Source organism: Halomonas sp. SpR1, from assembly GCF_031010175.1.
Lineage (GTDB): Bacteria > Pseudomonadota > Gammaproteobacteria > Pseudomonadales > Halomonadaceae > Vreelandella.
Map to the genome: position 1 here is coordinate 229765 of NZ_JAUAMB010000001.1, position 115343 is coordinate 345107.

Annotated in this window: 111 protein-coding genes, 1 tRNA gene and 1 pseudogene (2 of these 113 only partly in view); 51 read left to right on the forward strand and 62 right to left on the reverse strand. The window is 54.0% G+C overall.

Annotated elements, in window-relative coordinates; all coding sequences use genetic code 11:
• On the forward strand, positions 1–499 hold the 3' portion of the coding sequence (pdxH, locus tag QT231_RS01115; RefSeq protein WP_308335107.1) for a pyridoxamine 5'-phosphate oxidase. It extends 146 nt beyond the left edge of the window; only the last 499 of its 645 coding nucleotides appear in the window; its start codon lies beyond the left edge, outside the window; its stop codon occupies positions 497–499.
• A 46-nt stretch (positions 500–545) separates the two neighbouring features.
• On the opposite strand, the gene QT231_RS01120 is transcribed toward pdxH, so the two are convergent.
• On the reverse strand, positions 546–3293 hold the full coding sequence (locus QT231_RS01120) for a bifunctional acetate--CoA ligase family protein/GNAT family N-acetyltransferase (protein WP_308335108.1): 2748 nt from the start codon (positions 3291–3293) through the stop codon (positions 546–548).
• 103 nt (positions 3294–3396) lie between these two features.
• Between QT231_RS01120 and QT231_RS01125 the strand changes: the two genes are divergently transcribed.
• Positions 3397–4338 carry a histone deacetylase family protein gene (locus QT231_RS01125; protein ID WP_308335109.1) on the forward strand — a complete coding sequence of 314 codons (942 nt, stop codon included), beginning with the start codon at positions 3397–3399 and terminating at the stop codon, positions 4336–4338.
• 124 nt (positions 4339–4462) lie between these two features.
• Entirely contained in the window at positions 4463–5095 is a 633-nt protein-coding gene (locus tag QT231_RS01130) for an XRE family transcriptional regulator (protein WP_308335110.1), read from the forward strand.
• A gap of 16 nt (positions 5096–5111) precedes the next feature.
• Here QT231_RS01130 and QT231_RS01135 read toward each other — a convergent pair whose 3' ends face one another.
• The 5 genes from QT231_RS01135 to QT231_RS01155 form a co-directional block, all read right to left on the reverse strand.
• Positions 5112–5462, reverse strand: coding sequence for a TusE/DsrC/DsvC family sulfur relay protein (locus QT231_RS01135; protein WP_308335111.1), 351 nt, complete (start codon positions 5460–5462; stop codon positions 5112–5114).
• A gap of 2 nt (positions 5463–5464) precedes the next feature.
• A complete protein-coding gene (gene tusB / locus QT231_RS01140; RefSeq protein WP_308335112.1) occupies positions 5465–5755 on the reverse strand; it encodes a sulfurtransferase complex subunit TusB in 291 nt (96 codons plus the stop codon).
• Positions 5756–5772: 17 nt separating this feature from the next.
• Positions 5773–6138, reverse strand: a complete 366-nt coding sequence (gene tusC / locus QT231_RS01145; protein ID WP_308335113.1) for a sulfurtransferase complex subunit TusC — start codon at positions 6136–6138, stop codon at positions 5773–5775.
• A 10-nt stretch (positions 6139–6148) separates the two neighbouring features.
• Positions 6149–6538 (reverse strand): sulfurtransferase complex subunit TusD, encoded by a 390-nt coding sequence (gene tusD / locus QT231_RS01150; RefSeq protein WP_308335114.1) that lies wholly within the window; start codon positions 6536–6538, stop codon positions 6149–6151.
• Between the two features lie 82 nt (positions 6539–6620).
• Positions 6621–7301, reverse strand: coding sequence for a Bax inhibitor-1/YccA family protein (locus tag QT231_RS01155; protein ID WP_308335115.1), 681 nt, complete (start codon positions 7299–7301; stop codon positions 6621–6623).
• Between the two features lie 174 nt (positions 7302–7475).
• Here QT231_RS01155 and QT231_RS01160 point away from each other — a divergent pair, with 174 nt between their 5' ends.
• Positions 7476–8234, forward strand: coding sequence for a dienelactone hydrolase family protein (locus tag QT231_RS01160; RefSeq protein WP_308335116.1), 759 nt, complete (start codon positions 7476–7478; stop codon positions 8232–8234).
• Between the two features lie 95 nt (positions 8235–8329).
• On the opposite strand, the gene QT231_RS01165 is transcribed toward QT231_RS01160, so the two are convergent.
• The gene (locus QT231_RS01165; RefSeq protein ID WP_308335117.1) at positions 8330–8500 is read right to left on the reverse strand and encodes a hypothetical protein; all 171 of its coding nucleotides are present in this window, start codon (positions 8498–8500) and stop codon (positions 8330–8332) included.
• 149 nt (positions 8501–8649) lie between these two features.
• The gene (locus QT231_RS01170; protein ID WP_308335118.1) at positions 8650–8832 is read right to left on the reverse strand and encodes a hypothetical protein; all 183 of its coding nucleotides are present in this window, start codon (positions 8830–8832) and stop codon (positions 8650–8652) included.
• 156 nt (positions 8833–8988) lie between these two features.
• Here QT231_RS01170 and QT231_RS01175 point away from each other — a divergent pair, with 156 nt between their 5' ends.
• The 3 genes from QT231_RS01175 to QT231_RS01185 all read left to right on the forward strand — a co-directional run bounded on the left by QT231_RS01175 (position 8989) and on the right by QT231_RS01185 (position 10971).
• The gene (locus tag QT231_RS01175; protein WP_308335119.1) at positions 8989–9159 is read left to right on the forward strand and encodes a hypothetical protein; all 171 of its coding nucleotides are present in this window, start codon (positions 8989–8991) and stop codon (positions 9157–9159) included.
• Positions 9160–9533: 374 nt separating this feature from the next.
• Entirely contained in the window at positions 9534–9677 is a 144-nt protein-coding gene (locus tag QT231_RS01180; RefSeq protein WP_308335120.1) for a hypothetical protein, read from the forward strand.
• Positions 9678–9909: 232 nt separating this feature from the next.
• Positions 9910–10971, forward strand: coding sequence for an ion channel (locus QT231_RS01185; RefSeq protein ID WP_308335121.1), 1062 nt, complete (start codon positions 9910–9912; stop codon positions 10969–10971).
• Between the two features lie 10 nt (positions 10972–10981).
• On the opposite strand, the gene QT231_RS01190 is transcribed toward QT231_RS01185, so the two are convergent.
• Entirely contained in the window at positions 10982–13729 is a 2748-nt protein-coding gene (locus tag QT231_RS01190; RefSeq protein ID WP_308335122.1) for an HAD-IC family P-type ATPase, read from the reverse strand.
• A 502-nt stretch (positions 13730–14231) separates the two neighbouring features.
• On the opposite strand from QT231_RS01190, the gene QT231_RS01195 reads away from it, so the two are divergent.
• Positions 14232–14606, forward strand: a complete 375-nt coding sequence (locus tag QT231_RS01195; protein WP_308335123.1) for a hypothetical protein — start codon at positions 14232–14234, stop codon at positions 14604–14606.
• Between the two features lie 135 nt (positions 14607–14741).
• On the opposite strand, the gene QT231_RS01200 is transcribed toward QT231_RS01195, so the two are convergent.
• Positions 14742–16364, reverse strand: a complete 1623-nt coding sequence (locus QT231_RS01200; protein ID WP_308335124.1) for a BCCT family transporter — start codon at positions 16362–16364, stop codon at positions 14742–14744.
• A gap of 81 nt (positions 16365–16445) precedes the next feature.
• Positions 16446–17351 carry a LysR family transcriptional regulator gene (locus QT231_RS01205; RefSeq protein ID WP_308335125.1) on the reverse strand — a complete coding sequence of 302 codons (906 nt, stop codon included), beginning with the start codon at positions 17349–17351 and terminating at the stop codon, positions 16446–16448.
• A gap of 118 nt (positions 17352–17469) precedes the next feature.
• Here QT231_RS01205 and QT231_RS01210 point away from each other — a divergent pair, with 118 nt between their 5' ends.
• The 4 genes from QT231_RS01210 (at position 17470) to QT231_RS01225 (ending at position 20941) form a co-directional block, all read left to right on the forward strand.
• Positions 17470–18204: an SDR family oxidoreductase gene (locus tag QT231_RS01210; RefSeq protein WP_308335126.1), complete on the forward strand. Its 735-nt coding sequence runs from the start codon at positions 17470–17472 to the stop codon at positions 18202–18204.
• A 500-nt stretch (positions 18205–18704) separates the two neighbouring features.
• Positions 18705–20192 carry a DUF1538 domain-containing protein gene (locus QT231_RS01215; protein WP_308335127.1) on the forward strand — a complete coding sequence of 496 codons (1488 nt, stop codon included), beginning with the start codon at positions 18705–18707 and terminating at the stop codon, positions 20190–20192.
• Positions 20189–20539: a transcriptional regulator gene (locus QT231_RS01220; protein ID WP_308335128.1), complete on the forward strand. Its 351-nt coding sequence runs from the start codon at positions 20189–20191 to the stop codon at positions 20537–20539. Before QT231_RS01215 ends, QT231_RS01220 begins: the two co-directional genes overlap by 4 nt.
• Positions 20540–20548: 9 nt before the next feature.
• Positions 20549–20941: a CBS domain-containing protein gene (locus tag QT231_RS01225; protein WP_308335129.1), complete on the forward strand. Its 393-nt coding sequence runs from the start codon at positions 20549–20551 to the stop codon at positions 20939–20941.
• A gap of 115 nt (positions 20942–21056) precedes the next feature.
• On the opposite strand, the gene QT231_RS01230 is transcribed toward QT231_RS01225, so the two are convergent.
• Positions 21057–22364, reverse strand: a complete 1308-nt coding sequence (locus tag QT231_RS01230; RefSeq protein ID WP_308335130.1) for a carboxylate--amine ligase — start codon at positions 22362–22364, stop codon at positions 21057–21059.
• Positions 22365–22608: 244 nt separating this feature from the next.
• Between QT231_RS01230 and QT231_RS24300 the strand changes: the two genes are divergently transcribed.
• From QT231_RS24300 to QT231_RS01240, 3 genes are all read left to right on the forward strand, one after another.
• Positions 22609–22692 (forward strand): DUF2892 domain-containing protein, encoded by an 84-nt coding sequence (locus tag QT231_RS24300; protein WP_374694371.1) that lies wholly within the window; start codon positions 22609–22611, stop codon positions 22690–22692.
• A gap of 110 nt (positions 22693–22802) precedes the next feature.
• Complete coding sequence (locus QT231_RS01235; protein ID WP_308335131.1) at positions 22803–23744, forward strand: cobyrinic acid a,c-diamide synthase; 942 nt, start codon at positions 22803–22805, stop codon at positions 23742–23744.
• 102 nt (positions 23745–23846) lie between these two features.
• Positions 23847–25058: a toxic anion resistance protein gene (locus QT231_RS01240; protein ID WP_308335132.1), complete on the forward strand. Its 1212-nt coding sequence runs from the start codon at positions 23847–23849 to the stop codon at positions 25056–25058.
• A gap of 55 nt (positions 25059–25113) precedes the next feature.
• Here QT231_RS01240 and QT231_RS01245 read toward each other — a convergent pair whose 3' ends face one another.
• On the reverse strand, positions 25114–25401 hold the full coding sequence (locus tag QT231_RS01245) for a hypothetical protein (protein ID WP_308335133.1): 288 nt from the start codon (positions 25399–25401) through the stop codon (positions 25114–25116).
• Positions 25402–25622: 221 nt separating this feature from the next.
• Positions 25623–25841, reverse strand: a complete 219-nt coding sequence (locus QT231_RS01250; protein ID WP_308335134.1) for a hypothetical protein — start codon at positions 25839–25841, stop codon at positions 25623–25625.
• Between the two features lie 223 nt (positions 25842–26064).
• Between QT231_RS01250 and QT231_RS01255 the strand changes: the two genes are divergently transcribed.
• The 6 genes and pseudogenes from QT231_RS01255 to QT231_RS01280 form a co-directional block, all read left to right on the forward strand.
• On the forward strand, positions 26065–26382 hold the full coding sequence (locus QT231_RS01255; RefSeq protein WP_308335135.1) for a transcriptional regulator: 318 nt from the start codon (positions 26065–26067) through the stop codon (positions 26380–26382).
• A complete protein-coding gene (locus tag QT231_RS01260) occupies positions 26372–26662 on the forward strand; it encodes a helix-turn-helix domain-containing protein (RefSeq protein ID WP_374694367.1) in 291 nt (96 codons plus the stop codon). The genes QT231_RS01255 and QT231_RS01260 overlap by 11 nt, the downstream gene beginning before the upstream one ends.
• A 72-nt stretch (positions 26663–26734) precedes the next feature.
• Positions 26735–27451: a hypothetical protein gene (locus QT231_RS01265; protein ID WP_308335136.1), complete on the forward strand. Its 717-nt coding sequence runs from the start codon at positions 26735–26737 to the stop codon at positions 27449–27451.
• Between the two features lies 1 nt (position 27452).
• The gene (locus tag QT231_RS01270) at positions 27453–27977 is read left to right on the forward strand and encodes a PIN domain-containing protein (RefSeq protein WP_308335137.1); all 525 of its coding nucleotides are present in this window, start codon (positions 27453–27455) and stop codon (positions 27975–27977) included.
• Positions 27978–28227: 250 nt separating this feature from the next.
• Positions 28228–28710 carry a hypothetical protein gene (locus QT231_RS01275; protein WP_308335138.1) on the forward strand — a complete coding sequence of 161 codons (483 nt, stop codon included), beginning with the start codon at positions 28228–28230 and terminating at the stop codon, positions 28708–28710.
• A 767-nt stretch (positions 28711–29477) separates the two neighbouring features.
• Positions 29478–29927: pseudogene (locus QT231_RS01280) on the forward strand (integrase core domain-containing protein); the annotation flags it as partial.
• Positions 29928–29951: 24 nt separating this feature from the next.
• Here the strand turns inward: QT231_RS01280 and QT231_RS01285 are convergent.
• Complete coding sequence (locus tag QT231_RS01285) at positions 29952–30794, reverse strand: hypothetical protein (RefSeq protein WP_308335139.1); 843 nt, start codon at positions 30792–30794, stop codon at positions 29952–29954.
• An 80-nt stretch (positions 30795–30874) separates the two neighbouring features.
• On the opposite strand from QT231_RS01285, the gene QT231_RS01290 reads away from it, so the two are divergent.
• On the forward strand, positions 30875–31135 hold the full coding sequence (locus QT231_RS01290) for a hypothetical protein (protein ID WP_308335140.1): 261 nt from the start codon (positions 30875–30877) through the stop codon (positions 31133–31135).
• Positions 31136–31306: 171 nt separating this feature from the next.
• Here QT231_RS01290 and QT231_RS01295 read toward each other — a convergent pair whose 3' ends face one another.
• Entirely contained in the window at positions 31307–31648 is a 342-nt protein-coding gene (locus tag QT231_RS01295; RefSeq protein WP_308335141.1) for a hypothetical protein, read from the reverse strand.
• 190 nt (positions 31649–31838) lie between these two features.
• On the opposite strand from QT231_RS01295, the gene QT231_RS01300 reads away from it, so the two are divergent.
• Both QT231_RS01300 and QT231_RS01305 read left to right on the forward strand, forming a co-directional pair.
• Positions 31839–32060 (forward strand): DUF4224 domain-containing protein, encoded by a 222-nt coding sequence (locus QT231_RS01300; protein WP_308335142.1) that lies wholly within the window; start codon positions 31839–31841, stop codon positions 32058–32060.
• On the forward strand, positions 32057–33076 hold the full coding sequence (locus QT231_RS01305) for a tyrosine-type recombinase/integrase (protein ID WP_308335143.1): 1020 nt from the start codon (positions 32057–32059) through the stop codon (positions 33074–33076). The genes QT231_RS01300 and QT231_RS01305 overlap by 4 nt, the downstream gene beginning before the upstream one ends.
• A gap of 133 nt (positions 33077–33209) precedes the next feature.
• On the opposite strand, the gene QT231_RS01310 is transcribed toward QT231_RS01305, so the two are convergent.
• Together QT231_RS01310 and QT231_RS01315 are read right to left on the reverse strand one after the other, a co-directional pair.
• Positions 33210–33300, reverse strand: a tRNA-Ser gene (locus tag QT231_RS01310).
• 49 nt (positions 33301–33349) lie between these two features.
• Positions 33350–35056 carry a potassium/proton antiporter gene (locus tag QT231_RS01315; protein ID WP_308335144.1) on the reverse strand — a complete coding sequence of 569 codons (1707 nt, stop codon included), beginning with the start codon at positions 35054–35056 and terminating at the stop codon, positions 33350–33352.
• 293 nt (positions 35057–35349) lie between these two features.
• Between QT231_RS01315 and QT231_RS01320 the strand changes: the two genes are divergently transcribed.
• Both QT231_RS01320 and QT231_RS01325 read left to right on the forward strand, forming a co-directional pair.
• Positions 35350–36396 (forward strand): ABC transporter substrate-binding protein, encoded by a 1047-nt coding sequence (locus tag QT231_RS01320; RefSeq protein WP_308335145.1) that lies wholly within the window; start codon positions 35350–35352, stop codon positions 36394–36396.
• A 58-nt stretch (positions 36397–36454) separates the two neighbouring features.
• Positions 36455–37852, forward strand: a complete 1398-nt coding sequence (locus QT231_RS01325; protein ID WP_308335146.1) for an exonuclease domain-containing protein — start codon at positions 36455–36457, stop codon at positions 37850–37852.
• Between the two features lie 37 nt (positions 37853–37889).
• Here QT231_RS01325 and QT231_RS01330 read toward each other — a convergent pair whose 3' ends face one another.
• The 3 genes from QT231_RS01330 to QT231_RS01340 form a co-directional block, all read right to left on the reverse strand.
• Positions 37890–38693, reverse strand: coding sequence for an alpha/beta fold hydrolase (locus QT231_RS01330; RefSeq protein ID WP_308335147.1), 804 nt, complete (start codon positions 38691–38693; stop codon positions 37890–37892).
• A 41-nt stretch (positions 38694–38734) separates the two neighbouring features.
• Positions 38735–39403 carry a 7-cyano-7-deazaguanine/7-aminomethyl-7-deazaguanine transporter gene (locus QT231_RS01335; RefSeq protein ID WP_308335148.1) on the reverse strand — a complete coding sequence of 223 codons (669 nt, stop codon included), beginning with the start codon at positions 39401–39403 and terminating at the stop codon, positions 38735–38737.
• A gap of 153 nt (positions 39404–39556) precedes the next feature.
• Positions 39557–41530, reverse strand: a complete 1974-nt coding sequence (locus QT231_RS01340; protein WP_308335149.1) for a propionyl-CoA synthetase — start codon at positions 41528–41530, stop codon at positions 39557–39559.
• A gap of 264 nt (positions 41531–41794) precedes the next feature.
• Here QT231_RS01340 and QT231_RS01345 point away from each other — a divergent pair, with 264 nt between their 5' ends.
• Positions 41795–42115 carry a metalloregulator ArsR/SmtB family transcription factor gene (locus QT231_RS01345; RefSeq protein WP_308335150.1) on the forward strand — a complete coding sequence of 107 codons (321 nt, stop codon included), beginning with the start codon at positions 41795–41797 and terminating at the stop codon, positions 42113–42115.
• 17 nt (positions 42116–42132) lie between these two features.
• Here the strand turns inward: QT231_RS01345 and sohB are convergent, their stop codons facing one another.
• Positions 42133–43176: a protease SohB gene (sohB, locus tag QT231_RS01350; RefSeq protein ID WP_308335151.1), complete on the reverse strand. Its 1044-nt coding sequence runs from the start codon at positions 43174–43176 to the stop codon at positions 42133–42135.
• Positions 43177–43371: 195 nt separating this feature from the next.
• Here sohB and QT231_RS01355 point away from each other — a divergent pair, with 195 nt between their 5' ends.
• Positions 43372–43683: an SCP2 sterol-binding domain-containing protein gene (locus tag QT231_RS01355; RefSeq protein WP_308335152.1), complete on the forward strand. Its 312-nt coding sequence runs from the start codon at positions 43372–43374 to the stop codon at positions 43681–43683.
• 22 nt (positions 43684–43705) lie between these two features.
• Here QT231_RS01355 and nudC read toward each other — a convergent pair whose 3' ends face one another.
• From nudC to QT231_RS01375, 4 genes are all read right to left on the reverse strand, one after another.
• Positions 43706–44488, reverse strand: a complete 783-nt coding sequence (nudC, locus tag QT231_RS01360; protein ID WP_308335153.1) for an NAD(+) diphosphatase — start codon at positions 44486–44488, stop codon at positions 43706–43708.
• Entirely contained in the window at positions 44481–45218 is a 738-nt protein-coding gene (dnaQ, locus tag QT231_RS01365) for a DNA polymerase III subunit epsilon (protein ID WP_308335154.1), read from the reverse strand. Before dnaQ ends, nudC begins: the two co-directional genes overlap by 8 nt.
• Positions 45218–45688: a ribonuclease HI gene (rnhA, locus tag QT231_RS01370; RefSeq protein WP_308335155.1), complete on the reverse strand. Its 471-nt coding sequence runs from the start codon at positions 45686–45688 to the stop codon at positions 45218–45220. Before rnhA ends, dnaQ begins: the two co-directional genes overlap by 1 nt.
• Positions 45689–45766: 78 nt before the next feature.
• A complete protein-coding gene (locus QT231_RS01375; RefSeq protein WP_308335156.1) occupies positions 45767–46612 on the reverse strand; it encodes a methyltransferase domain-containing protein in 846 nt (281 codons plus the stop codon).
• Positions 46613–46723: 111 nt separating this feature from the next.
• Between QT231_RS01375 and gloB the strand changes: the two genes are divergently transcribed.
• The 6 genes from gloB to QT231_RS01405 all read left to right on the forward strand — a co-directional run bounded on the left by gloB (position 46724) and on the right by QT231_RS01405 (position 54549).
• On the forward strand, positions 46724–47491 hold the full coding sequence (gloB, locus tag QT231_RS01380; protein ID WP_308335157.1) for a hydroxyacylglutathione hydrolase: 768 nt from the start codon (positions 46724–46726) through the stop codon (positions 47489–47491).
• A 30-nt stretch (positions 47492–47521) separates the two neighbouring features.
• Positions 47522–48748 carry a transglycosylase SLT domain-containing protein gene (locus QT231_RS01385; protein WP_308335158.1) on the forward strand — a complete coding sequence of 409 codons (1227 nt, stop codon included), beginning with the start codon at positions 47522–47524 and terminating at the stop codon, positions 48746–48748.
• 42 nt (positions 48749–48790) lie between these two features.
• Complete coding sequence (locus QT231_RS01390; protein WP_308335159.1) at positions 48791–50743, forward strand: extracellular solute-binding protein; 1953 nt, start codon at positions 48791–48793, stop codon at positions 50741–50743.
• 77 nt (positions 50744–50820) lie between these two features.
• Complete coding sequence (locus tag QT231_RS01395) at positions 50821–51894, forward strand: microcin C ABC transporter permease YejB (protein ID WP_308335160.1); 1074 nt, start codon at positions 50821–50823, stop codon at positions 51892–51894.
• Between the two features lie 2 nt (positions 51895–51896).
• Complete coding sequence (locus QT231_RS01400) at positions 51897–52973, forward strand: ABC transporter permease (protein ID WP_308335161.1); 1077 nt, start codon at positions 51897–51899, stop codon at positions 52971–52973.
• On the forward strand, positions 52966–54549 hold the full coding sequence (locus QT231_RS01405; protein WP_308335162.1) for a dipeptide ABC transporter ATP-binding protein: 1584 nt from the start codon (positions 52966–52968) through the stop codon (positions 54547–54549). Before QT231_RS01400 ends, QT231_RS01405 begins: the two co-directional genes overlap by 8 nt.
• A gap of 193 nt (positions 54550–54742) precedes the next feature.
• On the opposite strand, the gene QT231_RS01410 is transcribed toward QT231_RS01405, so the two are convergent.
• A complete protein-coding gene (locus tag QT231_RS01410) occupies positions 54743–55447 on the reverse strand; it encodes a pseudouridine synthase (protein ID WP_308335230.1) in 705 nt (234 codons plus the stop codon).
• 2 nt (positions 55448–55449) lie between these two features.
• Positions 55450–56262, reverse strand: a complete 813-nt coding sequence (locus QT231_RS01415; protein ID WP_308335163.1) for an amidohydrolase — start codon at positions 56260–56262, stop codon at positions 55450–55452.
• A gap of 72 nt (positions 56263–56334) precedes the next feature.
• Here QT231_RS01415 and rarD point away from each other — a divergent pair, with 72 nt between their 5' ends.
• A complete protein-coding gene (rarD, locus tag QT231_RS01420; protein WP_308335164.1) occupies positions 56335–57243 on the forward strand; it encodes an EamA family transporter RarD in 909 nt (302 codons plus the stop codon).
• On the opposite strand, the gene QT231_RS01425 is transcribed toward rarD, so the two are convergent.
• Positions 57214–58875, reverse strand: a complete 1662-nt coding sequence (locus tag QT231_RS01425) for a methyl-accepting chemotaxis protein (RefSeq protein WP_308335165.1) — start codon at positions 58873–58875, stop codon at positions 57214–57216. The two genes, rarD and QT231_RS01425, sit on opposite strands and share 30 nt — an antisense overlap.
• Positions 58876–59120: 245 nt before the next feature.
• On the opposite strand from QT231_RS01425, the gene QT231_RS01430 reads away from it, so the two are divergent.
• The 6 genes from QT231_RS01430 to QT231_RS01455 all read left to right on the forward strand — a co-directional run bounded on the left by QT231_RS01430 (position 59121) and on the right by QT231_RS01455 (position 68033).
• Positions 59121–60821 (forward strand): sulfate permease, encoded by a 1701-nt coding sequence (locus QT231_RS01430; RefSeq protein ID WP_308335166.1) that lies wholly within the window; start codon positions 59121–59123, stop codon positions 60819–60821.
• A gap of 224 nt (positions 60822–61045) precedes the next feature.
• Positions 61046–62206, forward strand: a complete 1161-nt coding sequence (locus tag QT231_RS01435) for a TAXI family TRAP transporter solute-binding subunit (RefSeq protein WP_308335167.1) — start codon at positions 61046–61048, stop codon at positions 62204–62206.
• A gap of 50 nt (positions 62207–62256) precedes the next feature.
• The gene (locus QT231_RS01440) at positions 62257–64266 is read left to right on the forward strand and encodes a TRAP transporter fused permease subunit (protein WP_308335168.1); all 2010 of its coding nucleotides are present in this window, start codon (positions 62257–62259) and stop codon (positions 64264–64266) included.
• Between the two features lie 38 nt (positions 64267–64304).
• Complete coding sequence (locus tag QT231_RS01445) at positions 64305–65717, forward strand: enoyl-CoA hydratase/isomerase family protein (RefSeq protein ID WP_308335169.1); 1413 nt, start codon at positions 64305–64307, stop codon at positions 65715–65717.
• Complete coding sequence (locus QT231_RS01450) at positions 65714–66907, forward strand: acyl-CoA dehydrogenase family protein (protein WP_308335170.1); 1194 nt, start codon at positions 65714–65716, stop codon at positions 66905–66907. Before QT231_RS01445 ends, QT231_RS01450 begins: the two co-directional genes overlap by 4 nt.
• Before the next feature lie 7 nt (positions 66908–66914).
• A complete protein-coding gene (locus QT231_RS01455; protein WP_308335171.1) occupies positions 66915–68033 on the forward strand; it encodes an acyl-CoA dehydrogenase in 1119 nt (372 codons plus the stop codon).
• Positions 68034–68088: 55 nt separating this feature from the next.
• Here the strand turns inward: QT231_RS01455 and QT231_RS01460 are convergent, their stop codons facing one another.
• The 6 genes from QT231_RS01460 to QT231_RS01485 all read right to left on the reverse strand — a co-directional run bounded on the left by QT231_RS01460 (position 68089) and on the right by QT231_RS01485 (position 74593).
• A complete protein-coding gene (locus QT231_RS01460; protein WP_308335172.1) occupies positions 68089–69027 on the reverse strand; it encodes an FAD-binding protein in 939 nt (312 codons plus the stop codon).
• A gap of 69 nt (positions 69028–69096) precedes the next feature.
• Complete coding sequence (locus QT231_RS01465) at positions 69097–69846, reverse strand: electron transfer flavoprotein subunit beta/FixA family protein (RefSeq protein ID WP_308335173.1); 750 nt, start codon at positions 69844–69846, stop codon at positions 69097–69099.
• Positions 69847–69988: 142 nt separating this feature from the next.
• Complete coding sequence (locus QT231_RS01470) at positions 69989–71377, reverse strand: hypothetical protein (RefSeq protein WP_308335174.1); 1389 nt, start codon at positions 71375–71377, stop codon at positions 69989–69991.
• Positions 71374–71844 carry a PaaI family thioesterase gene (locus QT231_RS01475; protein ID WP_064233713.1) on the reverse strand — a complete coding sequence of 157 codons (471 nt, stop codon included), beginning with the start codon at positions 71842–71844 and terminating at the stop codon, positions 71374–71376. Before QT231_RS01475 ends, QT231_RS01470 begins: the two co-directional genes overlap by 4 nt.
• Positions 71841–73442 carry a class I adenylate-forming enzyme family protein gene (locus QT231_RS01480; RefSeq protein ID WP_308335175.1) on the reverse strand — a complete coding sequence of 534 codons (1602 nt, stop codon included), beginning with the start codon at positions 73440–73442 and terminating at the stop codon, positions 71841–71843. Before QT231_RS01480 ends, QT231_RS01475 begins: the two co-directional genes overlap by 4 nt.
• A complete protein-coding gene (locus QT231_RS01485) occupies positions 73442–74593 on the reverse strand; it encodes an acyl-CoA dehydrogenase family protein (protein WP_308335176.1) in 1152 nt (383 codons plus the stop codon). The genes QT231_RS01480 and QT231_RS01485 overlap by 1 nt, the downstream gene beginning before the upstream one ends.
• A 219-nt stretch (positions 74594–74812) precedes the next feature.
• On the opposite strand from QT231_RS01485, the gene QT231_RS01490 reads away from it, so the two are divergent.
• The 7 genes from QT231_RS01490 (at position 74813) to QT231_RS01520 (ending at position 82118) form a co-directional block, all read left to right on the forward strand.
• Positions 74813–76336: a 3-hydroxyacyl-CoA dehydrogenase gene (locus tag QT231_RS01490; RefSeq protein WP_308335177.1), complete on the forward strand. Its 1524-nt coding sequence runs from the start codon at positions 74813–74815 to the stop codon at positions 76334–76336.
• Between the two features lie 19 nt (positions 76337–76355).
• Positions 76356–77564: a 3-oxoadipyl-CoA thiolase gene (locus QT231_RS01495; RefSeq protein ID WP_308335178.1), complete on the forward strand. Its 1209-nt coding sequence runs from the start codon at positions 76356–76358 to the stop codon at positions 77562–77564.
• A 103-nt stretch (positions 77565–77667) separates the two neighbouring features.
• A complete protein-coding gene (locus QT231_RS01500; protein ID WP_308335179.1) occupies positions 77668–78489 on the forward strand; it encodes an IclR family transcriptional regulator in 822 nt (273 codons plus the stop codon).
• A 106-nt stretch (positions 78490–78595) separates the two neighbouring features.
• Entirely contained in the window at positions 78596–79732 is a 1137-nt protein-coding gene (locus QT231_RS01505) for an ABC transporter permease (RefSeq protein WP_308335180.1), read from the forward strand.
• Positions 79729–80556 (forward strand): ABC transporter ATP-binding protein, encoded by an 828-nt coding sequence (locus QT231_RS01510; protein ID WP_374694368.1) that lies wholly within the window; start codon positions 79729–79731, stop codon positions 80554–80556. Before QT231_RS01505 ends, QT231_RS01510 begins: the two co-directional genes overlap by 4 nt.
• Before the next feature lie 6 nt (positions 80557–80562).
• Positions 80563–81504 carry an MlaD family protein gene (locus QT231_RS01515; RefSeq protein WP_308335181.1) on the forward strand — a complete coding sequence of 314 codons (942 nt, stop codon included), beginning with the start codon at positions 80563–80565 and terminating at the stop codon, positions 81502–81504.
• Positions 81501–82118, forward strand: coding sequence for an ABC-type transport auxiliary lipoprotein family protein (locus QT231_RS01520; protein ID WP_308335182.1), 618 nt, complete (start codon positions 81501–81503; stop codon positions 82116–82118). The genes QT231_RS01515 and QT231_RS01520 overlap by 4 nt, the downstream gene beginning before the upstream one ends.
• A 7-nt stretch (positions 82119–82125) precedes the next feature.
• Here the strand turns inward: QT231_RS01520 and QT231_RS01525 are convergent, their stop codons facing one another.
• The 10 genes from QT231_RS01525 to QT231_RS01570 all read right to left on the reverse strand — a co-directional run bounded on the left by QT231_RS01525 (position 82126) and on the right by QT231_RS01570 (position 94834).
• The gene (locus tag QT231_RS01525; protein WP_308335183.1) at positions 82126–83973 is read right to left on the reverse strand and encodes a phosphotransferase; all 1848 of its coding nucleotides are present in this window, start codon (positions 83971–83973) and stop codon (positions 82126–82128) included.
• Positions 83974–84025: 52 nt separating this feature from the next.
• The gene (locus QT231_RS01530; protein WP_308335184.1) at positions 84026–85324 is read right to left on the reverse strand and encodes a 2-oxo acid dehydrogenase subunit E2; all 1299 of its coding nucleotides are present in this window, start codon (positions 85322–85324) and stop codon (positions 84026–84028) included.
• A 38-nt stretch (positions 85325–85362) separates the two neighbouring features.
• Positions 85363–86340, reverse strand: coding sequence for an alpha-ketoacid dehydrogenase subunit beta (locus tag QT231_RS01535; protein WP_211596472.1), 978 nt, complete (start codon positions 86338–86340; stop codon positions 85363–85365).
• 1 nt (position 86341) lies between these two features.
• The gene (locus tag QT231_RS01540) at positions 86342–87544 is read right to left on the reverse strand and encodes a thiamine pyrophosphate-dependent dehydrogenase E1 component subunit alpha (protein ID WP_308335185.1); all 1203 of its coding nucleotides are present in this window, start codon (positions 87542–87544) and stop codon (positions 86342–86344) included.
• Positions 87545–87724: 180 nt separating this feature from the next.
• The gene (locus QT231_RS01545; RefSeq protein ID WP_308335186.1) at positions 87725–88510 is read right to left on the reverse strand and encodes an ABC transporter permease; all 786 of its coding nucleotides are present in this window, start codon (positions 88508–88510) and stop codon (positions 87725–87727) included.
• Positions 88491–89453 carry an ABC transporter ATP-binding protein gene (locus QT231_RS01550; protein WP_308335187.1) on the reverse strand — a complete coding sequence of 321 codons (963 nt, stop codon included), beginning with the start codon at positions 89451–89453 and terminating at the stop codon, positions 88491–88493. The genes QT231_RS01545 and QT231_RS01550 overlap by 20 nt, the downstream gene beginning before the upstream one ends.
• Positions 89450–90649, reverse strand: a complete 1200-nt coding sequence (locus tag QT231_RS01555) for an ABC transporter permease (RefSeq protein WP_308335188.1) — start codon at positions 90647–90649, stop codon at positions 89450–89452. The genes QT231_RS01550 and QT231_RS01555 overlap by 4 nt, the downstream gene beginning before the upstream one ends.
• A 25-nt stretch (positions 90650–90674) precedes the next feature.
• On the reverse strand, positions 90675–91601 hold the full coding sequence (locus QT231_RS01560; protein WP_308335189.1) for an ABC transporter substrate-binding protein: 927 nt from the start codon (positions 91599–91601) through the stop codon (positions 90675–90677).
• Positions 91602–91738: 137 nt separating this feature from the next.
• The gene (gene cysS / locus QT231_RS01565) at positions 91739–93142 is read right to left on the reverse strand and encodes a cysteine--tRNA ligase (RefSeq protein ID WP_308335190.1); all 1404 of its coding nucleotides are present in this window, start codon (positions 93140–93142) and stop codon (positions 91739–91741) included.
• A 12-nt stretch (positions 93143–93154) separates the two neighbouring features.
• Positions 93155–94834 (reverse strand): glutamine--tRNA ligase/YqeY domain fusion protein, encoded by a 1680-nt coding sequence (locus QT231_RS01570; protein ID WP_308335191.1) that lies wholly within the window; start codon positions 94832–94834, stop codon positions 93155–93157.
• Between the two features lie 168 nt (positions 94835–95002).
• On the opposite strand from QT231_RS01570, the gene QT231_RS01575 reads away from it, so the two are divergent.
• Positions 95003–95503, forward strand: coding sequence for a peptidylprolyl isomerase (locus QT231_RS01575; RefSeq protein WP_308335192.1), 501 nt, complete (start codon positions 95003–95005; stop codon positions 95501–95503).
• A gap of 13 nt (positions 95504–95516) precedes the next feature.
• Positions 95517–96290 carry a UDP-2,3-diacylglucosamine diphosphatase gene (locus QT231_RS01580; RefSeq protein ID WP_308335193.1) on the forward strand — a complete coding sequence of 258 codons (774 nt, stop codon included), beginning with the start codon at positions 95517–95519 and terminating at the stop codon, positions 96288–96290.
• Between the two features lie 95 nt (positions 96291–96385).
• On the opposite strand, the gene QT231_RS01585 is transcribed toward QT231_RS01580, so the two are convergent.
• From QT231_RS01585 to QT231_RS01620, 8 genes are all read right to left on the reverse strand, one after another.
• Positions 96386–98206 carry a SurA N-terminal domain-containing protein gene (locus tag QT231_RS01585; protein ID WP_308335194.1) on the reverse strand — a complete coding sequence of 607 codons (1821 nt, stop codon included), beginning with the start codon at positions 98204–98206 and terminating at the stop codon, positions 96386–96388.
• Positions 98207–98332: 126 nt separating this feature from the next.
• Positions 98333–98605, reverse strand: coding sequence for an HU family DNA-binding protein (locus tag QT231_RS01590; RefSeq protein WP_035579518.1), 273 nt, complete (start codon positions 98603–98605; stop codon positions 98333–98335).
• Positions 98606–98798: 193 nt separating this feature from the next.
• The gene (lon, locus tag QT231_RS01595; protein WP_308335195.1) at positions 98799–101210 is read right to left on the reverse strand and encodes an endopeptidase La; all 2412 of its coding nucleotides are present in this window, start codon (positions 101208–101210) and stop codon (positions 98799–98801) included.
• A gap of 236 nt (positions 101211–101446) precedes the next feature.
• On the reverse strand, positions 101447–102727 hold the full coding sequence (clpX, locus tag QT231_RS01600) for an ATP-dependent Clp protease ATP-binding subunit ClpX (protein ID WP_088700268.1): 1281 nt from the start codon (positions 102725–102727) through the stop codon (positions 101447–101449).
• Positions 102728–102801: 74 nt separating this feature from the next.
• Positions 102802–103419: an ATP-dependent Clp endopeptidase proteolytic subunit ClpP gene (gene clpP, locus QT231_RS01605; protein WP_308335196.1), complete on the reverse strand. Its 618-nt coding sequence runs from the start codon at positions 103417–103419 to the stop codon at positions 102802–102804.
• 68 nt (positions 103420–103487) lie between these two features.
• Positions 103488–104840: a trigger factor gene (gene tig, locus QT231_RS01610; RefSeq protein WP_308335197.1), complete on the reverse strand. Its 1353-nt coding sequence runs from the start codon at positions 104838–104840 to the stop codon at positions 103488–103490.
• A 279-nt stretch (positions 104841–105119) separates the two neighbouring features.
• Complete coding sequence (locus QT231_RS01615) at positions 105120–105497, reverse strand: hypothetical protein (RefSeq protein WP_308335198.1); 378 nt, start codon at positions 105495–105497, stop codon at positions 105120–105122.
• 3 nt (positions 105498–105500) lie between these two features.
• Positions 105501–105965: a flavodoxin gene (locus tag QT231_RS01620; RefSeq protein ID WP_308335199.1), complete on the reverse strand. Its 465-nt coding sequence runs from the start codon at positions 105963–105965 to the stop codon at positions 105501–105503.
• Between the two features lie 143 nt (positions 105966–106108).
• Here QT231_RS01620 and QT231_RS01625 point away from each other — a divergent pair, with 143 nt between their 5' ends.
• On the forward strand, positions 106109–106315 hold the full coding sequence (locus QT231_RS01625; protein ID WP_308335200.1) for a DUF2788 domain-containing protein: 207 nt from the start codon (positions 106109–106111) through the stop codon (positions 106313–106315).
• A gap of 167 nt (positions 106316–106482) precedes the next feature.
• Here the strand turns inward: QT231_RS01625 and QT231_RS01630 are convergent, their stop codons facing one another.
• The 9 genes from QT231_RS01630 to QT231_RS01670 all read right to left on the reverse strand — a co-directional run.
• Positions 106483–106782, reverse strand: a complete 300-nt coding sequence (locus QT231_RS01630; protein WP_035579533.1) for an integration host factor subunit alpha — start codon at positions 106780–106782, stop codon at positions 106483–106485.
• Positions 106783–106911: 129 nt separating this feature from the next.
• A complete protein-coding gene (pheT, locus tag QT231_RS01635; RefSeq protein ID WP_308335201.1) occupies positions 106912–109293 on the reverse strand; it encodes a phenylalanine--tRNA ligase subunit beta in 2382 nt (793 codons plus the stop codon).
• Between the two features lie 26 nt (positions 109294–109319).
• On the reverse strand, positions 109320–110339 hold the full coding sequence (gene pheS, locus QT231_RS01640) for a phenylalanine--tRNA ligase subunit alpha (protein WP_007114343.1): 1020 nt from the start codon (positions 110337–110339) through the stop codon (positions 109320–109322).
• Between the two features lie 159 nt (positions 110340–110498).
• Positions 110499–110852 (reverse strand): 50S ribosomal protein L20, encoded by a 354-nt coding sequence (gene rplT, locus QT231_RS01645; protein ID WP_007114344.1) that lies wholly within the window; start codon positions 110850–110852, stop codon positions 110499–110501.
• 64 nt (positions 110853–110916) lie between these two features.
• A complete protein-coding gene (gene rpmI / locus QT231_RS01650) occupies positions 110917–111111 on the reverse strand; it encodes a 50S ribosomal protein L35 (protein ID WP_009724291.1) in 195 nt (64 codons plus the stop codon).
• A gap of 82 nt (positions 111112–111193) precedes the next feature.
• Positions 111194–111685 carry a translation initiation factor IF-3 gene (infC, locus tag QT231_RS01655; protein WP_009287797.1) on the reverse strand — a complete coding sequence of 164 codons (492 nt, stop codon included), beginning with the start codon at positions 111683–111685 and terminating at the stop codon, positions 111194–111196.
• A gap of 60 nt (positions 111686–111745) precedes the next feature.
• Entirely contained in the window at positions 111746–113668 is a 1923-nt protein-coding gene (thrS, locus tag QT231_RS01660) for a threonine--tRNA ligase (protein ID WP_308335202.1), read from the reverse strand.
• Positions 113669–113881: 213 nt separating this feature from the next.
• Positions 113882–114754 (reverse strand): OmpA family protein, encoded by an 873-nt coding sequence (locus QT231_RS01665; RefSeq protein WP_308335203.1) that lies wholly within the window; start codon positions 114752–114754, stop codon positions 113882–113884.
• A gap of 346 nt (positions 114755–115100) precedes the next feature.
• Positions 115101–115343, reverse strand: the 3' portion of a protein-coding gene (locus QT231_RS01670) for a DUF2489 domain-containing protein (protein WP_308335204.1). 225 nt of this gene lie beyond the right edge of the window; the window shows 243 of its 468 coding nt (coding positions 226–468); the start codon falls outside the window, past its right edge — the gene reads right to left on this strand; the stop codon is at positions 115101–115103.

A 115343-nucleotide genomic window follows, 5' to 3' on the forward strand; every position in this document is an offset into this window, starting at 1 on the left:
CCTAGCCACCGTTGATAGCCAAGGTCGCCCACACGCCCGAGTGGTACTGTTAAAAGGATTTGATCAGCGCGGCATGGTTTTTTACACCAATTACCATAGCCATAAGGGCAGCGAGCTGAGCAATGTACCCTTCGCGGCCATTACCTTCTGGTGGCCTTCGCTCTCCCGTCAGGTGCGTATCGAAGGCCCCGTTGAGCAGGTATCCGCTGATGAGTCTGATGAGTACTTCACCAGCCGCCCACGCGGCAGCCAGTTAGGTGCCTGGATTGCGACTCAAAGCGTGGTGATTCCTGACCGCAACTGGATCGAAGAGCGCCAAAAGCGCTTTGAACAAGCTTATGATGGTCAAGATATCCCACGCCCGATTCACTGGGGTGGCTATCGTATCAACCCGGAAATGATCGAGTTTTGGCAGGGCCAGCCTAGTCGTCTACACGACCGGCTGCGGTTTGAACGCCGCGACGGCGGCGAATGGAGCCGTTTCCGTCTAGCGCCCTAGCGTCTGTAACCAGTTTACGATTTGGGCCTGCGTTTTATACGCAGGCTTAATCCGGCATGCTCTCAAGGCGGTGCCGCTGCCACTCACTTTCGGGTTCGTTGAGGCGTAACACAGCATCAATCACCTGCTCCTCCATGTTGTAGCGACATTTAAAGCCTAAGTGCTTCATTAGTGCCCGCATTGGATGGTTATCGACCATAATTTTGCCGATCATCTCCAGAGTGCCGATGTTAGTGCAGTAATCGATCATCTTCTTCATCAGTAGGCTGCCAATTCCCAGCCCCTGCAAGTCATCACGAATAATAACCGAGAACTCGGTACGAATATTATCTGGATCGTTCCATACCCGTACCACGCCAAGCATCTCTTTGCTGCCATCGTCGCCCAAATATTCAGCAATAAACGCCATCTGACGGTCGTAATTAATATGCGATAGGATCGACAGGTCACGCTGGGTCAGGTTGGATTTATTGTGGAAATAGCGGAAACGAATACTCTCTTCCGAGAGCTGGCGATGGAAGGTAGTAATCAAATGGGCGTCTTCGGCACGAATGGGCCTGACTTCGACCTGCCAACCGTTTTTCAGCGTCACCCATTCTCGCAGCTCTTCAGGGTACGGCATGATCGCAAAGCGCGATGGCGTGCCAAGATCCATGGCAAAATCGACGGCAACCATGCCGTCACGATTCAGCAGCAGCGGATTGACTTCCAGCCCGCGCAGATCGCTTAAATCAGATGCCATTTGCGACAGTTTGACCAGCATTTGGCACAGGTGCTGAATATCACGCTCGGGATCGGCAGAGTGTTCACGAATTAATGAAGCGGCGTGGGTTCTCCCCACTACATCGGCGGCCAGGCTCATGTTGAGCGGAGGAAGCGCCACCTGGCGGTCAGCCAACACATTGACCTTATAGCCACCGATGCCAAAGACAATCAGCGGGCCAAAAACCGGGTCACGGGTAATACCCGCGCAAATCTGCATCGAGTGCTTGCCACGCTGCATGGGCTGTAAACAGTACTCGCGGATCGCATATTCGGGAAATTTCTCAGCGACCTTTTCACCAAGCTGGCGAACGCCTTCTGCTACCTGCTCGGGCGTGTCCAAATCCTGTAGCAAGCCCGCTGAAATTTTATGTGGGTGCTTGCGGTAGCGATAAGGGCGGCAATTGCCCTCATGCACCACTTTCAGTGCTTTGGTGCCAGAAATCTCCCCAGCGCGAACAAGCGCCTCATCGGGGTTGGCCAAATAGACGCTGGGCGCCGTAGGAATGCCATAGGCCTCAAGCACTTGCGCTGTTTCAGAGTGGGTTAAGGTCTGCCTGCCCTGCTCTTTCGCCTGCTTGATCAGCGTGCGGCACTGGGCACGTATTTCTGGACTGGTGGAAAATGGTAAGCTTGGCGGAATCTCCTGCAGCAGTGCCTGAACACGCTGATAAATCACCATATGCATAAACGCCTTAACGGCTTTTTCGGGTGAAATATAGGTTGGAATTCCGGCTAAGTTGCAGATATGGCGGGCATTAAGCGCCTCTTTTAAGCCCATCCAGCTGGTAAGCAGGTTGCGGCGAAACTTCTTGCGGTTATCGATCAGTGCCTGGGCAGTCACCAGGGACGGCGCCATCCGGGTAGGCGCGTGAACCACCAGAACAGCGTCCACATTGGCGTCAGCAGCGACAATTTCCAGCGCTTGGACAAACCGCTCTGGAGAGGCGTTGCCGCCGAGATCCACCGGGTTCTCCCCCGGCTTGCTCATATCAACCTCGCTATGGTGCAGCGCTGCCTGGGTTTCGGCGCTAAATTCGGCCAGCTTGCCGCCGGCGCTGATCAGCTTATCAATGGCCAGCATGGCAGGCCCCAGGCCGTTAGAAACGATCGCCAAGCGGTCACCTTTCAGAGGCTTCATGCGCGACAGGGTTTCCAACGCGTCGAGCAGTTCATCGGAGTCATCTACCCGCACCACCCCTGCCCGGGCAAAAGCGGCATCAAACACCACATCACGATTGGCAATTCCCGGTGTGGGCGCCATGCCTGAAATATCAGACTCAGGGGTGCGGCCGCTTTTTATCGCCAGCACCAAGCGATTACGCGACGCATCACGTACAGCGGTCATAAAGTGCTGGGCGTCATTGATCCGCTCAAGGTGCAGCATAATGGCCTGGGCGGGGGAAAATTGATTAACGTAATCGATCAAATCCGGCAGCAGTACGTCGACGCTGTCACCAACAGTAATTAGGTGTGAAAAACCCACATCACGCCCGGCGGCCCAATCGATCATGGCGTTTGCCAGCATACCGGACTGGCCCAGATAGGCGACGCGGCCCGCTTTCACTGGTTGACTGGCGTAAGAGGCATTCAGCTTTTTGCCCGGTACAATCAACCCCATGCACTCTGGGCCCAAGACACGAATACCCGAGACGCGTGCTGCACTCAACATGCGTTCGCGAATCGAGCCCTTATTGCCTTTATCCCGATCCAGGTAAGCTCCCCCCGAGAGAACCAAGGCCGCTTTGACACCGTACTGCCCAAGTTTTTTAATCAGGCTAGGGACACCTTCAATAGGCGTGCAGACCACGGCCAGGTCGGGCACTTCTGGTAGCTCGCTTACGCGGCTAACACAGGGTACGCCGAAGACCTGGGAATACCCTTTAAGGTTGACCGCCCACAGCGGCCCTTTAAAGCCGCCCTCCTGAATGTTGCTCAGCACTAAACCGCCCAACGATGCGGGCTTTTCAGAGGCGCCAAACACCGCTAGTGTGCGAGGTTCGAAAAAATGGTGTAAAAAGCGCGTGCTCACAATGCGTCTCCCCTGACATGAATCGCGGCTGTACGACTTATTGACACTGTCGCCCAGGCCCTGAAGGCGATTAAGGTGGCATCAATAATAATGGAGCGTTGGAATGATTACCGCCTACCTTACCCACCCAGACTGCTCATTGCATCATATGGGGCCGGAGCATCCTGAAAGCCCCCAGCGTCTGGAGGCCATTCGCGCTCGCCTATCGCTTGCTGGGTTATTACAGCAAACCATGCAGGCCGATGCCAAGGAAGCCTGTGAAGAGGCACTTGCCAGAGTACACCCCTTGCGCCACTTGCGCTCCCTGGATAAATGTTTGCCCACCGAAGGCATCGTTACATTAGATAGCGATACCATGATGAACCCCGACAGCCTGCAAGCCGCTCGGGTTGCAGCAGGCGCTGTTATCCGCGGGGTAGATCAGGTTTTCAAACGCCAGGCGGATAACGTCTTTTGTGCGGTTAGGCCGCCAGGCCACCACGCGGAAGCCAGCGATGCGATGGGTTTCTGTTTTTACAATAATATCGCCGTGGGGGCGGCTCATGCGCGAGCCAAATACGGCGCCAAGCGCATCGCCATACTGGATTTTGATGTGCACCAGTGCAATGGCACCATCGATATTTTTAAAAATGATCCCGAGGTGCTCATCTGCACCAGCTTCCAGTATCCGTTTTACCCGTGGCGTTATCTGCGCAGCGAGTGGCAAAACGTTGTCAATACACCGCTGGAAGTGGGCACCGATGGCCCTGAGTTTCGGCGCATTATTGAAAACCACTGGCTGCCTGCCTTGCACGCTTTCAAACCTGATTTAGTATTAATTTCAGCCGGGTTTGATGCGCACCGTGATGACCCCATGGGCGATATCTGTTTAGAGGATGAAGACTTCTACTGGATTACCCACCTCACCATGGAGATCGCCACCCTCTATGCCGATAATCGCATTGTATCGGTGCTCGAAGGCGGCTATAACCCGAAATCATTGGCCAGTGGCGTGGAAGCGCATCTAAAGGCGCTACTGGGCCTGCCATTTTCTGAGGTGCCTTAAATCCGACAGCGCTCTTGCCTGTCTGTGTAGGTCGTTCTTAGCCACTTCTGTGCTGTGATATCATGATTGATTACGCGCGCCTATAAACACGCACCGTTAGACCACGCAGCCAATGTGACAACCTATGACCGCTACGACTGAAGAGCATGCCGCGCTGCGTATTGCATCGGGAAGCAAACCTTTTGTTGAACCGCTGCGTTTAGGGGAGCGGCTCAAACAAATTCGTCTCGCTAATCAGTGGACGTTGGAAGAGGTTAGCCAGCGCACCGGGCTTGCTCGCTCAACGCTCTCTAAAATTGAGAACGATCAAGTCTCACCCACTTTTAGCGTGGTGCAAAAACTCACCACCGGGCTCAACATTGACCTACCCCAATTGCTCACGCCCCCCAAGCGGGAACGGTATACCATGGGGCGGCGGGATCTTACCCGTAAAGGTAAAGGGCAGCTCCACCCCACGCCCACCTATGAGCACGAATTATTAGGCCATCAACTCGCCCAAAAACGGATGATTCCCTTCAAAACTATCGTGCGGGCACGCAGTTTCGACGAATATCACCAGTGGGTACGCCACGATGGCGAAGAGTTTTTAATGGTGCTGCACGGCGATATTATGCTTTACACCGAGTTTTACGCCCCGCTAGTGCTAGCCGAGGGGGACAGTATCTATTTTGACAGTGATATGGGTCATGCCCTGGTATCCACTAGTCCAGACGATGCCGTGGTGTTGTCGGTGTGTACACGCGGTGATATAGCGTAGCGTGTTGCCCAGTGGGTTATAAGCAGTTGGTAGGCTTCGGCAAACCGGCCAGGCGTGCAAGTCGCTTTGGCGGGCTGCCGGGGAAAAGCTGCATCAGGTAAACCGAGCGGCCTTTCTCTTCGCCCAGAGCATTCTTGGTCGCTTTTACGAGTGGCCGCATTGCCGGCGCCATTTCGTAACGCTGGTAAAATGCCCGTACGACATTAATCACTTCCCAGTGCTCCGCTGTGAGGGTCAAGCCCTCTTCTTCAGCCATTAAACGCGCTACCGATTCGTCCCATTCTGATTGATTAACTAGATATCCTTCTGGATCTAGCGGATATTTTTTTTGGGAATCAAGATAACGGTATATTTTTAGTTCAGACATGCTTAGTACCAGGTGACGGTCTTTTCATACTGTTCGGTGAGCGCCACAAAGCCCTCCATCTCTAGCGTGGGCAGCTTATTCTCAGCGGCTATGCTGGCAAGTCCACGGGATATAAGGTCTTCTGATAGCAGGAATATGCGCGGCTGACACTGTTGCCATACCACCCAGGAGGGATCCAGAGCTGCAGTTACCGCTTCTTCGGTCAGCAGCACGGCATCATGCTCCCCTAACGCCTGCTGCATTTGAGTGGCAGCACTGCTGTCAGGCGCTTTGGTGAGGATGTGTAGAATCATGGTGCGCTCACAAGGCCCTAAAAGTTAAGTATCTTGGCATGTTGGGACAAAAGTTCAGGGACTTCCTGATCCGCGATCAGAGTGACGCCCTCTATCAGGGAATCGGCGGAAAGGTTCATACTTTGCAGCGCCCCTTCGGCTACCCAAAGCGTGTCAATATCGTACATTTCCAACATATCGATGGTTGGCAGCGTGGCTTTTTGGCCCGGCGCGCCACTGCCCTGCTCTTTCATCAGTGCCATTATGCCCTGCCCCATAAACAGCAGATGCACGGGCTGGCCAAAGGCAGCTGCGACCAAGGCGGCATCCAGCCCTTCACGTAACCAGTTTGAGCCGTGGGGGGCGTGGCGAATTACCACTAAAAGTGCATCAGGGGACGCCATTGGCACTCCTTTAAGCAAAGGTAATCAGACGATCAACGCGCTGTTGTAGCTCAAGCAATTGACCAAGCCCGGTCAATTCAAAAGGCGCCGCTATATTGCAGGCCTGCTTGCCGTGGCGCTGCGCTTCTGACTCGCTCATCACTCCGCGCCGCAGCGCTGCGGCAATACAGACATCCAGCTGAACCCCATGCTGCTGATTCAGTTCAGCCCAGGCTTCTCGCAGGTTAAGCTCATCCTGAGGAGGTGCCATCAGCGATGAAGCATTATGGACGCCATCATGATAGAAAAACACACCTGTAATCTGATGCCCGCACGATAGTAAGGCATGGGCAAAACGCAATGCAGAGTGAGGTGCCGGGTTGCTATATGGCGCGCCCATCACCAATAAGCCGTACTGCATGATCATGATACCTGGTAACGGTTACTCTAAAAAAAACAGGCCCTGTATTAGGGCCTGTCATATCGTCTAACGCTTGCCTAGATCAATCGTTGCTCATGATACCCAAAATCGACAACAGGCTAACAAACAGGTTGTAGATGGATACGTAGAGCGTCACTGTGGCGAGGATATAGTTAGTTTCGCCAGCGCGGTGAATAATTTCACTGGTCTGGTACAGAATAGCTGCAGAAGCAAACAGCACGAAACCAGCTGACACCATCAGTGAAAGCGCAGGAATGTTAAAGAAGATCCCCGCCACCATGGCCAGTATCAATACGATAGCACCCGCCATCAGGAAGTTGCTCAAGAAGCTAAAGTCTTTCTTAGTAGTTAGCGCTATGGCGGAAAGACCAACAAAGGTCAGGCCTGTCATCGCCAGCGCGTTCATAATCAACGCACCGCCATTAGGCAGGGTCAGATAGGCAGATAGAATCGGCCCTAGCGTAAAGCCCATAAAGCCGGTAAAGGCAAATGTTGCTAACAAACCAGCCGCAGAGTTCGCGGTTTTGTGAACCAGGAACATTAAGCCGTAGGCACCAATCAAGAACACAAAAATGTTCATTTGCTGGATGCCCATGGCAACAGCAGCACCTGCGGTCACCGCTGAGAACAACAGCGTCATTGCCAAAAGTGCGTAGGTATTACGCAGCACCTTGTTAGTGCTGACACTGTTGGCAACGCCACTCGACTGAGGACGTGCCGTACGTAAATCGTTGTAAGCCATGTGTTCATGCTCCCTAATGGTATTTCCTACAATGGACAAGCATGCCGTTACCGAGTTCCAGACGCAAGCCTTTGTCTATATAGCAAAGTCTGGCTAGTAAATGGTTATTCAACGTTGAATTGCCCCAACGCGCTTTGTCTATGCTTGTTGAACACTTCTTTGGACATCAAAGCGATGAAAAAAATTCTACTTTCCGCTACCACACTGCCGCTTTTAGCGCTGTCATTGCCCGCCATGGCCTTCTCGCCTACCGGAGAGGATGTCTCTTATCGTGTGAATAATGAGGATTTTCAAGGCTATTTTGTCTCCGCGGTCGACAACGTCAAGGGTAGCGTACTAATCGTTCATGACTGGGATGGGCTGGATGATTATGAGCGCCAGCGTGCCGATATGCTGGCCGAGGAAGGCTATGACGTATTTGCCGTGGATCTTTTTGGTGAAGGTAATCGCCCTCAAGCAGTCGACGATAAGCGCGCCGCTACCAACCAACTCTACCAGGATAGAGAAAGGATGCGCGCGCTAACCCTTGGTGGTTTAGCCCAAGCTAGACAACAAGGCGCTGCTGAGCAAACGGTCATTATCGGATACTGCTTTGGCGGTGCGGTCGCCCTAGAAATCGCCCGCTCCGGGGAAGCGGATAACATAGCAGCGTACTCCAGCTTTCACGGCGGCCTGACCACCCCCGATGGCCAAGCTTACTCAAGTGAAACCGCACCTATCTTTATTGCCCACGGCGGCGCCGACAGTGCAGTGAGCTTAGAGGACGTCGCTAATCTGGCGGAGGAGCTAGAGACCGCAGGCGTGACTTATGAAGTAGGTATCTATTCCGGTGCGCCCCACGTCTTCAGCGTGTTCGGTAGTGATGCTTATCACGAGCGCGCCGACCAACGCTCTTGGGAGGCTTTCAACGTCTGGTTGGATGAAATGCTTTAAATACAAATAACCCTAGCAGCGTTGAACACTACTAGGGTTCCCAACTACTCAGTTTAGCAGAACCTATTTAAAGCCTGTATTAAGATAACCGCTGCTTAACTTTGGACTTCTTCTTCGCCTTCTTTTTCATCTTTATGTGGCATAACGGTGGTTGCCGCCGTTTGTCGCACATTTTGGGGAGAATTATAGAGGCGAGCATCAATTACATGCAGTACCGCCAATTGCGCAAACAACACCGCAAAACAGACGATTAAACCTTTTAACATGGCGGCATATCCAGAGATGGTGGGGCTAGCATCTGCATATTAGCCTATTGCTAGCCAAACACCATTTATTTTATGTGCCTCAACATGCCCAGTTTGAAGGCGCTGAATCGTACGTAGAGCAGCCGCTCAATAGCTTATATCTTTAACGGCTAATCCTTAACGGATACTTTGCGCAAATCTTCAACCGTCACCCCTTCGGGTAAGTCTGACTCATCGGCGGGCAGCCATACGGGAGAGAGATCGCTATCTTCTCGACCATCTTCATGCCGATGACCTGGAATACGGTAAACAATCTGACTGTGGTGGTGATCCCATGCAAATACACGATCCATATGCTTATCCTACCTATAAAAAAGAGAACCCTATTGATGACAAAACCAAAGCTATGACATGCACGCTTGGCATGATGTTCCGGCACATATCATCGACACATGCGATCCCTATGAGGTTAAATGCCAGAAGGATCATCTGCTGACAAGGAGTTATCAATGAAAGCACTCATCGCCCTTTGCCTGGTTACCTTTACACTTGCAGGCTGTAGTTCAGGCCCCACCTCCTCAAGAACAGCAGACTGCCGCCAGCTAGCAGAGGAGGCAGGCGATACCATGGTCTACGGCGACTGCATACGCGGCACCCAAGTAAATAAAGCTGGGTTTTAAAAATTTCATTGTTTTCACATTTATTTTGCAGGATTAATGGCAGGTGATGGATTGAAAGAACCTCATGGTGGTAAAGACCCACAGGAGGCCCTGCGTGCCAGGCTAAAGAAAAGCTTACAAGAACGCAGGGCCTTAGCCCATCGCCGAAGAATAGGCGCTCGTGCAACTCGTCAACAGTTCTTAGAAGCTACACGGAACGTGGGAGTTATCGTGGTGGCTACCTGCTTCACGGCTGGCTGGGTGGTCACCAACCCCAGCCTGAATACCGATAACGTTTGGCTCGGCGTAGGGCTAGGTATAATATTGATTTTTGTTGGGTCGTTCGGCTATGGTTATATAGAACGCGATAAAACCTCAGATGAGGATGACAGGCTATGAACGAACTTATTCTTGCTGGCATGCTGATGAGCCTAGCCGTTGTGTCAGGTGGCATGGTGTGGAGCCAACACCGCGAGCATCACGGGAAGAAATCGCTCACCGACAGCGCATTTTCCTGGCTCGCTAAACGCTTTGCTTGATAAATTCAGTCAATAATATTGAAAGGGTCGCGGATAGCGGCCCTTTTGTTTGCTCAGAGTTTTGTATTTTTGTATCAAGCACGCATTGTTCCGCTAAAACAGCTTATTCTTCATTTTGGTAAGGGATGTTAGGTAACGAAGCAAACCAACTCACTATTGAGCATGAACCCCACATTATCAACGCCCATGCCTAGAAAACTGGGCAGGTACCTCACCACCGCAAGAGACCGCTATGCCTGTTATTCAGCAACTCATCCGCGTACTTAAAGCATCTACGCTACAAATTTCGTGGACATTCCTGCTAATTATTGTGCTGGCCCATATGGGCACTACGTGGGTACTTTTTTCTCTGGTCGGCGAAGCGATAGCCGACTCCCCTACCAATTGGATTTACTTTTATGTGGTTGTCTCCAGCACGGTAGGGTTCGGTGATTTCAGCCCGACAACCGTGGCTGGAAAGTGGATCGCCACGCTTTACCTTATCCCAGGCGGCATTTCACTATTTGCTGCCTTGATCGGCAAAGCCACTGTCACCCTTTCAAATTTTTGGAGATTACAGATGCAAGGAAAAGGCGATTTTAGCCATCTATCCGGCCACACCCTCGTCATTGGCTGGCACGGCGAAACCACCGAGCGCATTTTGGACATTCTCAAAGCCGACAAAGGCCTACCGGATGAAGTCGTGCTCTGTGTTACCAAAGAGATGAGCAACCCACGCCCGGCGGATTTAAAATTTATCAAAGGAGAGAGCTTCTCAAATGCTGAGCTTCTCAAGCGGGCCGGGGTTGAGAGCGCCAGCCGCATCATTATTTACGACACAAGTGATGACCGAGTTGCCACCGTCGCGCTGAGTGCCTACAGCCTTAAAGCAAAAAACGCGCATATTGTCGCCCACTGCGCCAATCCAGATACTGCAGCAATGTTGAGGCGTACCTTGCCAGGCATTGAATGCACCCAGGCCCTAGCGCTGGAAATGCTGGTTCGTTCAGCTTCCGATGCGGGAATATCGCGGGTCGTCAATGAACTACTCGCCGTTGATCGTGGCGCTACTCAATACCAAACCCAATTAATTCAGCCGCCTACCGGCGCCACCTTTGGCGACTTATTTATGCAAGCGAAAAAGGTTTGCAACGCCACCGTGCTTGGCCTTGCCAACAGCAGCGATGACAGCGAAGGGAGCATGCTTAACCCTGCTACTGACCGTCCGCTGAAGGATGGCGACATTATTTACTACATGGCCAATACGCGGCTTTCACAGCAACAACTGAGTGAGTTACTCACCAAGGAGCGCTGAAGCGTAGGGCTTAGAGTTCGTTGCTGGCGTGGGCGTTGCCTGCCCGCCGCAACACTACTTTCTCAATTTCCAGCACTATCATCATGGCGAAGCCGAAAGTGATGATTAACATCCCATCGGCGACCCCCAGCGGTCGAGTATCGAACAGGCTATGCATGACCGGCAGATACGTGAAGGCAAGCTGAGCAATGCAGACCAACGCCACCGCTATCAACACAGCAGGGGTTCCCAGCACGCCACGCCAGTTAAACGAAGTCATGTGCAGATAGCGCACATTGAAAAGATAGAACACTTGAAGCACGACGATGGTGTTAACCACTAAGGTGCGGCTCAAGGCCAGCTCATCTCCTCGGCTAAGCGAGTAGAAGAACATACCCAGTGCTGCAATCAGGAACAAGAACGACACCAGCACGATGCGCCAGACCAGGAAGGGGGTTAACAGCCCCTGCCCAGCAGGCCTTGGTCGACGCTGCATGACGTTGGGTTCAGCCTTCTCAAACGCCAGCGACAAGCCGAGCGTGACCGCTGTGATGAGGTTGATCCAGAGGATCTGGACGGCTGACATCGGCATAGCGAAATTAAACAGAATCGCGGCAATGACAGCGAGTACTTGGCCCCCATTGGTCGGTAACGTCCAAGCCGTCACCTTGCGAATATTGTCGTAGACCACTCGGCCTTCATTCACAGCGGCCACAATAGAGGCGAAGTTATCATCGAGCAGAACCATTTGTGACGCCTCTTTTGCCGCATCGGTGCCTTTGTGGCCCATACCGACACCGACATTCGCCTGCTTCAACGAGGGCGCATCATTAACGCCATCACCGGTCATTGCCACTACAGCGCCGGTCGATTGCAGCGCTCGCACAATGCGCAGTTTGTGTTCGGGGTTGGTTCGGGCAAAAACACTGGTCTCGGTAACGATGCCGGGTAGATTGCTATCGGCAATGTCGTCTAGCTCACGCCCGGTCAGTACATGCGGGTCGTCATCGAGCCCTAACTGGCGAGCAATAGCCACTGCTGTCGCGGCGTGATCGCCGGTGATCATTTTCACCATAATGCCGGCGGAGTGGCACTCTTTAATAGCGACCATTGCCTCCTCCCGCTGCGGATCGATAAAGCCTATTAAGCCAACAAAAACCAGTCCATCATCGAGGTCAGCAAACACCAGCTTATTGGTGCCGGGCGAAACCTGCTTGGTCGCTAAGCCGAGCACTCGCTCCCCCTGGGCAGCCGCCTCTGCTATGCGTGCCGTCCAGGCATCCCTTTCCAGCAGTACACTTCCCTCGTCAGCCGCCTGAAGGGAGCATAACTGCAGCAGTTCGTCCGGCGCCCCCTTGACGAATACCTGAGCCCCCTCTGTCGTATGGCAATTGAGCGTGGCCATAAAACGGTGCTTGGCGTCAAAAGGGATCTCGGCAAGGCGGGGCCACTCGTGCCGGGTAGACTCAGGCTCCAGACCAGCCTTGATGGCCAATGCCACCAGCGCCCCTTCCATGGGGTCGCCGATCACATGCCACTCTCCATCGGTGTGGTTCAACTGTGCATCGTTACATAGCAGTCCGGCCAGGATCAGTCTATCGATATCCGTCGGCTGCTTATCTTTGGCGGCCTTCTCCGACGTCTCCGCTGTTAATTCCCCTTCCGGCACATAGCCCGCCCCCGTAACCGTCATGCGGCCGCTAGGGGCTTCTAGCCGGCGCACGGTCATTTCGTTGCGCGTCAGCGTACCGGTCTTGTCGGAGCAGATGACTGACGTAGCCCCCAGTGTTTCCACCGCCGGAAGCTGTCGGATAGCGGCGCTGCGTCGTGCCATACGCTGCACACCGATAGCCAGCGTGATGGTGATAACGGCTGGCAGGCCTTCAGGTATCGCCGCGACGGCCAAGGCGACCACGGCAATGAGTGCCTCCGACCAGATATGGCCGCGCACCAACACCGCGAAGGCAAACAGTACGACCGTTACAGCCAACGTAGCCCAGGTGAACTGCGTGCCGAACCGATTGATCTGCTGCAACAGCGGCGTGGTGAGTGGTTGAACGTCGCGCAGCAGCGTACTGATTCGCCCAATCTCAGTATCACTCCCGGTGGCCACCACAACCCCTGTCGCCTGCCCAGTGGCTACCAGCGTGCCCGAATAAGCCATGGAGTGGCAGTCGCCTAACGCGGCCTCCTTTGGCGCTGGTGTCACTCGCTTCTCTGCCGCCACGGACTCACCGGTCAGGATAGCTTCCTCGATTTGCAATGCGCTGGCACGAATAAGGCGCAGGTCAGCAGGCACTCGATCACCTGCCTCCAACGAAACAATGTCACCTAAAACAATCTCATCGACGGGCACTTCGACATGTTTCCCTTCCCTAACCAAGTGGGCGTGCGGTGCGATAAGATTACGGATTGCATTCAGTGCTTTTTCTGCCTTGCCTTCCTGTACAAAGCCGACCACGGCATTGACCAAAACCACCGCAACAATGACCGACGCATCCACAAAATGCCCCAGCAACGAAGCCGCGACGGCAGCCGCCAACAGGAAATAGATCAGAGCATTATGAAAATGCGCGAAGAAGCGAAGCAGCGGATGCCTGCCAGCCACAGCCGGCAACTGGTTACGCCCATACTTCTCTAAGCGCCTTGCTGCTTCATCTACGCTCAGCCCCGATGACGAAGTCTCCAAAACGGCAAGGACATCCTCGGCAAGCCTGGCATGAACTTCTTCTGGCGGGCCTTCTGGTGGCATACCGGTATCGGCAGTGGGGGTTTCCATGCTGTCTCCCAAACAAACTAGAGGCTATAAGGTCTTGCCGTCACAGGTTGAAGCACTACCGTTAAAGTGTTGACCATCTCCTTGGCCAGCTCGCGGAGTTTGGCGACTGTAACAACTGATTCACGTTATGCAGCGCAATAGCGTGAGCTCCCTTTTTGAGTACCTCAATGGCATAAATAACATGGTTTTATTCGTTAAATCATTGATCCTGAGCAAAGAGTTCGAGCATCCCTACTGCCATAACCAAATAACAAGAACTTTAATTTCCTCCTTCTTTTATTTATCTTAAATTAACTATAAATATTTATTAATAACAATTATTCAACATCTGACAAGACAAAAATAAAACTCATCAAAGTGAGCATTCAATTATTTTAACTAGCTAATTATCAATGATTAATTAGAATTAAAACATTGATGTCGATCAATATAGCGGAAATTAAATTTTTCAGTAAAAGCGGTGAGTACTATACTTTTTCTACTCACGTGAGGAGCCCAGACAATGACAACATCAGCATTTCAAAAAGCGTTCCCTAATATAGTCGATAGCAATGTATTGAATAACAACGGCTTGCTTGTTTTTTGGTATCAGCCTTGGGTGGAAACATCCAATTCGGCAGCCAAGCTACACTGCATTTGGCTGGAAACACTTAACGACGCGTTTCGCCACGAAATCGACTTCCTTGCGACCATGACGCCCGTTTATAGCAAGCTGACATACTGCATGCTGGGCTTCAATGGGCCGCTGACACCGGAGTCGGTGGCATCCTGTTACCACCAAATCGCTGGCGAGATGACAGAAGCCACTTTCAACCGCATGCGCAACGTATCGGAACTCAGCGAAGACTTTAAAGAGCGTCTTTGGTGTGAACTGTAGGAACGGACATTAATGCGGTCATCACTGGATGGTCATAGCGCTCCGATTCAGAGGCGCTTTTAAATAGCAGTGGCTGCGTGACAAGCCCGGCCACCGCTCCCCTATTTAAAACCTACTGATCAACTACCTACTTGCCTAGTCATCCGGCGTTAACTCCTCCCGCTTCGGTGGGTTGCCCACCCTTACCTCGCTAAGATCCTCATGGGAAAGGCCACGGTACAACGCGAACATCATGGCAAACACCAAAATGAACATCGGCAGGCCAACTACCGTAATCACCTCCTGCAACGCAGTAAGCCCGGCATCACCCGCAAGCACAATGAGCATCGCGGCCAGCATGCCCTCAGAGACACCCCAAAATACGCGCTGATGCCATGGGCCGGGATCCGCACTGCCGGTGCATAGCATATCGACAACCAGGGACGCAGAGTCGGATGAGGTGGCAAAGAAGATAGCGACGATCACCACGGCCAAACCCTGGATTAAGGTAGCGGCTGGGAAATTCTCAAAGAACGCGAACATGGCGAGTGGAATACTTTCATCTACGGCGGCGGATAAAAGGCCGGCCTGCTCTCCCAGCGCTTCTCGGGCATCGGGCCCGATCCCATCAATCTCCATTGCCGACCAACCAAAGATCGCAAACCAGACCAGCGTGAAGATGGAGGGGGCGAAAAGCACGCCAAGGACAAACTCGCGAATGGTACGTCCGCGTGAAATGCGCGCTACAAAGATGCCGATAAAAGGCGACCACGTTACCGTCCAGGCCCAATAGAATACTGTCCAGCTACCCTGCCACCCCCAGGCGCCGCCGTCTCTGGAATAGCTTGCCAGCGTGTCATTCCAGAATGCCATCGGCAGCAAGTTCGTTATGTAGAGGCCGAAGGTTTCGACCACAGCACGCAAAAGGAAAACGGTCGACCCGGTAAAGAGCACAAAAAACAACAGGCCAACGGCCATGGCGATATTGATATTAGAGAGGCGTTTCACGCCTGAATCGAGCCCCGCGACGATCGACCCTACGGCGACAGAAGTGAGTATGGCGATGATGAATACCTTGGTGATAACGGCATCTGGGATATCAAACAGCTCCGTTAGCCCCGCGTTGATCTGCTGGGTTCCCAAGCCAATAGAGACGGCCACCCCAAACAGAGTGCCCAGTATCGCGAAGACATCAAGCGATTTGCCGAGAGGCCCGTAAATACGGTCACCTAACAACGGGTAAAATACTGAACTAAAGCGCATCGGCAGATTGTAGCGATAGATGAAGTATGCAAAAGCCAATCCTGGCATAGTGAAAATCGCCCAGGTATGCAGCCCCAGGTGATAGATCGAAAAGCTCATGGCGTCGTCGGCGGCTTCCACAGAGAAAGGCACTACATCCGGTCTGGGTGGGTTAGAAAAGTGGGATATAGGCTCCGCCACCCCCCAGAACATCAGCACCGTTCCGATTCCCCCCGCGAACAGCATGGTGAACCAGGAAATATTGTCGTAGGCTGGCTTTGCATTATTGCCACCCAAGCGGATCGCCCCGTAACGGCTAAGCGCCACCCAAAGCAGAAAGGCCACCCAGCTCGTCACCCCTAAAATAAAGAACCAGCCAAGGTTGGTAACGATCCACTCCCGCCCTGCACCAAAGGCCGCCCCAATGGGGCCTGGCGCAATCAGTAGCACCACAAGAAAAAGGATCATGATCCCTGCGGACGTGAAAAAAATAATGGGATCCGTCTTGAGACCCAGTTTCTTCGCTAGTGCATCCATTATTTATTCCTCCCATGTCGTTCCAACAACATAGGAGTCATTGACCGATAACGCCAAGGCGTCAGCGAACCTTGTTTTTCACTACGAAGGCTCCATCGTTTCTCGATAGGCACGTACGTGCGAGATTAATGCCCGCAATTTAGGGGGTTGGTTGCGTCGATTTGGGAAGTAGAGGTAAAAGCCGGGAAACGGCTGCAAGTAGGTCTGTAACAACCGCACCAGCTCACCGCTTTCTAACCATGGTAGAAATGTCTCCTCCATACCTATGGTAACCCCTCCTCCTGCAAGGGATGTCCTTATCATTAGCAACATATCGTTGGTCGTGATTTGAGGGTTAACATTCACATCGAACTCTCGTCCTTGCTCCGCGAACTCCCAGCGGTAAGGTGCGACGCTTGGAGCAGGCCGCCAGCCAATGCAAAGATGATTCAGGAGTTCGAAAGGTTCCACTGGCGTGCCGTACCGTTGCAAATATTGGGGAGAGGCCACGACGACTTGGCTTTGAGGCCCAGAGAGCGGCACTGCCACCATGTCTTGCTCGATCACTTCTCCCAAGCGCACTCCGGCATCGAACCCGGCGCCCACAATATCGAACTCTTCATCGGTTACGGTGACATCTAACGTAATACGGGGGTAAGCCTCGGCAAAGGTTGCGACCAGTGGGCCAGAGAGAAATCGCTCGGCTATTGAAGTAACCGCCACCTTCAATACTCCTCGAGGAGGCCCATCATCCACGACTTCTTCCAATGCAGACGCAATAGCCGTGAACGGTTCGTTTATCTGCGCTCTTAGTCGATTACCTGCTTCGGTTAGGCTCACACTGCGGGTAGACCGCTGCACCAGCGCGATACCCAGCTCATCCTCCAGCCGTCGCATACTCTGGCTGACAGCAGAACGAGTGACGCCTAGCTGGTCAGCAGCAGCACTAAAGTTTCCGGCCTGCGCGACCGCCAGAAAAACCCTTAAAAGATTGAAATCAGCACTCATTGGAAAGCAGTCCTAACCAATGTGGTTAGCTTTGGGTAGCTTCTCACGATGTCGATGGGCCTCTAAAGTTCCACCAGGCGTTCAGCCCCGAGCGCCCAACGGAACAATGGAGATTAACATGAGCAATATCCAAGACAAGGTAATCCTTATTACCGGCGCCAGCAGTGGCATCGGCGAAGCAACCGCCCGAACGCTTGCCAACCAAGGCGCCAGCGTCGTCCTCGGTGCACGACGCACCGATAGGCTCGAAAAGCTGGTGGCAGAAATTACCGCCGCTGGCGGCAAGGCAATCGCATGTGCGGTCGACGTGACTCGTCGCGAGGATGTGCAATCCTTCGCCGATTATGCGCTAGAAAAGTTCGGCCGAATCGACGTGATCATCAACAATGCTGGGGTAATGCCCCTATCACCGCTTGCCGCTCTGAAGGTCGAAGAGTGGAATCACATGATTGACGTCAATATCCGCGGCGTGTTGCACGGCATCGCCGCCGTACTGCCCACCATGCAGCAACAAGGTAGCGGACATGTGATCAGTATCTCGTCAATCGGCGGCCTTTACGTTGTGCCCACTGGCGCAGTTTACTGCGCGACCAAATATGCTGTTCGTGCGATTTCCGATGGCCTGCGCCAGGAACACAGCAACATCCGAGTCACCTGCGTTTACCCTGGCGTGGTGGAATCGGAGTTAGCAGACACCATTACGGATGCGTCGGCAGCAGAAGCCATGCGTAATTTCCGTCAAATTGCACTCAAGCCCGAGGCGATCGCCAACGCAATCGCCCATGTAGTCAGCCAACCGGCAGATGTCGACACCACTGACATCGTGGTACGCCCCGTCGCAAGCCCTGCATGACGCCCAGAGGGTCTCCTGTGCCTAACTATCAAGCAGTGGCACTCACCACGCCTTCCTTTTAACAGCTGTTTTATAACCTTATGAGCCAAATTATGAAAATGCTAAGTGTGCTTTCAATCAGTACGTTACTGCTTTTCTCGGGAGTTGCAATCGCTGAGAGAGGAGCGAGTGAAGAGAACAGAATGAATAATTCTGAATCGACCTTTGGCTACCAAAGCAGTGATTCCCCAGACTTCTCCCCCTCTGAATTGCCTATCAGAAATCCTTAAGTGGAATGGGTGGCCGCTAAACAGTGGCCACCCCAGCCCATGCTATTAGCCAGCCACTTGGGTCGACAAAATGAGGGTATTCGCCTTGCGACTCAGTTTCATAGGAGCCAATCGCTGTACAAGTCTAATCGCCTTTGATTCCGGTCAATTCCAGCGGGCTGTAACATGCTATGGTTTAGCCACCTGATAGATCACAGGCACACACGCTCATCGTTACCAGAGAGGTATTCAGTGTTCTACGTCCGCGCTTTCGGCCAATCGTTGCTACACGCCTTGAAGAACTTGTTGCCGATTGTGGTGGTCGTTGTGTTTTTCCAATTGGTGGTACTTCAACAAGCGCCTGAAAACACACTGAGCATGGCGGTCGGTTTGTTAATCGTGGCGGTAGGCGTTGCGCTGTTTCTTCAAGGCCTTGAACTTAGCATTTTTCCGGTCGGCAAAAGCCTATCCAATCAATTTGCCAAAAGAGGCTCGGTGCCCATTCTGCTGGCGTTTGGTTTTGCGATGGGATTTTCTGCGGTGGTCGCCGAGCCGGCGCTCATTGCGGTCGCTCAACAGGCCCAGGATATTAGTGCGGGCAAAATCGATGCGCTTACTCTCCGCTTGCTGGTCGCCACCTCCGTCGGCGTGGTCATTGCGCTGGGGGTTTTCCGCATCATCATTGGCTACCCTCTGCACTGGTTTATGATCATTGGCTATATCACGGTGGTCATTGTCACCTGGTTTGCCCCGGAAGAAATCATCGGCCTGGCCTATGACTCAGGGGGCGTTACCACCAACATTGTCACGGTTCCCCTGATTGCTGCCCTGGGGATTGGCTTGGCCGCGTCCATTCGTGGTCGAAACCCGCTGACCGACGGTTTTGGATTGGTGGCATTGGCCGTCATGGTGCCAATGATCACCGTGCAACTCTACGGCATTATCGTCTACAGCGGCGAAAGTTCAGACGATGTGCAGGTGCTGGCTCTACAGGATAAAGGTAACGCTATTTCCGGCGCGCTTAAAATGCTGTTGGAGCTGGCTGAGATGGTGCGAGACGTGCTGCCCATTATTCTGACTATTCTTTTTTTCCAATACATTGTGCTGCGGCGCGGACTCTCCAACCCTCGCAAAATAGTGTTTGGCTTTGTACTGGTCATTTTTGGCCTCTATGCCTTTGTGGTAGGCCTTAAAATGGGGCTTTTCCCGATCGGCACCAGTATGGCCGAACAACTAATCGAGCTGGAACGCTTCGGTTTTATTTATCTGTTCGCATTCATGATTGGATTTGCCACCACGATGGCCGAACCGGCGTTGCTGGCGGTGGGCAAGCAAGCAGAAGAAGCTGCTGCAGGGCGGATTAATGGCAACGCCATCCGTCTGCTGGTTGCCCTTGGCGTGGCCATTGGCATCAGCATTGGCGTGCACCGGATCATTGTGGGGGGCTCTATGCATTACTACATAATGGGCGGCTACATGATAGTGATCATCCTGACCGCACTAGCGCCTAAATACATCGTTGCCCTGGCTTATGACTTGGGGGGCGTCACTACGTCAGAAGTCACCGTGCCGCTGGTAACAGCACTGGGCATTGGTTTAGCTGCCAATATTGAGGGCCGTAGCGTCCTGATTGACGGTTTCGGGCTGATTGCTTTCGCCTCTATTTTCCCTATTGTTACCGTTATGACCTATGCCATTGTGATGCATTGGTGGACAAATCGCAGAGAGGTGCACTCATGAAGTTTTCCGTTCTCGTTGCCATTGTTCCGGAAGATCAGGAACAGGAATGCATCGATTCCGCCCGTGATCTTGGTGCCGGAGGCATTACGGTGATGACGGGTCGTGGCATCAGCAATACCGCCAAGAAAACCTTTTTCGGGCTTACCTACGACGGTAGCCAGAGCGTTCTGGTGATGGTGCTTGAAAAAAGCCTGTCACTACAAATTCTGAAAGCCATCCAACAGTTGCTGATGCCCGAGGAAAACGACTCTCAGGGGCTGGTGTTTACCTTTCCGCTAGAGCATCTCGGCGGCATTGATGTATCCCAGTTCCATAAATTTGAACAACACTTGAAAGAGAATATTTGAGGAGCTTCAATGATGAAACTGGCCAAAGATGTGATGGTTAGCGAGGTGGCTTGTGTCTCTCCTTTTGCTAAACTTCGGGAAGCGCTAAGCTTGATGAAGAAGCACAGCGTAAAATCGTTGGTCGTTGAGAAACAGCATCCCAACGATGCCTATGGGCTTATTACTTACACTAATATTCTGAAAACAGTGGTCGCAGAGGAAGGTGATATCGACCTTCTTAACGTTTACGACGCCTGCGCCAAACCAGCGCTGTCGGTAGGCAAGAGCCTGTCAGTAAGGCAGGTAGCGGCTATGATGACCGAACACCGGGTAAAGCGCATTTTGGTACTGGAAGACAACGATCTGCTAGGTTTTGTCACCATGGACGATATCATGGCGGTCTTACTGGAGCAGATAGAGTAGTCGCGAACTTAAATTAATCAGCCACAAAAAAAGGCGCCGCTACCCGCATCGGGATCTTGAGATCTCCTGATACGGATAAAAGCGCCCATCGTTGAGCATGCCACGTTAATCAGCGTTAGACGTAAAAGTCCAGATCCTCTTGGGCTTTAAGCAGATCACGCATCTTGATGGGGTCGTCACCAAAGAAGAAGATCAGGCCCCAATGTGTCCCGAAGGCTGACCGATCAGGCACCGTCTCTTCTGCGGGTGCGACCAGTTCGTGTGACTCGAAGTACGGATGGTTGATCGTTTCTTCGGGCATTTCCAGTTTGCTGACCACACGACGGCGTGGATACACGCCAAAGCAGCCTGCATACCCCTTCGCATCGACAACTTCTTTGGGGAAGAAGGCAGCTACTTCCTCTTTCGTGCTTTTCGGATCGAATACCAGCATTGACGCCTGATAGGCGTTAAATCCGTAGGCCTTCTCAATCAGCTCAAACGCTTTAAAGCCGGGTGGACGGTAGGCAACTTCACCAAAGTACATCTCGCCGTCAGCCGTCACGAAGTACTCGGGGTGAATCAAGCCGAATTGGATGTCGAAGGTTTTGATCAATAACTCGATCTGCTTGGTAATCGCATTGCGCCAGCTTTCGAGTTCAGCAGTCGCGGGCACGAATACCGAGTAGCCTAACGTCACATATTCCGAGATGTTCAGAAACTGAATTTTTCCATCGTGTATCCAGGCCTCGACGGCAAACTCCCAGCCGCTCAAGTGGCTTTCCATCAGCAACGGATACTCTTCATCCGGAATGTTATCGATCTCTTCTATCGTGCGGATCATGCGGTGGCCGAGACAACCGGCCTTGTCGAACGCTTTGACGTGAATCGGGTCGTCCGGATCACCATCCAACTTGAGCAGCGTTTGATTGACGCGCTTCATAAAGCGGACGATGTCCTCTTTCTCGTGCGCCTCTTCGAATATCCCTACGCGGATACCGCCCAGCTGCGCACGGCGCTTCATCAACGCCTTGTCACGGAAAAGAATGGATTGACCGTACATGCGTGGGCTGTCGAGGAGAACGGAGTTGATGGCACCAGACCACTCAACGGTTTCTTCAAACAGTGGGATGGCGACGTCTACCCCTTCTTCCTTCAGCTTAACGGCGATCTCCATGGAGCGATCATTCAAGCGAATAAAGTCCCATGCAATAAAAGGTATATTGTTCGCTGTACAGAAATCTGCGGCCCACTCTGGAGCAACGACGATATAGCGGCGGTCAAATTTCTGTGCCGCCTTGATCGCGTTGACGCTCCAGCCCAGTAGAGCGATATAACCTTTATTGGGATCTTTCGGAGTCTCGGTGCCTTTGACCGAGTCCAATTCCGGATCACGCCAAGCCGCTACTGCTTCGGGTAATTGCTTTTCTGATGTTATCGACATTCGATGTCCTCCTTGCTGGTCGACCCAAATTAACTGGGCTTAGATTGGAGCGCACCAAGTGAGCTGAGCCGCAGTCAGTTGTGTTCAGGAGCGATTGAGCAAGCCAGCATTAGAAAAGTTTTTAGCGCACCCGTGTAACTAAGCTAGTCGATCCGGTTACATATGGCAATTAAACTGTAGAATTTCTGTGAAATTGTTGTAGAAGTTATCTCATTGATAGATTGGGGTAATTTCTAAAGCGCTATTGAGACAGCTACTGGCGACGGGCCTATTAAGCTTCTGCCCAGCCTACAAATTCTGCAGTATCAATACCTGCAAGATTAAATAGTGATTCACAGTCAGGCAGTAGCCTGCTGTTGCCAAACGGGTGCTTAGCGTCCCAACCTCGGTTACTCTACACTTCTGTTTGCGTTTCATGACTGAAGGATAGCCGTATCTATGTTGGGATTCCTGCAGGGATTTTCCTATGGCCTGTTTATGACCTGCCTGCCCTGGCTGCTGGTCGGCCTGTTCAATCCTGGCCTGGCGGTTCCGTTGATGACACCCAGTCGCCTCCAGGTGATCGCACGCTACTGTTTGGTAGTCCCTTCCATCAGTATGCTGCTGTGGCTGACATCCCTGTGGGGTGGATTCAGCCCTAGTCTGTTTGGTTGGCTCACAGGCCTTGTCGCCATTCCTGTAGCACTTCCCGCCGAGCGAACACTACGCGGCTGGCTGGATCGCCGTCGCGAGCGTCGCCATGAGGCTCAACGAGCGGCTGAAGCACAGCGGCGCCGTGCCCAAGAGGAACGCAGTGCCTTTGAAGCGGGAGTGCGGGTGCTCGATCCCACAAGGCCACCCGAGGGAGCCAGCGATCTAGTATTTGCCATGTGCCGGGCCAAGCAGCGCCTACTCGACGTGCAGCGCCCCGATCTAGCCATCCTCACAGACCGCCTTTACAGCCGTTACCACCATGTGATGGATGTGCTGGGTGACCGCTTCCACACCGGTGAGCTGGCCTTCGAGCGTTCTCAAGGCCTCGTCACTCAAGTTTGCTTTGGCGCGGTAGATACGTTGACAACCATGGCCTCACAAGCACGCGGGGTGGTTAGTGTGGATGGCAACTACGTGAGAAATCGGCTGGAGCGGGAGGGCAAACGGTTAAGCGATGAGGAGCGAGCCGCACTGGTACGACGCCTTGATCTGCTCGTGGAGACCGAACATAGCTTGAATAAACTCTCTGCCCGAATCGAGTCTGCACTGACCGTCCTTGACGATACCGCTGTTTCCATGGCGCGTATCGAGACGGCCCGACCCCAGGCGTCGGTTACCACAGAAAAAGCACTGGAGGATCTGCGCCTCTTTGTAGAAGGTGCTGATCGTTATGCCCGCAAGGATTAAGCCGACATTCATTGTTACCATGTTGTCTTTTCTATATTTTTCTTTAATCATTTTTTGATAGCGCTTTTTTAATAGCTCATTTCAATAGCTCGGGAGATCTCTATGGCTCAGCAATCTGATGACAAACGTCGCCTGTCCCTGCCGCCGGTAGACGAGATCGCTGGTCAGTTGGAATCCAGTCACTTCGATGCTAGCCAAGCCGATCCAGCCGCCCCTGATGAACGTGATATAGATCCTGAGCTTGAGGCCATGGCCGACCGCTTTGTCGAGGATATTCTTGCCGAGGATGACGAGGAGTCTGTGGTTCGCCAGCGTCGTGCCGTGGACGAGATGGGGCTTGAATTGCAACAGCAGGCAGCCCATCGCAGTGCCATGCTACAGACACCGTTGCGCAAACTGGCCCACCAGGGTGACGAAGGCGGGCCGGTCGCCAAAGCGCTGACCGACCTGCGCGGGCGTATGGAAGGACTCGATCCCGCGCGTCACCGCTTGGCCCCGACCACGTTGGATCGTGTTCTGGCGGTCATTCCCGGCCTCGACAATCGCCTGCAACGTTACTTTCGCAAGTTCGAGAATGCCCAGCAAGCGCTGGACGCGATCATAGAGGATCTGGAAAGCGGCCGCGACATGCTGCATCGTGACAACCTCACCTTGAACGATGACCAGCAGGCGTTAACTAAAATCCTAGCTGAGCTGAACCGCCAAATTGCCCTGGGTCGCATAATCGATCGCCGCCTGCATGACGAGATCGTCGCTCGCGATAGTGATGATCCGCGGCGTCACTTCCTAGAGGAGGAGTTGCTCTTTCCACTACGTCAGCGCATCGTCGATCTACAGCAGCAACTGGCAGTAAGTCAGCAAGGTGTGCTGGCGCTAGAAGTGATCATTCGCAACAACCGGGAGTTGATGCGCGGTGTGGACAGGGCGATTAACGTTACCGTCTCGGCGCTCACCGTCGCAGTAACCGTGGCGATGGCGATGGCGAATCAGCGCCTGGTGCTGGATCGCATCGAAGCTCTCAACAACACCACAGCGCAGATGATTGGCGGAACCGCCAAGGCGCTGCGTCAGCAAGGCGTGGATATCCAGAAGCGAGCCTCCTCAGCAATGCTCGACATGCAAGTGCTTGAGGAGGCCTTCAGCGAGGTAATGGGCGCCATTGACGATCTATCCAGCTATCGGCAAGCAGCCCTGCCCCGCCTGGATGAGCAGATCAACCGTCTGGCGACCCTGGCTAAGCAGGGGAATGCCTCCATTGAGCGTCTTCAAGAAGGTAATAAGTCGCAACCTCAGGAGGGTCGCGACCCCAGCTAATTATTTTAGCTTTTCCTAGTGAAGCACATGGTTAGCGGAATAAGGCAGCTGATAGCTATCTGAAACGATTAGAGGCGTCTCGGAAGGCTTTGCGCATTAGCTCCCAAGACTCTTCCATGCCTTGACGGACCGTCTCCCAGGCCGCCTCGCTGGCATGCTGAAGCTCGTCAAGCCTTTGCTGAGTTTCCGCCTGCCGTTTTTTGAGCCGCTCGATGTCCTCTTGGTACTTCACCCTCGCCTCGTCACTCGCCTGACGCGCCTTGGCAGTCAGCTTATCGATATCAGCATTCCACTCGTCAAGCCTAGCTTTCATTTCCTCAACAAACTCATCGCGTTGCCGCATGGCGTTCTCTCCTCATGGTAACGGATATGGCTGACTGGATATGAATTTCCGTCTACCAAGATTAGCTGGAAATCTCATCGAGTTCATGGTGTTAAATTTAGAGGAAAGGTCAAAATTTCAGCATAAAACAATTCAGAGAAGGCATGTGGCAGTTGCCGCATGCCTCAGATATTAATTAAACTTGTTTATTTGACGGGAATCATCGGGCTGCTAACTACGTCCTACGTTTTTTTACCGGTAATTCCATCAGTCACCTTTCGCAGGCCCTTTTCAACGAGATGCTCATCCTCGTTCTCTGCGTCAACGTCAAACGTAGAGTGAGAGTCACGCTCGATTAGCTCAGCACCGCAAGCATCGCATTTGGGGTTTTCATCTGGGGCTTCATTAACGGTGGGTTTGTATTCCTTACCGCATTGTGCGCACTTATCGACATACTTCATGGCAGATCTCCTTTTGCCGTACCCAACCCTATTGAGCTGCGAACAGAGGAATAGGTTCCATAAGCACACGGTGAAATGATGACGAGGACAACTACTACCCTGAAACGAAACTGGTCAGAAACGCCCAATCGCCCCGCCAAAATCTATCTCCTCTCTATCTGTCTAGTACAACCTCAGAAAATTTGCATTTGCCACGGGTGCGTCATTGACGCACAATAGACACATGTACACGATCGCCGAAACAGATATCTTTAAAGCCAGCGCCGATTCACTTTGGAGTGAAGCTGAAAGAACAGCCTTCTTCGAGTGGTTAGCCATAAACCTCGAAGCTGGTGATGTTATCCCAGGATCAGGTGGGTGTCGAAAGATGCGTTGGAAGCTGCAGGGTAAAGGCAAAAGCGGCGGCGTACGTGTCATTTATTACAACTGCTTACCGGATGGAAAGATTTGGCTGTTAGTGATATATGCTAAATCAGTACGTGGGAATATCCCCTCTCACATCCTCAAGCAGATTAAAGAGGAGATTGAAGATGCAAACTGATGACTTTATGACCGGTGAAGAGCTTGGCAATACGCTGCTAGCATCCGTTCGCCAAATGAAGCAAGGCAAAGCAGCTCGCGAGACGCGAGTAGAAGTACCCAAGGCCGCAGAAATTCGCCATCGCATGGGCCTCTCTCAAGGTGAGTTTGCTAAGCTGCTTGACGTAAGCCCTGGCACGCTTCGCGGTTGGGAACAAGGCCGCCGTGTACCAACCGGCACTGCACGTACACTGCTACGAGTCGCTGAAAAACACCCTGAAGCACTGACTGACCTTTCGTAATGAGGCAGAAAAGCCTTAAGCCTACGCCTTATCCATCTATCTAAACAGTTGAAATTTAGCTACTGTTGAAATATGCAAAAAATCACCCTCAAGCTCAATGAGGCTCGCCCCGACAGCCTAGATATTAAACGGCTGGGTGAATACCTCAAAAAACTAGCTGACCTCTATGGCTCAGCGGATACGCTGTACCTGGACGGCGTAGATGAGGGTAGTGCCTGCTTGAATTTCATGGTGGATGATGACCATGCCGATACTGTCAAGAGCCGTGTAGTCAATGCGAGCCGTGATGTAGGCGCTAAAACTTACCGTAAGGCCTACCAGAAAGTAGTCAGTCTAATGGATGCCGACGGTTACTCGGGCTCATTCAGTGTGAATGACCAGGAAATTATTCGGCTAGCCTCGCGCAACGCTCGCCCCAAAAAGGACGAGCTTAGGCAATCAATGCCCACCTCTATTAAAGGTAAAATATTCCGCGTTGGCGGTACCGACGACACTGTGCCGGTTCGTCTTTCATCTTTAGAAGGTGAAATTATCTATGCGCAGACGAGTGTAGAGCTATCAAAAGAGCTGGGAGCTTCGCTCTACCAGTACATTCACGCGCATGGTGAAGGCGAGTGGGTTTCAGAGAAGCCAGGTAATTGGCGGCTGGCCAAGATAACAATCGAGCGTTACGAAATCATCGAACACATGTCGGCTAAAGATGCGCTACTGAACCTGAGAAAGCTTGGGGGTATCAAACAAGAGCCTGCCGACCAGTCTCACGCCAACATCTTCGACTACAGGAGGTAGCGTGAAGGCAGCGCTAGACGCCAATGTACTTATGCAGCTTCTTGGAATTATCGGTAACAGCCTGTATTGCCCAAGAACAAAACAAGAAATCACCAACGCCGAAGGCCGCGCTGATGCACTGCTTGAGCGTTTTAGTGATCCCGGTTTTCAGTTACTAATTCCAGCCCCTGCAATGGCAGAGGTACTAGTAAAAGTAGCGCCAGAACTCCAACAGGCATACATTGACTTTGTCAATAACACCACCTCTCTCTCTATCATCCCATTCGACACAAGGAGCATCATAGAGTGCGCAAGGTTATTCGACGCCCAAGAAGCAAAACAGCTAAAAAAAGGCGGTGAATCTAAAGCCAAGATCGCGGTTGATCGGCAGGTAGTGGCCATCGCTATCTCAAATGGCGCGAAAGAACTATGGACTCACGATAAAACAGTATTCAAAAAAGCAAGTCGTGTTGGACTAGTGGCTAAGTCACTGGCAGATATTGAGCCAATACCAGCTCAGAAGGCTATGGAGTTTTCTGAATCATAGCAGGCCCTAAGGCAATTACAGTAACGCACTTAATAGTTTACCTAGAAGAACATTGGAATTATGACTACTAGCCTTGCAAAAGGCACATCCTAAATAGATAGATATTGGTTATGACGAATGGATAGTAGCCATACCTTTCAATATAGGTTAACCGTTATAAAACCGTTGAGCATCTGATGACATCTAAATCTGGTTCGTTCATAATATGAGTGACGCGGGATTATCTAACCTATGACTGCAGGAAAAAACTATGTTTTTGTTTTTAAAAGCTTTTTTAATTTTCCCTGCGCTAAGTTTACTAGCTGCAGCACTTGTAGCTGCAATGTTCGATGACTTCTTAACTGGCGCGGCAATCGGGATGCTAATCGCCGTAGGTGTATACATACTTTGTATTACTCAGTCATTAAAAGGTCAGAGCAAGAAGCTCCATAACCACCTTCGCAACCTAGACCTTTCACCTGATTACGTAGCCAACGTAGAGGCCTCGGGCGTCGCTATAGATTTAGACAACCGCAAAGTTTTTGCTGGCAACATTAAGACGGGCAAGCTACTTGACTTTGACGACATCAAGGGGGTCTCTATAGAAAAGACTGATCCTCGAAACAGATATACCGACTATAATATTATCATTAAAACAATGGATTTCGACACCCCTTCTGTGACTGTCAATCTACGCAGAAGCGATGGAAGAAAAGCCTATGAAAAGTTACGTGTAGCTCTGGATATTAGCTAAATAGCTATAGCGGTTGATACAGGCCTTAGCTGTTAGCCTCAATTACGCTACGATGAAGGAGTCTATTCAAATTCATGGTAGCAGCCCCCTTGCACACTCTTATTATTCAGCGAATATGAAAAAAAGAAAATCATTTTCAACAGATGCCTGGTTGAATACCGAATAGGTGTGGGTGCATTTATTGGCGTTTTAACAACAGTGGCCGTCTTTTTCATTCAATACCCATGGGCAGGTCAGCAACACCTGATTCATGGATATGCTACCTATGGCGCTCTTCCGGCGGGTATCGCTGCTGGGATTTACACCTGCATATGGTCGAGTGGCGAGACTTCCATCAGTGGGAAAAAAAGTGGTACCCCATTGCAATCGCTCGATCCGAGGGCGGCTCCTTTCAGATGAACCCATTGGTTAAGCCTATGCGCTTTTCAGATAGGTTCGATCAGCATATAGCCCGCCTCGACCCACCAACCTGCAGCTTGATATTCATACTTGTGGGCTATGTTGTTATTTTTCGCTTTCACCACTGGCCTTGCAATACGCCGTCACGAAATGGCTATTTGTTTTGCTAATGCTTTCATGGTGGCTTATAGCGGCCTTCCTTGGCCACGAGTATTCCAACAGGCGTCAATCTGATAGCTCGTCATAGCGCCGATTAAAGTCATCCACCCGCCGCTTCATTTGCCTCTCTATCATCTCTATCCGGTTCTTCTTAGCTTCCTCACTGAGTGTCTCGTTTTCCTGGATGCGATCTCGCCGCTTGCGATACTCCGACGTCTGAGCGCAAGCCCCTTGGCCGCCCTTGTGCCGCCAACCAGGTCTGGTCAATGGATTTTGTGTTTGACCGTACGGCAGACGGGCGAGTGATAAAGAGCCTCACCGTTGTCGATGACGCTACCCATGAAGCCGTGGCAATCGTGTCTGAACGTGCCATTGGTGGGCTGTCGTTAACACGAATGCTGTTTTTAATCGAACCTGGAAAACCCAATCAAAACGCCTACATCGAATCGTTTAACGGGCACTTTAGAGATGAATGTCTGAATGAGCATTGGTTCACCAGCCTGCATCAAGCCAGGGCCGTCATCGAAGCATGGCGACGGGAATACAATGAGGAAAGACCGAAGAAGGGGCTGGGCGGGTTAACCCCTTCTGCCTATGCCAAGCAATTAGCGTTAAAAAACGATAAAGTAACTTCAGACTCTAATCCTGGGTGCTACTGAAAATGGGGTGACGTCGACCCCAACTTATTTGTTTGACACTTTCTCAAGCAACTCATTAAGTATTTTTTTAGATTCGCTAGCCGAAAGAGAGGGGTTAAAATATAGATAAACCATAAAACCATCTGCATAAGGCTCTACATAAGCATGCTCTACGCTCATAAGAGACATAGCATTTTTTGTATACAGTTCTGCAAGTGAAGAGTCTTTAACGAAGATTTTATGAAGACTCTCTTCACTTTGCTTTCTCAAAGAAATACTTCCTCGCGAACGGGACTTAGAATATATCTCATCCGCAACATTTCTTTCAAGAATCAAACTTTTTATATCTTCAACCTGACTAATAAAAAACTCTTGAGGAGAAACTTCAGCATTATCAATTTTAGCTACGGTAAAGCTACCGAAATGCTTTAGGAAAGGGGAGTATTCTGGATCTTCACAAGATTTTTTATAAGTAGCTATGATCTTATTTTTAAGCTCTTTTTTAAATTCAACAATTTGAGAAAATCTTAAGCTTCTTGGGTATTCAAGATGCTCAATTGGAGAAGTGTCAAAGGAATAATTGGTAGCATCATCTTTTATGATTATTGTTGGCTTATCAAATGCCAACCTTAAACCCAGCTCAAACATAACGTTTGGGTTTTTCCCACTAACATCACAGACGACGATAGGATTTTCGTAAAGATTCTGAACAATTCTTCTATGAATAACTCCAACGTCAGCAGATAAACTTACAATTTCACCAACAAAGTCAGCATGAGACACTGCGTCTTTAATAATCGACAACACTTCTGACCAATGGTTTTCATCGCATCCGTCTATAGAAGAAATCGGCATCACAATACCGCATTTTTTCAACTCTTCTGACAAAGCAGAATCACCCTCGGGATTTTTTTATTCGTACTAGCCATAACTGCCCCTTAATTTTACGTAGACAAATGAGAATATTAATGGATAAAAAAACTATTCGCCACTTTCATTTATTCTGTGGCCTCGGCGGTGGCGCACTCGGTTTCAACCGAGGCAGTGCGCGTGTTGGCAACACAGAAGTCAAATTCCAATACCTAGGTGGCATCGACGTAGACCCGGGCGCAATAGCTGATTTCCAGCGGCTCACCGGCACTCCTGGTACTGTGCTGGATATGTTCAGCCGTGACCAATACACCGCCTTTCATGGGCACGAACCACCCAGCTACTGGATCCGCAGCTGAAGCTACCGCCAGCGTTATGGGTACCACACTGCTGTTGGCTTGGTCAGGAGAAACCTTCGCACTTGGTAATACGCCCATTTGGGTGCGCAACGTCGCCGCCAGTTTATCGTTTCAAAGACCCGCCCATATCGTTCGTCAATCTCCTTTATGCGATTTTTTATATGGATGAAATTATGTAAATCTGTATAGATAAATAATGCGCGCGATAACCCCAAACGCCCAGAGAACAGACATTACTTGGAGAGCTATCCCTGAAGCGCTAATAACTCGTGGTCTTCCTGAGAGTTTAGCCACAGGTATGCCCATTGGAGAAACATCCAACACCTCTCTGTACGGTCTATATGCCATCTCGCCAATATTCCAAAATAGCACTGAAAGCGATGTGAGCATTACGCAGATGTTATCCACTTGGAGATCAACAGTGAGAGAGAGCAATAAGGTGATTGCGCTGAAAATGATCATCGCCTTGAACCACTCATCAGCTTGAAAGATTGCTTTTAACGAAACTAACATCACAGCCCCTTTTTTTGGTTAGCGGTTATTATTACACATAGTCTATCGTGGTTAGATATGCGCGTGCTGCGCGCCGCTGCCAGAAACGTCTTGTTAATTTTTCCCATCTATCTGTAGGCCGCCAATGAGCGGTTTTTTTGTTCCTGCAGGCCCTGCTTTGGCCTCGCTGTCCACCAAGGGAGACGCCATCATGGATCTGTTATTAACGCCAGATGAGATAGAAATCCTGACTGGCCGCAAGCGAACCAAGGAGCAATGCGCCTCGCTTGATGCCATGGGGGTGCGCTGGAAGATCAATGCCAGAGGCGCGTTGATCGTGGGTCGTCGGCACGTTGAACAAGTGCTGTGCGGCGAGAACACCAACCAGGCGCCTGAAACTAAGCGACCCAACTTTGAGGCCTTACACGCATGACGCAGGAAAACCCAGGCATCCCCCGGGTGTATTGGAAAAGTAGCGCATGGCGCTATAAATGCAACGCCCGTCAGAAGGCGCTGGTGGGCAAAAGCTGGATACGCTTGGGAGAAACCGCCAAGGAAGCCCAAGCCGCCTATGAACAGTGGCAGGATCGTCTATTCCCCAAAGCAGGCATGGGCCGCATATTCGACCGCTATGAAGCTGAGATCATCCCCGCCAAGCCTGCTGAAGCTACACGACGCTCCAACCTGCAGGAGCTTAAAAAGCTACGTGCCGTGTTTGCCGAGTGTGAGCCAAGCGATATAACGGTTCACGACATTTATCGTTATATGGATGCCCGCGGCGTCCAGTCCAAAACGCAGGCCAACCACGAGTTGGCTTTGCTCAAGCACATATTTCGTTATGCCCAGCGCTGGGGAATCGTCGAGCACAACCCCGCCGACCCAGTGACCAAGTTCAAACTAAAGCCGCGTGACCGTTATATCACCCACGCAGAGTTTAGCCGCTTCCTGAAATTCACCTCCCCCTGGGTGCGCCGCTACGCACTACTGAAGTACAAAACCGGCCTACGCCAACGCGATCTACTTACCCTTCGACTAGATCAGCTCACTCCTGACGGAATAGTTTTACGCAGTAGCAAGGCAGGCAAGCAGGCCGTCATCCCCTGGGATGAAGAGCTGAGGCGGTTAGTGCAGGAGATAAAGGCCGACAACCTAAGCCGTGGCAAGCAAGGCCCTACGCTGTTCTGCAAGCGGGACGGAATGCCCTACAACAAGGATAAGTTTCACAGTCGCTGGCAGTACGGAATGCGTAAAGCGATGCATGAGGGCCGCATCGAACGGTTTACCGAGCATGATATACGCGCAAAGCACGCAACCGATGCAGATGATCAAGGCTATGATGCCATGACCAATTTGCAGCACAGCGACCGGCGAACGACGGAGGTCTATTTACGTGCTAAGCGAGTGTTGACGGTAAGCACGCTGGGGGCTGGAGAGTTCTTAGAAGATTAGACATTAGTCTATTATGCACTGGTCTGGCTGGAGCAGTATAACGGTAGGTGTTCCCCTCGTTATACTTTCACCTTTTTTCGCGCCTAGAAACGAGAAAAGGGAACCAGCTAAGTAGCTGATTCCCTTCAAATAGTGGCGGAGGGACAGGGATTCGAACCCTGGATAGGCTATTAACCTATGCCGGTTTTCAAGACCGGTGCATTCAACCGCTCTGCCATCCCTCCGGCTTATGGGTGCGTATACTAACAGCTTTTCCTTGGAAGTCAACGCCTTTTAGTACAAACGTAACCCGACGCGGGTAATCTTTCCGCCTTCCATATCACTGACTACCCAATGAATGCCGTGCCAATCCACGTCATCCCCGACCACCGGGTGGCCACCCACGCGTAGGGCGATAAACTCCGCCAGCGTCATGTTCTGCTCACCGGGGCTTAGCGTTAGGCCATAGGCCTGGGCGATGTCCTGCATTTGCGCGCTGCCATCCAGGGTAAAGGTACCGAAGAAGGCGCGCTCCCGCTTGAGCTTGGCATCGCCATTGAATAGTCGGTTAAGCGCGTATAAGTCCTCTGAGCGGCCGATGACACAAATTACATCGCCCAGCTTTAAGCGTGTGCTGCCCTTGGGGTGTAGCATGGTGTGATCGCGGAACAGAGCCGAGATCAGCGCCCCGGACGGAAAACGCAGCAGTCGAATGGGTACATCTTCCAGATCCTGGTTCTCTACCCCGTACACAAACAGCTCAAAGTCGTTTTCCGGCAGGATACCCAAAGGGCCGCGTCGGTTAGGCACAGTGCCTACCGGCACTTCCACTTTCAGCCACTTGGCCATCAGGGTGAGCGAGCCGCCCTGGATCAGCAGCGACATCAAGACCACGGCAAAGGCAACGTTAAAGTAGAGCGAGGCGTTTTCGACCCCACCGATAACCGGGAAAATAGCCAGTACGATAGGCACCGCCCCTCTCAAGCCCACCCAAGCAATAAAGAAGGTTTCCCGCCAGCGGAATTTAAAGAACGGTTTAATGGTAATTAATACGGCCAGCGGGCGGGCAATAAAGATAAGCGCCAGCGCCACTAAGCTAGCAGGCAATGCCACGTCCCATAGCTCGCTTGGCGTAACCAGCAGGCCAAGCACCAGGAACAGCCCGATTTGACTTAGCCACGCCAAGCCATCGTGAACAGGCAGAATAAAGTTGAGGTGGCGCCCTGGCTGATTACCAATCATCAAACCGGCAAGGTAGATCGCCAAAAAGCCGCTACCGCCCAGCACGCTGGTTAAACCAAACACGCTGAACCCCAGCGCCAGCGCCAGCATGGCGTAAAGGCCCGGGGCTAAGTCGAGCCAGCGCAACAGCTTGGCACTCAGCCAACCGCCTCCCAAACCGACAATCAAACCAATACCAAACTGGGAAGTGAAAAACAGCAGGGTTTCAACGAGCCCGCCAATATCCCCGACTAGCAGCTCTACCAACATCAGGGTCAAGAAAATGGCCATCGGATCGTTGGTACCGGACTCAATTTCCAGCGTCGCCCCTACCCGCTCGTTGAGATTAACCCCACGGCCACTGAGCATAGAGAAAACCGCAGCGGCATCAGTTGAACCCACGATGGCGCCGACCAGTAGGCCCTGCACTATCGTTAGGTCAAAAATCCACATGGCGATAAAGCCAACAATAGCGCTGGTAATAAAGACCCCAAAGGTGGCCAGAGAGAGCGCAGGTTTAAAACCTACCCGGAAGGTTTTGAGGCGGGTACGTAAACCACCGTCTAACAAAATCATGGCCAGCGCGAGATGACCGATTGCAAAGGCCATGGAGTAGTCGTCAAATACAACGCCCAGCACGCCCTCCTCACCTGCCAGCATGCCTAAGCCGAGGAAGATCAGCAGCAGCGGTACACCCATCATCGACGATAAACGGCTGGCCAGAATACTGAGGGCCATAAGGGAACCGCCTACCAAAAAGAACATATAAATTGCGTCCATGACTCTCCGTCTCTACATCAATACAGCGCTATTATTGCATGTAACCGTTGAATTTACTGTCTCTTCTCAGCGCCCTCTTATGCTCAAGGGGCTGGTCAGAAGCTTTCCAGGGCGGCTACACTTCGCCGTTACGACTTCTGGAGTTACTGACTATGTTGCGTTGCCTCTCACGCTGTTGGCACCCTATCCTGTTGAGTATCATCATTACCTTACTGTTTTCTAATTCAGTTATTTACGCAAATGAAGAGAGCGAAGAAAGCACTAAAGAAGAAAGCCCACTAGAAGAAGAACCCATGCAAGATGGAGAAAGCTCTCCAGAAAGCGCCCCGCTGACGCTGGGCACGGACGTTGAGGTGCCAGAAGCACTTTGGCGAACCATTGACAGCGAAAGTGTCGAGGAAGTGCCCACCATGGCGCAGACCCCTGCGCCACCTCTAGTGCCACCGCCGGTTAAGCACGTTACGCTAATGCTGGATTGGTACTTGAGTCCGCAGCATGCCGCTTTGGTGATCGCCAAGGAGCGGGGATTGTACGCGGCTCAAGGGCTGGAGGTAGACATTCAATCACCGGCCGACCCCTCCATTGCCATCAAGCTATTAACCGCAGGCGAAGTCGATTTGGCGTTAACCCGACAGCCACTGCTTCACTTATATGTCCATAACGGCGCGCCCATCACCCGAATCGCAACATTGATTGAGACATCGTTATCAGCAGTCATCGTGACGGGTCAAGCGCAGACGGAAACAGAGAGTACCCTGGCTGGGTTACATTACGGTTATACCACCGGTGAAGGTCGCGACCTCAGCATTCCGCGTTTAATACCCAGCTCAGTGCGGCAAACCGATGATTTCGTCCCACCGGTCAACCTGCATTTTGATCCCATCCGGGCAATGCGCGAAGGCCAGATTGACGCCGTCGCCGATGGTTTTTACCACTACCTTCCCCAGCAGTTGGCGACTGAAGGTATTAACACCCATGTCATTCGCTTCAATGAGTTAGACATTCCCCGTAGCGATGGACTAGTGGTGCTGGCCAATAGCGATACGCTTGTCCGCCGCGCCGATACCTGGTCTCGCTTTGTGCTTGCCCTTGAGCAGGCGAGCCACTGGATTATCGACAACCCTGACGCCGCCTGGGAGCAGCTGATTAGCGCGCACCCTGTACTCGACAATGACATTAACGCCAATGCCTGGGAGGATATCCTACGTCGTATGGCGCTCAGCCCCGCGGCATTAGATAGCCGACGCTACGCTGGCTTTGAGACCTTCTTACACCAGATGGGCCTGACTGACGCGAAGTTACCCGTATCGCGTTTAGCGGTAGACCCACACTCTCTATAATTACATAGCACTTTATGATTACGTATCGATTGTTCTGTATTCCTTACCATGGCAACACATGAGCGAAACAGCCTTAATTTTTGTCGACGTTGAAACCACTGGCACTCGTGCGACGCGGGATCGGATTACCGAAATAGCCGCCCTTAAAGTCATCAACGGCGAGCTGATTGATCGCTGGTCGAGCTTGATCTATCCAGAATGTAAAGTGCCCGCACAAATCACTCAACTGACCGGGATTCGTGACGACATGCTGGTTGATGCGCCACGCTTTGCGCAGATAGCCAAATCATTTCGGGAGTGGTTAGGTGACGGACAGCTGGTGGCCCACAACGCGCGCTTTGACTATAGCTTTCTGCGTAACGAATTTAAGCGCGCCGGTCAGGATTTTCGTGCGTCGCTAATATGCACACTGCGTTTATCAAGGCGGATAGCCCCCCTAGAACGCCAACACAATCTAAAAGCACTGCTTAACCGCTACGACATAGCACCTATCCGCCACCACCGTGCAGGAGACGACGTGGATGCGCTTTGGTCACTCTGGCAAGCGTGGCAGGTTGAGCATAGCGATGAAGCGTGGCAACGCCTGCTGGGTGATGAGCGCCGCTACCGCACGCTGCCAGCCCATCTGGATAGCGCCCAGTTGGAGGGCTTGCCCGCCCGCCCCGGCGTTTACCTGTTTTATGGCCACAACCGACTGCCCCTCTATGTCGGCAAAAGCATTAACCTCCGCAGCCGCGTGATGGGACATTTTCAGCGCGACCACCAAGACGATAAAGAAATGCGTCTTGCGCAACAGGTACAACACATCGAGTGGGAAGAGACCGCCGGCGATTTGGGCGCCCAGCTGCGCGAGGCGCAACTGGTTAAAACGTTAATGCCGATTATGAACCGGCAGCTACGCAAGCAGCGCAAGTTAACGACCTGGCACTGGGCCGAGGAAGCCGACCACCCTGAAATGCTCAGTGGTAGCGCCCTAAGCCAGCCGCCAAACCGGCCACAAGGCGGCACGCTGTATGGGTTGTTTCGTAATGCGCGGGAGGCCAAGAACGCGCTGCGCGCGATTGCAGAAGAGCAGCAGCTCTGTCCCCGGGTGCTGGGGCTTGATAAAGGTAAGGGGCGTTGCTTTGCCAATCAGGTGGGCAAGTGTCTTGGGGCGTGTAATGGACAGGAGTCGATAGCAGCACATACCCAGCGGGCAAAAGCAGCGCTCACACAGCTGCAGGTCAATGTGTGGCCCTGGCCAGGCAGTATTGCGATAGAGGAGCGCCCTGCCGGCGATGCCAAACCTGCCTGGCACGTTGTCCGTCAATGGTGCTACCTGGGTAGTGCGAAAAGCCTTAAACAGGCGCAAAACCTGACGGACACACCGGCTAGCTTTGATGTGGATAGCTACCGCATTTTGAACCGCTTTTTGCGTTCCCCAGAACAGCACGGCCTAACGGTTACACCACTCTAATTAAACCGCCCTTCTTTTGCATCTACTGAGCGAGCCTCTACTGAGCGTCTACGAACGCCATCACTGCCTGCTGAAAGGCTTCAGGCTGGTCGGCGTGTAGCCAGTGTCCGGCATTTTTAAGCGTTACCACACGCGCCCGAGGCAGCACCTCACGTAGTGCTGGCAGCATGTCGTCAGCCACATAGTGTGAATCGCTGCCACGTAGCACCAAAGCGGGGCCGTCATAGGGCTGTTCGCCATCCGGCACGCCGATAATATCGCTATAGCCACGCTTGATCTCATCTAAGCCTACCCGAAGCGCCATCACGTTATCGTCATTGCGCACCAGGTTGGTGGCTAAGAACAGTCGCGTGGGCCTGAAATCCACATGTTCAGCCAGCAGGTCATCGGCTTCACGGCGATTTTTGGGCTGCCCTTCGCGCACGTTATCTAGCGCGGCGAAGACATCGTCATGGCCATGTTCGTAAGCCACCGGGGCAATATCGGCCACAATCAGCGACGCCACGCGCTCTGGCGCCAAGCGCGCCAAACTGATCGCCACTTTGCCGCCCATGGAGTGGCCCAGTACGTGAGCGCGCTCAATCGAAAGCTTATCCAGTAGCGCTATGACGTCGTCCGCCATGGTGGCGTAACGCATGCCCTCCGCATGGGGAGAGCGGCCATGGTTACGCAGATCCAGCGCAATCACACGGCGGTTGCGCTGCCACACTTTTAAGTGCGAACGCCAATTATCAGCACTTCCCAGCAAGCCGTGGATGACCACCAGCGGGGTGGTATCCGCGGCGGCTTCTTCGGCGGGCATATCGATAAAGTGCAGATCAACGCTGGCAACGTCACTCATGCTAGCTCCTAAGCTTTGCGGTCTGTGGGGTATTTACACCATTAAGCCGTTCGTGGTTCGGCGTCCACTTGGCCTGTCCAAACCACCAAACGACGGGTTAGCCAGGCAAGCAGCAAGCCATACAGCGGTAGGAAAAACAGCAGGCTGATGGCGAGCTTAATGGCATAGTCGACGGCGGCGATTTCTATCCAATTGGCAGCCATAAACGGGTCTGGGCTGTTATAGAACGCCGCTGAGAAGAATGCAAAGGTGTCCGCCAGGTTACCCAGCACCGTTGAGCAGACAGGCGCCACCCACCACGCCCACTGGCGCAAGCGGTCGAATACCTGAACATCCAGCAACTGGCCAATCACGTAGGCCAAGAAACTGGCAAGGGCAATACGGGCGACAAACAGATTCCACTCCGAGAGCGCCTCAATCCCAGCGAAGCTACCACGGGGAAACACCACCGACACCACATAGGAGACCAGCAGCGCGGGTAGCATCACGCGCAGAATAATCGAACGCGCAGGCCCTTTGCCAAACAGGCGTACGGTTAGGTCGGTGGCAAGAAAGATAAACGGGAAGCTGAACGCACCCCAGGTGGTGTGGAAGCCAAACAGCGTAAAGGGCAACTGAACAAGATAGTTACTGGCAGCAATAATGCCAATATGAAAAGCCACCATGACCATTAGACAACGGCGGTGCTGAGCTTCACTCAATGCAAACATGCGGGTAGACCTTTTTTTAATAGCGAAGAGGGGTTAGGGAACCCTCGTTAGATGGCTACGCAAGCCATGATGGGAGCGGCATTATACGGCTTCTGACGGGTAATTAAAGCAGGGCCTCGAAAGCCGCCAAGAACACTGGCGGCTCGTGAGCATTCAGTCAAGCGGCTTGGCTCTGTCCGCAGCGCCTACCGAGCGGTCACGCATAGCGGTGTGGACGTCTGCCAAGCTGGTAGGGTCATCAATCGTGGAGGGAATCGCAAACTCCTTACCGTCGGCAATCGTTCGCAGCAACTTGCGCAAAATCTTACCCGAGCGGGTTTTGGGTAGCCGGTCGACCACTAATACCTGCTTAAAGCAGGCAATCGGGCCAATGTGCTCACGAACGCGCGCGATCAGTTCAGCCTCCAGCGTCGCTTCATCGCCATCAAAACCATCTTTGGGGATCACCAGACCGATCGGCAGTTGGCCTTTAAGATCGTCATGAATCCCAATTACCGCACACTCGGCCACCGCAGGATGGGCACCGACCACTTCTTCCATTTCACCGGTGGAGAGCCTATGCCCTGCTACGTTAATCACGTCATCGGTGCGGCCCATAATAAACAGATAGCCCTGTTCATCAAAGTAGCCACCGTCTCCGGTTAAGTAGTAGCCGGGAAATGCCGCCATATAGGCGCTATGGAAGCGCTTCTCGTCGCGCCATACGCCGGTCAAGCAACCTGGCGGCATAGGCTGCTTGATCACCACACTGCCCTGCTCCAGGGGTTTGGCCTGCTCACCATCGCGATTGAGCACCTGTACGTTGAAGCCTGGAACGGGGAATGTCGCCGAGCCTGCTTTGGTCGGCGTTGACTCAATGCCCGGCAAATTAGCGGCAATCGGCCAGCCGGTTTCGGTTTGCCACCAGTGGTCAATCACCGGAACGTCTAAAAGGTCATCCAGCCAATGAAAGGTAGGTGGGTCGAGGCGCTCACCGGCCACGTAAAGGTGCTTCAAGCTGCTGATATCGTAATTCTGCAGCAGTTTGGCATCTGGATCCTCTTTCTTGATCGCGCGAAACGCTGTGGGTGCGGTGAAAAAGCTCTTCACCTGGTACTCCTCAATCAAGCGCCAGAAGCTGCCTGCATCGGGGGTTTTGACCGGCTTACCTTCGTACACCACGCTGGTGCAACCCACTAACAGCGGCGCGTAAACAATATATGAGTGCCCGACAACCCAACCCACATCCGAGGCGGTAAAAAACACCTCACCCGGCTCCATGGCGTAGATCGCTTGCATCGAATAGGCCAGTGCTACCGCGTAGCCGCCCGTATCGCGCATAACGCCCTTGGGCTTTCCAGTTGTGCCGGAGGTATACAGGATATACAGCGGGTCGGTGCCTTTAACCGGTACGCACTCAGCAAACGGCGCCTTGGCGACCAGCGCTTCCCAGTCGTGATCGCCTGCCCCCAATTCAGCTCGGTGCGCTTCACGCTGGTAAACCACACAGGCATCCGGCTTATGGGCGCTTAATTCAACGGCTTGGTCTACCATCGGTTTATAGGGCAATACTTTGCCCAACTCGATACCGCAGGAAGCCGCAACCACCACTTTTGGCTCGGCGTCTTCTATCCGTGCCGCCAGCTCATGGGGGGCAAAGCCACCAAACACCACCGAGTGAATGGCGCCAAGCCGGGCGCAGGCATACATGGCCACCAGCGCTTCAGGGATCATCGGCATATAAATCACCACACGATCACCCTTCGTGACACCTAGCTGCGCCAGCGCCCCCGCAAAATACGCCACCTTATCGCGCATCTCGCGATAGCTGATGGCTTGTTTGGCCTGCGCCGCGGGGGAGTCCCAGAAAATTGCCGCCTGGTCACCGCGCCCATTTTCGACGTGGTAATCCAGCGCAGCGTAGCTAAGATTCATTTCACCATCGCTAAACCAACGGGCATGCTCTTTCCCAGAGCCCTGCTCGTCGTAGCTGAGTATGGTTTGCGGCGGTGTGTACCAGGGAATACGTTTGGCCTGCTCGGCCCAGAACGATTCAGGGTGTTCGATGGAGCGTTGGAAGGTGTGTTGGTAGCGGCTCATGGTGTCCCTATCTTTTTTGTAGTAACGATGAAGAAGGATTGTTGACACTGTATAAATAAAACCGACACTTCACCCTCATACTATGGGCTAAATAGCGACCAAAGCGGTAGACACCGCCCAATATTGTCGACAAGATGGCAAAAAACTACCATTGATTAATCGTTAAACAGCGGCTTGGACAAAACTCGCTAAATTACTGATCATTAAACAACTTGATCCTCGCGACGCGACGATGCCTCGACAACGTACAACAATGCCTCTAAAACAATGCTTATAAAACGCTGATGTAACAGTGTAGGCAAGGAGATCTTTATGTCTGCTTCTACAAGCGCCGCTACACGCCTGCTTGAACACAATTGTCGCGCTATTGAAGCGGGAACCAACCTGCTCAAAGCGTTGGCCAACGAGAAACGGCTGCAAATACTCTGCCTTCTTGCCGAGAAAGAGCTGTCAGTAACGCAAATCAATCAACAGCTTGCGTTAAGCCAGTCGGCGCTTTCTCAACATTTGGCTATTTTGCGGCGTGATGAACTCGTCGATACACGGAGGGAATCACAAACGATCTACTACTCCTTAAGCAGTGAAAGCGCCAAGGCCGTGATTGCTACCTTGGCGCATCATTACGGCGCATAACGATTTTAGATTTAGGATCAGCGCCGCTGCCATCCAGCGGCGTCGATTAACCCAAGCGCTTTCAACGCGGCTTTTTCGACACCTTCCGATATCGCCAACCCCAGTTTACGGCTGACGGTTTTAGGGGCTTCTAGCTTCACGGTGAAGACTTGCGCTTCGGCCATACGTTCGACCAGATAGGCTTCACTGGTGCCTACACTGTCGACAAGCTGAAGGGGCAATGCCTCGCTGCCGTACCAAATCTCCCCCGTTGCGAGGGTGTCGATATCCATGCCAGGGCGCCGTTCTGCCACATAGCTTTTAAACAAGCGGTGAGTATTCTCTAAATCCTCTAAGAACTTTGCTTTGCCCTCATCGGTATTTTCACCCAGCACGGTCAAGGTACGCTTGTATTTACCGGCAGTAAGTAGTTCGACGTCAATATCATGGCGTTTAAGCAAACGGTGAATGTTGGGAACCTGCGCCACCACGCCGATGGAGCCAATCACCGCAAAGGGCGCAGCCTTAATATGCTGTGCGGTACACGCCATTAAGTAACCACCGCTGGCCGCTACTTTGTCGATACATACGGTGGTGGTGAGCCCAGCGGTGCGCAGACGGTCTAACTGAGCGGCGGCCAACCCATAGGCATGCACCAGGCCACCTGCGGACTCAAGGCGCACCACGACCTCGTCCTGTTTATCGGCAACGTCGATAATAGCGGAGACCTCTTGAGCAAAATGCTCGGTTTGTGAGGCTTTCAGGTCGCCGTGGAAGTCGAGCACCCAAACCCGCGCTGCATGGGCAGCATCTTGCTCCGATTTATGCTCCTTCTGGCGCTTTTTATCTTCGCTGCGAAATAGCTTTAGCAGCTTTTTACGCGCCCCCGGCAAGGTGGCCGCCAGTCGCAAACGCCGACCACGGCGGCGGCGCTGATCGTTTAGCGGCTCGATAGTAAGCTTCAGGTCGTTCTCTTTGTCTTGCTTGGTGCGTGCAATCAGCACTAGACCAACGCCGATCAGCGCCATCACAATGGTCGTTTGCACAACAAAGGTGCCTATCTCTGCTACCCATTCACTCATTGACGTTCTCCATTAGAGGGTTGATTCCTTTATGACGAGTACTTTGGCATATACCTGTGCGAGAGGGGCTACAGTGCTTGATTGGAACGCACGTATGAAATAACCTCGCTTGCCTTACGATTGTTTATTTTGGTTACGGCCACTAGCCTTAACCCGAACTACTTAAGCTCCATCTACTTAACTGAGAGATATGTTATGTCAAACAACACCCTCGACAAGCTGAAAGCGCGTTTTAACCCCGAAGCGGCAAAGGGCATGGATGAAGTTTTCCAGTTTCATTTTACCGATGCTGGCAGCTACTACTTAAATATCCAGGATGGCGCGCTGGACGTACAAGAGGGTGAGCATGATGACCCATCTGTCAGCTTAAGCCTGACCACGGACACGCTAAAAGGCATTATGAGTGGCGAAATCAATGGCATGACGGCCTTTATGACTGGCAAGTTAAAAGCCACTGGCAATGTCATGCTGGCCACCAAGCTGACCAGCTTATTCCCGAGCAAGTAATCACCATTTCGGCACGCGGCGCTTACTCGCGCCAGCGAGCCAAATGGTTTTCGATCAGCTCGCGTGATATCGAATAAGGCGGCGGTAGAGAGGGCAACTGACGGGGTGAAAACCACGCCGCATCACTAATCTCTACCCCATCGATACGAATTCGCCGGGTGGTGGCTTCAGCGAAATAGCCAAACATCAGTGAGTGTGGGAATGGCCACGCCTGGCTTTGGTGATAACGCAATTGATCGATATGCACGCCCACTTCTTCAAACACCTCGCGATGCACCGCCTCTTCCGCTGACTCCCCGGGCTCGATAAAACCGGCCAATGTGGAGTAACGTCCCGGTGGAAAGCGCGGACTGCGGGCTAGCAGCATCGCCTCCCCACTGGTCACCAGGGTAATGATGCATGGGGAAATACGTGGATAGTTGCGGTGACCGCAGGCGTGGCAGTGCATCGCAAATTCCGCGCTCAGCTTGGTAGCCGGTGCGCCACAGCGACCACAGAAGCGGTGATTCTCCAGCCAGGCGCCCACCTGCAGCGCCGTGGAGAGCAGGCTAAACCAGGCGGTGGAGAGCTCACTCATCCATTGGCGACCATCAATCCAACCGCTTCCGGCCTGGGGCTCAACGAGCAACGCCACCGGCTCATCATTCCAGTAACATAGCGGCTGCATCTGCTCTGTCCAGGGTTGATAGGGCTGGAGCGGGGTTAGCTCTTCGCTGCCGTTTAAGGGCGCGGGCGCCAACAGGCTACGCGACAGGCGAATCACACGCCCGGCTTGTTCATGATGGGGTATTTCTCGCCTAAGCATCGCTGGCCGCACCTTCAAACCAGTTCAATTGATGCGCTTCGCACTTGGCCTTATGGGCGGCACGTTCTGCGTCGGTTGGGCGCACCACGCGTAGCTGGCCGGGGGTTAGAGAGAGACGCTGAATCGACAGCCCTTCATTGGAGGTATCCGCCTGCTCCTGCTCCGCCACAGAGGCCGCGTCCAAGGTCAGCGCGGTCTGCCCACCGGTCATCGCCAGGTAGACTTCAGCGAGGATTTCAGAGTCTAACAGTGCGCCGTGCAATACCCGGTGGCCATTGTCGATATCATAGCGCTTGCACAAGGCATCCAGGCTGTTGCGCTGGCCGGGGTGCATTTTGCGCGCCATGGTCAGCGTATCCAATACGCCGCAATGATCCCTAACCGGCCCCAACACAGGGGCTTTTCGCTGCTGATTCAACATGCTCAGCTCGTGATCAATAAAACCCACATCGAAGGGGGCGTTATGAATTACAAGCTCGGCACCTTCAATAAATGCCCAAAACTCATCGGCTATTTTCGCGAATACCGGTTCGTTGGCGACTTTGGCATTGTCAATCCCATGAACAGCAACTACCTCAGCGTCGATATGCCGCTCGGGGTTGATGTATTGATGATAAGTGCGACCAGTGAAGCGTCGATTAACCATCTCAATAGCACCAATTTCGACCAAGCGATGACCATCTTTTGGGTCGATGCCCGTGGTTTCAGTATCCAAGATCACCTGACGCATCATGCTCTCCTCTTTTGGTGCTCATCAATCGCTTCGTTAGCTAACGCATCGGCACGCTCATTGCCTGGATGACCGCTATGCCCTTTCACCCAGTGCCACTCGACCTGGTGGCGCTGGGTCTCTTCGTGGAGGGTCTTCCAAAGTTCAGCATTTTTGACCGGTTGCTTGGCAGCGGTTTTCCAACCGCGCTTAATCCAGTTGTGAATCCACTGGGTGATGCCCTGGCGCACATACTGAGAGTCCGTCCAGAGCGCCACTTCACACGGGGTGTTAAGCGTGCGCAGCGCCATAATCGCGGCCATTAACTCCATGCGGTTATTAGTGGTCTCGGCTTCATAGCCTTTCAAGGTTTTCTCATGCTTGCCACTCGCCAGCACGACGCCCCAACCGCCGGGGCCTGGATTGCCCCGGCACGCTCCATCGGTATACACCGTTACCCGGGGTAGATCTCCGGCCGCCTCTTTAGTCAATCTCTTGATCCCATGGTTTGTGTGAGTCAATGTTTAATGGCTCAGTTTAAATGGCCCACGTTTTTAAAACTCAGTTTTTTAAGACTCGGGCTTTTGAGACTCCGCTTTTTGAGACTCAGGCTTATGCCTTTTACTCGGTTCCACTTGAGTCAGATACGCTTGATAAGGCTGGTAATGGGCAGAGGTGCCTGAGCGGGTAACACCCAACGACGCCGGGGAAGCCGGTGCCTTCAAGCCAAATTTAAGGCGTTGCACCGGCGCTTGGCGTTGCTGGCGACGTGCCTGAATCATATAACTCTCGCCCAGCGGCAGGTTATGCCGCCGCCCTAACGACTCCCAATACTCACCACACTTGGCGTTCATTCGCCCGCGAAAACAGCAATAGTCTACCCGTTCCACTTCGAAGTCGACAAACGCCAGCCAGTCGCGCAGGCGGCTTGCGGAGCGCCAGGTTCCACTCCAGGGAAACACCTGCTGACGTTTGCGCAACTGCCGGGCAAGGCCGCTCACGCCCATGGGGTTAAAGCCAAACAACACCAGAATGCCGTTATCGGCAGTGACCCGCGCGGCCTCTTGCAGAGTGAAGTGAGCATCGGCTAAATGCTCAAGCCAGTGGTGAATGACCGTTACGTCCAAGCAACGATCCGGCAGCGCAAGCTGATCCGGTGGACATATTAAGGTGCTATCGGTATCGGCTAATTGACGTGTAGGCGACCAGCGTATGGGGTGCGCTATAGCCGACATGGTCATCAGTGCTGGCCCCATGCTCATTTCCAGGCTATGGCCGCCCACACGCGATTCCACCACGGGCCCTAAGCAGGCACGCTGGGTTTCCCAAAGCGAACGCCCCGCCTCTGTTTGCCAATAAGGCTGGCTACTTTGTAAGCGCTTAGCCAGTGTCGTGGCCATCGTCGAATTTGACATGAACAGCGCTTCCCTCCACAGTAACGGCTTTTTAACGCCTTTTACGCACCGATTTAGCGCTAATAAGCGCAATGTTTGATGTGTTTTTTCGTAACTTAAAGGATCTCGCCGATGATGAGCGTGACACCGATCCCCGCCCTTAGCGACAACTATATTTGGCTATTAAGACAGGATAACAGTCAAAGCGTTTGCGTGGTGGATCCCGGTGAAGCTGCCCCGGTGATCGAGTTGCTTGAGCGCGAATCGCTAACCCTGAACTGTATTCTGATTACCCACCATCATCATGATCATACCGGTGGTTTAGCGGAATTAATTAAACGCTACGCCCCTCATGTGATTGGCCCGGACAACCCTGAGATTGAAGGCATTGATGAACACGTGGGCGACGGCGACGAAGTGCGCATTATGGGCCGTTTGTTTGACGTCATTGCGACCCCCGGCCATACGCTGGATCATATCAGCTACTTTACTGCGGGTATCCCTGCACTACTGTTCTGCGGTGACACCCTTTTTTGCGCAGGCTGCGGTCGTTTATTCGAGGGTACGCCGGAGCAAATGTATACCGCGCTGAAAAAATTTGCGGAACTCCCTGAAGATACACTGGTCTTTGCAGCCCATGAGTACACTCAGGCAAACCTGACGTTTGCCCGTGCTGCGGATCCTGAAAACGAAGACGTCAAACACGCCTTGCAGGAGTGTGAAAAGGCGCGGGCATTGGATCGCCCCACCTTACCCAGCACGATAGGACGCGAGCTGAAAATTAATCCCTACCTCCGCGTGGGCACTGATAGCGTGCGCCAGGCGGCAGGTACCCAGGGTGTTAATAATGATGATCTCGCAACGTTCACTACTCTACGCGAGTGGAAGAACCGTTTTTAAGAACGCTATCGAAACCAAACGAATGCAACTATGACCTATCGAACGATTCGCCAGCGCTTGATGCTGAGCGCCGGCAGTACCGTAATTATGGGCCTAATGTTAGCCGCTGCGGCAAGTTCTCAAGCCTCTGCCACAGCCTATGAAAGACCAACAACTTCATTAGCAGGCACGTCAGTAGACGCTACAAAACCATACCCCACGCCATTCCATATCCATTTTTGGGAAGCGCTGGAGCTGGAACCTCAAGACGCCTGGACAACACTGCGTAAGAGCTTTCAGTGGCAAGAGAAGTCACTGTCCCCCGAGGCTCAAGCGCGGGTTGACGAATGGATTGAGTACTACCGTTCAAGCCCCGACAATATTGCCACCATCACCGAACGCGCCACTCCCTGGCTTGCCTGGATTACCCAGCAAGTTAGTGAGCGCGGTTTGCCTGGCGAAATCGCATTAATTCCTTTTGTAGAAAGCTCCTTTGATCCAGGCGCACGGAGCCACCGCGGTGCCGCTGGACTATGGCAGTTTATGCCCGGTACCGGCGATGCACTGGGTTTGGTGCGTAATGGTAATTATGACGGTCGGCTGGACGTGTTGACCTCCACCGAGGCAGCGCTGGACTACTTGGAAATGCAGGCTGATCAGTGGTACGAAGGTGATTTGATGCTGTCATTAGCCGCTTATAATGCAGGCGCAGGCACCGTCAACCGCGCTCAGCGCCAGGCCTTAGGGCAAGGTTTAAACGGCGATTACTGGGATCTCTCGCTACCCTATGAAACCATGCAGTATGTGCCCAAGCTGAAAGCGATCGCGACGATCATTAACGACCCTGAACAGTACGGCGTGAGTTTACCGGAAATACACGTTGACCCGGCGTTCGCGAAAGTTAAGTTGGCCCATGCGGTGACACTCTCCGAAGCCTCCCAACTGCTGGATGTCAGCCAAACCGCCTTAGCCGAATTAAATCCTGGCCTGCTGAATGGCAGTATTGACCCTCGCAGTGCCCAGACGCTGCTGGTTCCTGAGCAAGTGGATACACAAGTGCTTGCGCAGCTTTCACAGGGCGGCACGCAGGCAGCAGAAAGCAATCAGGCAATAGCGCAAAATAGCAGTGGCAATACTCATCGCGTTGAAAGAGGCGATAGTCTCTCCGCGATTGCCGCCCGGTATAATGTAGATCAGCAAGACCTTATACGCTGGAATGCGATTGACCGCCCCAACGCTTTACAACCAGGCCAGTTGCTGACACTTTCAGGGCGTTAAACCGGGTTAACTAATTGGCTTTGTTCACATGGGATGTCTCCAATGCCGCGTGGTTTGTTTTTTGCGAAATCGCTTCTACTCATCAGTGGCCTGTTGTTCAACGCATCGATACTGGCTTCAGAAACGATAGCGTCAGAGTCGACGTCTAACAGTGATTCGTCTATTACCACCTTAAACGCTAATAACGTGGTGGGTGATCTAAACACCGACGAAAACAATGGAGTGCCGGTTGAAACAGTTCACGCGCTATCGCTTTACGATAGCCCGGCCCTAGAGGCTGGCTTTCCCTATTTTCCTCATGTAAACCCCCAGGCCCCCAAAGGCGGCACCATTACCCATACCGCCGTGGGGAGCAGTTTTGACTCGACTAATCCGTTTATCATTCGTGGTACGCTGGTGACCGGCATTTCACAAATTTACGACACCCTGATGGCCAGCAACCCCAATGAGCCCTTTAGCCTTTACGGCCTGCTGGCTGAGGGCGTACGCCTAGACCCAGACAGGGAGTGGATTGAGTTCGACCTGCGGCCGGAAGCCCGTTTTCAGGATGGCGAACCCGTCACTGCCTACGATGTGGTGTTCTCGCTTAACTTGCTTCGCGAAGAGGGGAATCCGTTTTACGCCAGTTACTACGCTGGAGTTGAAGAAGCCATCGCCCTTAATGAGCATCAGGTACGTTTTACCTTTAACGATACCGACTCTCGAGAGCTACCGTTAATCGTCGCCCAGTTGCCCATCCTCCCCCGCCACTACTGGGAGCCCCGCGACTTCACCTCCCCCACTCTAGTCGCACACCCAGGCTCCGGGCCCTACCGAATTAGCGAGGTCGACCCGGGCCGGCGAATTGTCTACCAGCGCGATGAGAACTATTGGGGTAAAGATTTACCGGTCAACGTTGGCCGTTACAATATTGATCGCATCATTTACGACTACTACCGTGACCGGGATATTGCCTGGGAAGCGTTTAAAGCGGGTCTGACCGACTTTCGCACAGATGCCCGCGCCGCCACCTGGGCGATTGGTTATAATTTTCCAGCCTATGAAGAGGGCCTGGTTAAGCGGCTAACGGTGCCTGACGTTAATCCGCCCATGATGCAGGCGTTTGTCTTCAACCTGCGTAAAGAGAAGTTCCAAGACCCGCGGGTGCGAGAAGCATTGAGCCTAACCTTCGATTTCCCATGGCTCAATACTAATATTTTTTACGGCACTTACCAGCGCACCGAGAGCTTTTTCCAAAACTCTGAAATGGAAGCCACTGGCTTACCCTCTGAAGAAGAGCTGGCACTATTGGAGCCATTCCGCGAGGAGTTATTAGCCTCTCATGGCTCTGACCGTCTCTTCACCGAACCGCTGCCCATTGAGCAGCCCACTGATTTACGCGAGAGGCTACGCAAAGCACTCGACTTGCTACGCGAGGCAGGTTATCGCGTTGAGGACGGCGTGTTAGTCAATCAGGAGACTGGACGGCCGTTAAGCCTGGAGGTGTTGCTCTACGACTCGGGGATGGAACGCGTAGTTCAGCCCACGCTGCGCAACATGGCCCGCCTGGGGGTGCAGACATCGCTGCGTATCGTTGATATTAATCAATATTTAAACCGGCAGCGCAATTACGACTATGACATAGTAATCAGCCATTTCCCGCAGTCGAACAACCCTGGAAATGAGCAGCGTGACTTCTGGACCAGTGCCGCCGCCGAGGCACCGCAAAGCCGTAACCGGATGGCACTGGCGCATCCGGCAGTCGATGCACTGGTGGAGGAGATCATTAGCGCCGATGGCCGAGAAGAGTTGGATACCGCTACCCGCGCGTTGGATCGAGTACTGCGCTGGGGGTTTTATGTCATTCCCCACTATCACTCTGGGGAGACCCGTATCGCCATTTGGGATAAGTTTGGCTACCCCGAACCGTTCCCAGCGTACGCCATGGATCTGGATGCGTGGTGGGTAGACACCGACCGTGAAGCAGCACTGCAGCGCCGTCAACGGGGCCGTTAACGCTAGCTGAATGACAACTATTTAATCGCAACGGCTTATCCTCAACGGTTTCATCGTCATAAACCTCGGAGTGCTCTGTGGCCCGCTATACCCTACGCCGACTGCTGCTAATGATACCGACCCTTTTCGGGATCATGCTTCTCAATTTTATGATTGTTCAGGCGGCGCCAGGCGGGCCAATTGATCAGATGTTGGCGCGTTTTGAAGGCGCTAACGCCATGGCCAGCACACGTTTGGATATGGGCGGCGCAGATGTTCAGGTCAGCGATGACTCACGGGGCGCCCGGGGGATCGATCCGCGTTTTATCGAACAGCTGGAACAGCAGTTTGGTTTTGACAAGCCCGCCCACGAACGCTTTATCGGCATGATGGCGGACTACCTCACACTCGATTTTGGTACCAGTTTCTTCCGTGACCGTCCGGTCACCGAGCTGATGATAGAGCGGCTGCCGGTCTCCATATCGTTGGGGCTCTGGACGACACTGCTGGTCTATTTAATCTCCATCCCATTAGGGATTAAAAAGGCGCTTCGCCACGGTTCCCGGTTTGATGTCTGGTCATCCGGGCTAGTGATTGTCGGCTATGCCATTCCAGGCTTCTTGTTTGCGATTTTGTTGATTGTGCTGTTTGCCGGGGGTACCTACTGGGACTTGTTCCCGTTACGCGGTTTGACTTCGCCTGACTTCGACCAGCTTTCTACCTGGGGCAAGGTCAAAGACTATTTTTGGCATATTACGCTGCCGGTCATCGCCGCCTCGATTGGCAGCTTTGCGACGCTGACGATGCTGACCAAAAACAGCTTTCTCGATGAAATTCACAAGCAGTATGTAATTACCGCCCGCGCCAAAGGCGCCGACGAGCGACGCGTACTCTATGGCCATGTATTCCGCAACGCCATGCTGATCATTATCGCGGGCCTCCCCGCCGCCATGATCGGCATTTTCTTCACCGGCGCACTGCTTATCGAAGTGATCTTCTCCCTGGACGGGCTGGGGCTGCTCGGCTTCGAGGCGGTTATGCAGCGGGATTATCCGGTCATATTTGGCACCCTGTTTCTGTATACCGTCATCGGCTTGATCCTCAAGCTGATTTCCGATTTGACTTACGTGTGGGTCGACCCACGTATCGACTTTTCGACTCGGGAGTCGTGATAATGGCCTCCTTATCGTTACGCTTATCGCCTATCACTCGCCGTCGATTGGCCGCTTTCAAAGCCAATCGTCGTGCCCGGGTATCACTCTGGCTATTTGCCACGCTGTTTATCCTTAGCCTGTTTGCCGAGCTGATTGCCAACGACAAACCCATCGTTATGCAGTACGACGGTCAGTGGTATTTCCCCATGTTGGTGGACTACCCAGAAACCGAATTTGACGGCTTTCTACCGACCCGAACGGACTATCTGGATCCTTTTGTTCAGCAACAGATTAAAGATCACGGCTGGGCGCTGTGGCCCATCATTCCTTTTTCCTACCAGACCCTGGATATGAATATGACCCGCCCCTCCCCAGCCCCACCAGATAGCCGTCACTGGCTGGGCACCGATGACCAGGGACGGGATGTAACGGCACGGGTGATTTATGGTTTTCGACTTTCGGTGGCTTTTGCCCTGGTGCTCACTGCAGGATCGTTAGTCATTGGTGTCGTAGTGGGCGGCGTGCAGGGCTACTTTGGCGGCAAAATTGATTTGATCGGTCAACGGTTCACCGAGATATGGTCAGGTCTGCCGGTACTGTTTTCACTGATTATTTTAGCCAGCTTTGTTCAGCCGGGGTTCTGGTGGCTGCTAGGAATTATGCTGCTCTTCTCGTGGTTGGGCCTGGTGGACATCGTGCGTGCCGAGTTCCTGCGCGCGCGCAATTTGGAGTATGTGCGCGCGGCCAAAGCCATGGGATTGCCGTCTCGCTTAATCATGTGGCGCCACGTGCTGCCTAACGCCATGGTTGCCACTCTAACGTTTATTCCATTTCTGTTTACCGGTGCGATTGGCACCTTGACCGCGCTGGATTTCCTCGGTTTCGGCCTGCCCCCTGGGGCTCCCTCGCTAGGTGAACTGGCGGCCCAGGGCAAAAATAATCTACACGCTCCATGGCTAGGTATCACAGCGTTTATGACGTTAGCGATCATGCTGTCACTGCTGGTATTTATCGGCGAGGGCTTGCGCGATGCCTTCGACCCCCGCCATGTGCAGCAGCGCCTGGCAGGCCCCGCCCAGGAGACTCAGCATGCCTAATCCTCTACTGCGCATTGAGCATCTTGATGTCACCTTTGATGGCACCCCGGTAGTGCACTCACTGTCACTCACTCTCAATGCGGGTGAAACCCTGGCGATTGTCGGAGAATCCGGCTCGGGCAAATCGGTGTCGGCGCTGGGGATGGTGAATCTACTGCCTAGTAATGCCACCGTTCAGGGCGAGCGCTGGCTGGGTGATACCAATCTGGCCAATTTAACCGAAACTCAGTGGAACGCCGTGCGCGGCAATCGCGTCGGTTTTATCTTTCAGGAGCCGATGACCTCGCTCAACCCTCTGCACCGAGTGGGTAAGCAGATCGGCGAAGCGCTACGCCTTCACCAGGGGCTGCGGGGCGAGGCCGCCCGCCAACGCAGCAAAAGGCTACTGGAACAGGTGAAACTACCGCGCCCGGAAGAACTGCTGGACGCCTGGCCCCACCAGCTCTCGGGTGGGCAGCGCCAGCGGGTGATGATCGCCATGGCGATTGCCAATAACCCATCCCTGCTGATTGCCGATGAACCCACCACCGCGCTGGACGTTACCGTTCAGCAGGAAATTCTCGCCCTGCTACGTGAACTGCGCGATCACCATGGTATGGGCATGCTGTTTATCAGCCACGACTTGAATCTGGTGCGCCGTTATGCGGATCGTATCTGCGTTATGTATCAGGGCCGCATTCAGGAAATCGGGCCCGTGGAGCAGGTCTTTCAGCACCCGCAAAGCGATTACACCAAAGCGCTACTTGCGGCTGAACCGGAAGGTAGGCCCCAAGCCATTGAGCAGAAAGCCCCCCTACTGACGGCGCGTCAGTTGAGCGTCAGTTTCAAGCGACCTAAAACCGGCTTGTTCAAGCGTCAGCCGCCCGCTTTTGTGGCGCTTCAACCCACTGATTTTCAAATTGCGCCGGGGGAAACCCTGGGCATTGTGGGTGAGTCCGGCTCGGGTAAAACCACGCTGGCGTCGGCGGTCATGCGGCTGGTCACCAGCCAAGGCGATGTAACTCTTGGCAATGATAAACTAAGTGCCCTAACCGGCGATGCGTTACGCCGTCACCGGCATCGCTTACAGATGGTGTTTCAAGACCCCTATGGCGCCCTTTCACCGCGTATGCCGGTGTTCGATATCGTCAGCGAGGGATTGCGCTTTCACTACCCTCATCTCTCCATTGACGAAGTCGCCCAGCGGGTCAAGCAAACGCTGCATGAGGTAGGTTTGCCCGAGAGCTGTGCAGCCCGCTACCCTCATGAATTTTCCGGCGGTCAGCGCCAGCGTATTGCCGTGGCAAGGGCGATCATATTAGAGCCAGAACTGCTGGTGCTTGATGAGCCCACCTCGGCGTTAGATCGTACCGTGCAGAAGCAGCTAGTCGCCCTGTTGCGCGACCTACAGGCACGCCGCCAGCTGAGTTATCTGTTTATTAGCCATGACCTGGCCGTCGTCCGCGCGATGGCCCACCGTATTATGGTGCTCAAGGATGGTGAAGTGGTCGAGCAGGGCTGCTGCCTGAAGGTTCTTTCAGCGCCCCAGCACGCTTATACCCAAGCACTGATTGCCGCTGCCCACCTAGCTTCTTAATACTAAGCAACGGCTAACTAAAACGGCTAGCGGTGCTGCAGGAAGGCAATTTTCGCTCGCGATTTTTCTACCTGAGTCGCACAACTCTCGGCAATTGCTTAGGGAAACTTATAAGATAACGGTATAATATTTAGCTAAAAATAAAGCCGCTCACCCATTGGGAAAGCGGCTTTAGAAGACCTTAAACAAGCACTCAGAAAAGCGCGATTTCGTCGGTGGTTAATTCCCGCCACTCGCCGGGCGCCAGGTTCTCATCTAGTGCCAAATCCCCGATGGAACTGCGGTGCAGTGAGTTCACATGGTTTCCCAGAGCGGCAAACATCCGCTTCACCTGGTGATAGCGTCCTTCGGTAATGGTCAACTCCGCTTGGCTGGGCGATAAAAAGCGCAACGTTGCAGGCTGGGTCGGCGTCTCTTCCCCATCAAGCATCAGGCCATTGGCGACTTGCTCAATCGCCCACTCTGCCGACGCGCCTTCCATAGGCTCCGCTAGCTCGGCGATATACACCTTGGCACAGCGATGGCGCGGTGACGTGACACGGTGCGACCACTGGCCATCATCGGTTAACAGCAGCAAGCCCGTGGTATCCACATCCAAGCGCCCTACTGGCTGTAAGCGATCGGCTTTAGGCAGATCTATCAGGTCTATCGCGCGCTGATAGAGCCCGCGGCGGGCATTGCACTCAACGTCAACTGGCTTGTGCAGCATGATGTAGCGCAAGCCTACCAACTCCAACCGTTCGCCGTTCAGAACAACCACATCGTTATCGGTATCGATTTGGGTCGCCGACTGTTTTATCGGCTCGCCGTTGAGAGTCACTTCGCCATTCTTGAGTGCCCGCTTGGCGAGGCTGCGAGTCAACGGCGAGGTTTCACTCAAAAAGCGATCAAGGCGCATCATTAACCCACTCCTGGCAGCAACTGAAAGTGGTCGGCGTCTTGCCAGGCAGGAAATTTTTCACGAAAAGCATCAAGGGCAGTTTTATCCAGCGTGCCCGTTTCTATAAACGGGGTATGGGCAGGTTGATCAATCAGCGCTTCGCCTTTGAAGTCGACCAACAGGGAATCGCCACTATAGGCAAGCCCTTTGGCATCTTCTCCAACGCGGTTCACGCCAATCACATAGCTTAAGTTCTCTACCGCACGGGCCTGCAGCAGCGTACGCCAAGGGTGGCGACGCGGTGCTGGCCAGTTGGCGATACACAGCAGCGCATCATACTCGAAATGCTCGCCTTCTGCTGGCTGCTGGCGCATCCAGACCGGAAAACGCAGGTCGTAGCAAACGCTCAGCAGCAGCTTAAAACCGTTGAGCTCTACCACCTTGCGCTCACTGCCCATGCCGTAGCGCTCATGCTCCCCCGCCATGCGAAATAGATGGCGCTTATCGTAGTGGGTTAACTCCCCCTCCGGCGTCGCCCAAATAAGGCGGTTATAAAACTCGCCGCCCTCTTCGATCGCCACGCTGCCGGTCATCACGCAGTTTCGTGCCTTCGCCTGAGCCTGCAGCCAGGCTACACTTTGGCTCTCCGCCATTGGCTGAGCCATTTCACGGGAATTCATGGTAAAGCCCGTGGCAAACATTTCCGGCAAGACAATCAGATCCGTATCCCGACTATCCAGCTCACCCAATAGCTGTTCAAGGTGGGCGTGGTTGGCCTGGGGGTCTTCCCAGCGCAGATCGCACTGCACTAGCGTGTTCCTAAGTTGACTCACTTAACACCTCCAATTCGTCAGTCTCAAGGTAACGTTTGTGCTAGATTAGCATCTTTAAATAATGAGGCTGCTATGCTTCCTACTCCAACACGCGATCCAGCTGCCGTCAAAGGCGTTATGTTCGGGCTAACGGCCTATATCATGTGGGGCTGCTTTCCGCTCTTCTTTGCCCTGTTTGACGGCGTTCCCGCCTTTGAAATATTGATTCACCGCATCATTTGGGCGTGTCTATTTCTGGTCGGTTTGATTACCCTTCTGCGCCGCTGGCCGCCCGTTGTCACCGCATTGGGCGAGCCCAAACGGCTTGGCCGTGTGCTGGCCTGCGCGCTACTGATTGGGTTTAACTGGGGTATCTACATTTACGCAGTGGAGTCTAAGCAGGTATTACAGGCAAGTTTAGGCTACTTCTTGACCCCGTTAGTGAATGTCGCCCTAGGCGTGTTGGTACTTCGGGAAGTGATGGCCAAGCTGCAGTTGGTCGCCTTGGGCTTGGCCAGCATCGCCATTGCAGCGCAGTTTGTGATGCTGGGCGAGCTGCCCTGGATTAGTTTACTACTGGCGTTAAGCTTCGGCAGTTATGGACTGTTTCGTAAACAGGTGCCACTGGATGGCTTATCAGGGCTATTTGTGGAAACCCTGCTGCTTTTTCCTCTCGCCTTGATTGCTCTCACCTGGCTAAGTTGGAACGGCAGCTCACATTTTTTACAGAACTCTTCCACCACCAGTTTACTGATCGCCAGTGGTGCCTTAACCGCGTTGCCGCTAATGGCCTTCGCAGGCGCAGCCCGCCGGTTGCGTTTGGCAACCCTGGGCTTTTTGATGTACATCAACCCAAGTATTCAGTTTCTTATTGCCTTAACCGTGTTCGGCGAACCCTTGGGTATGATCCAGTTGGCAACCTTTGTCCTCATCTGGATCGGGCTCGCGCTTTACTCCTGGTCGGCATGGCAGTCACGCCCGCGCTACGCTGCGGCTAGTTAGTGCCAGTGGTGGTACTGGGGGTGCATCGGTTTGCAACGCTGGGGGAGTCGCAATATCACGCTCAGGCTGATAGCCGACCCGGAAGCCGCCCCAGTGCTTACCCTGCACATACACCGGCACTGAAAGGTCATGCATGATTTCCCCGGTATCGCGCTTGTAAGTTTGCAGTAGCAGCGGCTTTTCATGAGCACCGCAGCGGCTGCCGGTCGGGTCATCAAAAATCCGTTTGTTGCGGCAGAATTTCAAATCGTGTGAGTAATCACCGGTTGGTGCGAGGCTCACCGCTTTATTATGGGTCGGCACATAGCCATTCCGGTCACAGGCAATGGCATAACTTAAGCCTAGCTGAGTAAGCAAGGGTTCCTGCAGATCAGGCAGATATCTATCGGTGAAGCTATCAAAACCGGTTTTATATTGCGGCGGCTGGGTGCCTGGAATCTGTTCGTAGTGGGGCTGGAACAGCTGCGTGTCTGAGAGCTCCCCGCTGGCGATCGCCTTCTCCAGCAGCTTACCCAACTTATCGGCGGTTGATCGTGCAGCGTGGAAAACCTGCTGGTGGCGGCCCTCTAAATGTTGCTGCGCCAGTTCACCGTCGACGCCTTCCGCAGCCTCCATCAGTGCCCTGGCTTGCTCGGCCAAATCGTGCATATTACGGTTGCCTTCATCTACATCATCTTCTAGCTGGCTCAGGCTGTCCGCCACGGTTTGGCTATGTTGGCGGGTGTTTTCCATGGCATCGGCAACGCGGGTAATTTCACTCTGCACCTGGTCGAACTCTTGCGTCATCGTACCCAGACTATTTCCTACTCCCTGCATGCCTTTTGAACGCTCGCTAATTCGGGTCATTAGATCGCCAATGGTGTCGACCACCGTCTGGCCACTCGCATGCATATCTTTGACGAGTTCATCGACACTCTGCGTGGCGGTGGAAGTCTTCAGTGCCAGATTGCGCACTTCGCCAGCAACCACGGCAAACCCTCGCCCGTGTTCACCCGCTCGGGCCGCTTCAATTGAGGCATTGAGCGACAGCAGATGGGTCTGCTCGGCGATATCTTCAATCATGGAGGTAACGTTGCGAACACGCTCTATTTTATCGTTTAGCGCTGTGAGCATTTCCAGCGCTTGGTTTGAGCGGTCAGCAACGTCGCTCATGTCCTTAATAATATCGTCCAGCTCGGCATGGTTGTGATGGCTGGCTTCCCGGGCGCTCTCTGCCAGCGCTGCCACTTGGCTGGCGCTGGCGCTGACCTGCATAATGGCCGCATTAATCGCCGTCATGCTCGATGAAGCTTCACGGGCCATGGCCTCTTGCTTGGAAAGGCGCTGATCCATCAGGTCGGCATAGTGTGATACTTCTGCCGAGGCAATCGCGGTACTGCTGGCGCGGTTCATCAACCGGTAGGCCATGGCACGTAGCGAACGGTAATCGCGCAGCGGTTTAAAACCACGCTGACGCTGCTCAAGGCGACGCTGGTCGGCTTGGTACACGCCTTCCAGCACATTAAGTAGCACAGCGCCGCCCCCCAGCGCGGCCAAAAAGAGCGCCAAATAACGCCAGTGGCCGCCTTGTGCGGCAAGTCCTATCGACAGCGCCACGAATAGCACCGGAACTAACAATCGCAGTAAGCGCATGAGCAGTACTCTTTTTATTGACGTTATTGAGTATCGAAAACCCTATATTAAGGGTTTAACTCCCCTTTGCGGCTAAGCTTAGCGTGTTACGCTGATGAAAGAAGTAGCACTTTGGGGGGAGACCGAAAGCGTATAAGCGCTTGGTCATCATTGGGTTAGCGTAGTACAAACGAATATAAGCACTGCAATGAATGGGAATATCCCTTACTCTCTCTGTTCTGCCATTTCTACAACACATGGAATCCATGCTAAAGCGCTATTTGCCGATCCTGACGTGGCTCCCCCACTATCATAAACGCCTGTTGGGGGCCGACCTTTTGGCGGGTTTGATCGTCACCGTGATGGTTATTCCCCAATCGCTGGCCTATGCGCTGCTAGCCGGACTACCTGCGGTGGTAGGCCTCTATGCCAGCATCCTGCCGCAGCTTGTCTACACTCTGTTCGGCACCAGCAAAACCCTCGCAGTCGGGCCAGTGGCGATTATCGCGCTGATGACCGGTGCTGCGCTCTCCTCGGTGGCCGCCACGGGCACAGAGACTTATATACAGGCAGCCCTGATTCTGTCGCTACTTTCCGGCGGCATGCTGGTGGTAATGGGGCTGCTGAAAATGGGCTTTTTCAGCAATTTTCTGAGCCACCCGGTTATCTCCGGTTTCTTAACGGCGTCGGGTATTCTGATCGCCGCCAGCCAACTTGGCAGTTTGCTAGGGGTTGAGAGCAGTGGGTTTACCCTGGTAGAGCGCTTTATTACGCTGGCGCCCAATTTAGCCACCTTTAACTTAGCCACTTTACTGATCGGCAGTGGAACCCTACTGTTTTTGATCGTAATGCGCCGCTATGGTAAGGCCACCCTGAACAAGATGGGCCTGCCAAACACCCTGGCGGACTTGATCGCTAAAGCGGGGCCGGTCTTTGCCGTCGTAATTACCACTCTAGTGACCTGGCACTGGCAGTTGGGCGATAAAGGCGTCAGCGTTGTGGGACAAATTCCAGGCGGGTTGCCTGCACTTAGCTTTCCCTGGGGGGACTACTCACTGTGGCGGGCACTGTTGATCCCCGCGCTGTTGATTAGCCTGGTCGGCTTTGTTGAGTCCGTCTCCATGGGCCAGATGTTGGCCGCTAAACGGCGCCAACGCATCTCTCCCAATCAGGAACTTGTGGGCCTTGGCGCCAGCAATTTAGCCGCTGGGCTTTCCAGTGGTATGCCGGTGACCGGGGGGTTATCCCGCACGGTCATTAATTACGATGCCGGCGCACAAACACCTGCGGCGGGCGCCTTTGCAGCACTTGGTATTGCTCTGGTCACTATGTCGTTCACCGGCTGGCTCTACTACCTGCCCATCGCAACCCTGGCCGCGACGATCACCGTTTCGATTTTGACGCTTGTAGACATACCCATGCTGCGCCAAACCTGGCGCTACTCCCGCAGCGACTTTGCCGCCATGGCGGTGACGATTCTACTCACGCTGTGCGAAGGCGTTGAAGCGGGTATTATCAGCGGGGTAACGCTCTCTATTGCGCTATTTTTGTACCGCACCAGCCGCCCCCATAGCGCCTTGGTAGGCCGCGTACCTGGCACCGAACACTTTCGGAACACCACCCGCCACGATGTCGAAACGATCAATACCGTTGCCCTGCTGCGCATTGATGAGAGTCTCTATTTTGCCAATGCCCGCTATTTGGAAGACACGGTATACAACCTGGTAGCGAGTCATCCTGAACTTGAACACGTTGTACTGATCTGCTCGGCGGTAAATCTGATTGACGCGTCGGCGCTTGAGAGCCTGGATGCGATCAACGCTCGCTTAAAAGATTCTGATGTAAAACTGCACTTATCCGAAGTGAAAGGTCCGGTAATGGATCAACTCAAGAAGAGCGACTTTCTGGATGCACTTACCGGACGGGTATTTCTAAGCACTTACGCCGCTTGGCGTGAATTTTCTTAACCGCACACCACTCGCTACTATTCTGAAAAACCAGACAATTGTCTGGTTTTTTTATGCTCGGCGATGGGCACTTAGAGCCGCTACCGATAACGGCATTGACAGCCACCTAACAGCTTCTCTACTATCAGCCGACCACTTAGCAAAACCAAGTACCGCACAGCAAAACACTATGTAGCAAAACGTAACTAAATCCTTAAGCACAACCACAATAAAGGAGCATCCCAATGCATCCATTTGCTCATCGCCTACTCATCGCCGCCTTCCCTTTATCGCTACTCGGCGCAGCAGTCAGCCACGCCAGTGACATTGAACTGCCCGGCACCATGGCCTGGACGGCCTATGGCACCAACTCAAGTGGCTACGCCCAGGCCGTTGCCATCGGCAATATGCTGCAGAACAAATACGATTCTTCGGTACGTATCCTGCCGGGAGATAACGATGTTTCACGCATGACGCCGCTTAAACAGGGCCGTGTTGACCTTTGCGCTTGCGGGATCGCCAGCTACTACGGCGCGGAAGGCGTGATGATGTTTGCCGACCGTGACTGGGGCCCTCAACCGCTACGCGTCATTACCACCTCGACAGCCTCATTCGGGCTATCCCTGGCGGTGGCGGGCGACTTGGACGTTGAAACGCCCGCTGACCTGGCAGGCAAGCGCATTGCCTATATCCGCGGCGACGATGCACTCAACAAAGGCACTGAAGCGTATCTAGCTTTTGGTGGTTTGACCTGGGACGACGTAGAGCGGGTTGATTATCCCGGCTACGGTCGTTCGTTTGACGGCATTATCGCTGGCGATGTAGATGCCTCCTTTACTACAACGGTTACCCCACCAGCCCAGCAGTTGGCCAGTAGTCCGCGCGGCATTAGCTGGCCGGTGCTAGACCCCAACGACGAAGCAGGTTGGGAGCGCATGGCGGCGGTCGCGCCCTACTTCCGCCCTCACGAAGTCACGTCTGGGGCAGGCGGCATCAGCGCCGACAACCCGGTTCCCAGCGCTAGTTACCCTTACCCCATTGTGGTCGCCAACCAAGACCTGGACGACAACGTCGCTTACGGCCTGATCAAGGCCATGCAGGAAAATTTTGACGACTACAAAGATAACGCCCCTGGGGCGCTTGGCTATGCCCTGGAGCAACAAGATCTACAGTGGGTGGTGCCGTTCCACGATGCGGTCGTTACGTACTACAAAGAGATCGATGTATGGACTGATGAAATGCAGGCCCATCAGGACAAACTCGTTGAACGCCAGAACGTGCTGTTAACCGCCTGGGAAAGCTTTATGCAAGACGCACCCAGTGACGATGAGGAATTTACTGCCGAGTGGATGGAAGCCCGTGCCACCGCGCTTAGCGATGCCGGTTTCGAACCGATCTTCGAGTAATACGCCACGGGGCGGCACTTGCCGCCCCCTGCTGATTGACGGATGCCCCCATGACCACAGATACCTCGCCTGCCAATCATCAGCAGGTTAAAGAAAAGATCAGCCAAATTCGTCAGCTTCCCCCTACACTGCGCTGGATACCCGCCACGGTCACCGTCATGTTGATGGCGATGACCCTGGATTATCTTTTTAACGTTGGTTTGCTGACTTTTGTTACGGGTCTGGAGACGCAGTTCTACTACGCCGTTGTGGCGCTGTTGCTACCGCTGGTATTTTTGCTTTGGCCCATGCGGAGTCGCCAACAAGAACAGCCCATCCCCTGGTACGACTACGTATTGAGCGCTACAACGCTTATCGTTGGCGGCTATTTTGTTTACAACGCCGTCCCCATTCTAGAGCGCGGCTGGGCGTTTTCTGCGCCCGAGATCGCCATTTATGCCAGCTATGCCTACTGGCTGCTGATTATTGAAGCGGCACGCCGGGCGGGGGGCTTACCTATTGCGATTATTGCCGGGGTGTTCTCGCTCTATCCGCTGGTGGCGGATATTGTCCCTGGCCCTATCCAGGCATTTCCTTCGACTCTCGAACAAACCGCTATGTACCACACCATGAGTACCGAAAGCATCATGGGGGTTCCACTGCAGGCGTTCGCGGGCTTGGTGATCGGCTTTTTGGTATTTGGCGTGGTACTGCAAAAAAGCGGCGGCGGTAAGTTTTTTATCAACCTGGCATTTGCGCTGCTGGGCCATGTGCGTGGCGGCCCCGCGAAGGTGTCGATTTTCTCCAGCGGCTTGATGGGCTCCATGAGCGGCAGCGTGATCAGTAACGTACTGACCACTGGCGTTTTGTCGATTCCCGCCATGCGCCGTATCGGTATGAGCCGCTCCTTTGCAGGCGGTGTGGAAGCCTGCGCCTCAACCGGTGGTGTATTAATGCCCCCGGTAATGGGTGCTACCGCCTTTGTCATGGCGATGTTTCTGGACATTCCTTACTCCGCTGTGGCGTTGGCTGCTGTCATCCCATCAATTCTGTATTTCCTGGGGCTGTTTATACAGATCGATGCCTACGCGGCTCGCCACGACATCAAAGGCTTACCCGCCGTTGAGCTACCTTCGCTTTGGCAGACTCTCAAAGAGGGCTGGTACTTTATTTTCGTCTTCGCCCTATTAGTCTGGATGCTGCTGATTATGCAGCGCGAAGCCGTAGCACCTTTCTACGCTACCGCGTTGCTGTTAGTGCTCAATCAGCTTTCCAAACATAACCGCTGGGGCTGGAAAGATGTGGCCGAAACGCTGTCGTCTGCGGCCAAGCTGTTTGCCGAGTTGATCGCTATTTTGGCCGGCGTGGGCATGCTGGTCGGAGCGCTTTCGATGACCGGTCTTTCGGGCACTATCGCCAACGACTTTATCAATATTGCCGGTGGCAGCGTGCCGCTGCTGCTGATTATGGGCGCTGTGACCAGTTTCGTACTGGGTATTGGTATGACCGTTACCGCCGCCTATATTTTCCTCGCTGTTGCCCTAGCTCCCGCGTTGATACAGGGCGGCGGGTTGGATCCTATGGCGGTGCATATGTTCATCCTCTACTGGGGCATGCTGAGCTTTATTACCCCGCCGGTAGCGCTGGGTGCTTTTGCCGCCGCGACCGTGGCGGGTGCACGCCCCATGGAAACCGGCCTGCAGGCAATGCGTCTGGGTAGCGTCATCTACTTCATCCCCTTCCTGTTCGTGCTTAATCCTGCGCTGATTATGCAAGGCGAGCCGCTGATGATCGTGGCTGTCTTTATCCAGGCGGTCATCGGCATCATTCTGTTTGCCTCTGCCATGCAGGGCTACTTAATGGGCGTAGGCAGACTGGGTTACGGCGCACTACAAGAGATCACGATTCGCGCCCTGGTTCTGGTTGCCGGCCTGTTACTGGCACTCCCTGGCGGTGGAATGGTGCCTCTTAGCCAGTGGGAACTGATCGGCCTCGCGCTTGCGGCGCTAGTGCCCGGCGTTTTGCTGGCGCGTTTAAGCCAGCGCCATCATCGACGTTCACAAAGCACCTCGGTTGCTTAGCTTTTCAATTCACACATGCGAAATACGAGAGCCTAACTATGTCCGTTCATTATCAGCGCCACGGCGATATAGGCGTGATTCAGATCGCCAATCCGCCGGTTAACGCGCTAAGCCACGCGGTACGCAGCGGTATAGTCGACGCACTGGAAGAAGGCATCGCCGATAAGAAAGCTAAAGCGCTGGTAGTGTTAGCCGATGGCCGCACCTTTATCGCCGGAGCCGATATTCGTGAGTTTGGCAAGCCGCCCCAAGCCCCACTGCTGCCTGATGTGATTGTTCAACTGGAAGCCTGCTCCAAACCGCTGATTGCTACCCTGCACGGAACAGCCCTGGGCGGTGGATTGGAGGTGGCTTTGGGCTGTCACTACCGGGTTGCGCTGGCGGGCACCCGCGTGGGGCTTCCGGAGGTAAAGCTTGGCCTACTGCCTGGCGCTGGAGGTACCCAGCGGTTACCACGCTTAGTGGGCGTTGAGCGCGCCTTGGAGATGATTACCAGCGGGCGTTTTGTAGAAGCAGAAGAAGCGCTTGAGGCAGGCATTATCGACGCCCTTAGCAGTGCTGAAACGCCACTTGAAGCGGGTCTGGCAGCAGCCAAAGAGATATTGGCAGGCAACCAGACAGCGCGTATTACGGGCAATCTCCCTGCACCAGCGGCTAATTCTCAAGCAATCGCTGCTACGCGAGCGCGTCTTAATCAAGAATCTCCCGAGCTGTTCTCACCGTTTCGCATTGTGGAAGCCGTTGAGGCCAGCGTGACGGCTGAATCACTTCAAGATGGTCTGCGCAGTGAACGGGAACTGTTTCTGGCCTGTATGGACTCCCCCCAGCGCGCCGGGCTGATTCACCTCTTTTTCGCTGCCCGCAGCCCCCACATGGTGCCTGGTATTGAGAATGCCGATGTTTTTAAGCACGTTGCGCTGATCGGCGAAGATCCACTCTTTGAGCGCCTGCAGAAAGCCGCACAAAAGGCGGGTATTAGCCTGACCAGCGCAGCAGATGACACTACTGAGCTGTGCCTACTGGCGCCAAATACGTCCATAGATTCGAGCATGGAGTGCCCTGTCATCAGACTGGGAAATACCGGCACCAGCAGTGATAACGATACGCCGCTGAGCCTGATCATTGCTGAAAACGGCACCATGGTAGAGCTGGTTAACCACAGCGCCGAAGCGCTTACCCAGCAGCGAGCGGCGCTTACGCTTAAAGCGTTACGGTTAAGCGTGGTGGTTAGCCAACAGCAAAGCCTGCTGACTGTCCTGCACGCTGCCAGCCAGCAAGCGTCAGCCAGCGAAAAGCAATCTGCCCTTGAGCAGGCAAGCCGCAGCATTGCGCAGCAGGGCTTTTGCTACCGCGAGAGCGATATTGATTTATTAGCGGTGGAGGCACTGGGATACCCGCGTCATTTAGGTGGGCCTCACCGCCAATCAACCCTTAAGGAAGCACCACTATGAACCTCACCTTTAGTCCCGAAGAGCAGGCCTTTCGCGCAGAGGTTCGCCGTTTTCTGGCCGAGGCACTGCCCAGCGATATTAGCGAACGGGTGCGCCTGGGGCGCCATCTGCGTGCCGATGATCATCTGCGCTGGCAGAACATTCTTAGCGAACAGGGCTGGCTAGCCTCTAACTGGCCAAAGGAGCATGGCGGCCCAGGCTGGGGGCCCGTACAACGGCATATATTTGATGAGGAGTGCGCCGCCGCCCACGCGCCTACGGTCGTGCCCTTTGGCGTCAATATGGTAGCGCCTGTAATTATGAAATTCGGTAGCGCCGAGCAACAGCAGCGTTTTCTGCCGCGCATTCTGAGCAACCAGGACTGGTGGTGCCAAGGCTACTCCGAACCCGGCGCGGGTTCCGACTTGGCGGGGCTGAATACCCGTGCGGTTCGCGATGGCGACCACTATGTCGTGAATGGTCAGAAGACGTGGACGACCCTAGGCCAGCACGCCAATATGCTGTTCTGTCTGGTGCGCACTGACCCAGACGCTAAAAAGCAGGCGGGCATTAGTTTTCTGCTGATCGATATGCAAACTCCTGGCATCACCGTGCGGCCCATCATCACTTTGGATGGCGCCCACGAGGTCAATGAAGTCTTTCTAGACAATGTGCGGGTGCCGGTTGAAAACCGTGTCGGAGAAGAGGGGCAAGGCTGGACCTGCGCCAAATTTCTGCTCACCCACGAACGCACGGGAATCGCAGGGCTTGGCCACGCCAAGCAGGCATTGCGCCACTTGAAGTCACTGGCCAGCCGGATAGAGCATCGCGGTAAACCACTGCTGGAGCTGCCCAGCTTCCGTCACCGCGTCGTCAAGGCCGAGCTTGAATTGATGGCACTGGAAGTGACCAACCTGCGCGTGATTGCCGCGGCCCGGGATGGCGGCGTGCCCGGCGCAGAAAGCTCGCTGCTGAAAGTACGTGGCTCAGAGCTTCGCCAGGAGCTAAGCGAGCTCACCCGACGTGCCCTTGGCCCCGCCGCACTGCCGTTCTTCCCCGACTTCCTGCATGGCGAAAGCAACCTGGATGACGAGCGTGCCCAAAGTGCGGCTGCCAGCGCCCAGTACTTCAATCGTCGCAAACTGTCGATTTATGGCGGTGCCAACGAAATACAGAAAAGTATCGTCGCCAAAACCATTTTAAACATGTGAGGTCAGCATGGATTTTGCTTTAACCGACGAGCAGCGCATGCTCGAAGAGACGCTCACCCGTTTGGTGGCCGATCAGGTTTCCCCCGAGCAGCGCCATACGATGCTTGCCGCTGCCCCTAACGGTGCTTCTGCACTCTGGCGCACCTTCGCCGAGCTGGGCCTACTGCATATGCCCTTTAGCGAAGACGTTGGTGGGTTGGGTGGCGATGGTACCGACCTGATGATCATTATGCAGGCCCTGGGGCGCGGCTTAGTGCCTGAAGCCTACCTGGCAGGCCTGGTGCTGCCTGGCCAACTGCTGGCGCTAACGGCCAACAGCGATCAGCATACGCAGTGGCTAACCCCGCTGCTTGAAGGCGAGCATCAGTTAGCCTTGGCATGGCAGGAGCACAGCGCCCGTTATGACCCCTTGGCGATCGCCACCCAAGCGACCCAGACCGACGGCCAGTGGCAGTTACAGGGTCGAAAAGATGGTGTGCTCAACCTCGAAGCCGCTGCTGCGGCGCTAGTCACCGCCCGACTAGATAGCGGCAAGCTGGGTCTATTTCTAGTACCCGCTGATACACCGGGCACATCGACCCATCTCTATCGCACTATCGACGATCAGTCAGCCGGTGATCTGACCCTGGACAGCGTCACGCTGCCGCCAGCCAACTGCCTGAGTGAAGATGTCAGCGATGCACTAGCGGAGGTACTGGCCCTTGGCCGTGCGGCGCTCTGTGCCCAAGCCATTGGCGCAATGGAAGAAGCCTGCGACCAAACCCTGGCCTATCTTAAAGAGCGCAAGCAGTTTGGCCTGCCGCTTTCCACTTTCCAGGCGCTTCAGCATCGCATGGTGGATATGCATCTGCACCTGGAGCAATCCCGCTCCATGGCGATTTTGGCCGCCACCAGCCTCACCCTGCCTGCCAATGAACGGGATTATAAAATTGCCGCGGCCAAAGCCTACTGCGGCGAGTCGGCGCGTTTTATTGCCGAACAGGCCATCCAGCTTCATGGGGCTATGGGCATGACCGAAGAGTGCTATGTCGCCAGCTACGCCAAGCACCTGGTGATGTTTGATCACTATTTGGGTGACAGTGACTACCATCTCGAAACAGTCAGCGAACTGTTAAAGGTTGCGTAATAGAAGAGACCCAATAACTAAAAGGCCCCGTTAGGGGCCTTTTTAAGAACTTTATCTAGGTGTTTTTTTGCAGCTTGCTCTCAAGCTCCGGCAGGATCTCAAACAGATCACCCACCAGCCCGTAATCGGCGACCTGGAAGATCGGCGCTTCGTCGTCTTTATTGATCGCGACGATCACCTTGGAGTCTTTCATGCCCGCCAGGTGCTGGATGGCACCGGAGATGCCCACGGCGATATACAGATCCGGCGCGACGATTTTGCCGGTCTGACCGACCTGCATATCGTTGGGCACAAAGCCTGCGTCCACCGCGGCGCGAGAAGCACCAATGGCGGCGCCCAGCTTGTCGGCAATGCCGTCGAGCAGCTTGAAGTTCTCGCCGTTGCCCATGCCGCGACCACCGGAGATCACCACCTTGGCGCCGCCCAACTCAGGACGATCCGACGCTGCCAGCTCTTCTTTAACAAAGCTGGACTGGCTGTTTTCAACCACCACATCGACGGCTTCAACGGGGGCACTGTTACCCTCGCCTACCGCGTCAAAGCCGGTGGAACGGATGGTAATGACTTTTAACGCGTTGTCGCTTTTCACCGTCGCAATGGCATTACCCGCGTAAATCGGGCGCTTGAAAGTATCGGCGCTATCCACGGCGATAACATCCGACAGTTGGCTAACATCTTTTAGCGCCGCTAGCCGCGGCAGCACGTTTTTGCCTGTGGTGGAGGCGCTAGCGAGTACGTGGGTGTAATCACCCGCCAGTTCGACCAGCAGCGCGCCCATGGGCTCGGCCAGTTGGTGGGCGTAAACGGCGTTATCCGCAACGCGCACTTTGTTCACGCCGTCGAGTTTTGCAGCTGCCTCGGCCGCCGCCTGAACGCCTTCACCGGCAACGAGAACATCAATATCGCCGCCGATCTGTTGGGCGGCCGCAATTACGTGGGCCGTCGCACCGGCCAGTTGGCCTTCATGCAGGTCGGCAAGTACCAAAATGCTCATAAAATCAGCTCCTTCAAAAGCGCTTTTCTCAAAGAACTTGTCTCAATGTCCGGAGATAAACAACCGACTTTAGAGAACTTTGGCTTCGTTTTTGAGTTTGTCGATCAGCTCGTCTACCGAGGCGACTTTAACGCCGCCCTTACGCTCCGCTGGGGACTCAACTTTTAGCAGGCTCACCTTGGAGGCCACCTCGACGCCGTAGTCGGCGGGGGTTTTCACATCCAGGGGCTTTTTCTTGGCCTTCATGATATCGGGGAGCTTGGCGTAGCGCGGCTCATTCAAACGCAGGTCAGTGGTGACAATCGCCGGCAGCGTCAGGGCGATGGTCTGCAGACCGCCGTCGATTTCACGAGTCACATTCACTTTGTCCCCGTCGACCACAACCTCTGAAGCAAAGGTGCCCTGGGGCAGGCCAGTGAGGGCCGCCAGCATCTGGCCGGTCTGGTTGTTATCAGTATCGATCGCCTGCTTGCCGAGAACGACCAGGCCGGGCTGCTCTTCTTCGACCACTTTAGCCAATAATTTGGCCACGGCCAGGGATTCGGCGCGCTCGTCGGTTTCGATATGAATGGCGCGATCTGCGCCCAGCGCCAGCGCCGTACGCAGCTGCTCTTGGGCGGCCTTGGGGCCAACGGTGACCGCGACCACTTCCGTAGCGATGCCCTTCTCTTTCAGGCGCACCGCTTCTTCCACGGCAATTTCGCAGAACGGGTTCATGGCCATTTTGACGTTAGTGAGATCGACGTCCGAGTGATCCGCTTTAACGCGAATTTTGACGTTGTAGTCGATGACGCGTTTAACCGCGACGAGAATTTTCATAAGGCGTGCTCCAGGCGATTAATAAATACTTCATGCGATTAACAAACATTCAGTTTCGCATAGCAGAATATTATTTTACTTTATAGCAAGAACAATAAAAAAACGCCGAACAAAGGTCAAGCGCTTCTTTATTGCGGCACCCCTAAAAAGGTGACCAGACAAACCACGCCGCTAACAGTGGAATCGAGGTTACCAGAAATCGGCCGTTCCAACGGTAGCCAATCCGCGTGGCGGGCACACCAGTAAACCGCGATAGGATCAGCATCGATGCCGTCATCGGTGATGACATTAGCGCCAGCGCCCAGCCTACCATCAGCGAGGCGCCAATCAGCGCAGGCGTCAGTCCATTAATACCCAATTGCGGCAACAGCCCCACTAACAACGTCACTGTTACAATCGGGTTAACGCCTACCTGGGCAAGCCCCACGACCATTAGCATAGCCAGCACGGCGTTAAAGACACCCCACTGGTTTAACACGGTTAATAGCGGCGCCAACTGCTGGGTATCCACTAACCCAACGCATAAGTGGCCCAAATAGCCCGCCGCCCCAAGCACCACAATTTCATTGGCGCTGGGGGAAAGTAGCCAGGGTAACTGGCGATGTACCGCGCTAGCGGCGGCTGGCAGCCCGCCATAACCAAGCCTGCGCCGCTGCCAGGCAAGCCAAATCAACGCCGCCGTGGGCGCGCCTAACAGTGCGGCGATGGGTAAACGCAGTTCTAACAGCCAGGCAAGACTAAACACCAGTGCCACAATGCCCATCAGTAGCACACTAAACTGACCCAACGGGCGTAACGAAGGAGTAGCTAGCTGAGCTTTACTGGCCGGAGGATGCGGGCCGGTCACAAAATCCACCGCCCAACCGGCTAGAAAAATCAGCGCTGCCGCACCCAAAATATACGGCGCAAGCTCAAGCCAGGTGACTTGGGGAAGGCTCGACAGTACAACGGCAACACCGATACCCATGGGCGAAATAAGCGGTGCCAGGGAGAACCCACGCAGCAGCGCCAGCATCATGCGCCGCTGGCGAGCCTCTTTAACCCAGGCCCGCCCTTGGGCAGCATCCAGGGTATTGCTCTTCTCGATCATTCCAGCAAACAGGTTTAGCACGCCAATGTTGAGAATGATGCCAAACAACGCTGAGCCTGATGACAAAATAGGATAACGTCGGCTGGGCGGTTGAAGCAGCATGCTCTGCCCACAGCGGCGCACTAAACGGGAACGGTAAGCAGGCAAGCGCAACATGCTCAGCGCCACTACAAAGGTGGCAAAAAAGGCGAAACGACCGCTGGCATCAAACAGCAGTTGAGCAGGATTCGGCGAACGCCAAAGCGCGAGCAGCGTCAACAGGCCCGCCGCCAGCAGTAACCCTTTGGCCATACGGGTAAACTGACCCGCCAGCGTTGCTAAATAGAGCAGCAGTGCGACAATGCCAACCGCCTGCCAAAACAGGTTGCCGACCACCAAATGGAACAGCGTTGCCAGGGTGACTAGCAATAAAAGTGAAACCCGCAGGCGAGCTGGGTTCACTCAGAAGAATCCTCGGGGTTGTTCTCCGCAAAGCCTTCAGGCGACTCGCTGCCACTGCGACGTCGAAAGGAACCTTCCCCCATCGCCACAAGATTACCCTGCTCATCAACGATTTCGCCGCTGCTCATATACGTCTTTTGACCACCACCGCGCACGCTGCCCGTTGCCCTTAGCACGCCCTGCCGGGCGGGCCCCACAAAGGTGGTGGTCAGAGACAGCGTCATCCCACGGCGGATATTGCCCGGCACATCACAGTGCAGGCCTGCCAAGCTTAGGGCGCTATCCAACATCGAGGCCAATACGCCGCCGTGCACATTGCCACTGCGGTTCAGGTGCTTGGGCTCGATGGTGAGTTCAACCACGGCACGGTCTTGCTGCCATTCAACCACCTGCATTCCCAGCAGTTCGTGATAGCCCATGAGGGCTTGTTGAGACGTATCTGGCGTATGTATTTGCGAAGAGTTCATGAGGCGCTCTCCTGCTGTGCCAAGTCACGCAGCCGCCCCTTGAGAATTTTGCCACTGGCGGTGGAAGGCAGCGTATCCATTAGAACAATTTGCGTGGGCCGTTTGTAAGGGGCCAGTCGCTCGGCAATAAACGCTTTGAGCTCCGCAATATCAACCTCAATGCCTGGCTCGCACTGCACAAAGGCCACGACTTCTTCGTTTCCGGCAATTTGACGCCCTACCACCGCAGTCAGTGTCACTGCCGGGTGCTCGTTGATCACCGCTTCCACGTCAGGTGGGTAGATATTGAATCCCGAGCGGATTATCAGCTCTTTGCTTCGCCCAACGATATACAGTTGATCATCGTGATCGAGCTTGGCAATGTCGCCGGTATTAAGCCAGCCGTCCTCGGTTAGCGTGGCGCGGGTGGCTTCCGGCTGGCGAAAGTAGCCTTTCATAATATTGGGGCCGCGCACCCATAGCTCACCTACTTCATCACCGGGCTGGTCGGAAGTGCCGCTATCACTCAGCGGCTCCAGACGATACTCCAACAGGGGGAGCACTCGGCCAACGGTACTGTTGGCGTGGCGATCATCAATGCGCGTTTGGCTGATGGTGGGACTCGCCTCGGTTAATCCGTAGCCATTGTGTAGCGTAAGGCCGAAGGCCGCTTCCACCCGCACCTTGGTGTCGCTGTCTAACGGCGAACCACCCGCAGACATGTATATCAGCTCAGGCGCTTCCAAGGTGCGCTGCTCGCGTTTTAAAAACTCTAACGCCCGGGCATACATCGCAGGCACGCCCTGGAGCACGGTAATACGCTCCTGCTTTAGCGTATCCAGCATATGCCCGGCATCAAAACGCGGCACGGTATATAGGCAGGCACCGTTATACAGCGATCCCATACATACAGAAGAGAGGCCAAACACATGAGACATGGGCAGTACGCCATATACTCGCTGACCTTCGCTCAGGTGGCGCATGCCCCCGGAGATCGAGGCGATATAGAGAATGCCACGATGGGTCAGCATGACGCCTTTAGGCGTGCCTGTGGTGCCCGAGGTATAAATCATTGCGGCCACCTGCTCGGCACCGCTGGCGCAAACCGGCTCGGGCTCAGTTTCGTACAGCGGTGAAATCGCCAGCCCACCCAACTGGGGGTGCTGATAGCGGTCAGCGGCGTGGCGCTCGGCGTGCTGGCACGCTTCTGGTGACGCATCGCAGGTATAGAACACCCGCCGGGGCAGGCAGTTGCCCTGGATCAGATCGACTTCCTGAGCCGAAAGGCGTGAATTCACAATCGCCACCCAGACATCCATCTCGCTGGCGGCGAGCAGCAGCACGACCAGGGCGCGGCAATTTTCGCTTACCGTCATAATCCGGTCACCGGGGCGAATATCCAACGTAATTAACCAGTCACAGGCAGCGTGTATTTCTTCACCTAATTCCGCATAGCTCCAACGCACACTGCCATCTACAATGGCAGGTTGGTCGCCAAGGCGCTTAGCGTTTTCAATCACGCGGGTGCTAAGCCGCTCGGGGAGCTCAGCCACGAGTTCGCTGGCGAGACGCCCAAAAATATTCTCGTCCGGCGCTTGGTAAGGTACCGACAAAGCCATTAGGACGCCTCCCGCACCATATTCCGGGCAATCACGATTTGCTGAATTTGGGTAGTGCCTTCGTAAATGCGGAATAGCCGTACATCACGGTAGAAGCGCTCCACCGCATACTCAGACATATAGCCCGCGCCACCGTGAACCTGCACTGCGCGGTCAGCCACGCGCCCCACCATCTCAGCGCAGAACAGCTTGCAGCAGGAAGCCAGCGTCGAGACATTTTCACCGTCGTCTTTGCGCCTTGCGGCATCCATCACCATGGTTTTGCCTGCATAGGCCTCGGTTTTGCTATCGGCCAACATGGCTTGAATCAACTGGTGCTCGGCAAGGGCAGCACCAAACTGCTTACGCTCCATGGTGTAGCGCAATGACTCTTCGACCAAGCGCTCAGCCACGCCGACGCAGACAGCAGAGATATGCAGCCGCCCGCGGTCTAAAACCTTCATAGCGGTTTTAAAGCCTTGGCCCTCTTTGCCGCCAATGATGTTTTCGGCGGGCACCCGGCAGTTATCGAAAATAATATCGCAGGTGTGAGCGCCCTTCTGGCCCATCTTTTTATCCGCAGCACCGCGCACTAAACCAGGGGTATCGCCTTCAACAATAAACGCAGAAATGCCGCCCGCGCCTTTATTATTGGGATCAGTACGCGCCATCACGGTAAACAGGTCAGCTTCTGGGCCATTGGTGATATAGCGCTTGGTGCCATTCAAAATATAGTGATCGCCGTCGCGCACCGCGGTCGTGCGCAGGCTGGCCGCATCAGAGCCTGAATCCGGCTCGGTTAAGCAGAACGAGCTAAGAATCTCTCCCGTGGCCAGCCGCGGAACATACTTGGCCTTCTGCTCGTCGGTGCCATCAATCAAAATGCCCTGGGCACCAATACCGTTGTTGGTACCAAACACCGAGCGAAAGGCGGGCGACGTTTTGCCAATTTCCATCGCCACTAACGCCTCTTCTTCCATGGTTAGCCCCAGGCCGCCGTACTCTTCAGGAATCGATAACCCAAATAGCCCCATCTCTTTCATTTCAGCGAGGATTTCCGGTGGCACCGCGTCCTCCTCTGCCAGACGCGCTTCATTAGGAATTAGGCGCTCGCGGACAAAGCGGGCAATAGTATCGATAAGCTGATTGATCAGTTCGGGATCGCGGATCATGACGGCTCCTGGTGGCAACGTAGTTTTTATCGTTAGCGTTTTATCATTAGAAATAGCGCTAGCCTGGACAACGTACGCATTTTGCATAGCAAAACTATTGTCCACTATTCTTGTCAGGCACTTTTGCATAGCCTAGGATGGCAGTCAATAATTGAAACACCATTCTGCAATGCAGAATCAAGATCTATAAAGCACTCACTTGCAGAGAGGATTTGGCGTATGGCTAGCGAATCAACACCTTCCCCCTTCACTACGCTTGGCATTGTCGGCACTGGCGCCATGGGTCGTGGCATTGCTCAGTTGGCTGCCCAGGCAGGCCTAAAGGTCATGCTGTTCGATGTAAAGGAGGGTGCTGTAACAGAAGCCAAAACGTTTATTAACGGCCTGTGGCAACGCAGCTCTGAAAAGCAGCGAATTACTGCGGAACAGGCGCAGCAGTATAGTGATCGGTTGATCGAGGCGAGCGAGCTAGCCGCCCTCGCCCCTTGCGATATCGTAGTCGAAGCGATTATCGAGAAGCTTGAGGCTAAGCAAGGGCTGTTTAGCGATTTAGAAGCGATCGTCAGCCAGCAGACGGTGTTAGCGACCAATACCTCATCGCTTTCGGTGACCGCCATTGCCGCTACTTGCCAACACCCTGAGCGAGTGATTGGTTTCCACTTTTTTAACCCCGTGCCGTTGATGAAGATTGCCGAGGTAATTCCTGGGCTGCTTACTGCCAATGAGGTTACCCAGCGGGTCAGTGCCTTAGGCCAAGCCATGGGCCACTTTACCGCTCAGGCCACCGATACGCCGGGATTTCTGGTCAATCACGCTGGGCGCGCCTTCGGCACCGAAGCGCTGCGAATTTTAGGTGAAAGCGTTACCGACCCAGCCACTATTGATCGCATTATGGTTGATCAGGGCGGGTTCAAAATGGGGCCCTTCACCCTGTTGGATCTGACCGGGCTCGATGTCTCCCACGCCGTGATGGAGTCGGTTTATCACCAGTATTATGAAGAGGCGCGTTTTCGCCCATCCCCACTGACCCGGCAACGTTTGGCTGCAGGCTTGCTGGGGCGTAAAACTGGCGAAGGCTTTTACCGTTATGTGGAAGGCAAGCAACAAATGCCGGATGAGCCGACTATCGCTGCGGTGTCTGCTTGCCCGGTGTGGATCAGCCAAGACGACCCTGAATCCGCCGCAGCGCTCGTTGAATTGGTCAACACGGCGGGCTGGCCATTAGAGAGCGGTACACAGCCCACTGGGCAAGCGCTCTGCCTGCTAACGCCTTTTGGCGAAGACGCTACCAGCTGCGCACTGCGCCAGGGGTTAGACGCCAAACAGTGCGTGGCTGTAGATATGCTCGCTGGGCTAGATAAACGCCGCAGCCTGATGGCCACTCCGATAACTCAGCGCACCTTCATTCAGGCAGCGCAAAGCCTACTCAATCACGATGGCACCCCGGTGAGCGCGCTTCAGGACAGCAACGGTTTTGTGCTTCAGCGCGTTATTGCCTGCATCGTCAGTGTCGGTGCTGATATCGCCCAACAAGGTGTTGCCACTCCCGCGACTATCGACCGTGCGGTTGAGCTTGGCTTGGGCTACCCGTTTGGGCCTTTGCGCATGGGCGACCACTACGGTGCCGCGCGCATCATGACGATACTCAATAACCTGCTAGAGGCCACCGGTGACCCGCGCTATCGCCCCAGCCCGTGGCTACGCCGCCGCGCCGCACTGCAAATGTCGCTAACGACTGATTAAAAACAACAGGAAAACAATCATGCAAGACGCCTATATTTACGACGGTTTACGCACCCCTTTTGGCCGCCACGGCGGCAGCTTGGCGGCTATCCGCCCTGATGAACTGTTGGGCTTAACGCTTAAAGCACTGGTAGCCCGCAACCCCTTCGCCCCAGAATGCTATGAAGAGGTGCTGGCAGGCTGCACCAACCAGGCAGGCGAAGACTCCCGTAACGTGGCCCGCCACGGCGCGCTGCTAGCAGGCCTTCCCATTGAAGTCGCCGGGCAAACCATCAACCGGCTTTGTGGCAGCGGCTTAGCGGCGATGATGGACGCCGCACGGGCAGCACGGCTAGGCGAAGGCGATCTATTTCTAGCCGGTGGCGTAGAGTCTATGTCCCGTGCGCCCTATGTACTTGGCAAGGCCAACTCCCCATTCGCTCGCAACCAGCCGATGTACGATACGGTGATTGGCTCACGCTTTCCCAACCCCTGGATTACCAAAGAGTACGGCAGCCACAGCATGCCGGAAACCGCCGACAACATTGCCCACGACCTCAAAATTAGCCGTGATGCCAGCGATGCGTTTGCCGCCCGTTCCCAGGCGCGCTACGCCCAATCACTGGCAGCCGGCTTCTACGACGGTGAAATATTTGGCGTTGAGGTGCCCCAAGGGCGCAAACAGCCGCTCCTATTGGTGGATAAAGACGAGCACCCACGCCCGCAAAGCACGGAGGATAAGCTTGCTAACCTAGGCGCACTGTTTGAGGGTGGCGTAGTGACCGCAGGCAACGCCTCGGGCCTTAACGACGGTGCCGCTGCCTTGATTGTAGGCGCCAAGGCTGCCGGTGAGCGTGTGGGACTAACGCCGCGTGCTCGAATCGTGGCGAGTGCCGTAGCCGGGGTTGCGCCACGGGTGATGGGCTTGGGGCCCGTTCCCGCTTCGCAAAAGGCGCTTGCCCGCGCAGGGCTGGCCCTTGAGCAAATGGACGTGATCGAAATTAACGAGGCGTTTGCCGTTCAGGTACTCGGCTGTGTGCAGCAGTTGGGGCTTTCCGTCGACGATCCGCGCTTGAATGCCAACGGCGGTGCAATCGCCATCGGCCATCCACTAGGGGCTTCAGGGGCACGATTGGCGTTGACTGCCCTGCGCCAGCTTGAAGCCACCGGTGGACGCTACGCGCTGGTCACCATGTGTATTGGTGTCGGTCAGGGCATTGCCACGATTATCGAGCGTCTGGATGGATGAGATAGTTTTATAATCAACACCTTTTCGTTGTTGGGTATGAAAGCTGCGCCTAAGTAGATATGCGATACTAGGCGCCATAAGCCACCTACTGTTGGGATACTAAATGCACCCCACCGACACTGATGCTGACGACCCGCAGTTGCCAGGAAAAGATCGTAACTTTGTGACCGCGCTAGCGCGCGGTTTAGAGTTGCTGCGCGCCTTTGGCACGGGTGAAGAGTATTTAGGCAATGCCGAACTCTCCAATCGTACCAACATCCCCCGCCCGACGGTCTCACGGTTGACCTACACCCTTACCCAGCTTGGCTATTTGCAGCACAACACCCATTTAGAGAAGTATCGCCTCGGCCCCGGCGTTTTGGCGTTGGGGTATCGCTTTCTTGCCAATATGGGCATTCGTGAAATTGCCCGCCCGCACTTGCAGAAATTCGCCGACGCCACTGACTGCAACGTTAGCTTAGGCGGCGCTGACCGCAGCGATATGGTTTATCTGGAGACCTGCCACGGCCACGGCCCGCTCATTATTCGCCTGGATACCGGCTCACGGCTCCCCATTGCCACTTCCGCGATCGGCCGTGCCTGGCTATGCGGCTTACCCAACGAACGGCGTCAGCAGGTGCTTCAGGAATTGGCCAGCGAGTACGGTGACGACTGGCCACAGTATGAAGCGGGGATTCAACAGAGCCTTAAAGACTATGCTCAGTATGGTTTTTGTCTTTCAGAACAGGAGTGGCAGCGCGATATTAGTGCGGTAGCCATGCCGCTGATTTTGGAAGATGGCGCTGAGGTGATGGCGATAAATTGCGGCGGCTCCAGTCTGCGCCTTGATCACGACCGTTTGGTCAATAACCTCGGCCCCCGGCTTAAAGAAGTCGCTAACCAGATAAAGCAGGAGTTGGCCCCCAGATATCGTTCTGCCAGGTAACCTCGACCGAGGAAGACTTTAACTAACGCCCGTTTGAATGCATCATGGCCCTCTAGACAAGCGCATTAATACTACTCATCAATACTATTAGCGCCAAGGAGAGGGGATGCCAAGCGAGTGGATTGCGCGTCATGATCAAACGATAGCGCTACAGGGCGAGTGGACGCTTGCCAATTATCGCGATATCAAATCGGCGCTTTCTCATCACACAGCCAAAACCCAAGCGCGAAAAGAGGCTGGGGGGGATGAATCAGTCTCCTTAGAAGCGATCACGCGCCTCGATACGGCCGGTGCCATACTGGTGATTGAACTGATTGGCATCGAGAAAGCGCAAAAGGTCTCCGACTGGGCGAGTGAACTGCCCAAAGAGCAGCAGGCACTGCTTGTGCGTATTGCCGAGTCTATGGATGCGCCGCTTGACGTCGAACCTCCCTCTTATTCGCGCATCAGCCAAGCGCTTGCCACTGTAGGCGTACACGTGGTGGGGCTTTGGTCTCAGCAGCGCCAGCTGCTGGCCTTTATTGGCCTGGTGATGGCTACTCTATTCCAGCTGATATTACGACCACGGCGTTGGCGCGTTACCGCCACCGTGGCCCATGTTCAACAGAGTGGGCTTAATGCGGTACCTATCGTCGCCCTGCTGACGTTTATGGTGGGCGCCGTCGTGGCGTTCCTGGGCGCTACCGTGTTGCAGGATTTCGGCGCCACGGTGTATACCATCGACCTGGTGGCGTTCTCATTCTTGCGGGAGTTCGGCGTTTTGCTGGCCGCCATACTGTTGGCGGGGCGAACCGCTAGCGCCTTTACCGCTCAAATTGGTGCCATGAAATCCAACGAAGAGATTGATGCCCTGCAGGCCCAAGGGCTGGATCCTATTGAGCTTTTGGTGCTGCCCCGGGTAATGGCGATGTTAATTAGCCTACCCATGCTGGCGTTTGTGGGAATGCTCAGTGGCTTGGCGGGTGGCGCCATGGTCGCCGCCCTATCGTTGGATATTTCCCTTACCCAGTTTATCAACACACTGCAAAAAGACGTGTCGGTGACGCACTTTTTGGTAGGGCTTAGCAAAGCACCGGTGTTTGCGTTTGTGATCGCCGTCATTGGTTGCCTGGAGGGCTTTAAGGTCAGCGGCAGCGCCCAATCCGTAGGGGCGCATACCACCTCCAGCGTGGTGCAGTCGATTTTTATGGTGATTCTGATTGATGCCCTTGCCGCGCTTTTCTTTATGGAGATGGGCTGGTGACAACGTCAGATAAACCTTCAGCGCAAGACAATCAGCCGGTGATCAGGGTAAAGGGGCTGGTTAACCAGTTTGGTTCCACTGTCGTTCACGACAATTTGGATCTCACCCTGAAACGGGGAGAGATTCTTGGTGTGGTGGGTGGTTCAGGCACCGGCAAATCCGTGCTTTTGCGCAGTATTGTCGGCTTAAAACGCCCTAATGGTGGCACGATAGAGGTACTGGGCACCACGCTGAACGAACTTAGCGAACAGCAGCGTAGCCAAATAGAGCGCCGCTTTGGCGTGCTATTCCAGCGCGGCGCGCTATTTAGCTCGTTGAACCTGCAAGAGAATATTGCCCTGCCGCTGATTGAGCACGCCAAGCTACCGCGTGAAGACGCCGAGCATCTTGCCAGGGTCAAGCTTTCGCTGGTCGGTCTTCCGCCACAGGCCGCGCTGCAGTTTCCCGAATCACTATCGGGCGGCATGATTAAGCGCGCTGCCCTGGCCCGCGCATTAGCCCTTGATCCAGACATTCTGTTTCTCGATGAGCCTACCGCGGGGCTTGACCCGATTGGCGCGGCAGCCTTCGATCAGTTGCTGGTGACGCTACGCGATGCGCTGGGGTTCAGCGTTTTTCTGGTCACCCATGACCTGGATACGCTCTACGCCGCCTGCGACCGGGTCGCCGTGCTCTCGCAGAAGCATGTACTGGTCGTCGATACCATCGACAAGGTATCTGAGACCGACGATGAATGGATTCAGGACTACTTTCACGGGCCCCGTGGCAGAGCAGCACAAGAAGCTCATACCACCTCTTCAACTAACGCTAACGTCCAGGAGTGACTGCACATGGAAACACGGGCGCATCACGTTTTAATCGGCCTTTTTACGCTGGCCACTGCCACTGGCGCGTTACTGTTTGCACTATGGATGAGCTATGCAGCCGGTGAGCGGAGCTATCAACCTTACCGTATCCTCTTTGAGCGCAGCGTTAGCGGTTTATCGGTCGGCAGCCGTGTGCAATATAACGGCATTGAGGTGGGGGACGTTACCGAGCTGGTTCTGAACCCCGATGATCCACGCCAAGTGATTGCCAATATCCGCGTATACGAAGACGCACCGATTAAAACAGATACGCGTGCCAAACTCGCCTTTGCCAGTATTACCGGCAGTATGTCGGTTCAGCTTCATGGCGGCACACCCGAAAGCCCACGGTTGGTTGATCAAACCGACGATGAAGCGCCATTTATTCAGGCCGATCCCTCCCCCATCGCCACGCTGTTCGATGAGGGTGAAGAGATGATCGAGAACATCAATTCGATCCTGCAAAATGTTAACGAACTGTTTGACGATAATAACCGTGAACAGGCAGGCAACATCTTGACCAACATTGCCCAGATTACTGAGATGATTGCCACTCAGCAGGAAGCCCTTGATGAAAATATGGCGCTGTTTGGCGATGCTGCGCGCCAGGCGAGCTCCACCCTCACCAGCATTGATGAACTCAGCCTTGAAGCCACTCAACTGCTACGCGAGGATGGCCGAACCGTCATGCGGAGCGCTGCCGATGCGAGCCGCGATGTGGCACGCGCCGCCCAGCGTATTGAACAGCTGGTCGAGACCAATGCCGGCGCCATTGAAGGCAGCCTGCAGGGTGCGCAGGACATTGCGCCAGCGCTCTCTTCGCTACGTTCCACGCTGAGCACGCTGGATCGAATAACCCGCCAGTTGGAAGAGAGCCCGACGGACTTTTTCCTGGGCCGTGATCAGGTAGAGGAGTTCCGCCCATGAGTTTACGTATCCCCGCCATACTACTAATCAGTGCTACGCTGCTATTCAGTACTGGCTGTTCGATACTGCCTGAAAGCGAGCCTGCAACGCTTTATCGTTTGCCTACGTGCGACTTGCCGTCTGCGGCCGCCTCATCCAATAGCGCTAACCAACGCCTGGGCATTGCCGAACCGGAAGCGGGGCATCTGCTCAGTAGCAATAGAATGGTGGTCTACCCCGAGCGTAATGTTGTCAATGTGTACGCGGGCGCCCGCTGGCATGAAGATGCCCCCGATCTCATCAAGGCACGCTTGATTACAGGGTTACAGCAGAGCCAGCTTTTTGCCGGTGTAGGTAGTGACCGCTTGCCGCATGATCTGCTGCTACTCAGTGAGCTGCGCCACTTTGAGAGCGACTATGTGACTAACCCGCCGACGGTTAAGGTGCAGCTCGATGTTCAACTGGTCAGCCCTGAAAACCGAACGCCACTTGCGGCCAACAATTTCAGCGCCAGCGCGCAAGCGAGTAGCGTCGATATTGCCGTTGTGGTGGATGCATTTGGCAGCGCTAGTGACGAGCTGACCGAGCAACTAGCAGCCTGGTTAGCGCAGCAGATTGATGTGATAGAGCGCTAAAACCACTCTATTGGTTAGTTAATTTTTTCGCATACTCCCGCGGGTCGCGGGGGTAATAGCGCTCTGGCTGTTTTTCCAGGTGGGTAAAGTAACGGGTGTCCTTGTAGGGCATTTTCATAAAGCCGGACACCCCCAAGCCTTCAATTTGGCTTACCGAGGCAAGAATACTGGCCAGCAGCGTGCAAAATTCATGCTCTTTAGCCGGATCAAGCAAACGGTAGTAGCTATGAATTTTAAGGTGCTGGGGTAACGCTTCAAAAATGATCATTCCCGTATGATGAATATCATTGAGCTGCTGCAGCACGCGCATTATCGATTCAGGCAGTATGAGTAGCTCTTCGGGATCGGGCCCATCTTCAAAATAGCTGTGTTGACGGGTGCGATCCTCAAGCTCCGGCACCGCACTCAGCTCATAGTTGATCGCCATATTCGGCTCGCTGACAAAGGCGTCATCCGCTGAAGCGCGCTCTAAGTGCAGCGTTTGGCGGGCATTAAACAGGCAACTTTTAAATACCCCTTGGCGATGAATCGCCCGGGCCAGGTGCACCATATTATTAACCGCCTCGATAAAGGCAGGCTTGAGCGCCGGGTCGTGCAAGTTTAACGACGAGTCAATATATACCCCTTCCCGCTCCCAGCGAACCGCCAGGCCGCCCACCACCGGATATTTCCCCAGTCGGCTTACCGACGCCAAAAAGGCTTTTTCGGTTTCCCCCATCCCCTGCATAAACTGCTTGTAGTAGCGGTCTAACTGCACGTCATTGACGTCATTCAGGGTTTCCTGGACATTCGCCTCACGCAGAAAGGCTTTGCGTGAGCTATATACGACCGTATCAATCTCCTGCTCAGCAGGTCGCCCCCAGACCGGCACTAAGGGCACTTGTACCCCAGAAGGCAAATCAATCACCACCACCCTTGCCATTCGCGGCATGTTATTTAAAAAGTAGTCGCCCGCTTTGCGCCGCACCTGAGGGTCTGGGTCGAGCATGCCATCCAGGGTGCGAGCGAACTCCATGGGCAAGCCCAACGAGCTGGCGGGAATGGCACGGTGGCCAAATCGGCACGACTGTGCCGATGCCAGCGCATACAGAGTCCCCGCTACTCCCTGCTCATCAAACCGGGGCGAAGAGAGCGCCCCGTTCAACTGCTCTTCACCGATGAAATAAACGTCACCCAGGCGTGCATTGGTCTGCTGTAGGTTATCGGACATCAGCTCCATTACGTTGGCGCCAACAAACTGCAGCTGGGCGTCTAGCTGAGCAAAGACCGACGAGCCCCAGTCGATTAGTGCAATGGATTCATGCTCGGCGTCAAACACCAAGTTAGAAGGTTTGATATCGCCATGCACCACTGGACGCGACTGGTGGCCAGACTCACGGCGTAGCGCAATCAGGATATCGGCAAGCTGCGCCGCGATGCGCACAATCAGGCGTGGAGAGAGACGCCCCTGCTTGAGCGATACCTGCTCTAAATTCCAGCCGGGCGCACGCTCCATTACCAGGATCGACTGCCCCCGAGAGCGCTGGTAGGCAATCAGACCTGGGATACGTGGGTGGGACACCTGTTCTAGCATAAACGCCTCCTCTTCGAGGCGCTCCTGTAGATGGGTGGGTAGGGTAATGCGTGAGAACTTAAACACGTAGTGGGCGGTTGAGCCCTTGTGGGCAGTGCTACCGGCAAACACAAAACCGTAGGCGCCCTTGCCAATTAACTCGATGCCTTGATAGCCCAACTGGGTGAGCTGCGCCTGACACAGCGCCACCCAGTCTTTAAGCTTGCGGGCATCGTGATGACTCAGCAGATAGACCGACTGCTCTTCGGGTATATAGAACTGCTGAAGCGGTGCCTGATACATTGGTATATACCAATACTGTTTTAAACCAACACTGTTTTAAACCAACACTTATTCACGCCAAGTGCAGCAGCATGGTTTCCGGGGCTTCCAGAAAGCCCTTCCAGGCATTACAGAAGCGCGCGATGGTACCACCGTCGATAAATCGGTGATCCCCCGCCCAGGTGATGGTCATAATTGCTCGGCGCTGCACGGCACCCTGCTCATCAAAGCGAGGCAGCCACTGAGTTTTACCAATCGCCACAATGGCGGCTTCCGGGGCGTTAATAATCGGTGCTGCGTAGGTACCACCAAGCGCACCGATATTGGAAATACTAATCGTGCCCCCCTTTAAATCGGCTTGGTCGACCCGCCCCTCCCGCGCAGCCGTGGTTAACCGGCCGACTTCCCGCGCAATTTCCAGCAGAGTGAGGCGCTCAACGTTTTTCACATTGGGTACCATCAGGCCGGCTTTGCTATCCACCGCCATACCGATATTGCACTGGGGATAATAATGCAGCTCATCCCCTGCGGCATTTAACTGGGCATTAACGATGGGTTCTACGGCAACCGCCAGCGCCATGGCTTTCATAAACAACGGCATCAGCGTTAGCCGCTCGCTCTGAGCCTCTGCCAACGGCTTCAAGCGCTCCCGCAGCGCCAGCAGTGCTGTAACGTCGATCTCTTCGCCGTAGTGAAAATGGGGAATGGTGCTGGCCGCCTCGACCATGCGCTTGGCCATGACCGCCCGTACGCCACGCAGTGGCTCCACTCTGGGTGCCTGGGTGTCGGCTTGGTCTTTAGTTTGGTTTTTAACAACGGTTTGTCTAGGTGAGGCTACAGCTTGGGATGCTTGGTCAAGATGCGCCAGCACGTCCTCTTTTAGCACCCGACCATCTTTGCCGCTGCCAGCAATCTCCGTGAGCTGTAAGGAGTGTTCACGCACCAGGCGCCTAACGGCGGGGCTGGCGGGAACCTTGTCATATATTGGGCCAGCATCCGTAGTGCCTTTAGCGGTGGGCAGCTCTGCCTCCCTCTCATTCGGTTTTTCACTGGCGGCCGGTTGTCCAGCTTCTGGCTCGGCCTCACTCTGATGGCTGCTACTTTGTTGACTGGCTTGGTCGCCGGTCTGGCTACCCCCCTCCACTTGATAGGCAAAGAGCGGCGCATGCACCTTAGCAATTTGCCCCTGGGCCACATAGAGTTTGGTCACGACACCGGCTTCGGGGGCGGTAATCTCCACCAGCGCCTTATCGGTCATGACTTCAACAATAGGCTGGTCTTCTTCAATTTGATCGCCTTCAGCGACGCGCCACTCGACCACTTCGCACTCGACGATGCCTTCGCCAATATCCGGCAGTAAAAAATCGCTCATTGTTTTTCTCCCCATACGCACTTAGGCATTAATAGCCTCTAAAAGTTGACGCTTTCGCGAATCGCTTCAAAAATCTTCAGGTGGTCAGGCAGATACTCTTTTTCCAACACCAGCGGAAAAGGCGTATCCAGCCCCGTCACCCGTGCAATGGGCGATTCCAGGTAGAGAAAACAACGCTCTTGAATAGTGGCAGCAATTTCTCCGGCAAAGCCGCCGGTTAAGGGTGCTTCATGGCTCACCACCAGGCGGCCGGTTTTCAGCACCGATTCAGCGACCGTATCCGCATCCCAGGGCAGCAGTGAGCGCAGATCGATCACTTCACAGGCAATGCCCTGCTCTTCGGCTAGCTCAACCGCTTTGCCGATCACCTCCATCTGGGCCCCCCAGCCTACTACGGTAATATCGGTTCCCTCCTTGGTGATGTCGGCTTCGCCAATGGGTAGCTGGTAATCCTCTTCGGGCACCTCGCCTACTGCAGCGCGGTAGAGGCGTTTAGGCTCCAGGAATAGCACCGGATCCGGGTCGCGAATCGCGGCAAGCAACAGTCCCTTGGCTTGATAAGGGTTGCGTGGTACCACCACTTTGAGACCAGGGGTATGGGTAAAATAGGCTTCGGGTGATTGAGAGTGATAGAGGCCACCGGCGATACCGCCGCCGTAAGGCGTGCGGATGGTCAATCCGCCCACATTAAACAGATCGCCTGAGCGGTAACGAAACTTGGCAGTTTCGTTAACAATTTGGTCAAAGGCGGGGAATATATAGTCGGCGAATTGAATTTCCGCGACAGGCACCGAGCCCTGAGCCGCTAAACCATTGGCAAAGCCGATAATGCCCTGCTCGACCAGCGGCGTATTAAAACAGCGCGCTTTGCCATACTTCTCCTGAAGATGACTAGTGGCCCGAAATACGCCGCCAAAAATACCCACGTCTTCACCGAAGCAGATAACTTTTTCATCCTCTGCCATGGCGATATCCAGCGCGTTATTGATCGCCTGGAGCATGTTCATAGTAGCCATATTACGCCTCTCCCTGGGTATCAGTCTCGGTGCCTACATCTAGATCCAGCGACTTTGCCCCGCGGGGATAGGCGTCCGGGTAGCGACGTATATGGCGCTTTAATTGATCAAACTGCCGCTGCAAGGCTGGGGTGACATCGGCATACACATCGCTGATCAGGCTCTCTAGCGGCGGCGGGGAGCGCTTCTCGGCGCGCTTCATCGTTTCCAGCACTTCACGGCGCAGGGTTTCCTGCTGGGAAGCCTCCTCTTCCTCGCTCCACCACTGCTTCTTCAACAGCCATTTTTGCAACCGCAGCAAGGGATCCTTGGCACGCCATATCTCCTCCTCATCTTTGGAGCGATAGCCAGAGGGGTCATCAGAGGATGAGTGCGCGGCAAGGCGATAGCTCATGGCCTCAATCAATACTGGCTGATTCTGCTCAACGGCGATTTTGCGAGCCCGGCGGGTTGCTTCAAAAACCGCCAGCACATCGTTTCCATCGACTCGAATCACATGCATATGGTAGCCAAAGGCGCGTGGGGCAATACCATCCGCCGCGAACTGCTCGACGGCAGGCGTGGAAATGGCATAGCCATTGTTACGGCAGAAGAAAATCACCGGTACCTGATGCACCGAGGCCATATTCAGCGCGGCGTGAAAATCACCTTCGGATGCTGCGCCTTCACCAAAAAAGGTGAGCGTGCAGTGGCCGTTACCGGCAAGCTTTTGCCCATAGGCATAGCCCGTCGCCTGGGGAATTTGAGTGGCTAAGGGAGAAGAGATGGTCATGTAGTGCAGCTTACGCGACCCATAGTGAATCGGCATTTGACGGCCTTTGCCGTAGTCCAGCTCGTTGCCGAACAGCTGATTCATAAATTCGTCGATAGAGAAACCGCGATACATCAAAGCGCCCTGCTCGCGGTACTGCGCCATGATCATATCGGCGTCATTAAGCGCGGCGGTGGCGCCCACTACGGCGGCCTCTTCGCCGGTACACTGCATGTAAAAACTCAACCGCCCCTGGCGCTGGGCGGCCATCATGCGTTCATCGAGAATCCGCGTGGCCAGCATTGCCTGATAGATACGCCGGGCGTGATCACGCTCAAGCACAGGCTCAACGGCACCGCTATGCAGCTCACCTTCCGGGTTAAGCAGACTGAAGGTAGGAATCGAAAACTCATCGCCGGTCATGAAGTCCGGCTGGTATACATACTGTGTCATCATTATTGTCCTTGTTTTGCCCCTTTTGAGGGCAGTGTTGTTGGTATTGACCGTTTATGCCAGTGGATTTATCTGTCATAAGCCAACGCAACATCTAGCTACCACAACGCATAGGACAATAACGCAGCACAAGGACTTTAGGGATGCTACTTAAGACGCAGAGACGTTAAAACACGGAGATTAGGAATCAGAGATACGCGAACGTAGTTGACGCTGCAGCAGTTCAAACAGGCTGTCAACCGTCAGGGCCAACAGCGCAATGGTCAGCGCCCCTTGAAGCACATAAGCCATATTGCCGTTGACGATACCGGAGATAATCGGGTCGCCCAGGTTACTGGCACCGACAGTTGCCCCGAGCGCTGCGGTGGCAATATTAATCGTCACCGAGGTACGAATGCCTGCCAAAATGACTGGTGCTGCCAGCGGCAGTTCCACTTGACGTAGGATTTGAGTCGGCGTCATGCCCATTGCGTGGGCTGCCATTTTAATTTCGCCTTCGACTCCCTGCAGACCGGCAAGGGTATTGCGCACGATGGGCAGTAGCCCGTAGAGCATTAAGGCGACAATAATCGGTAAGGTGCCGAACCCCAGTACGGGCACCGCCAACGCTAGAACTGCTACCGGCGGAAACGTTTGACCCAGCGATGCCAACTGGGCCACCAGGGGTAGAAAATCACCACCCCACCTGCGGGTAACGGCGATGCCAGCGGCTACCCCCACGATAATGGTCACCACCGCGGCGATACCCACCACGAAGAGATGCCGGCCCAGCAGGACGTAGAGCTCGGCGCGATCATAGATAACTTGTCGTGCATCAGGCTCTATCCAGCGGAAAAGTGATTCGGCAATGGGCATGGCCACAACGCTAACCAGTAGCAGCACTCCCCACAGCAGTGGCCATAGCCATGGCGGGGCTTTTTTATGGGGCGGGGCGACGCTTAGCGAATTACTCACGCGGGTTCCCATTATCCAGTTGAGCTTCCTTGATAATCCTACGCAACGATAGCTCGCCGACCGGCACATCGTGCTGGTCGACAACGGTCAACCGATCGCTATGATCGCGTAGCATCATGGAGAGCGCCTGACGCAGCGAGAAAGTCCCGGGGATACGCGACTGCGCGGGCAAGGTAGGCCCCATGGAGGTCATATGATCTTTTACCCGGGTTAGCGACGCCTGTTTAAGCCCCCTTTCCAACCCACCCAATAACGACTCAACAAAAGGGTCGACGGGGTTTTGTAATAGCCCCAAGGGTGAACCTTGTTGCACTATTCGACCTTCACGCATCACCACTAAGTGATCCGCCAGCTTTAGGGCTTCATCCATGTCATGGGTCACAAACAGCACGGTTTTGTGCAGCCGCGACTGCAGCTTGGCCAGCTCATCCTGCAGCTTTTCACGGGTGATAGGATCAAGCGCGCCAAAGGGTTCATCCATCAACAGAATATCCGGGTCTGCCGCCAAGGCACGCGCGACCCCCACCCGCTGCGCCTGCCCACCGGAAAGCTGATGGGGATATTTATGCGCAAACTCATCAACCGGCAAACTGAGTAAGTGCATTAACTCAGCCACCCGTGACTGGACATCGGCTGCTGACCACTTCAATAACCTCGGCACCAGGCCGATATTGCGCGCCACGGTCCAGTGGGGAAATAGTCCAGTGTGCTGAATCACGTAGCCAATTCGGCGACGTAGCTTCACCGGGTCGTACACATCTATCGCCTGCCCATCGAGGATAATGTCGCCTTCGCTGTGCTCAATTAAGCGATTAATCATGCGCAACGTGGTCGATTTACCACAGCCCGATGTACCCACTAAGGCGCAGAATTTACCCTTTGGCACCCGGAAAGAAATGTCGTCCACTGCGGTTTCATCCCCAAACCGCTTGGATACGTGGGACAACTCAATCATCTTGTTCCTCCGGGGCGCAGTGCTTCTGCTAAGGCACCTAAGCCCGCATCCACCACTAGAGCCAGCATTAAAATCGGCAGTGCGCCAAGTAACACCATATCCATGGCGGCCTGACCTAGGCCTTGAAAAATAAAAGTACCCAGCCCGCCCGCACCAATCAGAGCGGCAACGGCGGTGAGCCCAATGGCCTGTACGGTGGTAATCCGCACGCCTTCCAAGAGCACCGGAAGCGCCAGCGGTAGTCGCACTTGCCAAAACCGCTGCCCGGTGCGCATGCCCATACCCTTGGCGGCCTCTAAAGTATCGGCGCTCACTTCTTCAAGCGCGATATAGGTATTGCGCACAATGGGGAGCAGACTGTAAGCAATCAGTGCGATTAAAGCCGGCGTTGTGCCAATACCACTTACACCAAGCTGACTTAATACTGGTACATTCGCGGCAAGCCAGGCTAGCGGTGCTAGCAGTAGACCGAATAGCGCCAAACTGGGAATGGTTTGAAGAAAGTTGAGCACTGCGAAGGCGCTCTTCTGCAAGCGGGCATAACGGCGCATCAGCATAGCGAGCGCTAACCCAAGAACAACACTGACGCTGACGGCGATACCGACCAGCTTGATGTGCTGCACCACGGCGCTTAGAAACTGTTGATCACGCGCTCTGAACTCTTGAACGAGCGCAAGCCTCTCCAGCCCAAAAGCCACACATAGCCACCACACCAGCGCGACACCCAACAACAACAGCGTGAGCCATATCCGCGTAAGGTTTAAACGCAGACGTAGCTCGACCAAACATAACAGCAGCACAAAAAGCACGATCCAATATGCCGCACCTATACCTAAACGCGCTTGCGACATCTCCGGGTCAATGAGCAAATAACTGCTCGCCATCAAACCCACCGGCATTAGCGCCATCACCACCACCACCGCTGCCAGCAGCGCCCTGTAATGGCGATGGCTTGGCTGAGACGCAAGAATACCGATAAAGGAGAGTAGTAGCGTTACTAAAAGCGCGCCGGGCCAACCAAACGCATCAAGCGCACCGTAACCTGTCCCTGCCACAATGCGATTGGGTGCCATGCTAACCACGTCAAGTAACCAGAACGCGGCCAGCATCGTAAGGCTAAGCGTCACAAGCACAATGTTCGGGTGCCGCCCGTCCCAACGAAGCCGCGGGCTAGGCAGTGCATCCATTAATGACATTAATTAGTTATCCAGAGCATCAGCATTAGTTATTAAGGGTATCAAGATAGTCGCTGGCCACTTGGGATGGCGACAGCCCGTTGACGGCGACATCGGCATTGAGCGTTTGAAGAGTGACCAGATCAAGGCTGGAGAAAACGTCATTGAGTAGCGCTTCAATTTCTGGATATGTTTCAAGTACGCTTTCACGCACCACGGGGGCAGGTTGATACACTGGCTGCACCCCCTTCGTGTCTTCCAATACCACCAGTCCCAGCGCGGCCAAGCCACCGTCTGTGCCATACGTCATGGCGCCATTAACACCACTGGTCTGTTGGGCAGCTGCACGCATGGTAGCGGCGGTATTGCCTCCTGAAAGCACCAACAGTTGATCATCACTTAACTCAAAACCGTAAGCTTCCTGAAACGCAGGGAGTGCTTGCTCAGACTCGACGAACTCAGCGCTGGCGGCGAACTTGAACTTACCGCCATCGGCCAAATAGACGGCGAGATCTTCTAGACTCACCAGCTCATTCTCCTCGGCGAGATCTTCGCGGACGCTCATTGCCCAGGTGTTATTGGCACTAGCAGGCTGTAGCCATATCAAGCCTTGCTGCGCATCACGCTCGCGCACGGTTTCATAAGCTTGATCAGCATTATTCCATACTGGGCTGTCGGTCATATCGAAAAAGAACGCGCCATTACCGGTGTATTCTGGGTAAAGGTCAATTTCGCCGGCTTCTAACGCGGTGCGTACGACGCTGGTGCCACCCAGCTGCAGTCGATTTTCAGTGGCGATATCGTTCCGTTCCAAGGTTTGAATAATCAACTCACCCAATACTGATCCCTCCGTGTCGATTTTGGATGAGACCACGACGGGATCATTGGCACTGGCTTGAGAAAATGCCGCAACGGATAGGGCGCAAGCAGTGATCAGGGACTTGGCGGTAAAAGCATTCGCTGAAAAGCGCATCTTGGTGTTCCTTTTGAAGTAGGCTTTTTAACACTGAGGCTCTTAACCAGTATAAGAGCCTTCAGCTTTTACACTATAAGAGCCATCAGCTTTTTCACTATAAAAGCCTTCAGCGTTTACGTCATAGCCTTCAACGTTTAGGGAGCCTCAAACACCCAAGACGTACCTTCCCGGGAATCTTTAAGAATAACCCCTAGGTTGGCGAGTTCATCACGAATCGCATCAGCCTGAGCGAAGTCTCTGTTTGCTTTGGCCTCAATACGCTGAGCGATTTTCGCTTCGATCTCCCCCTCACTTAGCGGCATACTCTGCTGCTGGGTGCCTTTTAAGAACGTTTGGGGCGCTTGCTGAAGTAGCCCCAAAATAGCGCCTAGCTGCTTCAACTCACCTGCGAGCTTGACCGCTTCATCAGGCTGCTCTTGCTTGGCTCGATTGACCTCCCGAGCCAGCTCAAACATCACCGCCAAGGCTTCGGGGGTATTGAAGTCATCGTCCATTACCTGGGTAAAGCGCTCACGGTAGGCCGACACGTCACCGCTTGCATCACCATTTGAATCGCCCTGCTCAAGTCCTTCCAGCGCTGTGTACAAACGTGTAAGCGATTTGCGCGCTTCGGTCAGTGAATCGACCGAGTAGTTGATGGGGCTACGGTAGTGGCTGGCGACCAGCAGAAAACGCACCACTTCCGGGTCGTGTTCGGCCAGCACGTCGCGGATGGTAAAGAAGTTGCCCAAAGACTTGGACATCTTCTCCTGGTTCACCCGCACTGCCCCGGCGTGCATCCAGGTATTGACGTAGGTTTTGCCCGTGGCCGCCTCTGATTGAGCAATCTCGTTTTCATGGTGCGGAAAGGTTAAATCCGGCCCACCACCATGAATATCGAAGGTATCGCCCAGGCAGCAGGTCGACATTGCCGAGCACTCGATGTGCCAGCCCGGACGACCGTTGCCCCAGGGTGACGCCCAGTGCGCCTCCCCTGGCTTGGCGGCTTTCCAGAGCACGAAGTCGAGGGGATCTTCTTTATGAACATCCACATCAACCCGGCTGCCTGCACGCATATCGTCGAGCTGGCGATTATTGAGCTTGCCGTAATCGGCAAATTTACGCACCCGGTAGTAAACGTCGCCGTTATCTGCCGCGTAAGCAAAGCCTTTCTCAACCAGGGTTTCAATCATCGCCACAATATCGTCGATGTGGCCCGTGGCACGGGGTTCATGACTGGGCGGCAAAACAAACAGGCGCTGCTCGTCTTCGTGCATGGCGTCAATCATGCGCTCCGTCAGCGCAGTGATACTTTCGCCATTCTCGTCGGCACGCTTGAGGATCTTGTCATCGATATCGGTAATGTTGCGCACATAGTTAACGTCGTAGCCGCGCTCACGCAGGTAGCGGGTGATCACGTCAAAGGCAACCATAACCCGGGCGTGGCCCAGGTGGCAGTAGTCATACACCGTCATGCCGCAAACATACATGCTTACTTTTCCCGCCACTAATGGGGTGAACGGTTCTTTGCGACGCGTCAGCGTATTATAAATATGCATATGACGTTTTCCTTAACCCTTCTGTTTGATTTTCGCCCAGCTATCTTTTAAGCCTACGGTACGGTTAAACACCAAATGCTCTGGCGTTGACTCATGCCGATCCGCACAGAAGTAGCCGACACGCTCGAACTGAAAGCGCGACTCCGGCGTCGCCTCGGCAAGGCTAGGCTCGCCAATGGCTTGGCAAATGACCAAAGACTCCGGATTCAGGTGCTCCAGAAAATCAACGTCTTTATCGCGATCAGGCTGTTCAACAGTGAACAGGTTGTCGTAAAGACGCACTTCCATCGGCACGCCGTGGCTAGCGCTAACCCAATGAATGACGCCTTTGACCTTGCGCCCTTCGGGGTTTTTGCCTAGCGTATCGAAATCCACCGAACAGTGCAGCTCGGTGATCTCTCCGGCGGCGTCTTTAATCACCTCGTCACAGCGAATCACGTAGCTGTTGCGCAAGCGCACTTCTTTACCTGGCGCCAGGCGGAAGAACTTTTTGGGCGCGTCTTCCATAAAGTCGTCTTGATCGATATACAGCTCGCGGTTAAACGGCACTTTGCGCACCGTCATGTCCTCGCGGGCGGGGTGACCTGGGACTTCATATACCTCTTGGTGATCTTCAGCCACGTTGGTGAGCACGACTTTCAGCGGCTTTAGCACACACATCGCGCGGGGCGCGTTGTCTTCCAAGTCCGAGCGAATGGCGTGGGTCAGCATGGCGATATCCACCAGTCCACCGTCGGCGCGGGTAACCCCAATCATCTCGCAAAACTTACGGATAGATGCTGGCGTGTAGCCACGGCGACGCATGCCGGAAATGGTCGGCATACGCGGATCATCCCAACCATCGACGATTTGCTCGTCAACCAGCAGCTTCAGTTTACGCTTGGAGGTCAGGGTGTAATCGAGATTCAGCCGTGCGAACTCAATTTGACGCGGTTTTGAGGGTACCGGCAGATTATTCAAGAACCACTCGTACAAGGGACGGTGATCTTCGAATTCTAGCGTGCAGATTGAGTGGGTAATCCCCTCAATGGCGTCCGACTGACCGTGGGTAAAGTCGTAAGAGGGGTAAATTTTCCACTTATCGCCGGTTTGGTGATGGCTGGCGTGACGAATGCGATAAATAATCGGGTCGCGTAAATTGATATTGGGTGATGCCATATCAATCTTGGCGCGCACAACCTTTTCACTTTCGCCAAACTCGCCTTCACGCATACGCTCCAGCAAATCCAGATTCTCTTCGACGCTTCGCTCACGGTAGGGGCTCGGTTTACCCGGCGCTGTCAGGGTGCCGCGATACTCACGAATTTCATCCGGCGAGAGATCATCGACATACGCTTTGCCTTCACGCATTAAGTGCTGCGCCCAGGCGTAAAGCTGATCGAAGTAGTCGGAGGCAAAACGCACCGGGCCTGCCCATTCAAAGCCTAGCCAGCTGACGTCTTCTTTGATCGCATCGATGTAGGCCTGCTCTTCTTTGGCAGGGTTGGTGTCGTCAAAACGTAGATGACACTCGCCACCCATCTGCTCCGCCAACCCGAAATTTAGACAGATCGACTTTGCATGGCCGATATGCAGGAAGCCATTGGGCTCCGGGGGGAAGCGCGTCACGATTTTAGTGACCTGGCCGCCCTCGATTTCGTCGCGTACTTGGTTACGAATGAAGTTCGGCGCTGGGGTGGTCTCGTTGGTCATGATGGTGTTGATAACCTCGTGGTGAATGGCGTGCTGAGCCGTGAAAACATGCTATGAAAACGTAGGATACGCCTGTAGCCCTTCGCGGTGCAGGGCAAAACCGCTATTATAACGTGACGCCGATGCACAGCGCCAAGGCGAATGCCTTTATTGAACAGGAATTTATCTATGATCGTATTACAGACGAACCATGGTGACATCACCATCGCTCTTAACCACGAAAAAGCGCCGATTAGCGCGGCAAATTTTGAGCAGTACGTGCGCGACGGATTTTATGACGGCACCCTGTTTCACCGAGTCATTGACGGTTTTATGGTGCAAGGGGGCGGTTTCGATAAAGAGTTTAATCAAAAACCCACCCGCGACCCTATCGACAACGAAGCCGACAACGGCTTGAAAAACACCATTGGCACCCTGGCCATGGCACGCACCCAGGATCCTCACTCGGCGACTGCCCAGTTTTTTATCAATGTGGGCGATAACAGTTTTCTGGATCACAGCGGTAAAAGCCTGCAAGGCTGGGGCTACGCGGTATTTGGCGAAGTCGTTGACGGCATGGATGTGGTCAACGAAATTAAAAACGTAGCAACGACCCGCCGCGGCATGCATGCCGACGTCCCCGCGGAAGATGTCATTATCGAGCGTGCGTACGTCAAGGACGCGGAATAACACAGGGAGCCTTATGCGCACACTGCTTGTTGCCGACCTTCATCTGAGTAGCGATACCCCCGAGATCAACCAGGGGTTTTACCGCTACTTGGAGCATACCGCTCCAGGAGCCGACGCGCTGTATATTCTTGGTGATCTTTTCGATGCCTGGATTGGCGATGATCTACTCGACGCCAATACACACCCGCTTTGCGGCGTAGCCCAGGAGGTGATCAAGCGTTTACGCAAGCTTAGCAGCGATGGCACCGCTGTGTACTTAATGCATGGCAACCGTGATTTTTTGCTCGGCGAGCGCTTTGTTAATGCCTGTCAGGCGTTTCTACTCCCGGAAATTGAGGAAGTGGAAATTCAGGGCGTCCCCGTTGTGCTGCTCCATGGGGACAGTATGTGTACTCGGGATGAAGCCTATATGGCTTTCCGCCAACAGTCGCGCAACCCTGAATGGCAGTCACAAATGCTTGCGCTACCTTTGGAGCAGCGCGTAGCACTTGCCCAGAGTTTGCGCGCGCAATCGGGTGAAGCCAATGCTAATAAGGCTGAAGCGATCATGGATGTTACTCACCAGGAGGTCATCCATGTCATGGAGCGCCACGGAGTAACCACCATGATTCACGGTCACACCCACCGCCCCCACGTCCATGACTTAACGGTAGAAGATGTGCCGGCCAAACGTTATGTGCTAGGCGACTGGGATGCTCAGCATGGCTGGGATATTATTATCGAGCGCAGCGACCACACGGTGCCACGATTGCGTCAGTTTTCCTTAACACAACTGCCTGACGGCTAAGTACACTTTAAGCATCAACCCTTTAAGCATTAAAAAAGCCGATCGTGAGATCGGCTTTTTTGTCTTGCTGTTGCCTAACTCGCACTTAAGCGATTCTACCGCTCTATATCCGCATCGCTGCGCAAGTCATCAATTAATCCCTGCAACACCGATTGAGCGCGCAACTGCTCGGCCATTTGGGCAACAAACGCCTCCATCTGCTCATCGACCTCACCGACGCTTACGCTATCCAGAGCAACAACAGCGACACCTTGTGGTAGCTCAACCGTACGATAGACGCTCTCGCCCTCTTCTGGGCGTGGTATACGGAAAGCTTCCTGAATAATCAGCTGAGGCACAGTGGTATCGGCTTGACGGCTTACGCTGTTAGCTTCGAGCCAGTCAACATCCACCTGCTGATTTTCGCGCAGATTGGTGACCAGCGCCTGCGCTTGTTCACGCAGCGCCTGTTGCTGCTGCTCAGCGGCTACCGCAACTTCAACCTCTTCGCGCACTTCATCAAGTGGCAGCAACGTCGCATCGCGCTGCTCGGCAACGCGAAGAACCAAGCGCCGATCCTGATCCAACTCGATCACTTCACTGTTGTAGCCCTCTTCAAGCACATCGCTGCTAAACGCCGCTGACATCACGCCAGGCTCAGATAGCACACCTTCCGCCTCATCATCACGGGCGAGCCAATCGCTCTCCTGCAGAGTCAGATCAAGATCATCGGCAACGCTCTGCAGGTCATCGGCTGCGAAGCTCTCATCAATCAGCTGCTGTACGCGCTGATTAAACTCATCATCAACATCACGTAGCGCGACTTCACGTGCCAACTCTTCGCGCTGCTGCTCAAAGGTGGGGCCCTGAATATCCGTCACCTGAATGATATGGAAGGCGTTATCCAGCTCAACCGGCTGGGAAACATCACCCTCTTCGAGGCCAAAAGCCGCTTCATCAAAGCTGTCGCCGAAGAAACCACGGCTGATCACGCCCAGATCGCCACCCTCTTCTGCACTGGCCGTGTCGTCCGAGTAGCGTAAGGCGGTATCTGCAAACGACTCACCATTGTCCAGTGCTTCACGAGCGGTCTCAGCCAATTGCTGCGCTTCATCGCGGGTGCGCTCATTACCAAAGGTAATCATAATGTGGGATACGCGGCGATCAGCATCACGGTTTTTTTCACGCCATGCGTCACGCAGCACCTCTTCGTCTACGTCACGCGTCTCCGCCATGGCTTGGCGGTCAATTAACACGTACTCAAGGCGTACCTGTTCGGGCCGCTCATAGCGCTCTTGATTGGCATCGTAATACGCTTGGAGCTCCTCATCGCTAACGTCGATATTGGCGTTCAGATCGTCACCATCCAGCACCACGTAGCGGAAACTGCGCTGCTGGCGCTGTAATTCGGCCAGACGCTCTTGCTCGTTCGGCAAGCTAAAATCACTGAAGGCTAAGCCTTGCTGTAAATGCTGCCGCTGAATATCGACACGTAACTCTTCACGGAATGCAATCGGCGTATAGCCCGCACTGGCGAGACGATTTCGGAACACCTCTGCGGAGAAGCGACCATCCTGATCGTGAAATTCCGGCAGGCTGACAATTAACTGATCTAATTGCTGTTCAGAAACGGCAAAACCGCCCTCCTCAGCATACTGGGACAGTAGCTTCTGAGTGATCAACTGATCGAGCATATCGCGGCGCAGAGCGCGCTCTTGCTCCGGCGGCACTTGACCAGAACGTAGCGCGCGCTGAACTTCCAGCTCAAGCTGTTGGCGCATAATCGGCTGACCGTTGACGCTCGCGACTTCGTTTGGATCATCGCCAAAAAGCCCAAACAGTGACTCAATCCCGAAAAGTGCCATGGCCGCGACCATAACACCGATAATAATTTTGGCACCCCAGCTCCTGGAGCCATCTCGAATACTTTGCAGCATGCTAGCCTCAGATAGTCACAGCCAAACAGGTCGGCCCGCTAACCCGTCATAAATAGTGGGCCAGAAAATAACATGGGCGCATCGCCAATGCGATGCGCCCATTAGGTTACAGCAAACGCGGTCAAATTAGTTGACGGCGTCTTTCAGCGCCTTACCTGCTTTGAAGCTGGGTACTTTGGCTGCGCTGATCTGGATTGGCTCACCCGTTTGTGGGTTGCGGCCAGTACGAGCAGCACGCTCTTTGATCGCGAAGGTACCAAAACCTACCAGAGATACGCTTTCGCCTTTTTTAAGGCTATCGGTGACAGACTCCACCATGGCATCCAATGCGCGGGTTGCCGCTGCTTTGGGAATATCTGCAGACGCGGCAATGGCTTCAATCAGCTCGGACTTATTCACTCTTCACCCCTTGACTGTTTCAAAAAATGGCTCTGAACGGCATGGTCACCGATGGATACGACGATCAAAGCATAGCTGCGTTTTATAGCAATGCCTTGAAACATCTGTCAAGCAACCATGCCGCGAGATACCCGCCACACGAGTGGCGAGCAAATATTAAGTAAAATTAAAGACCAGAGAGGACTTTAACAGCTTAATGGGTACTAGCAACAACGGTATTACTAAACGATGCTTCGGTACTTTTCAATGGCGCACCGTCTTCTACCTTATCTGCTAGCGCTACGGCTAAGACATCATCTATCCAGCGTACCGGACGAATATCCAATGCACCTTTGATATTGTCAGGTACTTCCTTGAGATCACGACGGTTTTCTTCAGGAATTAGCACTGTCTTTATACCACCGCGGCGGGCTGCCAGCAATTTCTCCTTCAATCCGCCAATCGGCAATACTTCTCCGCGCAGATTGACTTCGCCGGTCATGGCCACATCACAGCGTACCGCACGCTGGGTATAGGCAGAAACGATCGCCGTTACCATGGCAATACCCGCACTGGGGCCATCTTTCGGTGTTGCCCCTTCCGGCACGTGAATATGCAGATCTTCTTTTTCGAACCGATCGGGGTCAATGCCATAAGCTTCAGCCCTGGCACGCACCACTGTTTGGGCGGCACTCACCGACTCTTTCATCACATCGCCAAGTGAACCGGTCTTGTTAATTCGCCCCTTACCTGGCGTCACCACGGACTCTATGCTGAGCAGTTCACCCCCCACCGATGTCCAGGCAAGCCCTGTTACTCGGCCGATCTGGTCGTCCTGCTCCGCTAAGCCGTAACTGTAGCGACGAACGCCCGCGTAGTGCTCAATTTGCTCTGCCGTTAAGCTCTGCCCCGCTTGTTTGGCTTGGGGGTCACGCTCTGCCTCAATCCGTTCACGCAATACCTTGCGCGACACCTTGGCAATCTGTCGCTCTAACTCACGCACACCCGCTTCTCGTGTGTAGTAGCGAATAAGCTCTAAAAGTGCGCTATCTTCCAGCGTTAACTCATCGCCTTTTAAACCGTTCGCGGCTAATTGCTTAGGCAATAAGTAGCGTTTAGCGATCGCCAGCTTCTCATCTTCGGTGTAACCCGGCAGACGAATAATCTCCATGCGGTCAAGCAGTGCACTGGGAATATTCATCGAGTTAGCAGTACAGATGAAGAGCGTCTCGGAGAGATCGTAGTCGAGCTCCAGGTAGTGATCGCTAAAGCTGTTGTTCTGCTCCGGATCAAGCACTTCGAGCAGCGCAGAAGCCGGATCACCGCGGTGATCCATACCTAGCTTGTCGACCTCGTCCAGCAGGAACAATGGGTTTTTTACCCCGGCCCGGCTCATCCGCTGCATCAGTTTACCCGGCAACGAGCCGATATAGGTGCGCCGATGGCCGCGAATTTCCGACTCATCGCGGACACCACCCAGCGCCAAACGCACGTACTTGCGATTGGTGGCACGGGCGATGGACTGGCCAAGCGAGGTCTTACCCACCCCTGGCGGCCCCACGAGACACAGCACCGGGCCTTTCATCTTGCGTACGCGCTTCTGTACGGCAAGGTACTCCAGGATGCGTGCTTTGACCTCCTCCAGGCCGTAGTGATCCTCATCCAGCACCTGTTGTGCTTTGACGAGATCATGTTTGACGCGGGTGCGCTTTTTCCATGGAACTGCAACTAACCAATCCAGGTAAGAGCGCACCACGGTCGCTTCGGCGGAGTTTGAGGCCATCATTTTGAGCTTATTGAGCTCTTGCGTGGCTTTCTCAGATGCCTCCTTCGGCATACCGGATTCTTTAATCGCCAGCTCGTACTTTTCAGCCTCATTGGGCACGTTATCCAGCTCACCCATCTCTTTCTGGATGGCTTTCATTTGCTCATTGAGATAGTACTCGCGCTGGGTCTTCTCCATCTGCTCTTTGACCCGTGAGCGGATGCGCTTCTCTACTTGCAGCAGGTCGATCTCAGACTCGATCAGCGCCATCAAATGCTCAATACGATCGCGCACGCGATCCATCTCAAGCAGCTCTTGTTTGTCGCCAATTTTAAGCGACAGATGGGCACAGATAGTGTCCACCAAGCGGCTTGGATCCTCTATCCCCGACAGCGAATTAAGCACTTCGTTAGGGACTTTCTTGGAAAGCTTGACGTACTGTTCGAACTGATTGAGCAACACGCGAACCAGCGCTTCCTGCTCACGACTGGTAAGCGGTTCGCTCTCACGGGGTGTTAAGTGCGCCTGAGTGTAGCCTGCCGCATTCTCTTCGACATTCAGTACATCCGCTCGAAAATTACCTTCAATAAGCACTTTGACCGTGCCATCGGGCAACTTGAGCAGTTGCATGATATCGGCCACGGTGCCCATCGCGTAAAGATCCGCGTTGTCAGGCTCATCTTGAGACGCTTCACGCTGAGCCACCAGTAGCACACGTTTATCAGCCTCCATCGCCGCTTCAAGCGCCTGGATAGACTTTTCACGACCTACAAAGAGAGGGATAACCATTTGCGGATAAACAACCACATCGCGCAATGGCAAAAGGGGTAGACATTGTGTCTGTTCGGCGTTCTGCTGCATCGCAGACGTTCCTCGACAAATCGGATGAGTACTTAAAAGAGTACTTGGAAAAGTACTACACTTTTCAACATGCTATCGTTTAAAGCGTTAGCACTGAATAGGCTAGACAGTAACACTTCACGGATTAGGCTTTATAGCGCTCTATAATAGCGCTCTATAATAACAAGGGGTCGCCTAGGCGACCCCTTGGTTTAGCGCAAGCGGGTTGAAGCTGGGCCGCGATACTCGACTAACCACTAACCATCAGTGCCGTCGACACGTGCTTCTTCTTGCTGAGAGTAGATCAACAGTGGCTCGCTCTCACCAGCAATCACCGAGGCATCGATGACGACTTTGCTGACGCCTTCAAGCGACGGAATTTCATACATGGTATCCAGCAATACTGACTCTAAAATAGAGCGCAGACCGCGGGCCCCCGTTTTACGTTCCATGGCTTTCTCAGCCACCGCACGTAACGCTTCATCTCTAAACTCTAGCGTTACATCTTCCATTTCAAACAATTTAGCGTACTGCTTGACCAGCGAGTTCTTGGGCTCCGTCAGAATCTGCACCAGAGCGTCTTCTGTCAGTTCCATCAGTGTCGCGATGATCGGCAAACGACCCACGAACTCTGGAATCAAACCAAATTTAACCAGGTCATCAGGCTCGACGTCGGCCAGCAGCTCACCCACCCCACGGGAGGACTCCTTGCTTTTCACTGCTGCATTGAAGCCGATCCCGCCCTTTTCAGCGCGGTCACGAATAACCTTGTCCAGCCCCGCAAACGCACCGCCGACGATAAACAGAATATTGCCCGTATTAACCTGAACAAACTCCTGCTGGGGGTGTTTGCGTCCGCCTTGAGGCGGCACAGACGCTGTCGTTCCTTCAATAAGCTTCAGCAATGCCTGCTGTACGCCTTCACCCGACACATCGCGAGTGATCGAAGGGTTATCCGATTTGCGTGAAATCTTGTCGATTTCATCAATATAAACAATGCCGCGCTCGGCTTTTTCGACGTCGTAATCGCACTTCTGCAACAGCTTCTGGATGATGTTTTCAACATCTTCACCGACATAGCCGGCTTCCGTCAGCGTGGTTGCATCCGCAATGGTAAAAGGTACATTCAGTAGCCGTGCCATGGTTTCCGCTAGCAGCGTTTTACCGCTACCGGTGGGACCAATTAGCAGAATGTTTGATTTACCTAGTTCTACGTCGCCGTCGCGTACATCGGTTTTCAGACGCTTGTAGTGGTTATACACCGCTACGGAAAGCACCATTTTGGCGCGATCCTGTCCGATAACGTAATCATCTAGTGTGTGACGTATTTCGCGAGGCGTAGGTAAACGCTCCTCATCGCTCTCGGCATCGGCTTCGAGAACTTCCTCGCGAATGATGTCATTACATAAGTCGACACACTCATCGCAGATATAAACGGACGGGCCCGCAATCAGCTTACGTACTTCGTTTTGGTTCTTACCACAAAACGAGCAGTAGAGCAGCTTGCCCCCTTCGTCCTTGCCTTTGCCGTCGGCCATTCGTATACCTCTGTCACTGCGGCGGCTTTCACCGCCGGAAAAGCTCGTTAGAAAAGCAGAATCCTATCACGCTATCAGGATGTAGGCCGCTTATCCAGTACTGCATCAATCAAACCATACTCTTTGGCTGTATTGGCGCTCATGAAATTATCCCGATCGGTATCACGCGAAACGGTTTCAATATCCTGGCCCGTGTGATGGGCAAGAATTTGATTCAGTTTTTCACGAATACCGAGAATTTCACGGGTATGAATTTCGATATCAGACGCTTGGCCCTGGTAACCACCTAGCGGCTGATGAATCATCACCCGCGAGTTAGGCAGACAGTAGCGTTTACCAGCAGCACCAGCTGTCAATAACAGCGCGCCCATGCTGGCCGCCTGACCAATACATACCGTAGAGACATCTGGCTTCACAAACTGCATCGTGTCGTAAATCGACATACCCGCGGTAACAGAGCCACCTGGCGAGTTGATATACAGGTGAATATCTTTATCGGGATTTTCCGATTCCAGGAACAGCAACTGGGCGACAACCAGATTAGCCATGTAGTCTTCTACAGGGCCTACCAAAAAGATCACGCGCTCTTTTAACAGGCGTGAGTAGATGTCGTAGGCCCTTTCCCCTTTGGCGCTCTGCTCAACCACCATGGGCACTAGACCGCCGGCGTTTTGAATATCAAACTCACTCATTCAGGTGATTCCTTGCGTCCGGGAAGGGAAAGGCGCACCGACATACAGGTGCGCCACGTTCCAAGGTGTTAGGCGCTCGCTTGCTCGCCCTCTTCGGCACCCTCATCTTGCTCTGCCTGCTGTTGCGCAGCGGCAAGGGCTTGTTGGTAAGACATCTCAACGTCTTTAATGTTCGTTTGCTCAAGCAGCTTAGCCACCGCCTTCTCTTCAAGAATGGCAGATTTTACCTGGGTTTTCAGCTGCTCATTACCCATGTAGTAGCTAACCACTTCATCAGGGTCTTGGTACTGCTCGGCCAGCTCGGTTACCTTGGCTTTGATAGCGTCATCGTCAGCATCAAGTTCGTTAGCCTTGATCACTTCAGCCAGCAGCAAGCCAACCTGAACGCGGCCTTTGGCCTGCTCTTCGAACAGCTCGTTGGGTAACTGACTAACATCAAAGTCTTCGCCCAGGCCAAACTGCTGGGCCGCCTGGCGCTTCATGCCATCTGTCTCTTGCTGAACGAGAGCGCTAGGCACAGGAATTTCGTTAACCTTTTTCAGCGCATCAAGTACTTGCTGCTTAACCCGGTTATCGACGGCTTGCGACGCTTCACGGGTCATGTTCTTTTTGATTTCAGCGCGGAATTTTTCCTGGTCACCGCCTTCTACGCCAAAGCGCTCGATAAACTCAGCATCAACCTCGGGCAGTTCCTGGCTGCTGACCTTGTGCACTGTTACCTTGAAGGTAGCGTCTTTACCGGCCAAATGCTCGGCCTGGTAATCTGCAGGGAAGGTGACATTAAGAGTCTTCTCTTCACCCGCTTTGGCGCCAATCAGTTGCTCTTCAAAACCGGGAATGAAGCTATTGGAGCCAATGACTAGGGTGTGACCTTCGGCGCTACCGCCTTCAAACGGCTCATCACCGATATACCCCTGGAAGTCAATAGTAACTTGGTCACCGTCGGCGGCCGCAGCGTCCACTTCTTCCCAGGCGGCGTTTTGCTTACGCAGCGTATCGATCATTTCGTCGACATCGGCATCGCTGACGGAAACCACCGGGCGCTCAATCTCTGTGCCTTCGATTGAAGCCAGCTCGACCTGCGGGTAGATCTCCATGACCGCAACGAATTCTAAATCTTTACCCGACTCATTGACCGATGGCTCAATTTGCGGGAAGCCAGCCGGGTTCAGGCCTTCTTCGGTAATAGCGCGCACGTAACGCTCGCGCATCACTTCGCTGACTACTTCATTACGTACGTCTTGGCCGTAGCGCTGCTGGACTACTGCCATTGGCACCCGGCCCTGGCGAAAACCATTCAAGCGAACATTCTTCGCGGTGTCTTTCAAGCGAGCGCTAACGGCCTCGTCGATTTCGGCAGCCGGCACCTGAATGGTAATGCGGCGTTCGATCTGGGAGGTCGTCTCGACAGAAACTTGCATGAATTGTCCTCTAACGGCTGGGCGTTGTGTTGATTGCGTGTAATTGTGCTGATTGCGTCTAAAAAGATCAAAGGGGCAATTTTAAGAACCCCAACGCATGGTGGCAAGCGCCATGCTCGCAACATGGGGGCAGTGATTATAAAAACAAGGCAATAAGCGAGCAATTAACCGTTTTAGGGTGTGTTTGGCTTCATTATTGCCCCTCACACTGCATAACTGTTGCCATTCTACTGCTTTGTACGCCTTGCAGCGACTTTTTCAATCGCTGCAGAAAAAGCGCTAGCTAGCTTGACGCTCACCTGACCACCATAGGCTTAGCGCATGAAGCAGCACCCCAAGGGTTGCTCCATGGGAGATAAACACCTGCCAGCTAATCCAGTCCGTAAATAGTGCGTGCCAACCGCCCATTACTGCCATTCCTAGCAGCAGCATGGCAACTAACCGTTTGCACAGTTGCGGCAGCCGCCTACGTGCCTCCACGGCCAATAAGCGCCATTGCACAACAGTCGCCAAGGAGACCAATACTAAAGCGAAGATGATCAGCGTTTGGCGGGTTTCATGCCCGCCCGCCATGTAGCGAGGCAGGGTCGCCAGCATAACGATACATAAGCCCAGCGCGACGCTAATGCGCTCAGGCGAGGTAGGCGCTCGCTGCATCGTTCAGGCTACCTCTAATTGCTGGGCAATGATCCACTCTTCCACCCAGGGAACAGCAGCATCGTCAGCCATAAAGGTTTCCATGGCATCAATCTCTAGGCGCTCGCCTAATCGGGTCGCACCATGATCCGCCAGCAGCTCGTCAAGCGCCCTGCCTGCGCCACAAAACGTATCGCCATAGGAGCTATCACCCAGGGCGATGAGACCGTAACGAAGCGACGTAAGCGCGGGGCTTTGATCGCGCAAATTGCGCACAAAGGGCACGAAACTGCCAGGAAAATCGCCACTGCCCGTGGTCGATACACAAAACAGCACCAAATCAGCATCGCCACCAACGATATCATCGACACTAGGCTGTTCCAGAATCGCCACAGCGTAACCGGCCTGCTCAAATAGGGGCTTCACCTGCTCTGCCACGTCTAAGGCACCGCCATACATGGTGCCCACCAAAATATTCAGCTTCGGCATCGTCACTCCCCTGTCAAAGTGTCACAGTGCCAACTGTCAAGTCGACAAATACCCGATGAATTTGCTCAAATATTAACATGGCTGGTTAGAATGAGACACATCACCCGTACCGGATGACTTACACGCAGCACACAGGAGTGGCTATGCAGCAAACCTTCGAGACTTGGATCACCCCGCTAATGATTGGCGGCCTGATCTTATTTATGTGTTTTATTATTTGGGACTTGGCCAAAAAATCGAACGCAGGCAAATTTGGCACCATCATGCTGTTTGTCGTACTGGGCGCAGGCATGCTGGGTTATGTCATTAAAGTGGTGATTACCTGGCTGATTGAAAGCGGTGGCATTTAAGGGGCACTAGGCAACCAACCCCACCAAGACGCTCGGATCATAAAAAGAAAAAGGAGCGCCAGAAGGCACTCCTTTTAAAAGACATAAGTCTCAATAGGCATCGACTCTGGCGGCCATGAGCGCAGCCAAGCTGCCTGGGATTGGATAACCCCCATAGCCTCAAAAAACTACTCACCGCCTACATAGTGCTCAACCTGCTGTTTGAGCTTCTGACCTGGACGAAACGTCACGACTCGCCGAGCAGAAATAGGGATTTCCTCACCGGTTTTAGGATTACGTCCTGGTCGCTCGCGCTTATCACGCAGATCAAAGTTACCAAAACCCGACAGCTTTACCTGCTCGTTCTCACGCAGACAGGCTCGAATCTCTTCAAAAAAAGCTTCGACCATGGCCTTCGCTTCTCGCTTGGACAGGGCTAGCTCAGCATGCAAATGTTCAGCCAGCTCTGCTTTGGTCAACGCACCCATAAGGCTTCTCCTTATCCTTGCAGCAAACATAGCAACAAACGCTCTGTATCAAATACACAGTAGCAAACGCATTGCCAAGAACGTGATAAGCATCGTGACGTGGCCCAGGTACTAATTCTAGCTACTTACTTAGCCGCGCAGCTCCGCATCCAGCTTGACACGCACTTGTGTCACAATTGAATCAACCAACTGATTGATTTCTTCGTCGTTTAGCGTGCGCGATGGATGCTGCCAGGTCAAGCCCAATGCGATACTCTTGTGCCCTTCGGCTACGCCTTTACCCGCATAGACATCGAATAGTTTGATATCTTGCAGATACTCCCCCGCTTGTTGCTTGGCACAATCCAGCAGCGCCTGCACAGGAGTAGCCTCTTTGAGTATAAACGCCAAATCACGGCGCACCTCAGGAAAACGCGAAAGCGGCTCAAAAGCGGGAATCCGTCCTTGGCTGAGCACATCCAGGCGCACTTCAAACAGCACGGCATCCATTTTTAAGCCAAGCATCGCGCGCACCTGCGGGTGCAGGGTGCCAATCCAGCCAGCGGGCTTTCCGCAATGCAGTAGCTGGGCACTCTGGCCGGGGTGCAGCGCCGGGTGCTCAGCAGGCTCAAAGCGCCATGCATCGGCGTCCCCGCCCAAGGCTAGGAGACTTTCTAAATCGCCTTTTAGATCATAGAAATCTACCCGATCTTTCGCATCACTCCAGCCCTCGGCCTCACGGGAACCGCATACCAAAGCGCCGAGCATCGGTACTTGTGACAACGCATCCAACTCTCCGTTAAAGACCAACCCGGTCTCAAACAGCCGCACGCGGGTTTGCTGGCGGTTAAGGTTGTACTCCATGGCACGCACCAAACCGGGAAACAGGCTCGCGCGCATCACCGACAGGTCAGCAGAGATAGGGTTAGCCAGCACAGGGCTTACCGCATCAGGCAGCATGGTCGCTTGCAGCTCGGGAGCCACGAAACTGTAGGTAACCGCCTCCTGAAAACCTCGCGCCACCATCTGACGGCGCAGCCGTGCCTGGGTGAGCGTTGCTTCATCCGCGGAGCGCAGCGCCAAGCGTGCCGCGGGGCGACGCACCGGCAAATTATTGTAGCCGTGGATACGCGCGACTTCTTCAATCAGGTCTTCTTCGATGGCCAGGTCAAAACGCCAGCTTGGCGCAGTCACCGCCCAACCGGCATCCTGTACGCTGACATCAAGCCCTAGACGTTGCAGAATATCGGTCACATCATCACTATCCAGGGCCTTGGAAAGCGCCTTTTCCAAACGCGCACTGCGTAACAGAATCGCGCGCTCTGCAGGCATATGCTCAGCACTTTGAGCCTCAACAACAGGGCCAGCCTGACCACCGCAGATCTCAATCAAAAGCTGTGTGGCACGCTCGACGGCGACTGGCGTCAACTGCGGATCAACACCACGCTCAAAGCGATGCGATGCATCGGTATGCAGCCCGTAGGATCGCGCTTGCCCCGCAATGGCAAGTGGTGTGAAGAAAGCCGATTCCAGGAAAATAGTCTGAGTATTCTGATTAACGCCGGAGTTTTCCCCCCCCATCACCCCTGCCATGGCTAGCGGGCCGGAATGATCGGCAATCACCAGTGTTTCAGGACGCAGCTCCACTTCATTTCCGTCCAGCAGCGTCAGCTTCTCGCCTGGCTTGGCCATGCGCACAACCATGCCGCCTTGCAGGTTGTCACGATCAAAGGCGTGCATCGGCTGGCCTAATTCCAGCATGACGTAGTTGGTAATATCCACCACCGGGTCAATAGAGCGCACACCACTACGGCGCAACCGTTCGACCATCCACAGTGGCGTTTCAGCCTTAACATTAACGCCTTTGATTACGCGGCCAATATAGCGAGGGCACTGCTCCGAGGCCTCAATGCTAACCGCAAAGCTATCGTCAACCTCAGCCGCCACCGGTGCTATTGCCGGCCCACTAACCGGCAAGCGGTTAAGTACGCCGACTTCACGCGCCATCCCTTTAATACTTAGGCAATCGCCACGATTAGGCGTCAGGTCGACCTCAATGGTCATGTCATTAAGGTGCATGAACTCTCGGAAATCGACACCCACTGGCGCTGAAGCCGACAGCACCAGAATGCCCGGCGACGTCTCCTCTTCAAGCCCCAGCTCGGAGGCAGAACAGATCATCCCCCGCGATTCAACGCCGCGCAGTTTGGCTTTTTTGATCTTGAAGTCACCCGGCAGCACGCCGCCTACCTGGGCAAAGGGAACTTTCTGGCCAACGTCCACATTGGGCGCCCCGCAGACAACCTGCACAGGCTCGCCACTGCCGTCATCCACGCTGCACACATTGAGCTTATCTGCGTCAGGGTGCTTCTCTTTGCTCAGCACCTCAGCCACCACCACGCCGCTGAAGGGCGCAGCGACCGCTTCAACAGCGTCGACCTCCAAGCCCGCCATGGTGATTTGGTCGGCCATTGCCTGGGTTTCAAGCTGCGGCGATACCCACTCACGCAGCCATTGTTCTGAAAATTTCATGGTTGATCCTGTATTCGGCGGCGGTCTTAAGCGAATTGACGTAAAAAGCGCAGATCATTTTCAAAGAACAGGCGTAAATCATTCACGCCGTAGCGCAGCATTGCCAAACGCTCAGCCCCCATTCCGAAGGCAAATCCGGTATAGCGCTCGGTATCAATGCCCGAGTGGCGGAAGACTTCAGGATGCACCATGCCACAGCCCATCACTTCCAACCAGCCGCTATGGGAACAGACACGGCAGCCTGCCCCACTACACATCACACACTGAATATCCACTTCGGCGGAGGGTTCAGTGAACGGAAAGTAGGAGGGACGGAAACGCACCGAAAGATCGTCGCGCTCAAAAAATGCCTGAAGAAAATCTTCGATTGTCCCTTTAAGGTCAGCAAAACTAACCCCTTCATCCACCAACAAACCCTCCACTTGATGGAACATCGGCGTGTGGGTCAAATCGGAGTCGCTTCGATAGACGCGCCCTGGACAAACGATACGAATGGGCGGCTCGCTGCTTTTCATAGTGCGCACTTGCACCGGCGAGGTGTGAGTACGCAGCAAACGTGTGGCGTCAAAATAGAAGGTATCGGCCATGCCACGCGCAGGATGGTGTGCGGGAATATTGAGGGCTTCAAAATTGTGATAGTCGTCTTCAATTTCAGGCCCTACCGCCACGTCATAACCAATACGTGTAAACAGGCCCTCTATACGTTCGAGAGTACGCGTCACAGGATGCAACCCACCACTGGCCTGGCCACGCCCCGGCAAGGTGACATCGATACTTTCAGCGGCCAAGCGGGCATTCAGCGCAGCGCTTTCAAGTTGCTCGCGCTTAGCATCAATTTCGTCCGCCAGCGTTTGCTTGGCTTGGTTAATACGCTCGCCTGCCGCCGGGCGCTCTTCGGCTGACAGCTTACCCAGGCCTTTCAGTAAGGCAGTTACCTCACCTTTTTTACCTAAGTAGCGTACTCGTAACTCGTCTAGTGCGGCGACACTCTGCGCAGCCTGAATGGCGTCGCGCGCCTCAGAGACCAGAGTAGGAAGGTGATCCATCCGTTTCACTCCGAATTAAGCGGTGTCCATCGGTAAAGATGGCGTGGCACGTTGAAGGTGACAAAAAAACAGGGGAAGAGCGGCTGCTCTTCCCCTGGATGGGTCACTCTGAAATGACCTCAGGCACGTAACACGGGCAAACGCCCCGTGCATACTACCTTATTGGGCAGCCTTGGCTTTTTCCACGATGGCGGCAAATGCAGCCTTCTCGTGAACTGCCAAATCGGCCAATACTTTACGGTCGATTTCGATACCGGCTTTCTTAAGGCCACCTACAAAGCGGCTGTAAGACATACCGTTGACGCGCGCACCGGCGTTAATACGCTGGATCCAAAGCGCGCGGAACTGGCGCTTACGGTTGCGACGGTCACGGTAAGCGTACTGACCGGCTTTAATAACGGCTTGCTTGGCAACGCGGAAAACGCGCGAACGGGCACCGTAGTAACCTTTGGCAAGCTTCAATACTTTTTTATGGCGACGACGCGCTACTACGCCACGTTTAACTCGAGTCATAACACACTCCTGACTTTAAGGCTGAGGCAAAAAAATTGTGCGCTCAGAAAAACGAAATCCCGACTTACAGATTCGGCAGCATACGCTGGATAAGCGCTTTGTCGGACGCGTGGATCTGCTTCATTCCACGCAGCTGACGCTTACGCTTGGTCGACTTCTTGGTCAAGATGTGGCTACGAAAAGACTGCTTGTGCTTAAAGCCATTAGCCGTCTTCTTAAAGCGCTTGGCAGCGCCACTGTTGCTTTTGATTTTCGGCATGAGGAAAACTCCGCTCGATATTTTTTAGAAAACCCAGGGCCGACCACCGGTTTAACGGTAGCCCGTTGACATCGCCGTTGGATCACTTCTTCTTCGGGGCAATAATCATGATCATTTGGCGGCCTTCCATTTTCGGAAAAGCCTCTACCACTCCGATCTCTTCCAGGTCTGCCGCGATCCTTTCCATCAGCTTGCGGCCGATGTCCTGATGCGCCATTTCACGACCACGGAAGCGCAGTGTGACTTTGCCCTTGTCACCACCTTCCAGAAAGCGCGTCAGGTTTTTAAGCTTGACCTGATAATCGCCTTCATCGGTGCCAGGACGGAATTTAACTTCCTTAACCTGGATTTGCTTCTGCTTCTTCTTTTGAGCCGCTTTCTGCTTCTTGGTCTCAAAAACGAACTTGCCGTAATCCATAATCTTACAGACGATGGGGTCGGCATTCGAAATTTGTACGAGATCTAAGCTTTCAGATTCAGCACGCTCTAGCGCTTCGGTGGTGGGCACGACACCCAACTGCTCACCGTCGCTACCTATTAGACGCACTTCTTCTTCGACAATTCGCTCGTTCATTGGTGGGCGTTTGTCTGCTGGACGCCCGCGCTGGTTGCTTCTCTTGATCGTTCCGTCTCCTTAGGCAATTGACGATGTCGCCAGGGCTGCTCTCTCGGCAGTATGGCGTTCAATGAATTCATCGACCGTCATTGTACCGAGGTTTTCGCCGCTGCGTGTTCGCACGGCCACTGAGTCAGCTTCGACTTCCTTATCTCCCACCACAAGGAGATAGGGAACTTTCTGTAACGTATGCTCACGGATTTTAAAGCCGATCTTCTCGTTCCTCAAGTCCGCTTTAACACGCAAACCACTTTTTTGCAGGCGATTCTCTAATTCAAGCGCATATTCACGCTGTGAATCGGTGATAGTCATGACAACCGCCTGCTGAGGCGCCAACCATAATGGCATAGCGCCAGCATAATGTTCAATCAAGATGCCAATGAAGCGCTCCATGGAGCCAACAATAGCACGATGCAGCATCACCGGCGACTTACGTTGCCCCTCTTCAGTGACATATTGGGCTCCAAGGCGCTCTGGCATCATAAAATCGACCTGCATAGTACCAACCTGCCATTCGCGACCCAGGCAATCTTTCATGTGGTACTCGATCTTGGGGCCATAGAACGCACCTTCGCCAGGAAGTTCCTGCCATTCAACGCCACAGCTTTTTAATGCACTGCGCAACGCATCTTCTGCACGATCCCAAACCTCATCACTGCCAATGCGTTTTTCTGGGCGAAGAGCAATTTTAATAGCAATATCGTCAAAGCCGAAATCGCTATACACCTTCAGCGCCTGGCGATGAAAATCAGTTACTTCAGGCTCAACTTGGGCTTCTGTACAAAAAACATGGCCATCATCCTGGGTAAATGCCCGCACACGCATGATGCCGTGCAAAGCACCTGATGGCTCGTTACGGTGGCAACCACCGAACTCACCAAAACGAACAGGCAGTTCACGGTAGCTGCGCAAGCCGGAATTAAACACCTGAACGTGCCCTGGGCAGTTCATCGGTTTAAGGGCATACTCACGCTTTTCAGACTCAGTAAAGAACATGCCGTCCGCGTAGTTATCCCAGTGCCCTGATTTCTTCCAAAGCGATACGTCCATAATCTGGGGACAGCGTATTTCTTGATAGCCACCCTCTTTGTAGACGCCGCGCATATATTGTTCGATCTGTTGCCATAGCGCCCAGCCATTTGGGTGCCAGAATATCATTCCCGGCGCCTCTTCCTGCATGTGAAAGAGATCCAGACGACGAGCCAGCTTACGATGATCGCGCTTCTCTGCTTCTTCAAGACGCTTTACATAAGCTTTAAGCTGTTTTTTATCGCCCCATGCAGTGCCATAGATACGCGTTAGCATGGTGTTAGCCGCGTCACCACGCCAATAGGCGCCTGCCAGCTTGGTAAGTTTGAAGGCCTTTAAGTGGCGGGTATTCGGCACGTGCGGCCCGCGGCACATGTCAACATACTCTTCATGATGATAAAGCCGGATTGTCGCGTCATCGGGGATATCGCGCACTATCTCCTGCTTATAAGGTTCATCACGATGCAAAAAAGTTAGCATTGCCTGGTCGCGATCAACATACTCGCGCACCACATCGTACTCGCGCTCTATCAGTGACTGCATACGCGCTTCAATGGCTTCCAGGTCTTCGGGTGTAACCGATTGACCAAACTCAATATCGTAGTAGAAACCATCTTCGATAACCGGGCCGATGGCCATTTTAGCCTCGGGGTACATCTGCTTAACCGCATGACCGACGAGGTGGGCGCAGGAGTGACGGATAATCTCCAGGCCTTCAGGGTCACGTGCGGTGATGATAGCCACTTCCGCATCTTGCTCAATCAGGTCAGCGGCATCCACCAACACGCCATCGATTTTCCCAGCAACACAGGCCTTAACCAAACCAGGGCCAATGGATTCTGCAAGCTGCATAATGGTCAGCGGTGCTTCAAACGTTCTTTGGCTGCCGTCGGGCAGAGTAACAATAGGCATTCAGATTCCTTGAGCGCAGTGGTGATCCATACCAAGGATCACATTTCGCTATCAATGGTCTTGGGGAGGTGCAAAACTAAAACAGCGGCAAGATTAGCAGAATTGCTGACTGCTTAAAATAAAAACGGGAGGCATAAGCCTCCCGTTTCTTTATCCGTGAATTGCAGCTAGCCTTTTATAAACCAATCAGCAAAACCCGGGTGATAAGTGAACTTAGTTCCACTCATCCAGTTCAACACGACGGTTCTGGAAACGACCTTCTTCAGTCTCATTAGAGGCGATCGGGCGCTCTTCACCGTAACCTACCGCACGCATGCGGTTAGAGGCTACGCCGCGGCTTGCAAGGTAAGACGCAACAGACTGGGCACGCTCTTGTGACAAGTTTTTGTTGTACTCGTCAGAACCGCGTGAATCAGTATGGCCTTCAATGCTTACGCGAACATCAGGGTTGTTCACCAAACGTTCGGCAACGCCGTTCAGCACATTCTGAGCGTTGGGAGTTAACTGAGCAGAGTCAAACTCGAAGTTAACATCCTGTAGAACAACGCTATCCGGGCAACCCAAGGCGTTAACTTCTACGCCAGCAGGGGTATTCGGGCACTGATCGCGGTAGTCCGGCACGCCGTCGTTATCGGAGTCAAGCGGGCAACCATTGGCATTCACTTCAACGCCAGCGGGTGTGCCTGGGCACTGATCACGGTAGTCCGGCACGCCGTCACCGTCAGAATCTAGCGGGCAGCCTTCGGCGTCAACAGCAACACCAGCGGGCACTTCGCCGTAGCTCGGGCACTGGGGTGCAACCGGCTCAGGGGTGCGATCGGCGCATAGCAGTCCGCCGATCGCAGCACCAGCTGCGGCACCAGTAGCAGCGCCGCTCTCTTCATCAGAACTACTGCTGGTGGCGTAGCCAATGCTGCCACCGATCAAACCGCCGGCTAGACCACATACTGCCGGGTGCTGGTACCAGCTACGGTCACTGCTGCTAGCGCTTGCTTGGCCGGAAGACTGTGAGGCCGAGCTGGCACAGCCAGAAAGGCCAACTACCAGTGCAGAACCGATTAGCAAGCCAGTCGTTGATTTTTTCATGCAAGACTCCTTCTTGATCCAATGCTGAAATGGCCTTAAGTGACCAAATCTATCCAATGCTTCTTATTGCGAGAGCATCCATTTTTCGCCTGTTCTGTGTCACCAGTTTTGCACCAAGCTATCAGTACAAGCTATCAGTACTAGTACCTGTGTACTAAATGCTCAGCACCCAGTGAACACAAAACGGTGTGCCTATCATTAACGCCTAAGCGCTAAAAGGCAACAATGCCAAGATATCAACTTCTTGCCAATACCGACATACTTCAGCATAGCAAAATTGCCGCGATGGTCACTAAAAATTAGTTTGCTATGCTTTTGCGCGGCCAAAACCGCTCAAAACCAGTAATCAATGCAGCGCGTTTTTACCTTGGGCACGCCATTTCAGCACTGCCCTAGCAGCTTCCAATACGGCTTCGCGCATATCATCTTCCGCCTTCAAGCGCTCTTTGTCTTCTTGCATACGTTCTCTAGCGGTCAGTTGCTGACGCGCGGAGTGCGTATTCAGGTGTTGAGTACGGTTGTAATGCTCGGCAAACGCCTGAAATTCAGTGCGTTCCGTTAAACTAGGGTCAATGATCTCTAATAGCAC

Coding starts and splice junctions, on each gene's coding strand:
- QT231_RS01315 (WP_308335144.1), bottom strand. CDS start 35,056: ATGGACGCAATTTATATGTTCTTTTTGGTAGGCGGTTCCCTTATGGCC.
- QT231_RS01390 (WP_308335159.1), top strand. CDS start 48,791: ATGCCGCGTGGTTTGTTTTTTGCGAAATCGCTTCTACTCATCAGTGGC.
- QT231_RS01585 (WP_308335194.1), bottom strand. CDS start 98,206: ATGCTGCAAAGTATTCGAGATGGCTCCAGGAGCTGGGGTGCCAAAATT.
- dnaQ (WP_308335154.1), bottom strand. CDS start 45,218: ATGCGTCAGGTGATCTTGGATACTGAAACCACGGGCATCGACCCAAAA.
- QT231_RS01410 (WP_308335230.1), bottom strand. CDS start 55,447: ATGCGCCTTGATCGCTTTTTGAGTGAAACCTCGCCGTTGACTCGCAGC.
- QT231_RS01205 (WP_308335125.1), bottom strand. CDS start 17,351: ATGAGTGCTGATTTCAATCTTTTAAGGGTTTTTCTGGCGGTCGCGCAG.
- QT231_RS01460 (WP_308335172.1), bottom strand. CDS start 69,027: ATGAGCATTTTGGTACTTGCCGACCTGCATGAAGGCCAACTGGCCGGT.
- QT231_RS01185 (WP_308335121.1), top strand. CDS start 9,910: ATGCCTGTTATTCAGCAACTCATCCGCGTACTTAAAGCATCTACGCTA.
- QT231_RS01195 (WP_308335123.1), top strand. CDS start 14,232: ATGACAACATCAGCATTTCAAAAAGCGTTCCCTAATATAGTCGATAGC.
- tig (WP_308335197.1), bottom strand. CDS start 104,840: ATGCAAGTTTCTGTCGAGACGACCTCCCAGATCGAACGCCGCATTACC.
- QT231_RS01245 (WP_308335133.1), bottom strand. CDS start 25,401: ATGCGGCAACGCGATGAGTTTGTTGAGGAAATGAAAGCTAGGCTTGAC.
- QT231_RS01665 (WP_308335203.1), bottom strand. CDS start 114,754: ATGAAAAAATCAACGACTGGCTTGCTAATCGGTTCTGCACTGGTAGTT.
- tusC (WP_308335113.1), bottom strand. CDS start 6,138: ATGGCGTCCCCTGATGCACTTTTAGTGGTAATTCGCCACGCCCCCCAC.
- QT231_RS01445 (WP_308335169.1), top strand. CDS start 64,305: ATGTCCGTTCATTATCAGCGCCACGGCGATATAGGCGTGATTCAGATC.
- QT231_RS01475 (WP_064233713.1), bottom strand. CDS start 71,844: ATGAACTCTTCGCAAATACATACGCCAGATACGTCTCAACAAGCCCTC.
- QT231_RS01425 (WP_308335165.1), bottom strand. CDS start 58,875: ATGCGCTTACTGCGATTGTTAGTTCCGGTGCTATTCGTGGCGCTGTCG.
- QT231_RS01375 (WP_308335156.1), bottom strand. CDS start 46,612: ATGTCAAATTCGACGATGGCCACGACACTGGCTAAGCGCTTACAAAGT.
- rplT (WP_007114344.1), bottom strand. CDS start 110,852: ATGACTCGAGTTAAACGTGGCGTAGTAGCGCGTCGTCGCCATAAAAAA.
- QT231_RS01265 (WP_308335136.1), top strand. CDS start 26,735: ATGCAAAAAATCACCCTCAAGCTCAATGAGGCTCGCCCCGACAGCCTA.
- clpP (WP_308335196.1), bottom strand. CDS start 103,419: ATGAGTGAGTTTGATATTCAAAACGCCGGCGGTCTAGTGCCCATGGTG.
- QT231_RS01290 (WP_308335140.1), top strand. CDS start 30,875: ATGGATAAAAAAACTATTCGCCACTTTCATTTATTCTGTGGCCTCGGC.
- QT231_RS01330 (WP_308335147.1), bottom strand. CDS start 38,693: ATGAGTGACGTTGCCAGCGTTGATCTGCACTTTATCGATATGCCCGCC.
- QT231_RS01570 (WP_308335191.1), bottom strand. CDS start 94,834: ATGACCAACGAGACCACCCCAGCGCCGAACTTCATTCGTAACCAAGTA.
- QT231_RS01490 (WP_308335177.1), top strand. CDS start 74,813: ATGGCTAGCGAATCAACACCTTCCCCCTTCACTACGCTTGGCATTGTC.
- QT231_RS01400 (WP_308335161.1), top strand. CDS start 51,897: ATGGCCTCCTTATCGTTACGCTTATCGCCTATCACTCGCCGTCGATTG.
- cysS (WP_308335190.1), bottom strand. CDS start 93,142: ATGCATATTTATAATACGCTGACGCGTCGCAAAGAACCGTTCACCCCA.
- tusD (WP_308335114.1), bottom strand. CDS start 6,538: ATGCAGTACGGCTTATTGGTGATGGGCGCGCCATATAGCAACCCGGCA.
- QT231_RS01430 (WP_308335166.1), top strand. CDS start 59,121: ATGCTAAAGCGCTATTTGCCGATCCTGACGTGGCTCCCCCACTATCAT.
- QT231_RS01550 (WP_308335187.1), bottom strand. CDS start 89,453: ATGATTGAGTTGTCCCACGTATCCAAGCGGTTTGGGGATGAAACCGCA.
- QT231_RS01355 (WP_308335152.1), top strand. CDS start 43,372: ATGTCAAACAACACCCTCGACAAGCTGAAAGCGCGTTTTAACCCCGAA.
- QT231_RS01560 (WP_308335189.1), bottom strand. CDS start 91,601: ATGCGCTTTTCAGCGAATGCTTTTACCGCCAAGTCCCTGATCACTGCT.
- QT231_RS01135 (WP_308335111.1), bottom strand. CDS start 5,462: ATGTCTGAACTAAAAATATACCGTTATCTTGATTCCCAAAAAAAATAT.
- QT231_RS01230 (WP_308335130.1), bottom strand. CDS start 22,364: ATGTCGATAACATCAGAAAAGCAATTACCCGAAGCAGTAGCGGCTTGG.
- QT231_RS01250 (WP_308335134.1), bottom strand. CDS start 25,841: ATGAAGTATGTCGATAAGTGCGCACAATGCGGTAAGGAATACAAACCC.
- sohB (WP_308335151.1), bottom strand. CDS start 43,176: ATGAGTGAATGGGTAGCAGAGATAGGCACCTTTGTTGTGCAAACGACC.
- infC (WP_009287797.1), bottom strand. CDS start 111,685: ATGAACGAGCGAATTGTCGAAGAAGAAGTGCGTCTAATAGGTAGCGAC.
- QT231_RS01500 (WP_308335179.1), top strand. CDS start 77,668: ATGCACCCCACCGACACTGATGCTGACGACCCGCAGTTGCCAGGAAAA.
- thrS (WP_308335202.1), bottom strand. CDS start 113,668: ATGCCTATTGTTACTCTGCCCGACGGCAGCCAAAGAACGTTTGAAGCA.
- QT231_RS01440 (WP_308335168.1), top strand. CDS start 62,257: ATGACCACAGATACCTCGCCTGCCAATCATCAGCAGGTTAAAGAAAAG.
- QT231_RS01165 (WP_308335117.1), bottom strand. CDS start 8,500: ATGTTAAAAGGTTTAATCGTCTGTTTTGCGGTGTTGTTTGCGCAATTG.
- QT231_RS01130 (WP_308335110.1), top strand. CDS start 4,463: ATGACCGCTACGACTGAAGAGCATGCCGCGCTGCGTATTGCATCGGGA.
- QT231_RS01555 (WP_308335188.1), bottom strand. CDS start 90,649: ATGTCATTAATGGATGCACTGCCTAGCCCGCGGCTTCGTTGGGACGGG.
- QT231_RS01455 (WP_308335171.1), top strand. CDS start 66,915: ATGGATTTTGCTTTAACCGACGAGCAGCGCATGCTCGAAGAGACGCTC.
- tusB (WP_308335112.1), bottom strand. CDS start 5,755: ATGATTCTACACATCCTCACCAAAGCGCCTGACAGCAGTGCTGCCACT.
- QT231_RS01295 (WP_308335141.1), bottom strand. CDS start 31,648: ATGTTAGTTTCGTTAAAAGCAATCTTTCAAGCTGATGAGTGGTTCAAG.
- QT231_RS01465 (WP_308335173.1), bottom strand. CDS start 69,846: ATGAAAATTCTCGTCGCGGTTAAACGCGTCATCGACTACAACGTCAAA.
- QT231_RS01575 (WP_308335192.1), top strand. CDS start 95,003: ATGATCGTATTACAGACGAACCATGGTGACATCACCATCGCTCTTAAC.
- QT231_RS01495 (WP_308335178.1), top strand. CDS start 76,356: ATGCAAGACGCCTATATTTACGACGGTTTACGCACCCCTTTTGGCCGC.
- QT231_RS01325 (WP_308335146.1), top strand. CDS start 36,455: ATGAGCGAAACAGCCTTAATTTTTGTCGACGTTGAAACCACTGGCACT.
- QT231_RS01160 (WP_308335116.1), top strand. CDS start 7,476: ATGAAAAAAATTCTACTTTCCGCTACCACACTGCCGCTTTTAGCGCTG.
- QT231_RS01505 (WP_308335180.1), top strand. CDS start 78,596: ATGCCAAGCGAGTGGATTGCGCGTCATGATCAAACGATAGCGCTACAG.
- QT231_RS01480 (WP_308335175.1), bottom strand. CDS start 73,442: ATGGCTTTGTCGGTACCTTACCAAGCGCCGGACGAGAATATTTTTGGG.
- QT231_RS01580 (WP_308335193.1), top strand. CDS start 95,517: ATGCGCACACTGCTTGTTGCCGACCTTCATCTGAGTAGCGATACCCCC.
- QT231_RS01450 (WP_308335170.1), top strand. CDS start 65,714: ATGAACCTCACCTTTAGTCCCGAAGAGCAGGCCTTTCGCGCAGAGGTT.
- QT231_RS01520 (WP_308335182.1), top strand. CDS start 81,501: ATGAGTTTACGTATCCCCGCCATACTACTAATCAGTGCTACGCTGCTA.
- QT231_RS01305 (WP_308335143.1), top strand. CDS start 32,057: ATGACGCAGGAAAACCCAGGCATCCCCCGGGTGTATTGGAAAAGTAGC.
- QT231_RS01615 (WP_308335198.1), bottom strand. CDS start 105,497: ATGCAGCGAGCGCCTACCTCGCCTGAGCGCATTAGCGTCGCGCTGGGC.
- QT231_RS01170 (WP_308335118.1), bottom strand. CDS start 8,832: ATGGATCGTGTATTTGCATGGGATCACCACCACAGTCAGATTGTTTAC.
- QT231_RS01320 (WP_308335145.1), top strand. CDS start 35,350: ATGCAAGATGGAGAAAGCTCTCCAGAAAGCGCCCCGCTGACGCTGGGC.
- QT231_RS01225 (WP_308335129.1), top strand. CDS start 20,549: ATGATGAAACTGGCCAAAGATGTGATGGTTAGCGAGGTGGCTTGTGTC.
- lon (WP_308335195.1), bottom strand. CDS start 101,210: ATGCAGCAGAACGCCGAACAGACACAATGTCTACCCCTTTTGCCATTG.
- QT231_RS01200 (WP_308335124.1), bottom strand. CDS start 16,364: ATGGATGCACTAGCGAAGAAACTGGGTCTCAAGACGGATCCCATTATT.
- QT231_RS01175 (WP_308335119.1), top strand. CDS start 8,989: ATGAAAGCACTCATCGCCCTTTGCCTGGTTACCTTTACACTTGCAGGC.
- QT231_RS01235 (WP_308335131.1), top strand. CDS start 22,803: ATGTTGGGATTCCTGCAGGGATTTTCCTATGGCCTGTTTATGACCTGC.
- QT231_RS01125 (WP_308335109.1), top strand. CDS start 3,397: ATGATTACCGCCTACCTTACCCACCCAGACTGCTCATTGCATCATATG.
- QT231_RS01385 (WP_308335158.1), top strand. CDS start 47,522: ATGACCTATCGAACGATTCGCCAGCGCTTGATGCTGAGCGCCGGCAGT.
- clpX (WP_088700268.1), bottom strand. CDS start 102,727: ATGGCCGACGGCAAAGGCAAGGACGAAGGGGGCAAGCTGCTCTACTGC.
- QT231_RS01210 (WP_308335126.1), top strand. CDS start 17,470: ATGAGCAATATCCAAGACAAGGTAATCCTTATTACCGGCGCCAGCAGT.
- QT231_RS01625 (WP_308335200.1), top strand. CDS start 106,109: ATGCAGCAAACCTTCGAGACTTGGATCACCCCGCTAATGATTGGCGGC.
- QT231_RS01515 (WP_308335181.1), top strand. CDS start 80,563: ATGGAAACACGGGCGCATCACGTTTTAATCGGCCTTTTTACGCTGGCC.
- QT231_RS01275 (WP_308335138.1), top strand. CDS start 28,228: ATGTTTTTGTTTTTAAAAGCTTTTTTAATTTTCCCTGCGCTAAGTTTA.
- pheS (WP_007114343.1), bottom strand. CDS start 110,339: ATGGATCACCTTCCTACTCTGGTCTCTGAGGCGCGCGACGCCATTCAG.
- QT231_RS01335 (WP_308335148.1), bottom strand. CDS start 39,403: ATGTTTGCATTGAGTGAAGCTCAGCACCGCCGTTGTCTAATGGTCATG.
- rarD (WP_308335164.1), top strand. CDS start 56,335: ATGCTTCCTACTCCAACACGCGATCCAGCTGCCGTCAAAGGCGTTATG.
- QT231_RS01535 (WP_211596472.1), bottom strand. CDS start 86,340: ATGGCTACTATGAACATGCTCCAGGCGATCAATAACGCGCTGGATATC.
- QT231_RS01345 (WP_308335150.1), top strand. CDS start 41,795: ATGTCTGCTTCTACAAGCGCCGCTACACGCCTGCTTGAACACAATTGT.
- QT231_RS01300 (WP_308335142.1), top strand. CDS start 31,839: ATGGATCTGTTATTAACGCCAGATGAGATAGAAATCCTGACTGGCCGC.
- QT231_RS01220 (WP_308335128.1), top strand. CDS start 20,189: ATGAAGTTTTCCGTTCTCGTTGCCATTGTTCCGGAAGATCAGGAACAG.
- QT231_RS01630 (WP_035579533.1), bottom strand. CDS start 106,782: ATGGGTGCGTTGACCAAAGCAGAGCTGGCTGAACATTTGCATGCTGAG.
- QT231_RS01485 (WP_308335176.1), bottom strand. CDS start 74,593: ATGATCCGCGATCCCGAACTGATCAATCAGCTTATCGATACTATTGCC.
- QT231_RS01255 (WP_308335135.1), top strand. CDS start 26,065: ATGTACACGATCGCCGAAACAGATATCTTTAAAGCCAGCGCCGATTCA.
- QT231_RS01260 (WP_374694367.1), top strand. CDS start 26,372: ATGCAAACTGATGACTTTATGACCGGTGAAGAGCTTGGCAATACGCTG.
- QT231_RS01540 (WP_308335185.1), bottom strand. CDS start 87,544: ATGACACAGTATGTATACCAGCCGGACTTCATGACCGGCGATGAGTTT.
- QT231_RS01405 (WP_308335162.1), top strand. CDS start 52,966: ATGCCTAATCCTCTACTGCGCATTGAGCATCTTGATGTCACCTTTGAT.
- QT231_RS01435 (WP_308335167.1), top strand. CDS start 61,046: ATGCATCCATTTGCTCATCGCCTACTCATCGCCGCCTTCCCTTTATCG.
- QT231_RS01545 (WP_308335186.1), bottom strand. CDS start 88,510: ATGGGAACCCGCGTGAGTAATTCGCTAAGCGTCGCCCCGCCCCATAAA.
- QT231_RS01240 (WP_308335132.1), top strand. CDS start 23,847: ATGGCTCAGCAATCTGATGACAAACGTCGCCTGTCCCTGCCGCCGGTA.
- QT231_RS01620 (WP_308335199.1), bottom strand. CDS start 105,965: ATGCCGAAGCTGAATATTTTGGTGGGCACCATGTATGGCGGTGCCTTA.
- nudC (WP_308335153.1), bottom strand. CDS start 44,488: ATGCTTAGGCGAGAAATACCCCATCATGAACAAGCCGGGCGTGTGATT.
- QT231_RS01180 (WP_308335120.1), top strand. CDS start 9,534: ATGAACGAACTTATTCTTGCTGGCATGCTGATGAGCCTAGCCGTTGTG.
- QT231_RS01530 (WP_308335184.1), bottom strand. CDS start 85,324: ATGAGCGATTTTTTACTGCCGGATATTGGCGAAGGCATCGTCGAGTGC.
- QT231_RS01525 (WP_308335183.1), bottom strand. CDS start 83,973: ATGTATCAGGCACCGCTTCAGCAGTTCTATATACCCGAAGAGCAGTCG.
- gloB (WP_308335157.1), top strand. CDS start 46,724: ATGATGAGCGTGACACCGATCCCCGCCCTTAGCGACAACTATATTTGG.
- QT231_RS01155 (WP_308335115.1), bottom strand. CDS start 7,301: ATGGCTTACAACGATTTACGTACGGCACGTCCTCAGTCGAGTGGCGTT.
- pheT (WP_308335201.1), bottom strand. CDS start 109,293: ATGAAATTTTCAGAACAATGGCTGCGTGAGTGGGTATCGCCGCAGCTT.
- QT231_RS01190 (WP_308335122.1), bottom strand. CDS start 13,729: ATGGAAACCCCCACTGCCGATACCGGTATGCCACCAGAAGGCCCGCCA.
- rpmI (WP_009724291.1), bottom strand. CDS start 111,111: ATGCCGAAAATCAAAAGCAACAGTGGCGCTGCCAAGCGCTTTAAGAAG.